This is a genomic window from Blautia aquisgranensis (assembly GCF_040096615.1).
Lineage (GTDB): Bacteria > Bacillota > Clostridia > Lachnospirales > Lachnospiraceae > Blautia_A > Blautia_A aquisgranensis.
The window spans coordinates 1-92,954 of sequence record NZ_JBBMEJ010000016.1 but is presented as its reverse complement, the minus strand read 5'-3'; the positions used below and the strand labels follow the sequence as shown (position 1 = coordinate 92,954).

The following is a 92,954-nucleotide window of genomic DNA, read 5'->3' as shown; positions in this document are numbered from 1 at the left end:
GGCTTGACCAAGAAACGCAGGTTAAGAATTGATTCAAGAAGTTTGATTAACCATCAACAAAGCATGTATGTAGTTTTGAAAGTACAATGAAAAAGAATTCGTGGCCAACAGCCACTTTTTCTTGTATATAGGGGATTGGTCAAATGGTATGATAGGGGTCTCCAAAACCTTTGGTGGGAGTTCGATTCTCTCATCCCCTGCTAAATGGAAGCCCGTAAACCCTTGGAAAATAGAGGGTTTGCGGGCTTTGATTGTAGATGTGAATGCAAAAATCAAGGCAGTAGATTATTCGCCAATAAAAACAGGTGAGAATGTAGTCGTTGTAACTCCGACTTATGCGTGGCGTATTCCCCGAATTGTGTCGGATTGGCTTTTCAAAACGAAATTGCTTTCTGCAAAACGTATTTGGTTTGTTATGAACTGCGGTAGTGAAATTGGCAATGCGTCAAAATATAATCGTAGTCTTGCTGAGCAAAAGCACTTATGTTATATGGGTACATCTCAAATTCTTATGCCGGAAAACTATATTGCCATGTTCGATGCACCCCAGGCAGAGGAAGCAAGAAAAATTGTAAAAAATGCTGAGCCTACTATTGTGGATACCATTGCCTGTATTAAGGTAGAACAACCTTTCCCTGTACCACGAAACAATCTCTACGACCGTTTTATGAGTGATCCGGTAAATGTGTTAAAAACTGTCCAAAAAATAACATTGCACTTGAAAATGGAAAGCCGATATGGGGGAATCAATGTACTCACTGTATGGCATGTATTTGTTATTGCCCCACAGAAGCAATAGAGTATGGCAAAAAGAGCATAGGAAAACCGCGTTATCATTTTGAGCAGTTAAAGATAAAATGATCACAATCAATAAAGCAATTAAAAACGCCGATACAGGATTTTTATAATCCTATACCGGCGTTTGTTGGTTCCAGTACCAGACAGCCTTTGCCAACATATTCCGGCTTAACCGCAGTTTCTTTGGTAACCGCACCCTTGAGTGCCTTTCCAAGGAAATCTCCGATACCTTTTACACCAGATGTGGCTTGTACATTACCACCCATCCACTGCATGGCACCAGCCTGGATAACAGCTGAATGGTCTTTATCAATATCAATAACAACCTGTCTTCTTCTGACATTCATTTTACTCATGAAATACTCATTCATTGCATTCATAGGTGAAACGCTGGCATCCTGTACATATTCAAGTACATGGAAGTTTCCGATACTTTTCGCATATTTTCTGTTTTCATTTTGTAAGTTTTCAATTCGCATAGCATAATCTCCCTTTTAATAATAATCTATGATGTTGCTCGGATATGCTTATTGTAAAAGAGTCAGCATAGATAGAAAACAATTTGTGCAGAGAAATATAAAGACAGAATTCTCAAAATTCGAGAAATATAAAGATGCAATTCCTCATGATGGATGTGTATTATGAAAAATAAATTTGTTATAGTGACAATATCAACAAAAAAGTAGAATATAAATGGGGTGATCAGATGGAAGCGGCACAGAGAATTCAATTAATCCGGATAATAGAAAAGATAGAGAAAAATCCGGCATTCAGTAATAAGATTGGTATAAAGAACACATCTGAATATTTATCAGAAAAAGAACAGAAAAAATGAAAGATACATATCAAAATGAGTTTCAGAAGGAGTAAAAAAATGTTATCGTTATTATTTGCAATTTGTATGATTTGGTTTGTTGGAAAATTTTTTATATTTGGGTTAAGAGCATCCTGGGGAATTATGAAACTACTTTGCACAGTTATTTTCTTTCCGGTGATATTGATTGGTATGGTTGTAGGTGGACTGATGTACATTGCATTTCCATTATTGATCATCGGTGGCATTATAGCATTGGTGACATTACGTTCATAATGGATCAGGAGGAGAAAACGAATGGGATATGATATTGAAAAAGAAAAGAGAGAAGCGACTGAAGCTGGTTGTAGAGCCTTGAACAGTCTTCAGGCAGCAAAAGAAAATTTAAACAGTGCAAAGAACTGGGGACTGGTAGATATGTTTGGCGGCGGCTTTTTCACTACAATGTTAAAACATTCTAAAATGGATCAGGCCAAACGGAATATGGACCAGGCAAAGTATGATCTTCGTAGTTTTAGCAGAGAATTAAATGATGTAAATATGGCATGTAATTTGAATATCGATACTGGAGATTTTCTTTCTTTTGCGGATTATTTTTTTGATGGATTTGTTGTGGACTGGGTGGTCCAGGATCGAATTAATAATGCAAAAAGACAGGTAGAAGAAGCAATTCGAAGAACAGAAAGTATCGTCAATCAATTACAGCGTATGTAAAGGAAAAGGCAATGAATCAGAAACGGTTCATTGCCTTTCGTCGCGTTATGGCTTATTTTAATTTTTCTTTTTCGGCGTTTAAGAGTTCAAGATTAAGCCCCTGTTCTCCGGCTGTTTTATCTACCCAAAGATTCAAAGAGTCTATGGCTAAAGAAATTTCGTCAAGTTTTTTACTGATATAAGCAAAATCTTTCATTTCATCATCGCTGATCTTACCGTCACGGGCAATCTGGATCAGACGACCGGTAAGAGGATTGATTTCATTTAGACTGGCAATTGTCTCCAAAATGATATTTGACAGATCTGTCACTTCAATTTCTGGAACATAACGATGACCGATTTCACATTTGTGAGAGCAATAATAATTGCAAAGATCCGGCCGTTTATAGGCATCTGCCATCTGGAGGATATCATAAGGTGTAGGTTCCTGTGTTTCATATTCAAACTTTTCAATTTTTGAATCAGAGACAGCATCCATTTTTTCACTGGCCTCTGCTCTTGTAAGTCCTGCCGCTTCTCGGCAAAGCTGGTAAATTGTTTTGTTTTCCCTGGTGGATTGTTTACCCATGAGAAGTTCCTCCCCGTATATCGTCAAACATGAGGATTATCAATATTTAAGTCCTCATGCAAGACGTGTATTTCTCGTATAGGGTTTATTATACTTGAATTATCAATTAACAACAAGCTCAATAATGAACATGAAGTCAAAAAGAGTGAAAGAGGAAAGAGAGGTTACAGAATGAGAGATACCAGAAGTGACAAAAAAATTGAAACTATTCGTAAAGAAGCAAGGAGAAAATAACTATGGGAAAGAAAATCAAAAAAATATTATTCGGAAACAGCAGTAAAAAAGGTATTGAGAATTGATTCTTTTCGTAATTTAAGTAAAGAAAAAGTGATGGAATTCGCATCTATGATTCCGTATATGGAAAAAGAAGTCGCAATTGAGATGATAAAACAATTTCCAGTATATGCAGAATTTGCCAAAGCTTTTACAAATAATTACACAGATGTTTGTAAAGAGATTTCAGCATTAACGTATGAGTTGATTAAGTATTTGCAGCTAAATATGTGTCTTGTTCTGACTTCTATAGCCGCAACCCTTTAATATCTTTAATACGTGATAAGATTGTATTGCAGCTGCAGCTGATAACGCCGGGTAGTGTATCAATGACAGTGTGCAGGAAGTGTTCCATTTCATCACTTGATGAAGCAACGGCATGTACATGCAGTTTGTCTCTTCCTGTGACACGGTAAATCTGCGTGACAGTATCATTTTTATGTAATATATCTGTCACCTGCGAGAGATAATCTGGTTTTGTTTCGATTTCAAAATAGCATGAAACAGCACCGCTGATTTTTTGAGGGTTTATTATAGTTGTATATTCTTCAATTATGCCTTTTTTCTCCAGAGCCTGGATCCGGGCTTTTACTGCTACTCTGGAAATACCGGTTTCTTTACCGATATCAGAGTAAGATATACGTGCATTTTCTATAAGCAACTGGATGATCTTCTGATCCAGTTCATCTAAACCGTTCAGGTACATAAGTGTCCCTCCTGTAAAATAATATCCCCCGGATAGTAATTTTTCTTAAATATCATATCATTTATGTTGCTAAAAGTAAATGCTGACTTGACTTAGCAGCCGTAACTACATATAATTATTTCGTAACGTAATTTAAAACTTGCATTTTGAATACATAGAATAAATTCCGGTGAAGGAAAGAATAAGTGAAATTATAAAGGCTGTGGAGGAATATGATAATGTCAAAAGATGAATATCTGATCACAGATACGCCTCTTAAAGCGTTGACGGTTTTTGCAATGCCAATGATTTTGGGCAGTTTTTTTCAGCAAATATATAATATGGCTGACTCTATCATCGTCGGCCAATTTGTTGGCTCCTCTGCACTTGCAGCTGTCGGGGCCTGCGCAGCGCTGACCAATGTTTTCATTTGTGTGGCACTGGGGGCAGGTGTCGGCGCCGGTGTGCTCGTGAGCCGCTATTTCGGTGCCAGGGAGTATGGAAAAATGAAGACCATCGTGTCAACTTCCTTGTTTAGCTTTTTAATTCTAAGCATAGTCCTTGGTGTTTTTGGCTTTTGCTTTTCCCACTCGATGATGAGGGTATTACAAACCCCTGGCGATATACTGAATGATGCAGTGTTATATCTGCGGGTCTATTTTGTGGGCTTTCCGTTTCTGTTTATGTATAATATTCTTTCCAACATGTTCACTTCCATTGGTGAATCAAAAATCCCACTGGGACTCCTGGTATTCTCGTCAATCTTAAATATTTTTATGGATCTTTGGATGGTGGCCGGACTTAGTCTCGGTGTGTTTGGTGCAGCCCTTGCGACTCTTATAGCACAGGGGATTTCTGCGGTGTGTTCACTTTTTCTTTTCCTTAGCCGGATGCGTCGATATAAAAGTCGCTTTGACTGGTTTGACAGGCAGGAGTTATATTCCATGCTTCAAATTGCTGTACCTTCGGTTCTTCAGCAGTCTACAGTGTCCATCGGTATGATGATCGTACAGGCTGTTGTAAATCCTTTCGGTACACAGGCACTTGCGGGGTATGCGGCGACGATGCGGGTAGAGAATGTTTTTTCATTGATTTTTGTATCCATTGGCAATGCGGTTTCCCCATATGTTTCCCAGAATCTTGGTGCAAAGAAAATTGAACGGATCAAAAAAGGATATCACGCTGCACTGGTGTTAGATGTATGTTTTGCAGTTCTTGCTTTTATAGTCATTGAAACATTGCATACTCAGATTTCCTCGCTATTCCTTGGCAAAGATGGAACTGCCCTGGCTTATCAGGTATCCGAGGGTTATATGAGATGGCTCGGTTACTTCTTCATCTTTATGGGAATTAAAATGGCAACCGATGGGGTTCTGCGTGGTCTTGGAATCATGCGCCCGTTCCTTATTGCAAATATGGTGAACCTGGCGATCCGCCTGTCGGTTGCGTTGATTTGTGCACCGCGTTTTGGTATTGTATTTGTCTGGCTTGCTGTACCAGCAGGTTGGTTTGCAAACTTTTTAATATCCTATGTGGCTCTTCGGAGATCATGGCCGACTGATAAAGAGGTGCAATCCCGATAGCCTAAAGTAATTTAAAAGGAGAAATTTATAGGATGAACGATAAATGTGTGGTATTGAATGCAAAGAGAATGAATTTTGATGGGAAGCTGGATTTTTCCGTTTTATCTTCTGATGTTACAGTATATGATGATACAGCAGAACAGCAGCTGTCAGAGCGTATTCAGGGTGCAGATATCATTGTAACAAAGGAGATGCCTGTGAGTGCAGAAATGATACAGAAATTCCCGGAATCTGTTAAACTGATCTGCGAGGCAGGTACAGGATATAATAATATTGATCTTGAAGCAGCACGGAAGAAGGGGATTACAGTCTGCAATATCCCGGCATACAGCACAGAACGTGTGGCACATACTGCGATCATGATGATATTGAATCTGAGTTCTGCAATGCAGGTACAGATGAAGATGCTGGCATGCGGAAATCATGACAATTTTACCAGAAATCTTCAGGTTCCGCATGTTGAGGTAAATGGAAAAACACTTGGTGTTATAGGTGCAGGACACATTGGCAGGAAAGTTATCCAGATCGCACAGGCTTTGGATATGAACATACTTGTATATACCAGGACACCGAGAGAGGATGAGAAGGGGATTCGCTATGTGTCGCTTGAGGAATTACTCAAGAATAGTGATTATGTTTCCATGCACTGCCCATTGACGGAAAATACAAAACATATGATAAACAAAGAGTCTTTATCACTTATGAAGCCCTCAGCGTTTATCATTAATACTTCAAGAGGTGCACTTATTGATGAGGCTGCTCTTATAGAAGCATTGGAAAATGGTACGATTGCAGGAGCCGGACTTGATGTTCAGGAAACTGAACCACCTGAAGAAACTAACCCTCTTTATACTATGGATCATGTCCTTTTGACGCCACATATGGGATGGAAAGGTCTTGAGACAAGACAGCGGTTGGTTTCTATTCTGGCGGATAATATAAAGCAGTTTATGGAAGGGAATCCGATCAATGTTGTATCAGGTCTATAGTATCTGGCAGCAAAGTGATGATATAACTTCCGGGTTTGCAGAGTGAAAAAATATAATTACAATCAATAAGTCAGTGCTTTGATATCTTCTTCCAATATAGCAGGAATAGCATAAACAATAGAATTACTGAAAAAAATAAGTCCGAATAGTCGTCAGAAACGCTGAGAAGAAATTATTCTCAGCGTTTTTTGAACATTACTATAATGTCAAGGAATCTTCTGCATCTACCCACATCTGTAAATTTCCATCAAGATACAGTCTCGCATATTCTAGTGGTTCATCAATGGCAAGTGCGTTTAATGCACAATCTGATCCGGGTGTGGTTCTCAAATTCTTTTCTGCTTTCCAGCAGTCAATGCGAAGCATATAGCCTGCACTGATATAAACATCAATGCTGTTTCGTCCGGGATTATATTCTGTAAATATTGTTCTCATCGTATTTTATCTTCCCTATTTAATAGACGATTGAGTTTTACGGAAGGTTTTATATTTTTGAAAAAAAGATTAAAAAAATCAGGAAAAATTTTTTTACAGCAAAAAACGGAGACTGCAAAAGCAATCCCCGTTCATTTTTATATAAAACTTACTTCGCCTCATCCTCAGCGCCTTCAGCATCCTCATCCTCCTCCGGAGCGGCTGCGTACTCGCCGATGTGAACAACAACTGCGTCCTCAGGTGTGATGAAGTGAACCTGTTTGCCCTCCGGAAGCGGGAGGTCTTTTACATGGATATCACGGACATCTGCAGGATAGCCGTTGAAGTCGATAACGATGGTGTCAAGAAGGTTGGCCGGATCTGCTTTGTAATGGATCTCTTCCAGCTCCTGCTCAACGATACCCTGAACCATATCTGCATGCTCAAGTTTGACTGCTACGGTTGTGGAGACTTTTTCGCCGGCAACCAGTGCCTGGAAGTCCAGAGCCATCAGCTGTTTCTCGATTGGATTGTAGTCGATGTTCTTTACCAGTGCATCAACTTTTTCACCGTCGATGTCCAGGTAGATTTGAGTTCCTTCTTTATTTGCTTTAATGAATTTCGCTGCCTCAGCACCGTCAAACTGGAGTGCTACAGGCTCTTTCATTTCTTTTCCGCTAAGAATTCCTGTGACGTAACCCTCACGTCTTAATTTTTTAGCCTTTACATTTGGGTTTCTTTTCTCTGCTTTCAATGTGATCATGTCAATTCCTCCTCCTGATGCAAGGATTCCGGTAATGTTGCTGTTCGCGCTGTTCGCAGTAACACGAATTCTGCATTTCTTTTCTGACTGTGATTATTATAGCACTTCTCGGGCGAGGTGGCTAACAAAAAGTTTGAAAATTTAAAAGTAATATTTTGTATTGTTTGACTTATATAGAAAAATTCAAGAGTAATATTAGACAAAAACAAATTCAAAAATCAATATTTTACAGAAAAAATTGAAAAACCGCGAAAAATTGCATAAATTCAGTGAGGATTAAAACCTGAAAGACAGGAATTTTTTTGTTTTACACAATTCCACATAAACCAAAAAATAATTTTACACACATTTGATAAATCCTTTTCCCAACTGCGGTATCTGACATTTTACGATTCCTCTATACTAAGAACCATGCGAGCGAGAGAAGTGAAAGGAGAAGAGTGATGTCAGAAATTGCACTTAGAAATGTATGTAAGCAATTTGATTCGGAGCATTACGGTGTAAAGGATTTTAACCTTGATATACATGATAAAGAATTTGTGATTTTCGTAGGTCCGTCAGGATGCGGAAAATCAACGACTTTGAGAATTATCGCAGGCCTGGAGGAGATCACAGACGGAGAGCTGTGGATCAATGGTCAGCTTTCCAATTATCTGGAACCAAAGGAAAGAGGAATGTCTATGGTGTTCCAGAATTATGCCCTGTATCCAAACATGACTGTTTACGGAAATATGGCGTATGCCCTGAAAATCCGCAAGGTACCGAAGGATGAGATCGACAGAAAGGTTCATGAGGTAGCGAAGATCCTGGAGATCGAGCAGCTGCTTGACCGTAAGCCGGCCGCTCTTTCCGGAGGTCAGAAACAGCGTGTTGCCATTGGAAGTGCCATTATCCGTAAGCCGAAGGCTTTTCTCATGGATGAGCCGCTTTCCAACCTGGATGCAAAGCTTCGCGCACAGATGCGTGTGGAGCTTGTGAAATTACATAAGCAGCTGGATACAACGATCATTTATGTTACACATGACCAGACAGAGGCAATGACCCTGGGAACAAAGATCGTTGTTATGAAAGACGGTCTGATCCAGCAGGTGGGTGCACCGCAGAATATTTATGATGACCCGATCAATCTTTTTGTGGCAGGTTTCCTTGGTTCCCCGTCCATGAACTTTTTCCAGTGTACTGTAAAGGAAGAGGAGAATAACCGTACAGCCCTTATTCTGGATGATGCGAAAACGGTGAAAAAGGTTTATCTGGATGGGACTCGCGGAAAACAGATTGCAAAGAAATATAACGGCAGACATGTGATCCTGGGAATCCGTCCGGAGGATATCTACGAACTCGATGAGGCGAAAAAGCTTGGCATCGAAAAAGACAGCGTAGATGTGGATGAGCCGGTGGTAAACAGAGAGATGCTTGGCGCAGAAGTGATCCTCTATTTTGATGAGCAGGGAAAAACTCTTGCAGTCCGCTTAAGTCCGGAGAATCAGACTCAGGTGGGCGAAAAAGTTTCATTATATTTTGATATGGATAAGGCGCATGTGTTTGATCCGGAAACAGAAGAGAATATTTTTTACAGAGGGGAGAACTGATCATGGGAAATAACAGCAAAAGCAAGATCACACCGTACCTGTATCTGGTGCCGTGTATGCTGATCTTCGGAATCTTTCTGTTTTATCCGTTTGTAAAAACCATCTATTTAAGTCTCTATAAGACCAATAAGATGGGACAGGCAAAAATTTATGTAGGCTTAGGCAATTATAAGGAACTGCTTCAGTCCGCTTCTTTTATCAACAGCTTAAAAGTAACTTTGATCTTTGTGCTGATCGTTGTAATCGGCGGCATGCTTCTGGGACTGATCGCGGCAGTGCTTTGTAACAAAGCATTTCCGGGAATCCGTGTATTCAGTACTTCTTATGCGTTACCAATGGCGATCGCATCCAGCTCCGCGGCAATGATCTTCCAGATCATGCTTCATCCGGCAGTTGGTATCGTGAACAAGCTTCTTGGACTGGATATTAACTGGCTGAATGATCCGAAAACAGCGCTGATCTGTGTGGCCATTCTTACCGCATGGCTGAACAGCGGAATCAATTTCCTGTATTTTTCCGCAGGACTTGGAAATATCAATGAGACGATCTATGAGAGAGCTTCTGTGGATGGAGCCAGCAGTGTACAGCAGTTTTTCAGCCTGACACTTCCGGGACTTTCTCCGATCATGTTTTACACTCTGGTCGTAAATATTATTCAGGCGTTCCAGTCCTTTGGACAGATCAAGATCCTGACAGAGGGTGGCCCGAATGAGTCTACCAACGTAATCGTGTATTCTATTTACAGGGACGCATTTTTTAACTACAGATTCGGAAGCGCAGCAGCCCAGTCTGTTATCCTGTTTGTGATCATCATGATCATTACACTGATCATGTTCCGTATTGAGAAGAAGGGAGTTAATTACTGATGAGTCAGATTGAAAATGTGGCAGTTCCCGCAGTGGGAAACATGTCTAAGGAGGAGCTTCTGGAGCTGAAAAAGGCAATGAATGCCAAAGCCCTCACAAAAAGAAGAACAAGAACAGCCCTTCGTGTTACGGCAAATATCGTATTTGCAGTTCTGATCCTGCTTCCGTTACTTTACGCGATCAGCATTGCACTGATGCCTTCCAACGAACTTTTTACAACAGAGTTAAATCTGTTTCCTAAAAATCCGACCTTTTCCAACTTTATCAATGCATTCCGCACCGTACCGCTTCTCCGTTTCATATTGAATTCCTTTATCATGGCGGGATGCATTACCATCGGACAGATCATCACCTGTTCTCTTGCTGCCTTCGCGTTTTCTTTCCTGGAATTCAAGGGAAAAGGTATTTTATTCATGGTTGTGATGGCGACCATGATGGTTCCGGGAGAGGCAACGATCATTTCCAACTACCTGACTGTATCAAGCTGGGGAATGCTGGATACCTACCAGGTGCTGATCGTGCCTTACCTGACATCCGCGATGGGAATTTTCCTGTTCCGTCAGTTTTATATGACATTCCCGATCTCTCTGTATGAGTCGGCGAAGCTTGACGGCTGCAGCAACCTGAAATTTATCGTAAAGATCCTGCTTCCGCTGACAAAATCCGCAATCGGAGCCATGGCTGTATACACATTCATCAACGCATGGAACATGTACATGTGGCCGCTGCTTGTTACAGGATCCAACAACATGAGAACTGTTCAGATCGGTATCAGTATGCTGGACAGTGTGGATTCTCAGTCCATCACACTGATGATCGCAGGTGTTGTCATGATCATCATCCCGTCGATTTCCATCTTTATCATTGGACAGAAACAGCTGATCCGGGGAATGTTCTCAGGAGCAGTCAAGGGCTGATAACAATAAGAAAAGATACTGTAAAGGGCGATAAGCCCTGCAGTTCATCTTATATATAGGAAGAAAAAATAATTTTTCAACAAGAGGAGAAAAAAATTATGAAGAAAAAAATGATCGCAGCTTTACTTACTGCAGCAATGACTGTGGGATCACTTTCCGGAGTGACTGTATTTGCAGCAGATGCCAGCACAGACGCAAAGGTGGAGATGGCAGATGCAGCAGATGTAAATGGAACTACCATTACTTTCTGGCATTCCATGGGTGGTGTCAATGGTGAGGCTATCGACACATTAGTAAAAAAATTCAACGATGAGAACCAGTACGGAATTACAGTAGACGCTCAGTATCAGGGTGAGTATGATGATTCCCTGAACAAACTGAAAAGTGCTCAGATCGGAAACATGGGTGCAGATCTTGTGCAGGTATATGAGATCGGTTCAAGATTCATGATCGATTCCGGATGGATCGTTCCAATGCAGCAGATGATCGATGCAGACAGCTACGATGTATCTGAAATCGAGCCAAACCTGGCTGCATACTATACAATTGATAATGAGCTGTATTCCATGCCATTTAACTCTTCTACACCGATCATGTACTACAACAAGGATATGTTCGACAAAGCAGGAATCACAGAGATTCCGGACAGCCTGGAAGGAATCAGTGAGGTTGGCCAGGATCTTCTTGACAAAGGCGGCGCCGGTGAGGTAATGTCTCTTGGAATCTACGGATGGTTCTTCGAGCAGTTCATCGGAAAACAGGGTCTTGAATATGCAAACAACGGTAACGGACGTAAAGAGGCTGCAACAGCTGTAGCATTCGATGAGAATGGCGCTGCAAAGAACATCCTCACAGCATGGAAAGACCTTAACGACAAAGGTTTCGCACCGATCGTAGGTAAAGGCGGCGATGCAGGACTTGCAGATTTTTCCGCAGGAAAAGCAGCGATCACACTTGGTTCTACAGCATCCCTGAAACAGATCCTTCAGGATGTAAACGGAAAATTTGAGGTTGGTACAGCATACTTCCCGAAGATCAAATCCAGCGATGAGGGTGGTGTTTCCATCGGTGGTGCATCTCTCTGGGCTCTGAACAATAACGATCCGAAAAAACTCCGTGCAACATGGGAATTCGTAAAATTCCTGATCTCTCCAGAATCCCAGGCTTACTGGAACGCACAGACCGGATACTTCCCTGTAACAGTAAAAGCACAGGACGAGCAGGTATTTAAGGATAACGTTGCAAAATATCCGCAGTTCCAGACAGCGATCGACCAGCTCCATGATTCTTCCGCAGACTATGTTGGCGCACTGTTAAGCGTATTCCCGGAGGCAAGAGCTACTGTTGAGTCTGAGATCGAGAGCATGCTTAATGGAAAAGAGGATGTGGATGCAGCAGTGAAGAACATGGCTGATTCCATCAATAAATCCATTGAAGAGTACAATCTTGTAAACGAATAAAACAGAAAAAACGCGTAAATTTGAAAAAGAAAAATAAAAAGAAACATCAGAAAGACCCTGGAAAATATCCAGGGTCTTTCTGATGAAGTGGAAAGAATCTGGGTAATACCAGAAAATAACAGGACAAAAATCAGAGGAATCGCTGGACGTGGGTGCTCATATTGGCTATAATGATAAGGCTAATATTTACTCCTCAAGGAAGGGAGAAAAATCTGTGAACAGAAGTAAAAGAGAAGACTATAAGAGATTTGTGGTATTTTGCCTTGCAAGTCTGATCGTGATCGCACAGTCCGCAATCTTTGCTTATGTATGGTATGATTTTTACAGAGGACTGATTTCGAAACCGTTCTGGCGAAAAGGTAACTGGGTTCTGATTTTGATTTATGCGTTGCTCTATCTGCTGTTTGCCAAGCTATATGGCGGACTGAAGGTAGGATATCTGAAACGAATTGATGTTTTTTATTCAATGACTCTGGCCACTATATGTACGAATGTAGTGACATATTTTCAGATTACACTGATCAACCGATGGTTTCTTGATGCAGGACCAATTGTAGAGATGACACTGGTTCAGATCATTGTAACGATTTTATGGATATGGGGCTCCAGATATATTTATTCTAAACTGTACGGAGCCAGACGATTACTGGTGATTTACGGTGACCGTGATCCGGGTGATGTAATTCACAAGATGAATACACGCAAGGATAAATATGATATCAGCGGCAAGGTTCATATTCGCGAAGGTGAAGAGAAGATTCATGCCATGATGGAGAACTATGAAGGTGTGATCATATGGGATCTTCCGTCCGAGATTCGTAACAGGTATCTGAAATACTGCTTTTCTCATTCAATCCGCTGTTATATGAGCCCGAAAATTTCGGATATCATTTTGCTGGGAACAGACAGGATTCATCTGTTTGATACCCCGCTTCTGATGTGCAGAAATCAGGGACTTTCCATGGAGCAGAGAGCTGCCAAGAGGGTCATGGATATTATTATTTCAGGAATTGGAATCGTTGTTTCCTCTCCGATCATGCTGATCATCGCCATTGCGGTGAAAGCATATGATGGTGGCCCGGTATTTTATCTCCAGGACCGTCTTACCTATAAGGGTAAAGAATTCCGGATCCGTAAATTCCGCAGTATGTGTGTGGATTCTGAGAAAAACGGTGCAAGACTTGCGTCCAAGAATGATTCCCGTATCACACCGGTGGGACATGTTTTACGTAATCTGCATCTGGATGAGCTGCCGCAGCTTTTTAATGTATTTATGGGAGATATGTCGCTGGTGGGTCCCCGTCCGGAGCGTGATGTGATAATGAAAGAATACGAGCAGGAAATTCCGGAATTTCATTACAGACTGAAAGTAAAGGCAGGACTTACCGGTTATGCACAGGTGTACGGTAAATACAATACAACACCGTATGATAAGCTGAAACTTGACCTGTTTTATATCGAGAATTATTCATTTCTTCTGGATATCAAGCTCCTGTTTATGACAGTGAAGATCTTTTTCCAGAAAGAAGTATCCGAGGGCGTGGATGATGACCAGAAGAATGCGCTGAAGGATTCACAGGATAATAAATAAGAAGTTTAACCCGCTAATCTGTGCATCAGACAGGATCTGATGCACATTTTTTGTAAGGTAAGAAGGAGGTTTTTTTATGGAAAAGCCGTTAGTGTCAGTGATCATGCCTGTATACAATGGCGAGAAATATATAGGAAAAGCAATCGAATCTGTTCTGGCGCAGAAGATTTCCACAGAGCTTCTTGTGATCGACGACTGTTCAACCGATGGAACAGAGCTGGCTGTGATGAAATTTATGGACAGTGGGAATATTCGATATATCCGCAATAATGAGAACCTGGGAGCTGCAGGTTCCAGGAACCGCGGTGTAAAGGAAGCAAGGGGAAAATATGTTGCTTTTCTGGATGCGGATGACTGGTGGGAAGAAGGAAAGCTTTCAGCGCAGACCGAGACTATGGAAATCACAGGATGCGTGATTTGTTCCACAGGAAGAGAACTGATGAGGCCGGACGGACATACGACAGGGAAATATATTCCGGTCGGGGAGCGTATTACCTATCGTGATCTTTTGAAACATAATAGTATTAACTGTTCCTCCGTTCTGCTGCGAAGAGAGACTGCACTTGCTTTTCCTATGGAGCATGATGAAAGCCATGAGGACTATATTACCTGGCTTCGAATCCTCAGAAAAGGCGGCTTTGCAGTGGGGATTAACAAGCCGTATCTGAAATGCAGGCTCAGCGAGGGCGGAAAGTCCAGAAATAAGCTGAAATCCGCTGCTATGACCTATCAGGTCTACCGGTATATGGGCTACGGACATGTAAAAAGCCTGTTTTTCTTTGTATCTTATGCTGTCCATGGGATTTGGAAATATCGTTGAAAAAAACTGGAAAAACAGAATAATCCTGGTAAATGTTAATTTTCTATTTCCAAGTTCATAAATATATGTTATTATTTATTCATAATTTTATTACAAGGTGAGAACAGATGAAACAGAAAACAGATAGCCAGGGAGTTCCGTATTCCTATCTGGTTGATAATATTAAGGTGTTACTGATTTTCCTGGTTGTATTTAATCATATAATTGCATTTCAGCTGGTTAAGGTTGATGTGATCGTACGTTATGTGTGGTATGCGATCACAATATTCCATATGCCTGCTTTTGTTTTTATGTCCGGATATCTGTCCAAGAAGCCGCAGGATGTGCTGAAAAATGTGAAGAATCTGCTGATTCCTTATATTCTTGGATATAGTCTGACATGGTATGCCTATGTCTGGCTTGGAAGGAGTATGGACTATGAGCTTCTTCGCCCGTCAGGAACAGTTATGTGGTATGTGCTTGCGCTTTTTATCTACAGACTGACTATAGAGGCCCTTGGAAAGGTGCGTTTTATTGTGCCGTTAAGTATTATTTTTGCGTTATGGGCAGGAACAAGGCCGGAATTTACAACATATCTTTCCAGTTCAAGGATTGTTGTATTTTTTCCGTTTTTTGTGGCAGGCTATCTGTGGAAGAGTGATTACACAAAAGTTGTACGTAAATTTAAAGGGAAATGGGTTCTGATTCCGATTTCGGGCCTGCTTCTCTATGCGATTCCTAATTTTATGATGGAGAATAATATTCCGATTGATATTTTCAGGGGAAATCATACGTATCAGTTATGCGGAATGGATAATATTACGGGAATGCTGATCCGCCTTCTGATGTATCTGGTGTCTTTTGTGCTGGTACTGACATTTCTTGCATTGATACCGGATATAAAATTGCCGATTACTTTTATCGGAAGAAATACTATGGGAATTTATTTCTTCCATTATCCGATTATGATTGTGCTGAACGGCCTGCTTCTTCTGAGCATTCCGAAGATGCTGAATGTCTGGGTACTGTTTGGCGTATCATGGATCTTTGTACTTGTACTTGGAAGTGCACCGGTATCTTTCATTTATAATGGAATGCTGAATTTGCTTATTTTTATTTTCTTCAAGAGAGAAAAACAGGTTCAGGATGAAGGTCTGGAAGACGAGTATGATGAAGATGAGCATTACGAAATCATACGAAAAAGAAAAAAAGCGATCGAAGAGCTTGCGGCGACTCTGGAGGAAGAGGAGAATGCCCGTAAGGTTGAAGATAATGTGGCAGTTGTATTGGAAAAAGAAGATCCTCTTGAGAAACTGAACAAGGAAGAGTTTTTTGTAGATGAGGATTTTGATATGGAGGCAGACAGCGAAGATGCAGAATCTCCACAGGCATTTGAGAAACTGCAGGAGCTGGATGAATTGCTGGAGCTTGAAACGCCACAAGAAGAAGAGGAAACGCAGACGGAAAAGGAATAACAGAAAGAGCAGGATAAATAATGAAGAAAGTCATTACTTATGGCACGTTCGATCTGTTTCATCAGGGCCACTATAATATTCTGAAAAGGGCAAGAGAGCTGGGCGATTATCTGATTGTAGGAGTCACCAGTGAGAGTTATGACATTGAAAGAGGGAAACTGAATGTCAAGGACAGTCTGCTGAAACGAATTGAGAATGTGCGGAAAACAGGTTTTGCTGATGAAATTATTGTAGAGGAATATCAGGGGCAGAAGATCAGTGATGTTATCAAATATAATATTGATCTTCTGGTTCTGGGATCCGACTGGAAGGGTAAATTCGACTATCTCAAAAACTACTGTGATGTTGTGTATCTGGAGCGTACCAAGAATATTTCCAGTACGAAGCTGAGAAGTGAGGGAACGATCTACAGCATCGGTGTCGTAACCGATGATACAGAAGATAACGGGATGGTTCAGGAATCGAAATTCGTAAGCGGACTTCATGTAGAAAGTGTTTATTCTGAAGATATTTTTGTTGCCAGAGAATTTTGTGACAGATATGAACTGGATTCTTATGGAACAGACTATGAGCAGTTTTTGAATAACCTGGATATTGTTTATATTAAATCAGGTATGAAGAACAGAGCTTTTTATATAAGACAGGCGATTCAGAATGGAAAGCATGTGATTAGCGATACACCAATGACGCTGGATACTGGGGAGCAGAAAGCGTTATTTGCACTGGCTAAGAAGCAGGGAGTGATTCTTGTGGAAAGACTTACTCTTGTTTATCTGCGGGCTTTTACGCAGCTTGTATGGCTGACGCATGGCGAGCTTGTTGGTGATGTGGTGGCTGTGAAGTGTGCGATCTCGCAGGATGATTTCGAGGGAGGAAAATCATTCAATGAAACTGTCAGCCAGGCGCTGTGTGCATGTATCAAGCTGCTCGGAATGAGTTATCATGAAGTAAATACCAATGCTGTAAGGGGCAGCAGCGGAGAATTTATTTATGATATGATTACAGTAAATTATCCGGGAGCACTTGCTACAATAGAAATCGGAACAACTGTGGACGTGGAAAACGAGCTTGTGGTCATTGGAAGCAAGGGACGTATCACTGTGCCTAATGACTGGTGGAATACGGGCTATTTTGAGGCAAAGGTGGAAGGTCAGGAATTTCTGAAGAGATACAGCTTTAATTTTGAGGGAAATGGATTGCGGTATCTTCTTCAGGAGCTGACGATCATGATACGTGATAAACGTACGGAATGTACGAGACTTTTTTATGAGGAATCAGAAACCCTGGCTGAACTTTTGAATATTATTGATCAAAGAGGTTGACAGATGACAGAAAAACAGGAGCTTCTTTTGCAGCTTTTCCGGGAGGTAGATGCGATCTGCAAAAAGCATAATCTTAGATACGTGATGGCGGGAGGAACACTGATCGGTGTTCTTCGAAATGAGGGTTTTATTCCGTGGGACGATGATGTAGATATTTATATGCCCAAAAGTGACTGGGACAGATTTGTGGATATCTGTAAGACGGAAATGCCATCTAACCGGGCAATTTACTGTTCTGATGTGGACCGTACGTATACAAATGGATTTCCACGCTATGGCAGTACAGACAGCTGTTCAATCCATAAACATCAGATCATCGGAGATGATAAGGCCGGTGAGATCATAGATGTGCTGACGCTGGATCCGATTCCAGATGATGACCGCGAGTATGAAAAGTATCGAACACATATGATGATCTATACAGATCTTCTTAATATCAGCATGGTTGTAGGGGCAAGATGGGAGATACCTGTTTTTCAGTATCTGTATTGGCTTTTTCGTTATAAATTTTTGGGAAAAGACAGAACACTTAAAAAACTGGAAAAAATCATGTTTTCTTATAAAGAGGAAGAATGCAACCGATATGCCATGCGCTGGGGAGGCTGTCCGTTTCTTTTTGACAAAGATATGATGTTTCCTGTGAAATACATGAACTTTGAAGGGGACAAAGTCATGGTTCCGCACAGGACCAGTGATTATCTGATCTGGCATTACGGAGATGAATGGTCGTATATACCGCCTCATGGGGATAGGGAGTCCCATGAGTCTGTTTATGTACCGGATGTGTCCTATCAGGAGATCAGAGATGAGTATATGCCGAGAATCGATAAAGGACGTATACGAAGGCAGATGTCATTTCGCAAATTTTACTGTCTTATGAATGCGAAGAAAGAGCACAAACTGGACATGAAACGTAACCGGATCAAAGCAGAGGTGACGGCTAAAGATCTGGAAGCGAGAATTTTACGGTCGGAAAAATCTCTGGAAACTCTTTTGAAAGAGAAACGATATGATATATTAAACAGAATTTTTGAAGATTATTATCGGGTACAGCTCAGCCCGGAATTTATTGGACGTGAGGATTATAAGGGGATCAGACCGTTTTATTATCCGACGCTGATCAGGACGGAAGATACTGTTTTTCAGGCGGCTATGCTTACACTGATTTATACAGAGCGGGTTGCAAAAGCATATCGTATGTATGAAGTGCGAAAAAAGCTGGATCATCTTACTTCAGAAATGAAACAGACAATGGAAGATATCCGTTTGTTTCGAAAAGCTGCAGGCCATTATGAATTTCATGAAATGAAAGAAGCAGAAGAGATTGTAGATGATCTTCTTAATAAATATCCGGATGCACCTGGATTTCTGAAGTTTAAATGTCGTTTTGTGGCAGCTTATGCAAAGAAAACGGGTAAATTTTCGGAAGCAGAAAATTTCTTTTTACATTGTATGAAAATTTTTCCGGAGGATGGATATTTTATCAAGTATAAAGGAGACATTCTCTGGGAAAGGGGTCTTACAGACGAAGCCGTGGGCTGTTATGTACAGGCCAGAGAGAAGACTGCCAATGGAATTGTACAGCTTGAACTTGATAAATTTTTCGGAGAAAAGAAAGAACAGACAATAAAGAAGTGCAGGGAACTTCTGGAAAGGCACAGAAATGCAGAGGCTTTTTCCATGATGGGACTGTGGAGCAGACTGATGCCGGAAGATGAGGAAATAGATGCGGCTTTTTATATGGCTAAAGTAGCCTGTGCACAGAAGCGTACAGAACTGGAAGCACTGATGGATGAGCTTTACAAAAAAACAGGCATTTCCAATAAGATAGTGAAGAGAGAAGCTTCCGGTGAGAAATTTTACAGAGAGGCGCTTACTTTTGGATGGAGAAGATTCGGGTATCCCAAAGCACTGGCTGAGTGCAGAACCAGACTGTTATGTACAGAAGAAGAGAGCGAACTGGAATATCTGGCAGAGGAGCTCAGAAGTCTCCTGGTTCATAAACAGTGGAAGGGAGAAGCGTATAAACTCCTTGGTGATGTACGTAGAAAACAGGGGCAGACAGTACAAGCTTTTGAGAATTATTTCAAAGCACTGGAATATGTACAGCAGCCTTATATAAAAAGAGAACTTTCCAGAATTTTTCTTGAAGATATGTACGAGGGAAGCAGGAGAATCAGGTTTTTTGCAAAAAAGGCAGATGTGTCAGAGTTTATGAATGTCTGGCTGGATAAATATAAAGGACAAAAAGAACTTCAGGCACTTCTGAAGCAGCTTATATAACCGCAAAAATCAATAGAAATGAGGCAAAGTGTGTTGAACAGAGAACAGCAGAAAATATTGGAACTTCTTAAAGAAATAGATATTATATGCAAAAAAAACAAGATCCCATATTTTCTATCGCCGTATCTTACTTTTTGTGCGGTAATGAAGCGACCTTTTCCTCAGAATCCGAGTGCTGGCGTTGTATATATGAAAACCGGAGATATGGAAAGATTCAAAAATATCTTCGAAGAAGAGCCGGAACTTAGAAGAACTCTGGAATCTATGGAAAATAACAGTCGCTTTCCTGGATTTTTTCTCCGGTATACAGATAAGGATACATTACTTTACAGAATGGATGAGTATGGAAAATACAGGTATCCGGGGATTTCGGTCACTATTTTGCCATTGCAATGTGAATATGGTCCCAAATTAAAATATCATTGGAACCGTATGAGAGAAGAAGGCTGGAAAAGAATATATGGAAAAAAAGGAACATGGAGAAACAGAAGAGAACTTGCCTGCATATGGATGGTACGTTTTCTGTCACTTTGCGGAAGAGGATGGCTTGGAAAAAGTATATTCCGGGATCTGCTCCACCAGCCACAGGAAAATGTCAGAACTTATGTGATCCGTTACTTTGAAATGAACCTTTATTTTTCTGCTTCTGTTTTTGAAAGAACGCAGGAGATCGAGCTGGAAGGAGAACGATTCAGCATTCCGGAGGATGTGGAGAAATATCTTGTTACTGCATATGGAAAGAAGTACAGAAACAAGTCACCGGAGAAATATGTTCCTGATTCCATGTCAGTATGCAGTGCATTGATTCCGTGTGAAGAATTTATGCAGCAGTCAAAGGAGCTGAAGAAGTTTGCAGCAGACAGAAAGAGAGTAGTAAGACGCAGGAAATTCGGTTTGAATTACCGGAAATATTTTGAGCAGTGCTGGGATTATGTGAAATTTTGCGGGGCAAAATGTGAGTGTTCGGCAGCATACAGAAAAAAACAGAGTTATATTCAGAATCTGCTGAAAAATGAAGATTACGTTCAGCTGGAAAAGACATTTGCAGAATATACACGAATGATGAACCGATGCCTGAAATACGAGGAGGCATTTGATACAGATCCGGAAATATTTGAATTATATTTGCAATATCTGGAAAAAACAGGAAGAATTTCATATATGGAAAAGGTAAAAAAATATGTCTAAAATAAAACTTACAGATTATGTGACTGAATTCCTTCAGCGAAAAGGAATTCATGATTTTTTCGGCTATCAGGGAACCATGATCGCGCACCTGGTAGATTCTATTGAACACAATCCCAATACCAGAAGCCATTCCAGCTACAATGAGCAGGGAGCGGCTTTTGCAGCCTGCGGTTATGCACAGGCTAAGGATGCCTGCGCCTGCGCGTACGCTACCAGCGGCCCGGGAGCTGTAAACCTGCTTTCCGGTGTGGCAGATGCGTATTTTGATTCGCTGCCGATAATCTTTATCACAGGACAGCTGAATACCTATGAATATTCCGGAATCAACGGACTTCGCCAGCAGGGCTTTCAGGAGATCGATATTGTTTCCATGGCAAAGCCGGTGACGAAATATGCAGTGCAGATCCGTGAACCACAGGATATCATTCGCGAGCTGAATCTGGCATGGCAGATCGCCAATACGGGACGTAAGGGACCGGTTCTCATTGATCTTCCCATGAATGTTCAGAGAGGTGAGGTCTGTGATCCGGTTTATGATATGGAGTTTCCGGAGGAGGAGACAGAAACAGCAGTATACGGTCAGAAAAACAGTGGAAACGGAGCTGCTTTTTACAGGAAGGCTGTGGATAAAGCAGATTCTGCAGATGCTGATGTGGCAGCAGAAGATATTTTATGTAAACTGAGGAAAGCCAGACGGCCGGTATTTATGATCGGACATGGGGCAGCAGGCTCTGCGGAAAAAAATCTCGTCCGTATTGCCCGTGAACATCATATTCCAGTGATCACAAGTGTTCTGGCGAGATCAGTCCTCTCCTGGGATGATCCGCTGAACTGTGGCTGTATCGGTGGTGCATACGGACATCGTTATGCGAACATGATCGCCAATGCGAAAAGTGATCTTCTGGTATGCTTCGGAATCTCTCTGTGTACACGTCAGATCGGAACTAAGGTACATGAGTTTGCGAAGAATGCAGAGATCGTCCGGGTGGATATTGATCCTTATAACCTTCAGAGAGAGATCCATGAAGGCGGAAAAGACGAGAAATGCTTTTGCGTAAGCGCAGAGGAAGTAGCGGAGAAACTACTTGCAGATGAGAAGGAGATTGGTTCCTATGGAGAATGGCTGTCTGTATGCCAGAGAATCCGCAAAGAGCTTACCCAGGTGGACGATGCAACACCGGAGCGTTATCCGAACCGCATGATCGCGTATTTAAGCGGGCAGCTTGGAGATACCGGAGCTGTGGCGGTGGATGTGGGACAGCATATGGTATGGAGCTATCAGTCCTTTCATAATAAACAGAACCAGAAACTGCTTTTTTCCGGCGGACACGGTGCCATGGGATATGCTCTTCCGGCAGCCATCGGCGCGTATTATGCGACCGGAAAACCGGTAGCCTGTATCTGTGGCGACGGAGCATTTCAGATGAATATTCAGGAGCTGCAGTGGGTGAAGCGAGAGAATATTCCGGTAAAAATGATCGTAATGAACAACGAGGCGCTTGGTATGATCCGCCATCTCCAGAGGGATTATTTCGACTGTGTGTTTGCAGATACTTCAGATGGCAGCGGATTTTCTTCCTGTGCTTTTGCCGATGTGGCAAAAGCCTATGGAATTCCGTCAAAGAGGATACAGAGAGAAGAGGTTGAGGATGCTTCCGGAGAATTCCTGGAGCAGAATGGACCGGGACTTCTGGAGATCATGCTGGAAAACGGAACCTATGCGTATCCGAAGACCTGTCTGGGAGAGCCGATCCACAATCAGCAGCCTTATATACCGAAACAGATATTTGATGAACTGATGGAGATATAAGATGGGAAAAGTAACTGTGATCACAGGCGGAACCTCCGGAATCGGAAGAGGGATCGCCGAGCGGATTCTGAAGGATTCAGGTGCAGAGGATAGGATATTCGTAACATACGGGCATGATCAGAAGAAGGCAGAGGAATTTCTGAATGACCTTCCTGGGGAAAAAAGATCTCAGGTGATCCTGATGAAGGCAGATATGTCTTCCTATGAAGAAATGCTGAAATTTGTTGCAAAGCTGAAAGCACAGACAGATCATATCGACTGGCTGGTAAGCAACGCAGGTGTGAGCACCTACGAAAAATATGAGAATTACACCTTTGAGGAGTGGACAAGTATCGTCAATACCAACCTTTCTGTGCCGGTGTTTATGATCCAGGAGCTGCGTCCGATGCTTGTGAAAGGTGGAAGTGTACTTTTTACAGGTTCTTATGCAGGACAGCAGGCGTATTCTTCTTCTCTGGTATACGGAGTCACAAAGGCAGCAATTCATTTCCTGACGAAATCGCTGGTAAAGGAATTCGAGCCAAAAGGTATTACCGTGAATGCCATTGCCCCAGGCTTCATCGAGACACCATGGCATCAGGCCCGTACCCAGGAGAGCTACGACCGCATCAACAAAAAGATCGCCCTGCACCGCTTCGGAACAGTGGAAGAGGTAGCAGATATGGCGTTTGCAGTGCTTTCCAACGGATACATGAACGGCAGTGTTGTGGATATCCACGGGGGTTATGATTATTATTAGGAAAATGTTAAAAAGGCTTGACTTGTATGCCTGCTCTGTGCTAAAATTGACGAGCGACATGGAAGTTAGGTCTTTTTTTTATGCCCGAAAATGACGACGGATAAACGTTCCGGGTGTGATTAAGACCATGCAAATGAAAACACTGGAGGTGGAAGTTGTGCGCGTTAAGATTACATTAGCATGCACCGAGTGCAAGCAGCGTAACTACAATATGACGAAGGAGAAAAAGAACCATCCTGAGAGAATGGAGACCAAGAAATATTGTAAGTTCTGTCATACACACACTCTGCACAAGGAAACAAAGTAATCACAGAGATTTGTGAGGTTATGCTATGGAAAAACAGAAATCTGCGGATAAGCCGCAGAAAAAGAGTTGGTTTCAGGGACTTCAGTCAGAATTTGAGAAGATTGTCTGGACAGACCGTCCCACACTGGCGAAACAGACTGTTGTGGTCGTAATCATTACGATCATCCTGGCAGTGGTTATCAGTGTAATGGATTCCGGAATTCTGGAATGCATTAATTTCTTAATGAAGTAAGGACAAGGTGATTGTATGTCAGAAGCAGCAAAATGGTACGTTGTCCATACCTATTCAGGGTATGAGAACAAGGTAAAAGCCAACATCGAAAAGACGATCGAGAACAGACACCTGGAAGACCAGATCCTGGAGGTACGTGTTCCGCTGCAGGATGTAGTGGAGATGAAGAACGGAACCTCAAGACAGGTTCAGAAGAAGATGTTTCCAGGCTATGTGCTTCTCAATATGGTGATGAATGACGATACCTGGTACGTTGTCCGTAATACCAGAGGTGTTACAGGCTTCGTAGGACCGGGATCTAAGCCTGTGCCTCTTACAGAAGAGGAAATGCTGCCGCTTGGTATCCAGAAACCGGATATCGAGGTGGATTTCGCAGAGGGCGACATGATCGTTGTTACTGGCGGTGCATGGAAAGATACCGCAGGTGTGATCACAGATATCAACATGCAGAAACAGACAGTAACGATCAATGTTGAGCTTTTCGGTCGTGAAACACCGGTAGAAATAAGTTTCACAGAAATCAAAAAAGCTGAGTAATTAAAAAACAAGGTAACGCAAGTGGGAGGGACACACCCCCGCCAATACCACATAGGAGGTGCCGAAAATGGCAAAGAAAGTAACAGGATATATCAAATTACAGATTCCGGCTGGTAAAGCAACTCCAGCACCACCTGTAGGTCCGGCTCTTGGACAGCACGGTGTAAACATCGTACAGTTTACTAAGGAGTTCAACGCAAGAACAGCTGATCAGGGAGACCTTATCATCCCGGTTGTAATCACTGTTTACGCTGACAGAAGTTTCAGCTTCATAACCAAGACTCCGCCGGCAGCAGTTCTTCTTAAGAAAGCTGCAAACATCAAATCTGGTTCCGGTACACCGAACAAGACTAAAGTAGCTAAGGTTACTAAAGCTCAGGTTCAGGAGATCGCAGAGCTGAAGATGAAAGACCTCAACGCAGCATCCATCGAGGCTGCTATGAGCATGATCGCCGGTACTGCAAGAAGTATGGGAATCGAAGTCGTAGACTGATAAATACCGAAGCTTAAGTTCGGGGTTCCCGTAGAAGAAAATGAAATTTTCAAGTGGGAGGGCTTTTCCCCGCAAATACCACAGGAGGTTATAGAAATGAAACGAGGAAAGAAATATGTGGAAGCTGCGAAAGCAGTTGACCGCGCAACATTATATGATGCACCAGAGGCTATCAGCCTTGTTAAAAAAGCAGCTGTAGCTAAATTCGACGAGACCATCGAAGTTCACATCCGTACAGGCTGCGATGGACGTCATGCAGATCAGCAGATCCGTGGAGCAGTTGTTCTGCCACACGGAACAGGTAAAAAAGTTCGTGTACTTGTATTTGCTAAAGATGCTAAGGCAGAAGAGGCAAAGGCAGCAGGAGCAGACTTCGTAGGAGCTGAGGATCTTATTCCGAAGATCCAGAACGAGGGATGGCTTGACTTCGACGTTGTAGTTGCAACACCGGATATGATGGGCGTTGTAGGTCGTCTTGGTCGTGTACTTGGACCGAAAGGTTTAATGCCAAACCCGAAGGCTGGTACTGTAACAATGGACGTTACAAAAGCTGTTAACGATATCAAAGCAGGTAAGATCGAGTATCGTCTTGACAAATCCAACATCATCCATGTTCCGATCGGAAAGGCTTCCTTTACCGAGGAGCAGTTAAGCGACAACTTCCAGACGCTTATGGGAGCTATCACAAAGGCTAGACCTAGCACACTGAAAGGTCAGTATCTGAAGAGCGTTACAATCGCTCCGACAATGGGACCTGGTGTTAAGCTTAACCCGGTTAAATTAGCTCAGTAATAAATTTTAAATGCCCTGTGCAGAGGTGAGAATCTTTGCATGGGGTATTTTTTATGTTATGGAAATTATTTCGTAATGTTTCAATGACATAAAAAAGCCCTCCGGGCAGGATCGCACTGCGTCGGAGATGAATTATGTCGCTGAAGCGACCCGCCGCAGGCGGAGAATCCTGCAAGCGGGATTCTTTCTTATTTTGAAAAAATTTTCAGGGAGATGGGAGAGTGTCTTGATTTTTTAGCTTAATGCTTTTACAATAAGGCTCAAACCAGTAATAGATGGATAGATTTGGAGATTTGCCAAAGATTTATCATCTAAAGTTTACAAATGAAAACTGAAATTATGTTAGGATATAAAAAAATGGGGGAAACGTTTCTGTAGGGGAGACTTACAGACGAATTTGTCTGAACAGGGAGTATAAATTGAGATCAAAAAAGCGTAAAGCGAAGAAAATAAAGAAACAGGTAAACAAAATAAAAATGATACTCTGCCTGGTGGTGGAGGCTATCGTGATCCTGACACTTGTAGTGATCATCGGTTGGAACAAAGGTGTAGGAGACTGGATGGAGTCTCTGCAGAAACCGGTCGTACGCAAGCTTGAGATGAGTGGCATCAACAGTCCATATGCAGTACTGATGCAGGTAAAAGGCGGTAAGATCATCGGAAATATGAAGGGTGATGAGAAGATCTATCCAGCTTCCATGACAAAGATCATGACTGTGATCGTGGCCATTGAGAACCTGGATGACCTGGATCAGGAGATCACTCTGACACAGGAGATGTTTGCGGGGCTTTATGAGCAGGATGCAACCCAGGCAGGATTTCAGCCAGGGGAAACAGTGCGTGCCATTGATCTTCTCTATGGTGCCATGCTTCCATCAGGGGCAGAGTGCTGTATCGCACTGGCAGATACAGTTGGCGGTTCCAGGGATGGCTTTGTGGAGCTGATGAACAAGAAAGCGCAGAGGCTTGGCATGAATAAGACGCATTTCTGTGATACGACAGGGCTTCATGATCCGGATCATTACAGTACTGTGCGTGATATCGCGGTACTTCTTAGATATGCACTTAAGAATGATACTTTCCGGGAAATTATTGAGAGTCCGCGGCATTCTACAGGAGTGACCAATATCCATCCAAGCGGGATTACATATTACAGTACTATGTTTAAGAATTTATCAGATACTTCTGTAACGGGCGGTCACATCCTGGGCGGCAAGACAGGATATACCAGTGAAGCCGGATTGTGTCTGGCAAGCTTTGCAAAGATCTATGACAGAGAATACATTCTGGTAACTGCCGGCGCAGCAGGCAATACGGGAAGTGCACTGCATGTGCAGGATGCAGTGACGATTTATAATCGGCTTGGGAAAGCGATTGAAGCACAGATGGAGAAGTGATTTTTTATTCTGAAAATTTATCGGCACAGAGGTGTATGCTGTTGCATTGACAGCATAACACTTCTGTGCCGTTTTTGGATTCTTCAAAATGAAATCGTATAGCGGGAACCTGCAATATATTCCCGGCTGATATACAGTGGCTGTCCGTCAGGACTCTCCATAAAAGAATCCAGGATCAGCACAGGATCCCCCAGAGAAAGACTCAGAGTCTGCGCCATATCCGATGAAGCCGTAGTAACAGAAACAGTGCTGCGGCTGGAATCTGCGATACTGTAATGATAAGCAGATTTCAGATATTCAAAAAAAGAACCGTTTTCTACAGCGTTCGGATCAAAATCCGGAAAGAGCTGCACCGGAAGCCAGGTATGCACATCAATGATGGGGATACCATCGGCCAGAAGAAGCCTTTCCAGAAAAAATACTTCCTCACCAGAAGGAAGCTGCAAAAAATCAGAGGTTATGCTGTCGGCAGATTTTTTGCAAAAGGATAAAACATGAGAGGCGGGGCTACGGTCATTCTGGCGGCAGGATTCAGAAAAACTCATATTCTTCTGAGATTCAAATTTCCGGAAGATCATGGGGGATTTTACAAAGGTTCCCTTGCCCTGATGCTTGATAAGATACCCTTGTGTGCAAAGCTCCTCCACTGTACGTCGGACTGTGATCCGGCTGACATGGTAAAGCTCGGCAAGCTCCGGCTCAGGGGGGATTTTTTCTCCGGGCTTATAAGTACCGTTTTTGATCTGCTGGGTGATGATATCCATAAGCTGCTTGTAAAGCGGCTGGATCGAATTTTTATTTAACATAAAAAGATCCTTTCTGAGATTGTTCATAAACGATATTTTACTATAGTGCGGATGTATTTGTCCAGTAAGAGACAAACTTTTGCAGTGCGGAGGAATGTGTATAGGATGAATAATTAATCATAAATCATGAATATACTCTTTACTATAACGTTATAATATGTTATATTTTTCAAAAAGGTAAAATGCAAAAATTTAAGAGAAAGAAAATCATCTGAAAATCCGAAAAAACCTGTATTTTCAATGGATTTAGAGGATTGTCAGACGAATTTCCACGAAAACCGGAGGATGAAAATGGACGCAGTAAAAATCGTAAATAAGATTAACAAAGAGCATGGAACAATCAAAAATGTGTATTTTCTTGCATGCGGAGGATCTCTTGTGGATCTGTATCCGGGATATTATTTTGTCCGTGCGGAATCCGCAGTGATGGATGCACAGTGGATCCCGGCCAGAGAGTTTGCTCTGACACCGCCTAAGAAGCTTGGAAAAGACAGCCTTCTGCTCATCTGCTCTCACAGCGGAAAGACCAAAGAATGCCTGGAAGCGGCGAAAGTGGGAATGAATGCAGGTGCAGCAGTTGTGACCATGACACATGCACCGGGATCTGCCTGCGATACAGATGAGTGGATATCTGTTGTATATGACTGGGCACCGGGAGTGAAAGAAGCAGAGAAGCCGCAGGGAATCGTACTTCGTATTCTTAATGAGCTGATGAAGGTACAGGAGCCGGGATATGTTCTTTATGACAAAATTGCAGAAGGATTTGATAAGATCGATGAGATTATTGCAAAAGCAGTGAAGGATCAGCAGAATGCGGCATGGCTTTTTGCAGAAAAATATTCAGAGGAACCGAACCTTTATATCATGGCATCAGGAGCCTCCTATTCACAGGCCTATGGATTTGCTATCTGTTCACTTCAGGAAATGCAGTGGATGGACTGCGGATACCTGAACAGTGCAGAATATTTCCATGGACCATTTGAGGTGACTGACGAGGAGCACCTTTACATTCTGATGATGAGCCGCGGAAGAAACCGTATGATGGATGAGCGTGTGCTGACTTTCCTTGAAAAATACGGAAAGAAATACGAAGTGATCGATGCGGATAAGCTTGGTATGGAAGCAATTGATGACAGCTGCGTGGAATATTTTACACCAATGCTTTTCTATACCATGACAACTGTTTACCGCACTGCACTGCAGGATAAACGCCGTCATCCGCTGGATATGAGAAGATATATGGGTGTTGTGGAATACTAAAAACGCTGCTGTGCCTGTGCACAGAGAAAGGGGAAAAATGAGCAGATACAGTACAAAACTCCTTGGGTTCGGAGACAATGTTGTGGATATCTACGATCACTTAAAAACCATGTATCCAGGCGGCAACTGTGTAAATGTCAGTGTCTACGGTAAAATGGCAGGCTGTGAAAAGACAGCATATATGGGATATTTCGGGGATGATGACAGGGCAGAGCTGATCATAGATGTGCTGGGAAAAACCGGCGTGGAAACTGTGAAATGCAAACAGCTTCACGGTGAAAACGGCTATTCCAGGATCACATTAAAAGACGGAGATCGTGAATTCCTGGATTTTAATGAGGGCGGCATTCGCGGAAAAACACCTTATATCTTAGATCGTTTTGATCTGGAATACATGAAAGGATTCGATGTGGTACACAGTGGAAATTATTCTTTTACAGAGAGTGAGCTCCACAAGATCAAAGAAGCCGGAATCCCGGTGTCCTTCGATTTTTCTGATGATTCCACAGAAGAATATTATGAAAAAACGGCACCGCATGTTACATATGCTTTTTGCTCTTTTGATGGAACCGATGAGGAAGCAAAAGAACATCTGAAAAAGCTCACCTCCATGGGACCGGAGCTTGCCATGGCTTCTAGAGGTGCGAAAGGCTGTATTCTCTATGATGGGGAGAAATTTTTTGCTCAGGAAGCAGCTCCGCTTGAGAAAGTGAAGGATACTCTCGGTGCAGGAGATTCCCTGATCGCGTCTTTCCTTACAGGCTTTATTGGAAGAACTAAAGCTGGTATGGATAAGGAAACCGCGATCTGTGAAAGTCTTGAAGAGGCAGCTGCTTTTGCAGCAGGTATCTGTGGCATGGAAGGTGCTTTTGGTTACGGAAAAAAATATGAATAGCAGGAGGGGAAAATAATGGGACGCAATGGAAAAAGCAGAGCTCTTATTTGCTTTGTACTGTGCATGATCATGGCTCTGCCGGTATATTTCAGCAGTGCAGTGGCAGTAAAAGCGGCAGAACAGCAGACCATCATCATAGGAACGAATGCAGAGTATTCGCCGTTTGAATACCTGGACGATGATGGAAATATTACAGGTTTTGATTACGATCTTCTGGAGGCAATAGCCAAGGAAGAAAACGTGAAGCTGGTATGGAAGGACATGCCTTTCGATTCCCTGATGGGTTCTATGGAGGCCGGAGATGTGCAGGTGATCGCTGCCGGAATCGGACCTACGGAGGACCGTAAAAAAAGTGTTGATTTTTCCGATGTTTACTACACCGGTACACAGTGCATCATAAGCCGTAAGGATAATCCGATCAAGGATTTTGAGGAGATGTCCGAAAAAACCGTTGCAGTTCTGGAGGGTGCACAGAGTGATATGATCGCATCCGGCGAGACTACCGATTACGGTGAAGTTAAGGATGCCAAAGTAAAAAGATTTAAAAACGCTTCCAGTGCAGTCATGGAGCTGAAAAACGGTGGAGCAGATGCAGTTCTGATCGACAATATCATGGCTGAGATCTACTGCAAACAGAACTCAGACCTGCAGTATGAGTCCGTGCCAAGTACAGCAGAGGATACGGTTTTCTGTATTGAAAAAGGAAACACAGAGCTTGTCCAGATCATCAATGACGGGCTTGCAAAAGTAAAAAAATCCGGGGAATATGATGATCTTTATCAGAAGTATTTTGTGGACACACTTGAAAACAGCGAGGATGTGACAGATGTAGCAGCAACCGATGGTTTTCTGGGACTTTTAAGCTTTATTTTCCTTCAGGATAATCGTTGGAAGTTTTATATTAACGGTCTTGGTATTACGCTGATCGTTTCTCTTTTGTCAGTGATTGTAGGCATCCTGATCGGTCTTGTAGTGGCTTTGGTACGTCTTGGAGCTGCGAAAAAAGGCAGAAGAACCATTCTTTCCACGATCGCGGATATTTATGTTGATGTGATCCGTGGAACACCGTCAGTCCTTCAGCTGATGATCATCTATTTTGCAGTGTTCCACAGCAGGCTGGGCTATGTGGCAGCAGTGGTCAGCTTCGGTATCAACAGCGGTGCATATGTTTCCGAGGTTATCCGCGGAGGTATTTTATCTGTAGACAAGGGGCAGAGCGAGGCAGGTCGTTCTCTGGGCCTTGGGTACAAAGATACCATGCGTTTCATTATCATTCCGCAGGCTGTAAAAACCATCCTTCCGGCAATGGGTAATGAGTTTATCCAGCTGATCAAAGAAACATCTATTTTAGGTTATGTAGGTATCATGGATCTGACAAAGGCGGCAAGCTATGTTTCTTCCCGTACTTATCAGATGTTCATACCGCTGATCGTTGCAGGTATCATGTACTATCTGATCGTGAAGTGCCTGAGCCTTCTGCTGAAGAGATTTGAAAGGAGACTGAGAGAAAGTGATTGATGTTAAAAATCTGAAAAAGTCCTTCGGGGACGTACACGTATTAAAGGGAATCACAACTCACGTAAACAAGGGGGAGTGTATCTGCATCATCGGTCCGTCCGGCTCCGGAAAATCTACATTTCTGCGCTGCCTGAACCTTCTGGAAAAACCGGAGGAAGGAGAGATCACCGTAAACGGACAGCAGCTTCTGGATCCGAAGCTGGATGTAGATAAATTCAGGGAAAATGTGGGAATGGTTTTTCAGCATTTTAATCTGTTTCCCAATATGACAGTATTAAAAAATATCACCCTTGCGCCGGTGCGCCTTGGCAAATGGAATGTAGCGGAAGCTGATCAGAAGGCGAGGGCTCTTTTGAAAAGAGTCGGCCTTGAAGAAAAAGCCGATGTCTATCCCGGAAAGCTTTCAGGCGGACAGAAGCAGAGGGTTGCTATCGCCAGAGCATTGGCAATGAATCCCCAGGTGCTTCTGTTCGACGAACCAACGTCAGCTCTTGATCCTGAGATGGTCGGAGAGGTTCTTGAGGTTATGAAAGAGCTTGCAAAAGAAGGTATGACCATGCTGGTGGTTACTCACGAGATGGGATTTGCAAGGGAGGTCAGTGACAGAGTGCTCTTTATGGATGATGGGGTGATTCTTGAGGATAGAAATCCGAAAGAACTCTTTAGCAATCCTCGGGAGGAAAGGACGAAGGAGTTTCTTTCTAAAGTGTTGTAGTTTCTTAAAAAAAAGTTCTGCTTTGAGAAAGCGGGGAAATTCGTGGGGAGGGGAGGCACTCGAAGTTGCGAAGCCCGTTTCCCCTCCCCACACCCCTCCCCTCCGGCCACGCCGCTGTGATGCGATGTTGGATGCTCAACACATTGGAGATGTTGAGGGATTCTTCGCTTTTGGTTGTGTTGCGTTGTGCCGATGTGGTTGTTGGACGAAGGGGTATTGGCTCCGTACGGAAGTGCTGCTTCGCAGCTGTCCTGTTTGTGGTGGGATTCTGCTTTGCTTCCTTAACAGTCAATATTGTCTCTGTGATTACTTTATATCTCGCCAAGTTCAGAGAACAGACCCACGAGCGGGCCGCTTTCTCGTCCGTGTGGTTTGATCGGCTCTGCGTTCCACTTTGAGTAGCGTGGAATACAGGTAGCCTACGATACCTGGCACTGCCGGAACGTTTTTTCAGGCGTGCCCAAGAAGGGGGTGGGTGAGGGGGATCTTCGGGCTTCGCAACTCTGAGATGGTCCCCCTCACGGTTTTGCCCTACGCATTCCCAAACAGTAACATCCATCCAAAAGCTTTGGGATCTTCATAACGGCAATTTTTTAAATTACCTTATGCTCCAGCCACCGGCGGCTGTGGAATCGCCAGGTGAAGATGATTCCGCGGATCGTCCAGTCTGCGAACATTCCGATCCAGACACCCATGGGGCCGAAGCCCATGACTCGGATCAGAAAGACGCAGAGGCAGAATCTGCAAGCCCACATAGTGCAGCAGGAGGTGATCATGGAGAATTTTACGTCTCCGGCTGCGCGTAAGCCGTAGCCTGGGACGAATGCCATGGTCCAGACGAGAGGTTTTACGATGGTGATCCAGGTTACCATATGGATACACATGGCTGCACTTGTTTTTTCCATGCTGCCCAGGATGGTAACGGGTCGGGCCAGGGCGTAGACTGTAAGACAGCTTACTATGATGACCACTTCTGCGATCACGCAGAGTTTTTTTATGTAATAGACTGCTTCGTCTTTGCGGCCGGCACCGAGGCACTGGCCTACGATGGTCATCAGGCCGACGCCTACACCGATGGCTGCGATTCCATTTAGGTTCTCCAGGATGTTGGTCATGGCCTGGGCTGCGATGGCCGCTGTTCCCAAAGTGGATACGGTTGACTGGATCGCAAGCTTTCCAAGCTGAAACATGCTATTCTCAATTCCGGAGGGAATACCAAGGCCAAGAATACGGCGAATCATAGCCCAGTCCGGACGAATCTTCAGATAATCCCGCACTACGATTGGCTGGCGGTCTTTTCGAAGCTGGTACAGAACTACCACTGCACAGAAGATTCGGGAAACGAGAGTTGAAATCGCTGCGCCTGCAACTCCCATATGGAATACCCAGATCAGGATCGCATTTCCCCCGATGTTCATTACGTTGGAAATCATGGAGATGAGCATCGGCCCTTTTGTGTTATCCTGGGCACGGAAGATCGATGCTGCCGAATCATACGCTGCTATAAATGGAAATGACAATGCCGTATAAAAGAAATAGGTCTCCGAAGCACGCATAACGTCTGCTTCAACTGCTCCGAATATCAGTCGCAGGAGCGGTTTCTGGAAGATCAGGCAGATTGCAGATACAGCCACGGAGATCGCTGTGATGATAAACAGAACCTGTCTGGCTGACATGTTTGCTCTCTCATAATTCTTCTGTCCGATATACTGTGCACATACAATGGCGCCTCCTGCTGCAAGTGCCGAAAAGGCCTGTATCAGAAGCACATTAATGGAATCCACCAGGGATACCGCAGAAAGAGCCGCAGATCCCACATTGCTTACCATCATGGTATCTGCGGTTCCCATTATTGAATTCAATATCTGTTCCAGCACTACCGGAACCAGAAGGTTGCGTATCATCCGGTTCGTAAACATATGCTGCTGTTCCATCTTTTCATCTCCTGCATTATTTTATTAGTTCGTCCGGATATAAATTGTCCGAATTTTATCAATCCTGTATTCTTTGACATTATACCCTTTTCTTGCACTTTTTCCAATATATTTTATGTATTTTTCTCGATTTTTCGGAGTTTTTTTGTGCAAACTATGCAAAAATAATTTTACTGTTTATCATTCATTCCGTCGGATATACCTTCCTGCATCTTTTCTTTTACAGGTTCCGGAACATCGATCAACTTAAAACGATAAAAAATTCCATAAATATAAGTCACACCCCGGATGTCGCCCAGCGCCTTGGGACGATCGACCATAGTACCTTTCTCTTTAATATTGCGATAAGCCATGCGTACAGAACTCCACGCCAGACTTTTGCTGTTCTTTCGCCGGTCGATCCAAAGCTCTTTCGTGTAGATTCCGTTTCTTCCTTTTTTCAGAGTATAAGTAAAATCCAATCCGGAATACGTCTTAAACGAAACTCCCTGAAATGCAATAATACGCTCCCAGAGATCCTCCTCCGAAACTATTTCTTCCATCTGCAATTTCCTCCCTGTCTTTTGTAGGCAAAAATAGTTGTCCAACTTAAAAATAATATTCTCCTGAGATACTGCTAATCGCCACATTTTGTTTCATGATAGCACGAAAACATCCCTCTCACAAGTCCACATTGCGTCCCATATTCCATAAAAAGCTGGCATGTCACTGTCACACTATAGCCCGCAGCCTGTTTTTTTGATGCACAGGAATCATATAATAACTGATTTCGCACCATAACTCACTTTTTTTATTATTGGACACTCTGTATTCAACACATCCTACAGTAGAAAATCTATTTCCCAGATGTTATACTATAATAATCCGTCAGATGAAACATACTCATACTTTGAACGCAGAATCTTATCTGGCACTACAGAAAAAGGAACTTATTTTTATGCAGAGAATCATCACCTACACCATCAAGCCTGAAGATTCAGGAATCCCTATTCTTACTTTTCTTCGAAAAAACGGTTTTTCCAAGCACATACTGACCACCATGAAGCGTGCTGACCATGCCATTCTTCTTAACGGAGAACCGGCTTTTGCAAGGACACTTCTCAACGAACATGATGTTCTACGCATTCTCGTTCCGGAAGAGACCGGTCCGGAGGAACCTATTATTCCTGTAAAAATCCCTCTGAACATTCTCTATGAGGATGAAGACATCCTGGTTTTGAATAAGCCAGCCGACATGCCGGTTCATCCTTCTGCCGGAAACTACGAGAACACACTGGCTAACGGTGTGGCCTGGTATTATAAGCAGCAGGGAAAAACTTTTGTTTACCGCTGCATCAATCGCCTGGACCGTGACACCACCGGTGTTCTTGTTCTGGCTAAAAATCCTTTAAGCGGCGCGCTTCTCTCCGCCCAGATGAAACAGCGCCAGATCCGGCGCACTTATCTCGCGCTCACTGACGGAATCCCTCCGGAAAAGGGGACAATTTCCGCGCCTATCGCAAGAATGGACGACTCTGTAATTACCAGAGAAGTAAACTTCGAAAAAGGAGAAACTGCAGTGACGCATTATGAACGGCTTGCAGTCAGCAACGGCTATTCCCTGGTAGAACTTCATCTGGATACCGGCCGTACACATCAGATCCGTGTGCATATGAAATACATTGGTTGCCCTCTTCCCGGTGATTTTCTCTATCATCCGTTTTTTGACAAAATCAAGCGCCAGGCACTCCATTCTTTTCAGTTGGAATTCACACATCCAATAACCGGAAAACCTTTGTGTTTTCTTGCCCCTGTACCAGAAGATTTCCAAAAGGCATTTTAACCTCTTAATATAAAAAGAAGCCCCGAACAGCTTCCACGCTATCCGGGACTTCCCAACACTCTATTCTTTCTTCTTATCCGCCGAACTTTTCCCAGTGCTCTCACTATCTGCACTATCCGGGCTATCGGCGCTCTCTGTCTTCTGATCCCCCTGCATGATCTTATTCAGCTCCTGGATCATCTCCTCATCCTTCAGCCGGAACTTCACCTCCACACGCCTGGACGCATCCTTATCCACATTACCATCCGCATCCAGAACAGGATCCGCCATAGAATGACCATTTACGGTAAGACAATCCTGCAGCTCCTGAACCTGCGTATCCTTTAAAAAATCCCCCTCAATATTCAAAAGATACTGTGCCACTGCAAGCGACCTCCTCTGAGACAGCTCCAGATTATAGCTGTAGTCTCCATCCGTATCTGTATAACCATCAATAATGATTTCACCCAGATACTTCTTATAGGAATCATTCAAAAGAACCTTACAATATGTCGGCAGTACCATGGACAACGTCCGTTTACCGGAATCCGTCAATTCAGCCTGGTCATAGTCAAACATAACATTTGCATTCAGTGTCAGCGCACCCGTCTGTGAATCAATATCCACATTCAGATTCTTCTTCGCAAATTCCTTTTGCAGCGCTTCTACAACCTCAGCCTTCACACCAATAATCTTATCGATCTGCTGCTGCTGAGACTCCAAAAGCTCCGTTTTCTCATCCAGTGACGACTGCTGTTCTTCCAGCTTCTCTTTCTGGGAAGACAGCTTCTTCTGCTGCTCTTCCAGTTTTTTCTGTTGCTCCTCAAGAGTCTTCTGCTGTTCTTCCAGCGTTTTCTGCTGATTCGTAAGCCGTTCTGCCAGAGACGACAACTCTTTATCCTGGGATTCGATTTTCTCATCCTGGCTCTTCAAAGTCCCCGCCTGTTCATCAAGCGCATTCTGTTTTTCAAGAAGCTCCTCCGTATATTTCTCCTGAAGAGCAATTTTTTCATCCCGCTCCTTCAGGCTGTCATTATAACTCTTCTGCGCCTGAAAAAGAGTCACACACATGATCAGAACAAAAAGAAGCAAAACACCTGCCATCATATCTGAATAGGAACGCCAGATGTTAAATCCTCCATCTTCTGGCCTTCGTTTTTTGTGCATCAATACTTCTCCCCTTTATTGTCTCAACTCAAAAGTCTCCCAACTCTTATTTATTAAAGAAGCCAAAACGCCCTTTCTGAACCACCTTGGTCATCTCACGGATACTTCTCTCGATCTCATCCAGCAGAGCCTCCTGTCTCGCACCCTGACCATCCAGAAGATCCTCCAGACTGTCAAGCTTCTCTTTAAGCTCCTGAGCTCCCGCACCGCTGCCATATCCCCATGGCTGGCCTGCGACCAGATGAATATCCCGATTATTTTTCGCAGTTTTAATCTCAGAAAGCAGTCTGCGTACCTCATCCAGTGTAGCGCTGACCATTTTCTGGCTCTCCGTAAATTCGTTCATCTTAATTTCAAAATTCTCGATCATTTTTTTATCTTCACGGAGAAGCTCTGCACTGATCTTATTCGAATCCGCTGCCGTTTTCATACCTTCAGCCGCACTGTCCACATACTGCCGCATAGACTCATTGCAGGACTTCCACAAAGCAGAAGACTCTTTTTCATTCTCATGCATATGCTCGGCAAGCTTCTCATAATCCCGCTTCTGAAGCTGCTGGATCATCTGATTATCACGCAGGATGCGGTCCGCAGTCTTCATATACTTACTCTGCATCTCATTGATTTCTTTGATTGCATCCTTCATCGCACGTTCCTGCTTCGTGAAAGTTTCACTCAGCTGGCTGCTCATCGTCTTGTAAAGCTCCGATGTGTATTCCGTGTTGTCCTTCTGTGCTTTCTTAAGTTCAGCCAGCGCATCATTAAAATCCTCGAACTGCATCTGGAACGATCCATGCATCTCACTTAAAAATGTGTCCAGAATCTCACGGATCGCATCCTGCTGCCCTTTCGTTACAGACGCAGTAAGCACATCCAATGAATCATTCATCTTCTGAAATGTAGGTGTGATCACCTTCTCAAAGCTGTCCGCCATCTGCACGGAAAACTGTTCTGCCATCTGTTTCATAGCCTCTGTCTGTGTTTTCTGACTGGAAACAAGAAGATTCCAGGATTCATTCTCCGCTGTCGGCAGAACCAGTGCATGAAAACGATCCAGAAAATCCTGCATAGCCTGTGACATGGATGAATAACCGCTCTTCATTCCAAAAGTGTACACCACCGACAGTGCAACACCATAAATCGAGGTAAGAAACGCAACCTTGATTCCATCTACAAGTGCCGATACCGAGCTGGTCATCACCTCATAATCTGTAGGCTGAAAATTCTTCAGCCCCCACACAAGACCGATAAATGTACCAAGGATACCAAGGCTTGTAAAAATATCCGGAGCCATCTCCAGCAGTCTCTTATGAATATGAACATCCACATCTTCAATATTCACAAAATCCTCCACCTCAGCGATTCCCTCTTCTGTCCGGCTGATACTGTCCACAAAATCATCCATTTTTTTGTCCAGATAACGATCACCGAAAATTCCTCTCAGCTGACCGATCTCTTCTTTTCTGGCTCTTCCCGGAAGCTGAAATACCTCTGTGATCTCCGCTGCTCCGTGCTTCAGAGCCGCTGTAAGATTCTCCATCCGATACAAGCCGGCAAAAAGTCCTACAGCATATATGATCACCATAATTCCAAGAAATGTAAAATTATAAAACAATACATTTCCGGAACCCTTACCCACATAAGCAGTAAGAGTAGCTGCTGCCACGGCCACAACCAGAAACAGCACTGTATTCATAAACTTTTTTCCCATGATCTGCCTCCCCTTTTTCTATTTTCGAAAAAAGTTTTCTTTTGTTCCATACTATCATAACATCATTCCCAAAACAACAGAAAAGGACAATTCTCGTCAAAAGAATTGTCCTTTCAGGCACTGATATTTCTCATACTTTTATACGACAGGCTGCATCATCACTGATCAGGATCCTGCGTCCCTGCACACCGACAATCACACCTCCAAGTATCCGGCTGATCACCTGTATGGTCTTTCCCTCACTGACATTGTATTGTCTGATCTGTTCCATCGTTTCCGGCATTCCCGTCATCCATTTAACCGTATAGCTCTCGCCTGCATTTGTCTCATTTAACGACTGCATATGCTCACCTCTTTTTTATGTTTCATACCATTGTAATAGTTTTTCGCTAATTAGTAATATTTAACTTTATTTTTCTGAATTATTTATTTGCTTTATCTATTTTATCTCTCTTTATTCTGATTAGTCAATCATAACCTGTGTATTTTTCACAAATTTCGTGTATAAAAAAGAAACGCAGAACAACCATTTCAGTTCTTCTGCGCTTCTTCTGTTTTTTTATGCGTAAACCCTGTCCTCTTCCAGAAGTGTCGTCTTACCATCCTTCACTTCCACAAGATTGATACAGCAGTTCGGCGGTACTGAACCATGCCAGAAATTCTTCGGATCATGATAGATATTCTGCAATAGTGCACGAACCGCACATCCGTGAGATGCTACCAGGATCGTTTTGTCCGCAAGGGACGGATCTGTTGTTTTTTCTTCCCAGAAATCTTTTGTCCGGGCGATCACATCAAAGATATTCTCACCATTTTCCGGGCGTTTAAAATTCACAGGATCTTTGAAAAATATCTCAATCTGCGGATCAATATAATTCCCTTCAGGATCTCTTACCTTGTCCCCCTCCAGCACTCCGAAATTGATCTCCTGAATACGCTTATCCGGTATGATCGGAATGTCTCTGTTTCCAAGTATACATTCTGCAGTCTGTTTTGCTCTCGACAGCGGGCTGGTAAAACAGATGTCAAATTTTACGTCTTTCAGAGCCTTTCCGGTTTCTTCCGCAAGACGGATGCCCTCCTTTGCAAGAGGAACATCCGCAGCACCCTGAAGCTTTTTCAGCTTATTCCATTCCGTCACACCATGTCTTACGATATAGATCAGCATCAGCTTCTCAGCTCGATTCCAAGTCCGTTCAGGCCATTCATGATCTTCTTCATAACAGCTGAGATCTCATTCTCACCAAGAGTCTTGTCATGAGCACGAAATACAAGAGAATAAGCCATGGACTTGAAGCCTTTCTCGATCTGTGCTCCCTCATAGATATCGAACAGCTGATAGCTCTCCAGGATATTTCCGCCTCTCTGGTCGAAGATTTCTTCGATCTGTCCTGCAAGAACCGCATGAGGAACTACAAGGCTCAGGTCACGTGTTACAGCCGGATATTTTGCGATTCCGGTGTATTTATGGTTGAAGCCTGCGAATTCCAGCACATCCAGGATATCGATCACTGCAATGTATGCTTTTTCTCCGATAGAATAGTTATCTGCAACAGAAGGATGAACCTCTCCGAGATATCCCACAACCTTGCCCTTATAGATCATGTTGGCCTGTCTTCCCGGATGCAGAAACGGCTTGCCGCTCTTCGGATCATAGGTAACTTTTTTCTTCATGCCGATTTTCTCGAAGAACTCCTCGCATACACCCTTCATATCGAAGAAATCGCCTTTTCCGTACATTCCAAGTGTAAACATGGTACGCTCGTCCGGAAGCTCTGTCAGTGGAAGAGACTTTGGAAGATAAATATTTCCAAGTTCGTAAAGACGAACATCTTTGTTACGTCTGTTATAGTTTGTGGAAAGAGATGCCAGCATACCGTTCAGTGTGCTTGTACGCATGATACTGTAATCCTCGCCAAGCGGATTGCTGATGGTGATGCCTTTGCGAAGCTCGCTGTCCTCAGGAATGCAAAGCTTGTCAAAAACCTTCGGGCTTTCGAAAGAATAGGACATTCCCTCAGAAAATCCACAATACTCAGCGATATCCCTTGCAACTTCCTGGATGCGAAGCTTGAACGGAAGCTTACCTGTAGTAGCCTCTCCTGTAGGAAGTGTCATCGGGATCTTATCATAGCCGTAGAATCTCGCAACCTCCTCTGCAACATCTGCATTGCAGTGAATATCCTGACGGAAAGTAGGCGCAACGATCTCATCTGTTTTCTCATCATAGGCCAGCTCTACACGTCCAAGATAACCGATCATATCTTCTTTTGTGATGTCTGTTCCAAGAAGCTTGTTGATCTTCTCCGGCTCAAATTTTACTCTGGATGGCTCTCTTGTCTCATTGCAGATATCAACCATTCCTCCGACTACCTCACCAGCACCAAGCTCTTCCATCAGCTGGCATGCACGGTCGATTGCAGCCTGGGCATTATTCGGGTCAAGACCCTTCTCGAATTTACCGGAAGCATCGGTACGAAGTCCGATTCTCTTGGAAGAAAGACGGATGCTTGTTCCATCGAAGCATGCAGCCTCAAAAAGAACTGTTTTTACATCATCTGTGATCATGGAATTCTCACCACCCATGATACCGGCAATGCCAACTGCTTTTTCACCATCGCAGATCATCAGAACGTTCTCATCCATGGTACGCTCCTGACCATCCAGTGTGACAAATTTCTCATCTTTTCCTGCACGGCGTACAACGATCTCTTTGTTTGCGATGGTATCCAGATCATATGCATGCATCGGCTGACCGAACTCTTCCATTACATAGTTTGTAATGTCTACCAGATTGTTGATCGGGCGGATTCCGTTGGAAGCCAGACATCTCTGCATCCATTTCGGAGACGGACCGATCTTCACATTTTTTACAACTCTTGCACAGTAACGTGGGCAGAGCTGAGGATCTTCTACAGTAACCTTTACGTAGTCAGAAGCCTTCTCATCATTTCCCTTGACCTCTACAACAGGCGGACAGAATTTCTTCTGGAAAGTTGCTGCTGCCTCTCTTGCGATTCCAAGGACTCCATAGCAGTCTACACGGTTGGAAGTGATCTCATACTCAAATACTACATCGTCAAGACCAAGTGCCTTGATCGCACTCTCGCCTACAACTGCATCCTCCGGGAAAATATAGATACCGTACTCCGGTGCCTCCGGGTACATTTCTCTTGTGCTTCCAAGCTCTTCAATGGAACACATCATTCCACAGGACTCAACACCGCGAAGTTTGCCTTTTTTGATCTTGATTCCGCCAGGAGTCATTTTTCCGTCATGACCACCTGCAACACGTCCACCATCAAGAACTACCGGAACCTTATCTCCCTCTTTTACATTAGGTGCACCTGTTACGATCTGTACGCTCTCTGTTCCGATATTCACCTGGCAGATGATCAGCTTGTCTGCATCCGGATGCTTCTCGATCTTGTCGATCTGACCGATCACGATCTTGTCAAGATCTGCATCCAGCTCTGTAAAGCCCTCTACCTTTGTGCCTGTTAAAGTCATGGCATCTGTATATTCCTGTGCCGTTACATCCAAATCCGGCACATATTTTTTAATCCAAGATAATGAAGTATTCATTTTGGTTGTCCCTTCTTTTTTCTATATTTAACTGAAAATCCAAAATCTGCCTTCTGGCTCTTTTAGAACTGTTTCAGGAATCTGCTGTCATTCTCATACAGAAGACGCATATCATCGATCTCGTATTTCAGAAGTGCAATACGCTCCAGACCTACACCAAAAGCAAATCCAGTATACTCATCCGGATCGATTCCACACATACGGAGAACGTTCGGATGAACCATACCACAGCCGAGAATTTCGATCCAGCCGGATCCTTTACAGAAGCGGCAACCCTTTCCGCCACATTTGAAGCAGGATACATCTACCTCAGCGCTCGGCTCTGTAAACGGGAAATGATGTGGACGGAATTTTGTCTTTGTCTCCGGTCCGAAGAGTTCTTTTGCGAACTCCTGAAGAGTACCCTTAAGATCTGCAAATGTAACATTCTTATCAATAACAAGACCTTCGATCTGATGGAAGGAAGGAGAATGTGTTGCATCCACCTCGTCAGAACGGAATACACGTCCCGGTGCGATCATACGGATCGGCAGCTTGCCTTTTTCCATTTCACGGGCCTGAACCGGTGAAGTCTGGGAACGAAGCAGAATGGAATCGTTGATAAAGAAGGTATCCTGCTCATCTCTTGCCGGATGATTCTCAGGAATATTCAGTTTTGTGAAGTTATAGTCTGCATACTCAACCTCAGGTCCTTCAACAACTTCATAGCCCATTCCAATGAAGATACGTTCAACTTCTTCCAGAGCGATAGTGTTCGGATGACGATGACCGATCTTTGCCTTCTTTGCAGGAAGTGTTACATCGATAACCTCAGCCTTCATCTTCTCCTCACGGACTTTTTCCTCAAACTCTTTCCTGGAAGTTTCCAGAAGCTCCTCAATTTTTGCTCTTGTCTCATTAACAAGCTGACCAACCTTCGGACGCTCCTCTGGAGCAACATCTTTCATACCTTTTAAGATTGCTGTAAGCTCACCTTTTTTTCCAAGATATGCAACACGCACATCATTCAGCTTATCCAGGCCCTCGGATTCCTCGATCCGTTTTCTGGCGTTCTCAGCCAGTTCCTGAAGTCTTTCTTTCATATCCATGGTCTATTTCTCCTTTAATATAAATGATCAATGATACGCCGCTATCCATCTTCCGCCGAAGCAAAAATGGGCAATAAAAAAACCGTCCCTTATAAAAGGGACGGAATATCCGCGGTACCACCCAGTTTCCCATGAAAGATCACGGGCACTTCTGTCTGCTTAACGCGCAGCATACGTCATCTCCTACTGTTATTTCAGAGAGGAAGCTCCGGTGGGAAACTCAAGAATTATCTGAACCCGGGGAAGCTTACAGCCGGTGACTTCCCTTCTCTGTGAGAAAATAATCCTCTCTAACACCTTCACAGCTTTTTCTGTCTTTTAATACTATGCCACAAGGTCCGCTTTCTGTCAAGCGCAAAGTCTGTAAAGTCATGATTCTTTGGAGCTGTTTTTTTCATTTTCTTTTCTGGTGAGCAGAGTTTTTACTGATTTCTGCGCCCGCCGGAATTCATTTTCGAAGTATGCGTTGATCTCCGCCCCGTACAGGATCAGATTCATACACACATACAGCCACAGCATAACCATGATCAAAGCCGTCAGACTTCCATACATATTTCCAAAATTCGGAAAAAATTCAAAATACAGAGAGAATCCGTAGGAAAAAATAAGCCAGCCTACTGCAATGATAAACGCTCCCGGAAGCTGGCTCTTAAACGTTGCCTTTCTGTTGGGAAGCACCTTATAAAGCACAAGAAAAACCACAAAAAGCACTGCAAATACCAGCAGAGTTCTCGCCCCCATGAGCTTTCCAAGGAGTCTTCCCAGAATCGGTATTGTCCTCTGTGCCGCAATCTGAATACGGTTTCCTAGGACAAGCATCAACAGGGTGACAATAATCGCCAGCACAAATAACAGCATATAAAAAACCGAATAAATACGGTTCGTCAGCCAGTTTCGTGTCTCCTTCACATGGTAGATCGTGTTGAGACCGTTGATTATGGCCTGCATACCTTTTCCTGACGCCCAGAGTGCCATCAGAGCGGATAATGGCACAATTGCCGTGCTTCTCTTATATACCTCAACTACAATACTCAGCACAAAGGTCTGAAGATTCCCGGGCACAAAACCTATGATCGCGTCACGGACAACATTGTAGCTTAGCGGTGTGTAACGGATCAATGTTGTAAGAAACAATACAAACGGAATAAATGACATGATCAGAAAGTACGCAGCCTGAGCGGCATATGCACTTACATGATCTCCATTTGCTCTCTTCACAAATCCCAGCATGAGCTGAATCAGGTTTCGTTTTTTCTTCTCTTCGTCCATGCTGACCCCCTCGAGTTTCTTTTTTACCAGGAAAAGCGCTCAAATCCGATCTTATCCTGGATCTCTGGAAAAGGCTTCACGGCCGGCTGCAATTTCTTATGCTCACCGATCATCTTCTCCATCCATAACATATGATACCAGCGGTTAAATTTGTAGCCGCATCTGTGGAATTCTCCCACTCTCTTGTATCCGAAATGCCTATGAAAATCCACACTGGCATTGGTAAGATATTCATCCTCTTTTTGAGGAACAGCAATGCAGGCATTCAGATTCAGAATTCCCATCTCCGCCAGCAGGCTCTCCAGCGCGCGGTAAAGCCTTCCACCGGCGCCGTTTCCTCTTCTGTCATGTTTCACATAGATGGACATCTCTGCACACCAGCCATAGGCAGCTCTCGGATGAAACGCCGAACCATAGGCATAACCCAGGATCTCACCATTTTCTTCCGCCACAATATAGGGATATTTTTTCTGGATGTCACGAATGCGCCTAGTAAATTCCTCCACGGACGGTGTCTCATATTCAAATGTGACCGCCGTTTTCTCAACGTAATAGGAATAGATCTCTACAAGTGCTGCCGCATCCTTCTCTTCTGCCACACGTATCTGCATTACTGTTCATACCTCTGTTTCTTCTTGCCACATTCTTGATCACACATCGCAGCTGTTTATTTTGTAAAAAAACGATAGATCGTCTCAGAGCTGTACTCCTCACCCGGTCGCAGAATCGGTGAATGGAATTCATCCACATTTACTGCATTCGGCTCAACCTGTGTCTCCAGGCAGAAGCCGTAACGGTCATGATAAACATGTCCATTCTTGCCTTTCTCTTCTCCGATAAAGTTACCGGCATAAAACTGTACACACGGACAGTCTGAGGAAACTTCCATTCCGATGCCCGACTCTTTGCAGTAGGCACTGGCAATGGAGCGCACATTTCCCTTTGCATAATTGTCTGTCACATAATTGTGGTCGTATCCGCCTGTAAACTTCAGCTGCTCAAAATCTGCCTCAATATCTCTGCCGATCGTCTTCGGGCTGTTGAAATCCATCGGGGTTCCCTCAACCAGCGCATATTCTCCTGTCGGAATCGCCTGGCTGTCTCTCACAGGTGTAAAATATTTCGCATGAATACATACCTCCTGGTCCAGCACATTGCCGCTTCCCTCACCCTCCAGATTAAAGTAGGAATGATTCGTCATATTGGCAACTGTCGCTGCATCAGAACGACCTCTGTAAAGGATCTTCAGCTCGTTCTCTTCCGTAAATTCATATTTCACGATAACTGAAAATTCTCCCGGGAATCCGTTCTCTCCATCCGGGCTGATGTGGAAGAAGTCCACACTGTTCTGTCCCTCGGAGATTTCTTTCACTTCCCAGAGCTTCTTCTCAAAACCATTCGGGCCACTGTGAAGATTGTTATGGTTCTCATTCTCTGTGAGGACTACTTCTTTATCGTCAATAAAAAATCTGGAATTCTCGATACGATTACCGCTTCTTCCAATGATCGCCCCGAAAAAGCATCCGTTCACTTCGTAACTCTGGATATCGTCATACCCCAGAACTACATCCCTCAGTTCTCCGTTCTTATCCGGAACACATACTTTAACCAGGATCGCCCCATACTGAAGAACCTCCACGTACGCGCCGGACTTGTTCTCAAGATGATAGATTTTTACTTCCTCCCCAGTAGGAAGTGTTCCAAATTTTCTCACTGAAACACCCATAATACCAATACCTCCCATATATGAAAAAAGAGCCATCAAGCGGCTCTATGTCTTTAACCGATTAATCCCGGGATGCCGTTCCCTTATTTTTGACGCCTAGCGGATGCTAGGTGGGTATCCTCAACAGTGTCTTCTGCCTACCACGACGAGAGGTCTGACATCCAACCTGCGATCTTGGATTCCCAAAATGTCAATGTAGGTTCAAAAAGAAAAGGGGGATCGAACATTCCAGGATTCGGTTTTCGTTGTGTTTATTATAAACCAGTATTTGTGCTTTTTCAACAGAAAATACACATTCTTAATGAATTTTATTATTTAATGTTAAGAATATCTCTTACCGCATCCGGCATATCCGGTGCATCCACAACTCTGTCATGAAGTACAGGTGCTGTACGGATCTCCTCAACTGCACGCGGAATCGGGACTCCTGAGAATCTGGAAAGTGCATCCACAAGCCCGAAATCATCCAGTTCTTTATGGTCCTCCCCAAGAGCCTCCATAACACTTCTTGTAAATTTGTACGGGCTTGCAGTAGAAGCAATGACAGTCGGTATGTGATCCTCTGTCTCACCTACATATTTCTTATATACGCCTGCTGCAACTGCAGTATGCGTATCGATGACATAATTGCTGTTCTTATATGTCTCACTGATCGCCTGTGCAGTCTCTTCCTCACTGCAGAAATTACCATAAAAATCGCCAAGCTGTGCTTTCATATCCTCTGTGATCGTGTACTCGCCACCCTCACTTAAGGATTTCATAAGCTCAGCGCATTTCTCTGCATTCTCTCCTGTAAGACGATAGATCAGACGCTCCAGGTTACTGGAGATCAGGATATCCATGGATGGAGATGTTGTGAGGATAAAGTCACGCCTTCTGTCGTAGGTTCCTGTACGGAAGAAATCATAGAGAACACGGTTCTCATTGGAAGCACAGATCAGCTTATGGATCGGAAGTCCCATCTGTTTCGCATAATATGCAGCAAGAATATTTCCGAAGTTTCCTGTAGGAACAACTACATTGATCTCCTGACCATCCTTGATCTTACCATCACGAACCAGCGTTGCGTAAGCATATACATAGTATACGATCTGCGGAACAAGACGACCGATGTTGATGGAGTTCGCAGAAGAGAACTGGAAACCTGCCTTATCAAGCTCAGAAGCCATCTCACGATCATTGAACATCTTCTTGACTGCTGTCTGGGCGTCATCAAAGTTTCCTGTGATGCCCACAACATAAGTGTTAGCACCCTTCTGTGTTACCATCTGTTTCTCCTGGATCGGGCTGACACCATGCTTCGGGTAAAATACGATGATCTTCGTTCCCGGTACATCTGCAAAGCCTGCCATGGCAGCCTTACCTGTGTCTCCGGAGGTTGCAGTAAGGATAACGATCTCGTTCTTAACATCGTTCTTCTTCGCTGCTGTTGTCATCAGATGCGGAAGAATGGAAAGTGCCATATCCTTGAACGCGATCGTAGCACCGTGGAACAGCTCCAGGAAATAAGCTCCGTCTGCCTCATGAAGCGGTGCGATTTTCTCTGTGTCAAACTTGCTATCATATGCCTTACGGATACAGTCCTTAAGCTCTTCCTCTGTAAAATCTGTAAGGAAACGGCTCATTACCTCATAAGCTGTCTCCTGGTAAGTCATCTGTGCCAGCTTCTCCATTGATACATCCAGCTTGGGAATGCTGTCAGGCACGAACAGTCCGCCGTCCTCAGAAAGGCCTTTCAGTATGGCCATAGACGCTGTAACTGCCTGCTCTTTTCCTCTGGTGCTCTTGTACAATACCTGCATTGGTGTTCCGCCTTTCTATTGTAAAATATTTGTTTTCTTTTCAACGTTATCACATTATAGCATGGAATTATGGAAAATGCCACCACTTTAAAAAAAACCTCAAATTGTTTTTCTCAAAAAACAAAGCGCCGGCATCCTCGCAGACACCGGCATTTTTTCTGTACGGCATTCGCACAGTTTATTTGTATGTATAAAACTCGTGGACTCCATATTTGAAAAGCTTCTTAAGATCTTTTTCAAACCATTTCACATTATGCGCTTCCGCTGCGGATTTCTGAATAAAAAACAGGGCACCCTCTGAGTAATCTGTTCCTTTCAGTGCCTGCTTCACAGCCTCTCTCGTTTCGTCAGAAACCGTAACCTCATTAATCCTTCCGTCGTAAGTCGGGGAAAACTGCGGAACTCCGTCACTGTTATCCCAAACGACCTCCGTTACTGTATTAGGAAAATCTTCGCTCTTTACACGATTCATGATCACATTAGCTACAAGAACACGTCCCTTGATGTCCTCGCTGCCGGCTTCTGCTTCCACGATACGCAGCAATGTGGCATAATCTTCGTCAGACATCAGCGTGGGATTTTCGGCAAGTGTGATGGATCTCGCATCCAGCTCATTGACTTTATTCTCCATAGAGGAACTTACGTTGAGATCTGCAGTGGTATTTTTTACTTTTTTTACTCTCTGTCCCACGATCACCTGCTCACATGAGCTGCCGATCCTGGTAACTGTACTGCCAGATGACGGCGCCTCTGAAACCCCGGAAACAACACCTGCAATCCCGGTAGGAACTGCCACTTCCTCATCGGAATCCATTTTTCCGGAAGAAGCAGCATAAACCTTGCCATTGCCACTTACTGGTAATATTTTTGTCCCCACAGAAATAACCATCGCCAGAACTGCACACATAGTCAGCACTGCAAAGCCGCGCACGGAATTCCCCTTGTTTTTTTCATTTTTACGTTCGTCCTGCTCCGCAGCTGATTCACGTAAATCTTCTTTAACTTCCATACTCTCATTCCTTGCGTTAAATTTTCTGTAATGTCCCGTGATTCATCTGGTTCAGAAACGATAGCCCCTTCGTTATCTGTTTCCAAAAAAATACGAATCATTACGTTTTTTTTTCTTTCATTACATTATTTGTAACATTTCTGTAATGTATGGGAAAATTATATTTAATAAACTCCTATATGTCAAGCTTTTTTAGCCATTTTCATCCTTAATAGGGGTATTTATGAGTTATCCACATTCATTCCACATTCATTCCACACAAAATCATGCAGTTGTCCTCATAATTATCCACACAATACGCTATCCGACTGTCCATAAAAAAGAGCAGGCAGCCTCTGTTTTTCGTAAGATTCCTGATCTTATTTACAAAAAACGTACCTCTGCCTGCTCTCTGATTTCCTTTTCAGAACAGTTTTTTCTGTTGTTTTTACAGCTCTGATTATAATGTTATGTGCTTATCCCGTCAAGATTTTTCGGTCGGGCATAAACGACAGTTTTCTTAATTTATCGGTTATTGATCGCAGTTACCAGCGCATCAATGGATGCACGGATGATATCCGGGTCAACACCTGCGCCCCATGCAAGAGTTCCGTCCGGTTTGCGGATTCCCACATAGGCGATCGCCTTGGAAGTAGAGCTCTGCTCCAGCGCATGCTCCTGATAAGTCTCCAGTGTATATTTCAGTTCATAAGCCTTCTTCAGCGCATTACTTACTGCGTCCAGACGACCGTTTCCGGCAGCCTCTGTAACAACAGTTTTTCCACGGAAAATAGAAGTAACCTGTGTCACAATACCGCCATCTTTCTGCTGGAAATGAACCTCATTGATGCTGTACGGCTCAACCACATTCTCAAAAGTAGATTTAAACAGGCTGAAGATCTCATCCGGATGAAGCTCCTTATGCTTGTGATCGGAAACAGCCTTTGCAGCATATCCCATAGCCTCGCGCATTTTTGGCGGAAGGTTCAGACCGAATTTCGTCTCAAGGATATAACCTACGCCACCTTTTCCGGACTGGCTGTTGATACGGATAACATCTGCATCATAGTTTCTTCCAACGTCTGTCGGGTCGATTGGCAGATATGGCACTGTCCAGTGCTCAAGATCACCATTCTCTCTCCAGTGCATACCTTTTGCGATTGCATCCTGGTGGGAGCCTGAGAAAGCAGCAAATACAAGAGCACCGCTGTACGGACTTCTCTCATAAACCTGCATGCCTGTACATTTCTCATAAACCTCGCAAATATGCGGCATATCAGAAAAATCGATCTTCGGGTCAACACCCTGGGAATACATATTCATACCAAGCGTTACGATATCTACGTTACCGGTACGTTCTCCGTTTCCGAACAGAGTTCCCTCGATTCTGTCCGCGCCTGCCAGAAGTCCCATCTCGGAATCTGCGACACCACATCCACGGTCATTATGCGGATGCAGGGAAACGATAACATTTTCACGGTATTTCAGATTGTCACACATATATTCAACCTGGCTTGCATATACATGCGGCATGGAATGCTCAACAGTTACCGGCAGATTGATGATTGCCTTGTTATCTGCAGTCGGTTTCCATACATCAAGAACTGCGTTGCAGACTTCAAGCGCATATTCCGGCTCTGTTCCTGTGAAGCTCTCCGGGCTGTACTCAAACTGGAAATTACCCTCTGTCTCATCTGCAAGCTTTTTCAGAAGTGCGGCACCATCCACTGCAATCTTTAAGATCTCTTCTTTGGACTTCTTGAATACCTGTTCTCTCTGGGAGACAGATGTAGAATTGTATACATGCACGATTGCTTTCGGAGCACCCTTGACAGCCTCAAAAGTTTTTCGGATGATATGTTCTCTTGCCTGAGTCAGAACCTGGATCGTTACGTCCTCCGGGATCAGATTCTGCTCAATCAGGGTACGAAGGAACTCATACTCTGTCTCAGAAGCAGCCGGGAAGCCTACCTCGATCTCTTTGAAACCGATCTTTACCAGAAGCTTGAAGAACTCTACCTTCTGCTCAAGACTCATCGGGATCACAAGTGCCTGGTTTCCATCACGAAGGTCTACAGAGCACCAGATCGGGGCCTTATCTACATATTCCTTCTCCGCCCATTTCATACATTTCACCGGCGGCATGTAATACTGACGTTTGTACTTAGATGGTGTCATCATTTTTGTTTTCCTCCATTTTCTGTTTCCATTAATCTTTTGATTTTAATTTTTCGCATAAAAAAATCTTCCGACTCTGCAATTCTGCAAGAGACGAAAGACAACTGCTGTCCTACGCGGTACCACTCTTATTTCATGAATAAAAATTCATACACTCAACAGATACGGAATGCCAACAACATCCTTATATCCTCTCCGGGTAACGGCGGACACCGTCTGCGTCTACTCTCCATATAAAAAAGATTTCGGGCAGATGCTCCGAGGCGAGTTCCACAAATCTCTTCCGCTGCTTCTCACCGACCAGCAGCTCTCTGTGCTCCGTTCGCTGTGTACTATTCCTCATCCAAGCATTTCTCTTTCTAAAACTGTTATTAGGGTACCACGTTATTCCGGATTTGTCAATGTCAAATTACTCAATACATTCTTAGCTTTTCCGCAGCAATTACTCCCAGTTTCTTCCTGATACCATATATTTCCTGTATTTTGCAGGCGTCGTCCCTGTAAACTTCTTAAATATCTGGATAAAATAGCTCTGGTTTGCAAAACAGAGATATTCTCCGATCTGAGACGCAGTATATTCAGAATAGGAAAGCATGCTGCGGGCCGCTTCAATTCGTTCTTTCTGAATATAGTCTACAATCGACGTTCCTGTTTCCTGCCGGAACAGCCTGGAAAGATAGCAGGCACTGATCCCTGCTGCCCGGCCTACATCCTCCAGTGTAATCGGATTATGCAGATGCAGATGAATGTATTTCACTGCCCTGTCGATCGCCCTGCTGTAATGAGGTCTCCCATACTTCCGGACCTCCCTGGCAAACCGAAGCGCCGCCTGCATGGTGAGCTCTTTTACCGCAACCTGATCCGCGCATTCCTCTACCGTCTGAATATAGCCATCACTGAGCGAATATGCCGTTTCTTCCGGTACTCCGCCTTCAATAGCTGCACGGGTATCCAGCGTAATTCCTGCGATAAACATGTTTTTGCTGTTGCGTAGCTGGTCTTTCGAAAGAATACCTGGTATCCCATCCGGTTCCTGCTGTATAACGGAACGGATCCGTTCCACCTGACCATTGCGGATTGCCTCATATTGCATCCGTTCTTTCGCATATGAACCATGTCCCTGCAGGTTCTCACGGCGCTGAAACAGGGTGTCTTCTCCACGGTTTACAGCCAGGAGAGCTTCCGTTTCTTTCTTTTCGAGTTTTTTTTCTTTCATAATAAATCTATATCTCCTTAATACTGCAATATTTTATTATTTTTAACAAGATTTTATTATATTTTATCAATAAAAAATGCTATAGTCCATATTAAGAAAAATATTTTTTTGGAGGTTTTTATATGGAACATGATTTAAAAAAAATCATAGGCCAGATGACCCTGGAAGAAAAAGCTGGAATGTGCTCCGGCCTTGATTTCTGGCATCTGAAACATGTAGACCGTCTTGGAATCCCGGAAGTAATGGTCAGCGACGGGCCGCACGGACTTCGTAAGCAGGATGATAAGGGCGACCACCTTGGAATGAACGACAGTATCAAGGCTGTCTGCTTTCCTCCTGCTGCCTTAAGTGCCTGCTCCTTTGACCGTAAGCTGATGGAAGAAATGGGCAAGACCATCGGAAAAGAAGCTCAGGCTAACGATGTATCCGTAGTACTTGGACCGGCAGTAAATATCAAACGTTCTCCTCTCTGCGGAAGAAACTTTGAATATTACTCCGAAGATCCATATCTTGCAGGGGAGATCGCCGCTGCCTTTGTAAACGGCGTACAGTCCCAGCATGTAGGAACTTCAATCAAACATTTTGCAGCAAACAACCAGGAATACCACCGTATGAGCAACTCCTCTGATGTTGATGAGCGAACCTTACGCGAGATCTATTTCCCGGCATTTGAAACTGCTGTAAAAAAAGCTCAGCCGTACACTTTCATGTGCTCCTACAACCAGATCAACGGCACCTTTGCATCCGAGAACAAATGGCTTCTCACAGATGTACTCCGCGGTGACTGGGGCTTCAAAGGCTACGTCATGTCCGACTGGGGCGCTGTCAATGACCGTGTAAAAGGCCTTGAGGCAGGTCTTGAACTGGAAATGCCATCCTCCGGCGGTGCCAATGATGCTCTGATCGTACAGGCTGTAAAAGACGGCACCCTTAAAGAAGAAGTTCTCGACCAGGCTGTAGAACGCATTCTCCGCATTATCTTTGAATATGCAGATCATCATGCTCCGCAGGAATTCACAATGGAAGAAGATCATGAAGAAGCCCGCCGCATTGCTGAGGAATCCATGGTTCTTCTGAAAAACAACGATCAGATCCTTCCGCTGAAGACGTCCGAAAAAGTTGCTTTCATTGGCGGCTTCGCCAAAAAGCCTCGTTTCCAGGGTGGCGGAAGCTCTCATATCAACTGCTTTAAGATCACCAATGCACTGGATTCTGTTCCTTCTGATGCACAGGTTATTTATGCAGAAGGCTTCCCTGCAGACAAAGATCTCTATGATGACGCCCTTGCTGCAGAAGCTATCAAAGCAACAAAAGAGGCCGATAAGGTTGTTATCTTTGCCGGACTTCCTGACAGTTTCGAATCTGAAGGCTACGACCGTTCCCACATGAGACTTCCGGAATGCCAGAACCGCCTCATCACAGAGATTCTGAAAGTACAGCCAAACGCTGTTGTTGTCCTTCACAACGGTTCCCCTGTGGAAATGCCATGGCTTTCTGATGTAAAAGGACTTCTGGAGGCATATCTTGGCGGACAGGCCGGCGGGGCTGCTGTTGCAAATATCCTTTACGGAAAAGTAAACCCAAGCGGTAAGCTCGCTGAAACAATTCCACTTAAGCTTTCCGACAACCCATCCTACCTGAATTTCGGTGGCGACGAAAACGTCGAGTACCGCGAAGGTGTGTTCGTTGGTTACCGTTATTACGATACAAAAGAAATGAATGTAGCTTATCCTTTCGGATACGGACTTTCATACACTACCTTTACCTACAGCAATCTTCAGATCTCCAACGAGAATCCTACTGAAAAGGATACACTTACAGTTTCTGTTGATGTGACAAACACAGGCACTGTTGCAGGTAAAGAAGTTGTACAGCTTTATGTAAAAGACTGCACAGGCTCCGCAATCCGTCCGGAAAAAGAACTCAAAGGTTTCGAAAAAGTTTCTCTGAACCCAGGCGAAACTAAGACCGTTACTCTGGAACTTGATAAGCGCAGTTTTGCATGGTATAACACAACTCTTCACGACTGGTTCGCTGCCAACGGCGAATACAAAATCCTCATCGGCGCATCTTCCAGAGACATCTGTCTGGAAGGAACTGTCCATATGAACAGCATCCAGGAAATCCCGATGCACGTTCACATGAATACTACCCTTGGTGAACTGTTCCGCAATCCTAAGACAAGTGCAACAGCCAAAGAGCTGACATCCGCATATCTTTCAGCCATGAACGGCGGCGAGGAAAACGCTTCCGAGGCAGCCTCTGAAGCAGTCACCGAAGAAATGACCCAGGCCATGACCGATTCCATGCCATTACGTGCTCTTATGAGCTTTGGCGGCTTTTCCAGAGAAAAACTTGTTGAGATTATCGAAAAGCTGAATTCATTAGTATAATTTTTTATAATCAGTTTTTCACATTCTCTTCATTTTCCTTTCACACAATGCACACATTTTTTGATTATATTATTAACTGTAAACAGCAAATGCACTTGCTGAATAAATCTTTTTCTTTTTCATACTTTTTTCGCCGGGAGTTCGCACTGCTCCCGGCCTCCTTCTTTTTGGGGCTGAATCTCTTTTCACTTACGAATAATCCTTACAAAAAAATCCATATACAAGGCTGATTTACTTAACAATTTAGGATATACTAAATAGAAAAGGCTTGTAGATTATCATTTGTACAAAATGTATATTGCACATTTATTTACCAATAATCTATAAGCCTAAATTTATTTTTTATTCGATTGTTTTATTCTTCCCCTACCTTGGCAAGTGTGGAAGAACCTCCTCTCTTTAATTATGAATTCTACTTTCGACTAATCAAAAGTAATCATTTTCTATGATTTTCGAGATTTGATTTTCGAGATTTGATTCCCCAAACTCCGCAAACCCTTGATTTTAAAGTATAAATCGGGGCAACAGGATTTGAACCTGCGACCTCACGGCCCCCAGCCGTGCGCGCTACCAAGCTACGCCATACCCCGCAACAAAAGAAATTATATCAGAAACCTCTCTGGAATGCAACCTGTTTTTTCCCAAGCTTCTTCCCAAATGTTAATTTCAAAAAAATCCCATCTGATCATAAAATCAGATGGGATCCATATCACAAAATTTCCTGCTGGCGCAGTAAATGTCGTTCCTCATCGGAACCTCAGACTCCGCTTACGCTACGCCTGAGTATCGCAAAATTTCCTGCTGGCGCAGTAAATTTTGCTTAGTTATTAATAAGTTTATCCTCGCCGTTCCAGCTGTAGAGTTTACGGATCTCCTCGCCGACTTTCTCAGACTGATGCTCAGAAGCTAATTTTCTCATAGCCTTGAAGTGTACCTGAGCGCCTGCATCAGACATGTCGAGTAAGAACTCTTTAGCGAATGTACCATCCTGGATGTCAGAAAGTACTTTCTTCATTGCTTTCTTTGTATCCTCTGTGACGATCTTCGGTCCTGTTACATAGTCACCATACTCAGCTGTGTTGGAGATAGAATATCTCATTCCAGCGAAGCCTGACTGATAGATCAGGTCAACGATCAGTTTCATCTCATGGATACACTCGAAGTATGCGTTTCTTGGGTCATAACCAGCCTCAACAAGTGTTTCGAAACCAGCCTGCATAAGTGCACAAACACCACCGCAAAGTACAGCCTGCTCACCGAAGAGGTCTGTCTCTGTCTCTGTACGGAATGTTGTCTCAAGAACACCAGCTCTTGCTCCACCAATTCCAAGTGCATATGCAAGTGCGATATCCTGTGCTTTACCTGTAGCATCCTGCTCTACAGCTACCAGACACGGAACACCCTTGCCAGCCTGATACTCACTTCTTACTGTGTGTCCAGGTCCCTTAGGAGCGATCATTGTAACATCAACATATTTCGGAGGTTTAATGCATCCAAAGTGAATGTTGAAGCCGTGAGCGAACATAAGCATGTTGCCTTCTTCAAGGTTTGGCTCGATGGACTCTTTGTAAAGCTTAGCCTGTTTCTCATCGTTGATAAGAATCATGATGATATCTGCCTGTTTAGCAGCCTCTGCTGCTGTATATACTTTAAAGCCCTGCTCCTCAGCTCTTTTCCAGGATTTGCTGCCTTCGTACAGACCGATAATGACATCACATCCGGAATCCTTTAAGTTCAGAGCATGTGCATGTCCCTGGCTTCCGTATCCAATAATTGCAATTTTTTTACCATCCAGTAAGCTTAAATTACAATCTTCCTGATAAAAAATCTTGTTAGCCATTTTACTTTCCTCCTCTGATGTTTATCACATCTTCTTCATAAAAATTATTTATCGTTAAGAGAGTGGCTGCTCTCCTAGCAAACATGTAACTCACAGGAAACGCACATCTTCGCTTCCGCGGGATAATCCTGTGATTCCTGTTCTTGCAAGCTCGAGAATCTCATAGTCAGCCATCAGCTCAACAAAAGCCTTAAGCTTGTTCTGGCCTCCCGTCATCTCCATGATAAGAGAATCCTTACTTACATCAACTACTTTAGCACGAAAGATATCTGCAATCGAAAGTGCTCCCTGTCTCTGCTCCGGCTTCACTGCAACCTTGACAAGCATCAGCTCCCTGGCCACACTGTCATCCGGCTTCAGCATCTTGACATCTCGCACATCTTCCTGCTTCGCCAGCTGCTTGGTGATCTGCTGCATCATCTGATCATCTCCCTCGCAGACAACCGTCATACGGGAATATCTGTCATCTGCAGTCACACCTGCTGTAATGCTGTCGATATTATATCCACGGCGGCTGAAAAGGCCAGCCACACGGCTAAGGACTCCGGAAGTATTATCCACAAGAATGGATAGTATTCTCTTTTCCATTAATACACCTGCTTTCAACACTTTATGTATAGAAAACCAACTTCGTCAGTTAACGCTTTAATCTAATAAACATTGCTTTCTTATCATTATAACAACTTCGGAAATTTTGTCAATCAAAATTTCTCGTAAAATGCCTTCAAAAATTAATAAGAAGCATTTTGGAGTGTCAGATCAGATATTTGTTTCGAAGCTCTTCGAGTGCTTTGGGTGTCAGATAAAGCTTCTTCCGCAGGAACTTTTCCACACCGCCATTTTCTTTTTCGATCACATCGAATACGGTATTGATATAAGATTCTTTTACCTGGTAAAAGGCTGTCAGATTTTCAAATTTCTGGATGTTTTCCGGACGATATGCGCGATAAAGTCTGTGCATATATTTAAGTTCTTCCTCAAAGCAGGGATTTGATCTTATAAAATCTTTCCGGATAGTCTCCTTCGAGACACCCAGCGCAAAAAGAAGCAGTGCAGTTCCTACGCCTGCCCGGTCTTCTCCTGTTGTACTGTGAAAAACAACTGCTCCGTTTTTTACATGAAGAAGGACATCCAGAAAACGTGCATACTGTTTCAGGGAATATTCATCAGTAAGGAAGCTGCGATATCTGTCCTGCATGTACTTGTCCGTATCTCCATAGCAGGACATCACCTGTTCGAAAAAACTTCTTCCTCCGCTCTCCTCATCCAGAATCGGAATATGATAATATTCTACCCCTGCCATGATATCATCCGGTTTTTTCTTTACTTCTGCTGCTGACCGGAAATCGATCACTGTTTTTACATTATATTCTTCTGAAAGAATACGGCTGTCTGCCATGGAGGCATGATAGATCTCACCGCTTCGTAAAAGCTTTCTTGGCAGAATATGCGAACCGTCCTCAGTCATCAGTGCCCCAAGATCTCTGGTATTGGGAAGGTTCTGCAGTGGCAGCCTGCTGCCCTTTGGAAAACCTACTGCCATATCCGGATTCAGTACCTTAAGAAGTCTGAGACAATCCTGAACCTCCTGTTCTGTCATATCGAATTTATAACGTTTCTGACGTCTTGTTATAATTACCAGATAGTTGATGATCAGCTGCTTCTCTCCCGTTCTATCCGCGCCTTCCCTACGCATATATGCCCAGAGAATGTCCTTGCATGGAAGACTGTTCAGCATCATATGTCTGTTAAATACAAAAAAGCCATCCTCGATCCGTATCTTTCCGTATCTCATTTCTTTCCTTTCTCCTTCTTAAACCCTGTGCCGTTTTTGACAATACTGTTTATCATACCAGAAATTTACAGTTCCGTACACCTAGTTTGACAATTTTCGTGGATTCGATATAATAAGTGGATATATTTTACCCCAAGGAGGCTTTCTTTATGGAAAATCTTATTTTCTGTCTGAATGCTACCATACCGATTTTTTTCACTCTGCTTCTTGGATATTTTTTCCGCAGAATCGGACTTTTTGATGATGCTTTCGTCAGCCGTATGAATAAATTCGTATTTGTGGCAGCTCTGCCTGTTCTTCTGTTTCAGGATATTGCTCAGGTAGATATTTACAAGGTCTGGGATCTGAAAATGGTAATCTTCTGCTTCGTGATCACTTCTTTAAGCATTACAATTTCCGTTCTTCTGTCGCTGTTTCTTCATCCGTCAGATATCCGCGGTGAGTTTATCCAGGCTTCTTACCGAAGTAGCGCCGCGATCCTGGGAATCGCGGTTATCCAGAATCTTTATGGAAACGCAGGTATGGCACCTCTGATGATTATTGCCAGTGTGCCCCTCTATAATGTGATGGCTGTTGTTGTGCTTTCTGTATTTAAGCCCGGACAGGGCCGGCTGGACCGTACCGCCCTTAAGAAAACCCTGAAGGGTATTGTAACCAATCCGATCATCCTAGGCATTGCAGCAGGCATGGTCTGGTCTCTTTTACGGTTTCCGTTTCCAAAGATTCTGGATTCCACAGTCGGCAACCTTGCAAAAACAGCAACCCCTCTGGGACTGATGGCTATGGGAGGCTCTCTCCGTTTTGGAAAAGCTTTTTCCAGACTGAAAGCATCTGTCGTGTGTACCTTTATGAAGCTTGTAGGATATGAAGCACTCTTTCTTCCTCTTGCCATTTCCCGTGGTTTTACCAGGGATAAGCTTGTTTCCATTATCATCATGCTTGGCTCTGCCAGCACTGTAAGTTGTTTTGTCATGGCAAAAAACATGGATCACGAAGGCTCTTTTACCTCCGGTGTTGTACTTCTCACAACGCTTTTGAGCTCTTTTACCCTGACTTTCTGGCTCTTTATCTGCCGGAATCTCGGGCTTGTCTGAGTTTTGAAATTTCGGCTGTCCTGATTCAGACAAAAAATTCATTAAAAATACGGCAGGAACCTGTCCCGTGTATCGACTCCAAAAAGCTAGACTTCTTGGGGCCGTCTCACTGTTTACAGTTCCCGCCGTATTTTTATGTACATATCTAATCAGATCAGCTTCAGATACCTTAATCCGTCCCGTATTCCATAATGGAACATATCGGAAGTTACATAGTCTGCAAGCTCTTTGATCTTCGGAGAAGCATTTCCCATGGCAACCTTCGTTGCTGCATATTCAAACATTGCCAGATCATTATTGCTGTCTCCGAATACTATGGTATCCTCCCACGGAATGTCAAATAGCCGGATCACCGTTGCAATTCCCACGGCCTTGTTGAAGCCCTTTGGCACAAGCTCAATGGTATTTCCCACAAAAGAGCTGCTGCCCTCATGACGGATAATGTCATAGTACTCTCTCAGAATGGAAAGGGCTTTTTCCGCATCACAACCGGGCATCATTTTTGCGCTGATCTTGTTGATCTGCATATGGTCTTCGTTTCCCCGGATCGGACGCCATCTCTCTCCCAGTGTTTCCGTGATCAGGCTGGCATACCAGTTCACATCATCTGTATATTCATCCTTGTCGTAATACATATAGTATGCGCCTTCCATTACAGGAACCAGACCATATTTTCTCAGCACCTCCACGGAAAGCTTCGCGATCTCCGGAGTCATCTCTTTGTTAAAAAGACGCTTCCCGTCTTTCTCAATGGTAGAGCCACAGGCACTGATCATTCCGGTAAAGGGAATCTGCTCCAGATAACCGGGAACAAAAGCTCTGCTTCTTCCTGTACACAGCCAGGCTTCATGCCCGTTATTCACCAGTGCTCGTATTGCCTCAAGTGCACTGTCCGGCACGCCTTTTTTCATATCGCAGACTGTTCCGTCCGCATCAAAAAATACTGCTTTTCTGCTCATATCAAAAATCCTCCGCCTTATCTGTAGAATACACGTGCCGCGCGTACCAGGCTCTCTGTATCCTTCACTCCGGCCGTCTCGTAAGCCGAATGCATGGCCAGCTGCGGAAGTCCGATATCAACGGTATTCATAGCTGCCTGTGTGTTAGAAATATTTCCAAGTGTGGATCCGCCTGCAATATCTGAGCGGTTTACAAATGTCTGATACGGTACCTCCGCTTCTCTGCAAAGCTCTTTAAAGATTGCAGCAGAAATTCCATCCGTACAATACTTCTGATTCGCGTTATATTTGATCACGATTCCGCCGTTCATCACCGGTTTATTCACCGGATCCGCCTTATCTGTATAATTGGGATGAAGGGCATGGGCATTGTCAGCTGAGATCATAAAGCTCTCGGCAAGTGCCATCAGAAAGCCCTCATGATCGCCACCAAGTGCCAGATGAATCCGGTACAGTACATCCTTCAGAAATGCAGAAGCCGCTCCCTGTCTGGTAGTACTTCCAACTTCCTCATTATCCAGTACGCAATGGACTGCAATGTTTTTTTTCTTATCTGCTGTGAGAAACCCTTCCAGGGAGGCAAAAGCACATTGCAGATCATCCAGTCTCGGACTTGATACGAATTCATTTCTTGCGCCCCAGACAGTTCCAGGCATACGGTTATAAAGGAACAGATCCTGTCCCAGGACATCTTCAGGATGCACACCGGCCAGTTCTGCCATCATCCGTATAAAGCTGCCCTTTTCGCCGTTTCCGCTATACAGCGGAAGCATGTCTTTCTGTACATTATAATGATATCCGCCGTTGATATCACGGTTCATATGAATGGCAAGGCTTGGGATCATCACAAGATCTCTGTCCGCATCTACCAGCTTCTCGAGAATCTTGCCGTTTTTTCGCACGATCATACGTCCTGCCACAGATAGCGGACGGTCAAACCATGTGGAAAGGATCATTCCTCCGTAGCGTTCCACGTTCAGCTTCACATAAGCTCCGCCTACAGACATCTCCGGATTCTCCTTGATCTTAAAAGATGGGGAATCGCTGTGACTTGCAATGATATGATATCTTCTGGAATCATTTACCGGAATGGAAAATCCAATGATTGCAGAATGATTTCGCATGACAAAATATTTTCCGCCTTTTTCCAGTTCCCAGTGTTCTTCCTCTTTAAGCTCAGTAAAACCCTCCTCCAGAAAACGTTTTCGTGTTTCTTCTGCTGCCTGAAATGCAGTCGGGCTCTTGCTGATAAATTCCAAAAGTTTTTCTGTTGTTTCTTCGTACATGTGTTTTCTCCTCTGTCCAGCCTTTCAGAAAACGGAAGGCCGTTTTGCTACTGCCATTATACGGCAAATTACTTTTCAGAGCAATACTTTAACCGATCTGCTGAAAGATCCAGGATACCAGCGGAAGAGTTATAATGGCACATACTGTTGATACCAGAATTCCTCCCATTGCATAATCTCCGTCCGAACCGGAAGCATTTGCCATCATGACCACGGAGGACATTACCGGCATAGCTGAGGTCAGAGCCATTGTCATTCGGATATCTGCTGCAACAGGGAGTAGTCCCAGCAACAGATAAAAGAGCACCGGAAATACCAGCATTTTTACAAGAACGATCCCATAGTAATCCGGTTTCCGGATAAACTTCAGCACATCTATGCAGGCAAAGATTCCTCCCAGATAGATCATAGCCAGAGGGGTTGCAGTTGCTCCCATTTTCTGAAGTGCAGAATTAAGGATCTCTGGGATCTGTATTCCCGCAAGTACACAGATCATTGCCAGAACGATCGCCACAGTTACAGGGTTGATAAGCTTTTTCGGATTAAATGCCGCAGCCTCTTTTTCCGGAGAAGTCAGCTTCACGCCCAGGGTCCAGAGCATTAGCTGATCAATAATCGTGAAAACAGATATGTAAAGCATTCCTTTTTCCGGATAAATACTGATCACAATGGGAATTCCCATAAATCCCACATTTCCAAACATGGTCATAGCCCGATACAGCTGCAGATGATCTCCCTTCAGATGAAAAACATTTGCAGATATTTTTCCAAGAATCAGAAGTCCGATATACATGGCTGCCGCAATTCCCAGAATGGGCAAGGATGCAAGAAATGTTTGGCGGTCTACGCCATTAACGGTATTGACAAAGATCATTACCGGCAAAGCCAGATTGATCACGAAGCGGGAAATTACTTCCAATGTTTCCCTGGTCAGTACTTTGGTGCGGATCAGAATGATTCCGGTGATGATATAGATCACGAACATTCCAATCTGCTGTAACAAGACAGTTAATGTACTCATTTTTTTAAGTTCTCCTTTTTCTCGAAAATATGTGAGAATAATTTTGGGTCATTATAACATTACAGAGTAATTTTCTATGACATAAAAAATAATGCACCCGGGAACTGACTCCTGTCAATCCCTGCGATGCATTATTTTACAGAAAATGTTTTATGCTTGTGCGTTTTTCCGTACCCCAAAGTACTGCACTGCTTTGTCGCCCAGCTTATTTAAGATCATGGTATAAGCTGCTCCAAATACATTTGCGCCGATACGGAGCATCACAGCTGCCGGCATTCCGAACAGGCCTGATGCGATGGACAGGGCGCCAAAGGTATTAAACGCTGTCTGCCACGCATAACCTGCTGAATATCCTACTCCGATTCCGCCGATCATTCCGATATACGGATACATGCTTTTCGGAAGTACCAGATAGAGCACCACAAAGATCAGGCAGCCGACAATATTAAACAGCCCTCTTTTTCCAGCTCTGCCTTTACAGTCTTCTGTAAACGGAAGACATACGGACATGCAGGCGATTCCGGCCCACATTGCTCTTGGAAGTCCCAGCAGGGACATGATCAGCATGGCGCTGGAAACGATCAGCGTCAATCTCAAATACCATCTGCCTCTGGAGGAATGCAGATCAAATTCACGGAACAGATCCAGAAATGTTCTGCGGTACGGACGGTTTTTCTGATTTTTATAGAAAATCACCATGCAAAGAATCATTCCTACGAGAAGGCCTTCCACTCGAAGCACATATGCTCTGCCCGTGACATCGTATCCCATCAAAAGTAGATAACCCAGCACAAAGGTAGAATGATTATACATGATCACATTATGGCAGCCCAAAATCATCAGCAGCAGAATACATGCCGCATTGATAAAAAACGCAGGTACCGGTGACACCATGTTGGAAAGTCTCGGACCTATAATCAGAATTCCGAAGATTCCAGCTAGGGACAGAAGGCCATGTGTTGTTCGAATCCCGAAATCCGCCTGGCGCAGTACCAGCACAGCCAGAAGCACGGTAACACCTACCACACTGTTGTCATTTCCGGTTATTTTACTGTACAGTGTTACAACCGCCACGCAGAACACCATAACAAGATATACCTTAAAATTATAGATCAATATGTGTTTTCTTTTTTCTTTTGGGTCTGTAGTATTTTTGATCAGCTGTTTTGATCCGGTTGAGCTTAACTGCAGTTCCTGATAAAATGTCATTTCTCATCGCTCCTTTTTCCAAATATACAAACAGCCATTATACTTTGTTTGAATCGAAACGTCAAATGTTTTTTTATCTTAATTCTGCGATTCTGGTTACAGCTACGTAAATTTCCTGGATCTTATACCAGGTCGGATAATCCACCACTCCTGACGTTGGCAGTCCGAACACATTCTGAAATTTTTTCACGGAGGCTGCCGTCGCCTGACCATAAATTCCATCTACAGCTACAGACGGAATGGCAGGATATGCTTTTGCAATCGCATTAAGCTGTTCCTGTATCTGCTGCACTTTTTCCCCGGAAACGCCTATCGTCAGATCATAACCTGGCCAGGATGCTGGTATTCCTGAAACTGCCTCTGCCACGTTGATATACATATCATTTCCGTAAAAACTGCGGATGATCTCAATGGCCGAATATCCCTGATCCCCAAGTGCCTTGCTGCCCCACTGGGTCATCCAGCCCCGGTCTCTGCACTGTACCTGGCGTCCATCGCAGTACTGCGTCAGGATCGGCTGACGTACATCCGGTCTGGAAAGATAATTCTCAAAAAGTTCATCTACGATCCGGTCAATACTGTCAAAAATATTCCGGCCGTTAATCCATTTGTGATCATAGGCTGTGGAGGAGGTTATTGTGTAGTCAAAGCCTTTATTTCTATACCATTCAGTGTATACTCTGTTCAACGTAAACGACATGATCGCCAGTATGTTCGCCCGGATCGTATCATCCGGCCAGGTTGCGTAGATCTCACTGCTTGCCACGTTTTTGATGTAATCTTTATAGCGCACATAATAATTCTGCGCTGTAGTATCTCCTACCGGCCCATCATGTACTACGATATATTCCGGGATCACAACCCTGCTCAGAACGATCTCACCGGATTCATTGACCGGTTTGATCTCTGCCTCCGGATTTTTCGGCGGATATTCTCCAAACAAAGTATGCGGTCCAATTACGATCCGTTGAAAATCATCCGCCTGGCCACTCTGTCTTCTCAGCATTGCAGGCTGCTGTGCCGTTGTCTGAGGCAGAATCTCGGTTCCTGCTACTTCCTTTGGTTCAAAACCATCCGCACTGATCTGAACGGTATATTCTGAATATGGCTGCTGCTCCACCGGTTTCATGCTGTACTCCAGTGGAGGAGCAGCCAGTTCAAGCATCGGAGTCTTTCCAGAAGAATCTGTACGTACTTCCTCCAGTATATTATCCGGTACTCCCGTATAGGAAATCCGAACTCTGGCATTTTCTATTGGATGATTATTCACTCCGTCCTGTACTGTAATCTGAAGCCGTCCCTGATCCGGCATATCTTGCTGTATGGATGCATAAGAAGAATCTTTCATAAATAAAAACTCCTTTTTGTACCTTAAGGCATATGAACTCTCTGCTAGTATATGCATTCATTAAAAAAATGCTGCGGATCTTTCACATGAAAAGATCTCACAGCACTTATATGATATCCTGTTATATTTCGTTCATTCTGAACTTTTTCAAATAGTCTCTGTCAGAATATCTTCAGAATATCATTGTACATCACAACTACCATTAACGCCATCAAAAGCATCAGACCTGCAAAATGTACCATACCCTCTATTCGGCGGTTTATCGGTTTTCTGCGGATTGCTTCTATAATCAAAAATACCAGTCTTCCTCCATCCAGTGCCGGAAGCGGAAGTAGATTCATAACCCCAAGGTTTGCAGAAAGAAGCACTGCCATGTTCAGCATGTTCATCCAGAGCATAAGCGTTCCTTCACTCTTGGACTGCTCATAAGTATTACCGATCGCATCTGCAACCCCAACCGGACCACTCAGATCATTCATTCCAAGATGACCTGTCACGAGCTCCTTTAAACTGAGAATGGTCGTACGGATCATATATTTCACTTCCACTGCACCATATTTCAGTACATTAAGTCCGGAGGCTTTCTCACTGTAGGTATTATAACCGAATCCAGATACAGGTGTTCTGTATTCCTTCGGCGTAATCTCTGCTTCATATTCCAGACCGTCGCGCTCATACGTGATCATGACCGGTTCATTGGACAGCGGATGCTTTTCGATGTATTTTTCGTAGGCTTTTCCATCAAGGACTTCCACTCCATTGATTTTTGTGATCACATCTCCTGCCTCAAGTCCGGCTTCCTCCAGTGGCATTCCTTTGATCAGGGATTCTACTGTCATAGAGTTTTCATCGGAGCGGTTAAAGCCAAGAAGATACCTCACATTTACATCCGGTTTAAAGGAGATCTCCTGTTCCTTTCCGTCACGTTTTACCTTCAGATGAATAGTATCCCCTTCCTGAAGTTCATTCAGATACGAATACACATAGAGATCTTTTCCCAGATCAATATGGTATCCCTGATACTCGGTGATCACATCACCAACTTCAAGACCTGCTTTTTCAGCTGCAGAATCCTTCGTTACTTCCAGTACTGTAGCCGGATCATAACCTATACATCCTACAATGATCACAGACAGCACAAATGCCAGCAGAAAATTAAATACAGGACCCGCTGCCACAACAGCAATTCGCCCCCATACGGACGCGGAATTGAAAGTTCCCGGACCTTCATCCTCCGCATCCTCCCCAGCCATGGCACAGGAACCTCCCAGAGGCAGAAGTTTCCAGGAATAACGAGTACCACCTTTTACAGTACTGAGTATTCTGGGACCCATGCCAAGAGAAAACTCCAGCACCTCTATGTGATTCTTTTTTGCCAGGAGAAAATGCCCTAGCTCATGAATCAGTATTACAACGCTGAAAATAATAACAGTTATCACAAATCTCAATTTACCACCTGCTTTCGATCCACTGATAAGTATCCTGCTCTACTGATAGGATCTCATCCAGATCCGGGTGAGCAATTTTTTTATGTCTTTCCATAGACTGTGCAATAATCTCATAAATATCCAGAAAGCCGATTTTTTCTTCCAGGAATTTCTTCACAGCAAGTTCATTTGCCGCATTAAATACGGTCGGCATACTGCCGCCTTCACGGGATGCCTGAATTGCCATAGGAAGTCCCCTGAAAGTTTTCATATCCGGTACCTCAAAGGTTATCTCCCGGAGCTTTGTAAAATCAAGTCTCTCTCCATCCAGATATCGTCTGTGTGGATAGTATAATGCGTACTGAATTGGCAGACGCATATCCGGAGTTCCCAGCTGTGCCATGATCGCGCCGTCCTTGAACTCCACCATAGAATGAATAATGCTCTGTGGCTGTACAACAACCTGGATATGATCCAGATCCATATCAAAAAGCCATTTCGCTTCCATGACTTCAAGACCTTTGTTTACCAGCGTTGCTGAGTCCACAGTGATCTTCCGTCCCATTACCCAGTTCGGATGCTTCAGGGTATCTGCGACCGTAACATTTTTAAGTTCTTCTGTAGTACGGCCACGGAAAGGGCCGCCGGATGCCGTGATCAGAAGCTTATGGATCTCTTTTGGTTCTTCTCCGTGAATTGCCTGAAAAATAGCACTGTGCTCACTGTCTACAGGAAGAATGGAAACGCCGTATCCCTTTGCCAGCGGCATGATCAGATGACCTGCTGTGACAAGTGTCTCTTTGTTTGCAAGTGCGATATCTTTTCCGGCACGGATTCCCTCCATTGTCGGGCGGATTCCGATCATTCCCACAATGGCCGTAACAAGAATGTCAGACTCCGGCATAGCCGCAAGCTCCAGAAGTCCTTCCATTCCGCTGACTACTTTTGTAGAAGTATCCTGAACACGTACTTTCAGATCTGCCGCTGCCTCTGCATCCCAGACTGCTGCCATGAGCGGGTGAAATTCACGGATCTGCGCTTCCAGTTTTTCCACGCTCTTTCCTGCACTGACTGCAACCACACGAAGATCGTCGTTCTTCCGTGCCACATCCAGGGTCTGGGTTCCTATGGAACCGGTAGAGCCTAATATTGCAATATTCTTCATTTCAATGTCTCCTAAATTCCAAGAATCATTTTTGCAAGATAATAAATAACAGGTGCTGTAATGATCACACTGTCAAAACGATCCAGAATTCCACCATGTCCCGGGATCAGCTTTCCATAGTCCTTGATGTTCTGATTTCGTTTGATCGCAGATGCAGCCAGATCACCTACCATGGAAATCAAAGCTCCCACCGCACAGATCACAGCATACTCTGCCATTTTTCCATGTGTCGCTGTTGCATAGATCACTCCCAGAAGCGCTGCTCCTGCAACACCGCCTACTGCACCTTCAATGGATTTCTTCGGACTTAAGACCGGTGCCATCTTATGCTTACCAATAAGCATTCCCACACAGTAAGCACAGGTATCACAGCCCCAGGAGCAGAGGAATATCAACCATACCAGGAATTTTCCATCCGGAAGATTTCTGGTAAGATAAATGAACGACAGCATCACCGCCACATATATGACTCCGAAAAACGCCGCCATGACCTGCTCCGCACGGTATTTCGGATAGCCGAATACATAAACGAACAGAATCAGAATCAGGCTGATGATAACTGCCATAGTTCCAAAGCTTTCAAAATTAAACTCCATGGCAATATAATAGATCACAGCTCCAAGATATCCTACAAGCTCCAAAATCGTAAACTTTTCATCACTTACTTTCATTACCTTATAAAGTTCGCGCATTCCAATCAGTGAAACAGCAAGAAGTGTAAAAAACAGGATCCAGCTTCCGGAAATGATCGTGGCAAGGGCAATGATAACAAGGATGATACCGCTTATCAGTCTTGTCTTAAACATGTTTTATTCCTCCTTAACGCCGCCATAGCGTCTGTCTCTCTGATTGTACTTCTCAATGGCCTTGATCAGCTCTTCTTTGTTGAAATCCGGCCATGCAACCGGGGTAAAATAAAACTCGGAATATGCCAGCTGCCACAGAAGAAAATTGGAAAGACGCTGTTCACCGCTTGTACGGATCATCAGATCCGGATCCGGTGTTCCCGCAGTATCCAGATAGCTCGCAATGATATCCTCTGTGATACTCTCCGGCTCTACTTTTCCATCCTTTACATCCTGTGCCATTTTCTGCATCCCACGGCGGATCTCATCACGGCTTCCATAATTCAATGCCAGCTGGAAATAGATTCCGTCAAAATCTTTGGAGTATTCTTCCAGCTCACGGACACTCTGCTGGATATCCGGTGCAAATGCAGTGATATCACCGATAACTTTCATTCGCATATTGTTTTTCTTGGATATCTTGATGCACTTCTTAAGGTAGCTGCGAAACAGCTTCATCAGCGCTTCTACCTCATCCTTTGAACGTTTCCAGTTCTCTGTAGAAAATGCATATACGGTAAGATACTTCACGCCAAGATCTTTGATATCATAGCAGATGTTCTCAAGATTGGCACACCCCTTCACATGTCCATAGGTTCTTGGCATTCCACGTTCCTTCGCCCATCGTCCGTTTCCATCCAGAATGATTGCTATATGATTTGGTACGTTCATAACTTCTCCTCCATACAGAAAGAGAGCTTCTTCGAAGAAGCCCTCTTTCTCCTCTTATTTCTGAATTTATACTGTCAGAATCTCTTTAGACTTGTTCTCGATCGCCTTGTCAACTTCTTTGATGTATTTATCTGTGAGCTTCTGAACCTGATCCTCAAGCTCTTTGATCTCATCCTCGGATACATCCTGTTTCGCAAGCTTCTTAAATGCGTCATTAGCATCACGACGGATATTTCTCACTGCGACCTTTGCGCCCTCACCTTTTTTCTTGACATCTTTTACAAGCTCTTTACGACGTTCCTCTGTAAGCTCCGGGAACATAAGGCGGATTGCTTTTCCATCGTTACTCGGGTTCAGTCCAAGATCTGAGCAGAGGATTGCTTTCTCGATTGCCTTGATCATGCTGGATTCCCATGGCTGGATCTGAATCATACGTGCCTCTGGTACAGAAATGTTAGCTACCTGCTGAATCGGTGTCGGTGCTCCATAATAGTCTACTGTAAGCTTATCAAGAATATGCGGATTTGCACGGCCGGCTCTGATTGTTGCAAGCTCACTCTCCAAAGCATTCAGTGTTTTTCCCATTTTTGTTTCATATGCCTGAATTCTCTCATCCATTTCTCATATCTCCCTGTATGGTTATTTTATTTTTTGTTTATACCGTTACCTTTGTTCCGGAGAACTTGCCATGTACTGTGTTTACGATGCTGTCTTTCTCATCAAGTCCAAACACCAGCATTGGCATTTTCTGCTCCATGCACATGATTGATGCGGTAAGATCCATTGCAGCAAGCTTCTTGGCAACAACCTCATCAATAGAAATCTCGTCATATTTTACTGCATTTGGGTTCACCTTCGGATCGCTGTCATAGATTCCGTCAACAGCTTTCGCAAGAAGGATCGCATCTGCACCGATCTCAACTGCCCGAAGTACCGTAGCTGTATCTGTGGAGAAATACGGATGACCTGTTCCGCCTGCAAAGAATACCACCTTGCCTTCTGCAAAGCTCTCTTCTACAGCATCCTTGGAATAAAGTGTTGTAAATGCACCACAGACAAATGGTGTAAATACTTCTGTCTTAAGTCCTACATATCTGCAGATGTCAGATACATAGATACAATTCATGATCGTCGCAAGCATGCCGATCTGGTCTGCCTTACTTCTGTCCATAGCTCCGCTGGTACGTCCTCTCCAGAAGTTACCACCTCCGATTACAATACCAACCTGAAGTCCCTCATCAACGATCGTCTTGATCTGTTTAGCCACCTCTGTGACTGTTGCCTCGTCAAAGCCTCTCTTCTGCTCTCCTGCAAGAGCCTCTCCGCTTAATTTCAGTAACACTCTTTTCATATGTTTATTCTCCTTTACCATACGCCGGATACAACTTCATTGCCGTCAGCGTCAAAAGTTGTAGAAACCGTAAACGTATCATAATAATAGTAACCGGTCTTACCGGATTCCGGTTCATCCTCATAGTCACTGCCATTAGGACTGCCACATGCATTCTCAAGATCTGATATGGACTGTCCGATGTATCCTGCTGCTACAGAAGACAGATCATCACCACTATTGGCATCATCACTGGAAGGCGCTGTTGTAGGATCTGCCGAAGGTGCCGTTGTAGGATCTGCTGTTGATGAATCATCAGAACCTGAATCAGTGCTATTGTTACTGTCTGTGCTGGCACTTCCATCATCCGTTGATGATGAATCATTCATATCTGCACTATTATTCTCCGAACTGCTGTCTATACTGTCACTGTTGTCTGTACTGTCGTTATTATCCGTACTGTCACTGCTGTCGCTCTCTTCACTGTCATCCTCAATTCCAAGACGTGCTTTCACATCCTTCAGCGTAGAAACTTCCTTCGTGCTTCCGCTTGTCAGATATGTAGCATAAGGAAGCGCATCTTCCCCTTCACCATCCATACACAGACTCAGCTGTGAGATTGTCAGAAGCGGAAGCTGGCGGAAAAAGCACTCATTCTGCTCTTCATCAGAAAATGTGACACGTACATCAAAGCTTGTTGCTGTATCACCATTGTCATCCTTCTGGCTCTTCTCCATATAGTAAACAGCCTTGTCATTATCAGCCAGTGTAAACTTACCATTTACAAGATCACTTCCCCAGGTCTCATCACTGTCATCCCCGTCATCTCTGGTTGGACGAACATAGATTGCTGAGATTGCTGATCCCATCTTATTCGTAAATACGATACCGGTTGTAGTATCGCTCTTGGTTCCCATTACATTCTTAATATTCGCCGTGTCATCTGTAGAAGTCTGCATTTCCACCACTTCAGACTTGGCCGCTTCTGTAACAGTTGGTGTCACAGTTATCTCAACCTTCTGCTCCGGTGCAACAGATGTCTTCTTTCCGCAACCGGCAGCAAGCATACTTACAGCGAGAATGCCGGCAAGAATCAAATAACGTTTCTTCATTATAATATCTCCTCCATAGTCAAGCGGATAATATCATCCGCGTTCGCTATTTTTCTTATACTCAAATAACTGCCTCGCAGTTTATGCGCTAAATGGTTAATTTAACGTCAGGTTTTCCTTTCTTATTATTGCAGAGTATCACTTTCTTGTCAACCTGACCATCTGGAATTTCACACAATTTTTAGATTTTTCAGACTATGTAAAAAATTAGAACATCTACAGTCAGAAACCATTCTCACGACGTTGTTTTCGCATGGAACGACGCATTTTGGCAGCTTCATTTCTGGCTTTTTCCGCTTCTGTAGTAATGAGCAGCTCCGGTACCTGCGTCGGTCTCTCATTCTCATCTACAGCCACCATCACAAAAAATGCCCGGTTCACAGTCTGGCGCATGCCATCCGGCAGTTCTGTATACGTGTCGATCTCCACCTCCATGGAGGATTTCCCCACGTAAGTCACATATCCTCGCAATACCAGGATCTCTCCCTCATAGATCGCCTGTTTAAACTGAAGGTTATCAACAGCGGCCGTTACCACTCTGTGCGTCTCTGCATGCCGCATTGCTACAACTCCCGCAACCTCATCAAGCCATTGCATCAACGCACCTCCGAAAAGTCTTCCGCTTCCGTTTAAATGCTGCTGCATGATCAGATGAACCTGCTCTGTTGTTGATTCCGCCACTGTTTTTTTCCGTCTTTCCTGCCCGTTATCCACGGTAAATTCCTCCCTCGTCTTGTGATATTTCACATTCCTGCAATAAAAGGATCAATAAAGATTTTTTACTTTAAAGTCTCTTTCTGCCTCTCTTCTCTGATCCTTCTTGGCAATATCCTGACGCTTGTCATAGAGCTTTTTACCACGCGCCATACCAATTTCAATCTTCACCAGACTGTCCTTAAAATAAACCTTCAGCGGTACAAGTGTCAGTCCTTTTTCTTTCAGCTTGGCCTCGATCTTATCGATCTCATAGCGGTGCAGCAGAAGTTTCCGCACGCGGAGAGGATCTTTGTTAAAAATATTTCCTTTCTCATACGGAGTGATGTGCATTCCGTAAACATACACTTCTCCATTTTCCACACGGACAAAAGCTTCCTTGATGCTGCATTTGCCGGAACGGAGAGATTTTACTTCAGTTCCCGCAAGTGCGATCCCGGCTTCATAAGTGTCCTCTATAAAATAATCATGAAACGCTTTTTTATTATTTGCGATCAGTTTCATTCCTGCTTTTTTTGCCATTTTTGTTACCTCAGTCTTCCTCAACCAGAACAAAATCCACGGTTTTCAGCATCTTGTCCGCATCGGCCACACGGACTCGGACTTTCTGCCCAAGGCGGAAAATCCTTCCTGTCATGTCTCCCCGCAGCTCATACGCTTCCTGGTCAAATACATAATAATCGTCCCGCAGTGTATTGATGTGTATCAGTCCTTCCACTGTATTTGGAAGCTCTACATAAAGTCCCCAGCCTGTAACGCCGGATATGATTCCTTCATATTCCTCGCCCAGATGATAGGACATATACTCTGCCTTTTTCAGCTTGTCGGATTCTCTTTCCGCCTCATCAGCACGTCTCTCACACACACTGGACTGGCGTGCCACTTCATCCAGAATCTCCTTATAATGCTCGGTTCTTCCCTCACGGACCAGTCTGCCTCTCAGCTTATCATGGATGATCCTGTGGATCTGAAGATCTGGATATCTTCGGATCGGCGAAGTAAAATGACAGTAATATTTCGCTGCAAGGCCGAAATGCCCGCTGCATTCCGTTGTATATTTTGCCTGCTTCATGGTACGCAGCGTCAACCGGCTGATCTGTGCCTCATTTGGCATTCCTTCAATATTTTCCAGAATTTCCTGGATCTCGCCCGGCGTGATCTCCTGGCCGGATTTCTGTATATTAACCCCTTCATTATGAAGAAGTGTCAGAAGGCTCTCGATCTTCTCCGGATCCGGATTCTCATGGGTTCTGTATACAAAAGGATAATCTCCTGTACAATATTCCTGGGCTACTGTCTCATTGGCAAGAAGCATAAAGTCCTCAATGATCCTGGTTGCCACATTTGCTTCATAAGGCTGCACATCGATAGCTTTTCCTGCCGCATTCAGTATGATCTTGCTTTCCGGGAAATCAAAATCAATGGAACCTCTTGTATGACGGCGGCTGCGAAGAACCTGTGACAGCTCTTTCATCAGGAAAAACATCGGGATCAGTGCTTCGTATCGTTTTTTTGCCTCATCATCCGTATCCTCGAGGATATTTTTTACATCTGTATAGCACATACGTTCATTGACACAGATCACCGTCTCCGCAATCTTGTGGGAGACTACCTTGCCTTTTTCGTTGATATCCATCAGGCAGCTTAAAGTCAGCCTGTCCTGTCCCTGATTCAGAGAACAGATCCCGTTGGAAAGCCGCTCCGGAAGCATTGGAATGACACGGTCAGCAAGATAAACAGAGGTTCCTCTCTTTAGCGCTTCCCTGTCAAGTGCGCTTCCACCCTGTACATAATTGCTGACATCTGCAATATGCACGCCCAGATGATAGATTCCGTTCTCCTTCGTCAGGGAGATCGCATCATCCAGATCTTTCGCGTCCTCACCGTCGATCGTTACCGTAACAAGATCTCTGAGATCTATTCTTCCGTCCATATCTGCTTCCTGCACATGATCCGGCACACGATCAGCCTGGCGGAGCACCTTATCCGGAAAAACACTCGGGATATTAAAGCTCTTTACGATTGCAAGGATATCCGTTCCCGGTGAACGTAAGTTTCCAAGCACCTCTGTGATCTTTCCTTCCGGTTTCTTATTTCGTGAGCCATAATCCACGATTTCTGCAACTACCTTATCTCCGTCCTTTGCTCCCATGGAATCTTTCCGGGAAATAAAAATATCCTTGGAAAATTTCGGATTATCACTGATCACAAAGCCATAATCCCTGCTGCTCTGATAGGTTCCCACGATCGAAGGCATTCCTCTCTCCAGGACCTTCAGCACAACACCTTCCTGGCGTTTTCCCTCTTTGCGGCTGTTACGCACAAGAATCTGTACCTTATCCTGATGCATGGCTGTTCCTGTATCATTCTCCGGGATAAAAATATCTTCCTCCTGGTCTTCTACCTCCACAAAACCAAAGCCTTTGTAATGTCCGATAAAAGTCCCCTCCATGATCGTGCCGTCTTTCTCTGAGAAATGACGTTCCTCACGGTAATCCTCCCTGTGATCTCTTCCACGGTGGTTTTTGTCTTTCTTTTCCGTCCTTGTACGGTCTTTTTTTCTGGAATCTTTATGTCTGCCGGAAACCTTGCTGTATCGTCCCTTATTATCTACCTCAGCTTTCCCCTGTGCACAAAGCTCATCCAGAACGTCAAAAAGCTCTTTTTTCTCATTCTTATCCAGCTGAAGGAGTGATCCGATCTCCCGCAGACGCATAGGTTTGTACAGCGGATCTCCCAGCAGTTCCATCACAAATTTTTTTCTTTTTTCAAAATTTTTCGATCTTTTCACAATTTCTCCGTTTCATTCTATGTTCTGTTACACTTTCGGAGGTATTCTCCGTAACCCTTATGTCAACGCAAAAACACTCCTGCTGATTAACAAAAGAAGACCCTCACGAGTTTCTTCTGCATGCTAACGCAGCAAGAGTGTTCCCACCTTCCATCCCGGTAATCACTTACCGATCAGATAATGTTCAGTACAACTGACAGTACAAAGAAAATCACTGCCATGATAATGGTACCTCTTACGAGGCCACCTTCCATGGAACGTCCTTTATTTCTGCCCCAATAGGTATCAGCTACTCCGGCGATAGAGCCCAGACCCTGCTGCTTGCCCTCCTGCATCAGTACGACAACAGTCAGAGCGATACAATCTATTGCATAAATTACAGTCAGAATAATCTTCAAAATATTCACGCGGTTACACCTCCTAATCAACTAGAGGTTATTTTACCATAGCTGATACCGGATTTCAACCATTTTTCGTTTATTTTATGTGGGGCTTTTTCTGCTTTTCACTGGTAAAAGGATCGCGATAACGTCCAAGAGAACCTAACTGTTCATGAATCCGAAGCAGCTGGTTATACTTGGCATTCCTGTCTGAACGGCATGGCGCACCGGTTTTGATCTGACCGGTTCCACATGCAACTGCCAGATCTGCAATGAAAGAATCCTCTGTTTCACCGGATCTGTGGGAGATTACTGCACGATATCCCGCATGATGCGCCATTTCCACTGCATCCAGTGTTTCTGTCAGGGTTCCGATCTGATTTACCTTAATCAGGATCGCATTGGCTGCGCCAAGCTGTATGCCGCAATGCAGACGCTTGATATTCGTAACAAACAGATCATCTCCAACCAGCTGAATCTTTTTTCCAAGATGCTCTGTAAGGTGCTGCCAGCCTTCCCAGTCATCCTCCCAGAGACCATCTTCAATGGACACGATCGGAAATTTTTCCGCCAGCTTTTCATAATAAGTTGTCATCTCTCTGGCATCCCGGTAGATCTTTTCCCCTTTCATGCGACTCTCTCCCGGGAAAAAATACGCTCCTTTTTCCTCATCATATAATTCACTGGAAGCTGCATCAATGGCAATGGAAATCTCTTCGCCTGGCTTATATCCTGCCTTTTCTATGGCATGAACAATCAATGTGAGTACTTCCTCTGAATCAGCAAGATCCGGAGCAAAACCGCCCTCATCTCCAACCGCAGTAGAAAGACCTTTTTCACGAAGAAGCAGTTTCAGGTGCTGATAAACCTCCGCGCACATGCGAATTCCTGTTTCCAGACAGCCTGCGCCTACCGGCATGATCATGAATTCCTGAAGATCCACCGTATTGTCTGCATGCTTTCCTCCATTTAAGATATTCATCATCGGCACCGGAAGCTGCATGGTATGGCAGCCACCCAGATACTGATACAGCGGAATCCGAAGTGCACCGGCTGCCGCCCGGGCCACGGCCAGAGATACTGCCAACGTTGCATTGGCACCTGCACTGCTTTTGTTTTCCGTACCATCCGTCTCGATCAGAAGATGATCGATCCACGCCTGATTCAGTGCATTTTCTCCGACAATAGCATCTGCCAGGCGTGTATTAACATTCTCCACTGCTTTTTTTACTCCCAGACCAATATATTCCGTCCTGTCTCCATCCCGCAGCTCCCGGGCTTCGAATTTCCCTGTAGAAGCACCAGATGGTACCATGGCTCTTCCCGTATATCCATTAATCCCTATGATTCCTTCTCCAACCGTTACCTCCGCTTCCACCGTGGGATTTCCCCGGGAATCCAGAACTTGTCTTGCGTGAACCTTTCGAACAGGCAGATAACGTAGCATAAGCTTTCCCTCCTTGAAGATAATAATTCATATAAACTACCGTCTTTTAAGTGCAGCTCTTTTCTTATGTTCATAAAGTTATCTTGTCCGAAAGAGATTCGTTATATACGTCACAAGAACAACAAAACAGGTATTCTTGGCTGTTTTCAGAATATTTTATATATTATATTCTTATTATTTTTATCTTTTAATTTATTTTTATTGTTTTTCAAATTCAGTATTGACAATATCGTTTTTATCTGTTATAGTTTAATCATCAAATAAAACAAACGGAAAACAAAAAATAAATCAAAAAGGAGCGTGAACCCACCGAAAACATAATCAGTTTTTTATAATCTAAGAAAGAGAGGTACAGACCACCAGAAGATTTAAAGATTTTCCATCATAATTAAAACAGGGAGGTACGGACCACCGAGAACGTAAATTTTAATTCCGTATAAGTTTTAAATCTAAGAAATGAGAGGTATATTCCATTGGATACTGAAAATTAGAAGAGTCATCGGCAGAAGAAATCAATCGCTGATGGCTCTTATTTTTTATGTCATATCTCTTCTCTTCCTTCATATGCTTACTAATAACCCTGCTTTTTTGAGGTTCTTATGAAGTTAAAGCATCTCTACCGTCTCATCTTTTTCTTTATCATGGCATTCGCCATCGGCTGTCTTATAGGAAAAGCCTGTTCCAGAGCCAGTAAACCAGCATCTGTCTCACTGTCTGCCCAAAGTGAAAACTGGGGCTTAAGTTTTCAGGAAGAAGGTAAACGTCCCACCGGCAACGCTTCCATCGAAGAGCTTTCCCGGTATAATGCCTGGTACGCACAGAACACCGATAAAAAAATCCTCTACCTTACTTTTGATGCCGGATATGATAATGGCAACACCCCTGCGATTCTGGATGCCTTACATAAGCATCAGGTTCATGCCACTTTTTTTGTTGTGGGAACGCTGATCCGGGAAAAGCCGGAGCTGATCCGGGAAATTATCGCACAGGGGCATACCATCGGAAATCACACGATGACCCATCCGGACATGACCGGTATTTCCACAAAAGAAGATTTCCAGAAACAGCTTCAGGATGTGGAAATTTTATATAAGGAAGCAACCGGAAAAGACATGTTGAAATTCTACCGCCCTCCACAGGGTATCTACAGTATTGAAAATCTCCAGATGGCAAAGGATCTTGGTTATCAAACATTTTTCTGGAGTCTGGCCTATGTAGACTGGTATCAGGATAAGCAGCCGACAAAAGAAGAAGCTTTTGAGAAACTTCTGGGACGGATCCATCCAGGTGCTATTGTACTGCTGCACAGTACTTCCTCCACGAACGCTTCTATCCTGGATGAACTGCTGACAAAATGGGAGGAAATGGGTTATACCTTCGGAACGCTGGAAGATCTCTGTAAATCTGCATAATACAGAGTATTTTTATAAAACAGAAAATCAGCACCGGGGATATATATCCCGGTGCTGATCAGCCCTGTGCTATTAATATATATAGAAGGTATGGGTAAAAACTTATTTAACAGCCTTGAATGCCTCATCAAGATCCTGAATGATATCATCGATATTCTCAGTTCCGATGGAAAGACGGATTGTGTTTGGCTTGATTCCCTGATCAAGAAGCTCTTCCTCTGTGCACTGGCTGTGTGTTGTTGTAGCCGGATGGATAACAAGAGATTTTACATCGGCAACATTAGCAAGGAGTGAGAACAGCTCAAGGTTATCAATGAAATCTTTTGCTTTCTGTGCATCTCCCTTGATCTCGAATGTAAAGATGGAACCACCACCATTCGGGAAGTACTTCTTGTAGAGCTCCTGCTGGCTCGGATCTGTGGATACAGACGGATGATGAACCTTCTCTACCTGCGGATGATTGTTCAGGTACTGTACAACCTTCAGCGCGTTCTCAACGTGACGCTCTACACGAAGAGACAGTGTCTCAAGTCCCTGAAGGAAGATGAATGAGCTTACCGGAGAGATTGTCGCACCTGTGTCACGAAGAAGGATTGCACGGATCTTTGTAACAAATGCTGCCGGTCCGCATGCTTTTGTGAAGCTTACTCCATGGTAGCTTGGGTTCGGCTCTGTAAGAGATGCGAATTTACCGGAAGCCTCCCAGTCAAATTTACCGCTTTCTACGATAACACCACCGATTGTTGTTCCGTGTCCACCGATGAATTTTGTTGCGGAATGAACAACGATATCAGCGCCGTACTCGATCGGTCTTACAAGGTAAGGTGTTGCAAATGTGTTATCTACAACAAGCGGAATCTTGTGTGCATGGGCGATCTTTGCAAGTGCCTCGATATCTACTACATCAGAGTTCGGATTTCCAAGAGTCTCGATGTAAACTGCCTTGGTGTTCTCCTGGATCGCATTCTCTACTTCCTCAAGATTGAATACATCAACAAATGTTGTTGTGATTCCGTATGCCGGAAGTGTATGTTCAAGAAGGTTTGTTGTTCCACCGTAGATGTTCTTGGCTGCTACAATGTGATCTCCCTGCTGTGCAAGGTTCTCAATGGTGTATGTGATAGCTGCTGCACCGGATGCTACTGCAAGTGCTGCGGAGCCACCCTCAAGTGCTGCGATTCTCTTCTCAAAAACATCCTCTGTCGGGTTTGTAAGACGTCCGTAGATGTTACCTGCATCTGCAAGTCCGAAACGAGCTGCTGCATGATCGCAGTTGCGGAATACATAGGAAGATGTCTGATAGATCGGCACTGCTCTTGCATCAGTAACCGGATCCGGCTGCTCCTGTCCTACGTGAAGTTGTAATGTCTCAAATTTGAATTTTCTCTGATCTCTTGTAATTTTGCTCATGTGTTTGTCCTCTTTTCTTTTATTCTTATATTCGGTAAAATAGTAATTTCTTATCTTATGATCATCTGCTTATCAGCGACAACAACACATTCGCTTTTCTTCGATAAACACCCTTGTTGACTTCTGTAAAACCTTCATGATTTCCTCCTGATCATCACGTTGCTCACCTTGTTTTGTGTGCTCCGTTTTTTGATGATGCAATCATATCACCCTTTTCCTAGTATGTCAATGGGGTTTATCTATTTAGGTTCTCACCTTTATTTATGACTAGTTATAGATTTTATTTATAACGCCACCACCTACAACCTCATTTCCGTCATACATTACTACTGCCTGGCCTTTTGTGATGGCTCTCTGAGGCTCATCGAACCTCACATGAAGGATACCATCCGGTGTCTGCCATGCAATTGCAGGTTGCTCTTTATGACGGTAGCGGATCTTTGCGGTAACTCTCTTAGGCTCACTTAAATCTGCCACAGAGATCAGATTTACACTGTCAGCTTCCAGTTCACTGCTGAAAAGATCACTGTTATCACCTAATACTACAGTATTGGTTTTCGGAGAGATCTCACAAACATAAAGACGGCTGGCTGCCGGGATTCCAAGACCGCGACGCTGGCCGATAGTGTAATGGATGATTCCCTTATGGCGTCCGATATATTTTCCTTCTTTATCTACAAAATCACCCTCCGGTGTTTTCTTTCCTGTATATTTTTCTATGAATTTCGCATAGTCTCCGTCCGGTACGAAACAGATATCCTGGCTGTCATGCTTTCTGGCATTGATAAAGCCATGCTCCTCTGCGATCACACGTACCTGATCCTTTCTGAGTCCTCCAAGCGGAAGCTTCACATGAGCCAGCTGCTCCTGCGTCAGCATATAAAGCACGTAAGACTGATCCTTCGTATCATCTACCGCTTTTTTCAGAATGTAACGGTCTCTGTCCGCATCATATTCTACCCTTGCATAATGACCTGTCACAATATAGTCGTAGCCGATCTCCTGCATACGGTGAAACAGCTTGTCAAATTTCAGATAGCGGTTACAGTCAATACACGGATTCGGTGTGCAGCCGTTTTCATAAGCTTCCACGAAACGATCCATTACCTCTGTGTGGAAATCCGCTGTAAAATTAAATACATAATATGGCATATCCATCTGATAGGCTACGCTTCTGGCATCCTCCACATCATCCAGGGAACAGCAGCTCTTTTCCCGATGAACGCCGATATCCTCATTATTATAAAGTTTCATGGTTGCTCCGATACACTCGTCACCGGATTCCTTTGTAAGAAGAGCTGCCACGGAACTGTCCACTCCACCGCTCATTGCTATGATTGCTTTTTTCATATATATTTCTAACCTTTCTTTCACAGATATTTTTACTCTAATCCGCACTTATTATAATATGCCAGATATTCTTTGTCCACGCTTTTTCATTTAGCATGCTTTCTTCATACAAAAGACAGGATTCTCTTTTCTCCGGAAGCTGTTTGGTATATAATAGAACATATTTTTTCAGAAAAGGATGTGACCATATGAAACTTTCGCTGTTTTCCACATTGCGAAATTACCGGAAGGAATACCTTCTGAAGGATATTTTTTCCGGAATCATCATTGCTGCAGTTTCCATTCCCATTTCCATGGGATACGCACAGATCTCCGGTATCCCGGCTGTGTACGGTCTGTACGGCTCCGTTCTGCCGATTTTGCTTTTTGCACTGTTTTCCACCTCAAGACAGTTTATCTTCGGTGTGGATGCTGCCCCTGCTGCCATTGTAGGTGGTGCCTTGTCCACACTCGGCATCGCAGCAGAATCTGACGCAGCTATGAATTATGTGCCTGCAATTTCCCTGTTTGCAGGGCTTTGGCTGTTTTTGTTCTTTCTACTCCACGCCGACCGTATCGTAGATTTCATCTCCACTCCGGTTATGGGCGGTTTCATTAGTGGTATTGCCGTAACCATCATTCTGATGCAGATTCCCAAGCTTATGGGCAGTCCTGCAGGATCCGGAGAGCTTCTGGAGCTGGCAGAACATATCTTTGCTGCCGCAAAAAATATCAGCTGGCTTTCTCTTGGTATGGGACTTGGTGCCCTCATTCTGATCCGCCTGTTTAAGAAACTGGCTCCGAAATTTCCCATGGCCATTGTAATCATGGCACTTGGTGTTCTTGCAACCGTTGTCTTTCATGTGGATGAAAAAGGCGTGGTTCTTCTTCAGTCTGTAGAACGTGGGCTTCCGGCTCTGATGATCCCTGATCTCATAAATGTTGATCTTACCCAGGCTGCAGGACGTGGGCTTATGGTTGCTGTTGTCATCATGGCTGAAACTCTTCTTGCAGAGAATACTTTCGCATTCCGTAATGATTATAAACTGAATGACCGTCAGGAGATCCTGGCCTGCGCTGCCGGAAATGTGGCAGCTGCAGCAGTCGGCTGCTGCCCGGTGAATGGGAGTATTTCCCGTACCTCCCTGAACGAACAGTACGGAGGAAAATCCCAGGCAGTTTCCATCACTGCCGGTATCACCATGGCTCTGATTCTTCTGTTCTGTACAGGCTTTATCGGTTATCTTCCTGTTCCTGTGCTGACTGCCATTGTAATCTCTGCTCTGATGGATGTTGTGGAAACACACCTTGCTGTCCGCCTTTTCAAAGTGAGCAGAACCGAATTCTATATTTTCATGGCTGCCGGCTTCAGCGTCCTCTGCCTGGGTACCATTTACGGTGTTATCATCGGTATCCTGCTCTCTTTTGTTGCAGTGATCATCAAGGCTACCAATCCGCCACGCTCCTTCCGCGGTATGATTCCGGGAAGAGATGCATACTTTGATCTTTCAAGAAACCGTTATGCTTATCCCATTAAGGGCGTCATCATCTACCGGTTCAGTGAGAACCTTTTCTTCGCCAATGTAAAGATCTTCCAGGAGGATATCGAGAACAGTATCCGGAAAGATACCAAGGTTGTGATCATAGATGCCAGTGCCATAAACAGCATCGATATCACTGCTGCCGACCGTCTGGAGGCTATCGCAGCCAGTCTCAAAAAACGTGGAATCCGTTTTTATCTCACTGAACATTCCACTCAGATCAATGAACAGCTGCGCCAGTTCGGAATCGGACATATGATCAAAGACGGCATGGTAAGACGTACCATTCTGGCAGCTCTCCACGATGCAGGAATCGAGGCCCCTTATGAGCTGGATGTTCCGAAAGAGGACGAGGCAAAACTTCTCCGCCGCAGCATTGCTTTTCTTCCGGCCGAGGAAGAAAACACACTGGAGGAGTTTGCCTGGGCTTTTGGCGACGATGCAGTTAAAGAGATCGAGGAATCCGTTCACCACATCATAGAACAGCTGCATCAGATTCCGGATGTGAAACGTCTCTCCGAGGAAGGCTTCGAGGAGCTTCTGGACAACTGGCACAGTCTTGGTGTCCTGGATGAGGACGAGCTACTTCGACGAATCGAATTACATATGGACGAGCTGCCGGAAGAGCTCACCTCTGACCGCAAACTGATCCTGCATCTTCTGGAAAAGCGCCGTGGCAAGCTGAAAGAAAAGATCCTGGCTGAGCATCCGGAGGTGCTGGAACGCCTGGAACAGCGCCGTAAAAAGTTAGAAGAACGTCTGGAAAAACAGAATCCTGAGGCTGTCCGAAAATGGAAACACTGGAAAGAAGAACACCTTAATGAATGATTCTGTCGTGCTGAGTCTTCTGTAAAGACACATTTACTCTGCATATTTTTCGCAGATATTGATAAATTCCTGCATCACCGCGGAAGGCCTGCGGTCTTTTTTCCAGGCAAGAAGGATCTTTGTCTTCAGCTTTTCCTCCTCTATGACACGGATCGGAAGCTCTGTACAAAGATTTTCCATAGACCTTGGAAAAACAGCAGTCGCAAGACCTTCCTGTACCCAGAGCATCGCATCTCTGGGATCATCACATACACAGAAAATATCCGGCTGGAGATTTTTTTCCTGAAAAGCTTTCATGAGGAATTCTTCATATCGCCGGTAGATAATAAGAGGGCGATCCGTCAGATCTTTCAGACGGATGTCTTCTTTTTTTGTTGTATTTTCCATAAATTCTGGTGGGAGTGCTGCGATCATTGGCTCCTCCCCCAGTTCCAGATAATTCAGTCCCTCCAGCTTGATAGGTGTCCGTACCACAGAGACATCAATGATCCCATCCATAAGATAATTCATCAGCGTAAACGTGATGGCATCCCGCACCTCAAAATTCACATCCGCATTTGCCTTTGAAAACCGCGAGATAAAAGGCATGATGGTCGTAACTGTAGTGGGTGTGATTCCAATACGGAGTACCTGTTTTTTCCCGGCCTTGGATACTTCAAGCTCTGTGGAACGGACATAATTCAGAATGTTCTCCGTACGGTCATAGAGAAGTTTCCCTGCTTCTGTCAGTGTCACTCCTGCTCTCGTCCTCTCAAAAAGCTTTACATTCAGCTCTGCCTCCAGCTGCTTGATCTGGTAGCTTAACGGAGGCTGGGACATATTTAATCTTCTTGCAGCTTCATTGATGCTTCCTGTTGCTGCGATCTCATGAAAATATTCCAGCTGTCTGATCTCCATATTATTCTCCTTTTCTGATTTCTTTGCATGATTTTATTTTTACTTTTGATGATTTTCCTTCTTTTGCAGATACTATCTTTATCATCCCATAAAGCTATATTTTATTCAATATAAAATTTGTATCACGCTACATCAAAAACAATATTATGCGTATCATCTTACACAGGAGTATAATAACAGAGGTTTATTGTAAAAAACAGGAAATGGAGGAAAGGAAAAAATGCGAACACTCGCAAAATATCTTCGAAACTACAAAAAAGAAAGCATCCTGGCTCCTTTTTTCAAGTTTCTGGAGGTTGTATTTGACCTGCTTGTGCCGATCGTCATCGCACAGATCATAGATGTGGGTATTTTCCATAATGATCACCGCTATATTGTGCAGAGATTTTTTATCCTGATACTGATGGCTGCCGCAGGTCTTACAGTCAGTATTACCGCACAGTTTTTTGCGGCAAAGGCCAGTGTCGGTTTTGCCACAGAGGCACGGCAGGCTGTATATGATCACATCCAGAAGCTTTCCTACACGGAGCTGGACACCCTTGGAACGGATACACTTATTACCCGTCTTACCGATGACGTAAACCAGGTACAGAATGGTGTAAACATGGGTCTTCGTCTTCTTCTTAGAAGCCCCTTTGTCGTTCTTGGCTCCATGGTCATGGCTTTTACCATCAATGTGCGCTGTGCGCTGATCTTCGTGGTCGCCATCCCGGTGCTGTTTCTGGTTGTCTTTGTGATCATGTTTTTAAGTATCCCTCTTTTCAAAAAAGTGCAGGGACGTCTGGATACTGTCACCCGTCTCACCAGAGAGAATCTGACCGGTGTCCGTGTGATCCGTGCATTCTGCCGTGAAGAGGATGCCGTTGCAGAATTTGACGAGAGCAATCTCGCTCTGACCAAACTTAATGAATTCGTTGGAAAAATTTCTGCACTTCTGAATCCGGCAACCTACGTACTGATCAATATCGCAACCGTGATCCTGATTCAGGTAGCAGGTGTGCAGGTAAATCTCGGAAATATGCAGCAGGGTGAAGTTGTCGCGCTTTATAATTATATGGCTCAGATGATCGTAGAGCTCATCAAGCTTGCATCTCTGATCATCACTCTGAACAAATCTATGGCCTGTGCAGACCGTGTTGCCGGAATCCTGAATGTAGACACGACCATGGCTTATCCGGAAAAGACTTCCGCACCTGCAACTCACAGCGACTGTGCCATTGCTTTTGACCATGTAAGCTTTTCCTATGCGGGAACCGGCGCTCCCAGCCTTTCTGATATCACTTTTTCCGCAAAAAAGGGCTCTACTGTAGGTATCATCGGTGGTACCGGAAGCGGAAAATCCACTCTTGTGGATCTGATCGCCCGTTTTTATGACGCAAGTGAAGGAACTGTCACTCTTGACGGTGTAAATGTACAGAAGTACTCCCAGAAAGAGCTTCGGGAAAAAATCGGCGTGGTTCCTCAGAAAGCAGCTCTTTTCCAGGGAACCATCCGTGATAATTTAAGCTGGGGACGTGAGGATGCCACAGATGAAGAAATGTGGGCGGCTCTTACTACTGCCCAGGCGCGTGAGATCGTTGAGAAAAAAGACGGACAACTTGATTTCCCGCTGGAACAGAATGGCCGAAATCTTTCCGGCGGACAGCGTCAGCGTCTTACCATTGCCCGTGCCCTTGTGAAAAAGCCTGAGATCCTTATCTTGGATGACAGTGCCAGTGCCCTCGACTTCGCTACAGATGCTGCCCTTAGAAAATCACTTCATCAGCTTGATGGTAATGTAACGACATTCCTGGTTTCCCAGCGAGCAGCCAGCATCCGCCAGGCAGATCTGATTCTGGTACTGGATGACGGACAGCTTGCAGGCAAGGGAACTCATCAGGAGCTTGTGGCATCCTGTGAACCTTACCGTGAAATCTTTTTCTCACAGTTTCCTGAGGAACGCATCAAATATGAAAAAAGTACCGGAAAGGAGGTTTTCGCATGAGTAAGACAGCCCAAAAACAGAATAACAAAAACAGCATGGAAACCTTTTTCAAGGTGCTTCGTTTTATCGGAAAATACCGTTTTCTTCTTGTATTAAGTATCATTCTTGCAGCTGTCACTGTGATTCTTCAGCTGTATGTACCAGTACTTTTTGGCTATGCCATTGATGAGGTGGTTGCTACCCATGAGGTCAATCTCTCCAGAATGTGGTTTTATCTTTCCAGAATTCTGGTGATGATCGTACTTTCCGGCATTGTTACCTGGGTCATGAGTATCATCAACAATCGTATGACCTACCACACCGTACAGGATATCCGTGCAAAATCGATCCGTCATATCCAGAAGCTTCCTCTGTCCTACCTGGACGGACATAGTACCGGTGATATCATCAGCCGTGTGATCGCAGATACCGATATTCTTTCAGATGGTATGCTTCTTGGTTTTACACAGCTTTTCTCCGGTATCATCACCATCATTGGAACTCTGATCTTTATGTTTTCCAAAAATGTATGGATCACACTGATGGTCATCGTTCTCACTCCTGTAAGCTTTTTTGTGGCAAAATTCATCTCCTCTCATTCCTTCCAGATGTTCCGTGCACAAAGTGACGCCCGTGGACGCCAGACAGCGCTGATCGAAGAAATGATCGGAAATCAGAAGGTTGTCCAGGCATTTGGCTATGAGAACCGTTCTTCCGAACGTTTTGCTGCCATCAATGAAGAGCTTCGCGATGCCAGTCAGAAAGCTGTTTTTTACAGCAGCCTTACCAACCCGTCTACCCGCTGCATCAACAACATTATTTACGCAGGCGTAGCCCTTGTAGGTGCATTCCTTATTCCCGGTGGGCATCTCACCGTTGGCGGTCTTTCCGTGCTTCTGGCTTACGCTAACCAGTACATGAAACCTTTTAATGATATCAGTTCCGTGATCACAGAGCTTCAGAATGCCCTGGCCTGCGCTGCCAGAATCTTTGATCTTCTGGAAGAACAGCCGGAAAGCCCGGATCCATCCGGAACTCTTGATCATGTAAAAGGAGCAGTAGATATTAAGGATGTCGCTTTCCGATATGAAGAAGAAAAACCTCTGATCGAGCATTTCAACCTTCACACAGAGCCAGGAAAGCGTATCGCCATTGTAGGCCCTACCGGTTGCGGAAAAACAACATTTATCAATCTTCTGATGCGCTTCTATGATGTCAACAGCGGAACCATCTCTGTAGACGGAAAACCGATCACCGAGGTTTCCAGGCATGCGCTTCGAAGCAGTTATGGTATGGTGCTTCAGGATACCTGGATCAAGCATGGTACGGTCCGAGATAACATCTGCATCGGAAAACCGGATGCTTCCGATGACGAAGTGATTCAGGCTGCTAAAATGTCTCACAGCTGGGAATTTATCCGTCGTCTTCCAAAAGGACTGGATACGCTTCTTTATGAAGACAGCTTAAGCCAGGGTCAGAAACAGCTGCTCTGTATCACCCGTGTTATGCTGTGTCTGCCTCCGATGCTGATCCTGGATGAAGCAACCTCCAGCATTGATACACGAACAGAAATGCTGATACAGGAAGCTTTTGACCGTATGATGCAGGGAAGAACAAGCTTTATCGTAGCTCACCGTCTTTCCACCATTCGTAATGCTGATGAGATTCTTGTAATGAAAGACGGAAGCATTATCGAACAGGGAAATCATGACGAACTCATGGCAAAAGGCGGTTTCTATCAGAATCTTTATAACAGCCAGTTTGTAAAGGTTTCTGAGTAAGCCTCTGCAATGAAAAATTTACAATTATAACGCAAACAGCACCCTGGAACATCTCTTGATATGATGTGTCCTGGGTGCTGTTTTTCCTGTTGGATTTATTTGTATTTTGTCCTAAGAAGCCACTTCTGATCAATTACTTTCAGTTCTTCTCCAAAACGAATATGAAGTCGCACAGAACCGGGAAGCTGTTCCACATGCTCGATATTTCCGGTTCCAAATTTCGGATGGATGATATCCTCACCGATCTCATATCTTACAATACTGTTCTGTGTATTTCTGTGCTGCTGTTCTCTCCGGTAAGTATCCCGCACAGTTACTGTCCGGTCGTGGATCGGATTTCGAAGCTTTTTCTCATAATCATGTTTCATCAAAGCTTCCCCAGCCTTATAATAAGGTGTCGGTACCGCCCCTGTCAGAGAACAACAGTATTTCCAGGCACTTCCATGTGTGCCGTGCTGCCACTGGTACTCTGCCGGAATATAAAAATTATGCTGCATATAATGGGCATATTCGTGCTTATAAAGATCCAGCCTGTCCTCTTTTTTCAGAGGATTTTTTACCGCATATCCTATAAACAAAAGCGAAAAATGAAAATGCTCCTTCTCATGATAATTACCTCTTGTATATGATCCCAGCAGATCCGTCTCCATTCCAAATGTTATGGGAATCTTCGCTCCCTGCAGATGGAATTTTCTGTCAAACTCTGCATAAAGGCTACGGATCTGTGCGGTTAATATAGGGATTTCTTTTTGAAGGGCCATTGATAGTGCCTGGTCGATCATCTTCTGTAACTCCTTAATCCTGCCGATTTATTTACAATACAATAATTTCATTATTTGTAATTATCCAAAATTTCCGGTAAAATCGGTTCATTCATCCAGTTTCTTTCTTACATCCGGGAACATCTCCACGCACCGCTTCAAAATTCCCTGCATATAGGCAATAGCTATTCCGTAATTCGTGATTGGGATTTCCTGATCTGCCGCGCATTTCTGCCGGTAACGCATCTCCCGCTCGTTAAGCATACAACCGCCGCAATGAACGATCAGGCTGTACTTTGTCACATCCTCCGGGAACTCCCTTCCGGAAGAATATTCAAATCCCAACTCTTTCCCCGTATAGTTCCGGATCCAGCGTGGAAGCTTCACCGTACCGATATCGTCACATTGTCTGTGATGGGTACAGCCTTCTGAGATCAGAATCTTATCCCCATCTTTCAGCTTATCAAGTGCTGCAGCTCCGGCTGCCGCCGTTTTCAGATTTCCTTTCAGTCTTGCAAACAAAATTGAAAACGATGTAAGCCAGATATCCTCCGGTGTCTCCTCACTGACCCTTGCAAAAGCCTGGCTGTCCGTGATAACAAGTTTTGGTTTCTTTCCAAGGGTATTCAGAGTGTTCTTCAGTTCATTTTCTTTGATCACGATCGCAGCTGCTCCTGCCTCCAGGACATCCCGGATCGTCTGCTGCTGTGGAAGGATCAGACGTCCTTTGGGAGCAGCTTTATCAATGGGAACGACCAGTATTACGAAATCTGATGGTTTTAGAAGGTCACCTGCCAGGCGCAGTTTCAGATCATCAGTTACTGCAAGCGTCGCGATCTTTTCTTTCAATTCATAAATATTCTGACCTGTAGCTGCGCTGGCATAGATCGATACTTCTGAATTTTCTTCTCCATGAATATGTTCTGTCTGATTTTTCAAAAGATCTGCCTTGTTATAGACTACCAGATATGGAATCTCTTTTTCTTTAAAAATGCGGATCAGTTCCTCGTCCACACTGGTCTTTCCCACTGTAGCATCCACTACAAGAACTGCCACATCCACACGATTCAGGACCTGCTTCGCCTTGCGGACACGAAGTTCACCTAAATGTCCTTCATCATCGATTCCTGGTGTATCAATGATCACAACCGGTCCCATTGGAAGAAGCTCCATTGCTTTGCTCACCGGATCAGTAGTGGTTCCCTTTACATCGGAAACGACTGCTAATTCCTGACCTGTCACTTTATTGACAATACTGGATTTTCCTGCATTTCTTTTGCCAAAAAAACCGATATGCACACGGTCTGCTGAAGGTGTTTCATTCATTCCCATATTCCATTCCTCTTTTCTTTTAGCGTCAGACAGGTCCTCATCCATTCCTGTTCCGATTTTTCCTTATTGGGAGACGTTTCATAAAATCAGATAAACTTATATGATTTCAGAATAATCAATCTTTCTGTCCTTGAAATAATATTCTTTATCGTGTTCATTTACTTCACGCAATACTCTGCATGGATTTCCAACTGCTACTACATTGGATGGCAGATCTTTCGTTACAACACTGCCTGCTCCCACTACCACATTATCGCCTATAGTTATTCCCGGCAGAATGATCACTCCGGCTCCCAGCCAGCAGTTCTTTCCAATATGTACCGGCATATTATACTGATATCCTTTCTCACGGAGCTCGGGAAGAATCGGATGTCCTGCACTCGCAATTGTTACATTCGGTCCGATCATCGTATAATCGCCTACATAAATATGGGTATCATCCACCAGTGTCAGATTGAAGTTCGCATAGACATTTTTTCCAAAGTGAACATGTCCACCGCCCATATTTGTATGAAGTGGCGGCTCAATATAACAGTTTTCTCCGATCTCTGCAAACATCTCCTTCAACATCTCTTCCCGCTTGTCAAGCTCCGTCGGACGCGTCATATTGAAATCATAAAGGCGGTCCAGTCTTTTCAGCTGATCCTTCATGATTTCTTCATCATCTGCCAGATATAACTCTCCTGTGTGTAATTTATCTTTCATAGGGCGCATAAGTAAAACCTCCTCTGTCATTACTTATTACAAGTTGTTTATATTTATAAACTCTCTTATAAGAGAAATTCCTCCCTGAGGAACACAGAATTTCTCATTATGCTGTCTGCATTCTTCGTAAACGTCTTCCAGGTCAAACCACTGTACTGTCTCCACTTCCTCTTCCTGAAGTGTAAGCTGATGGATATCTACCGGCTGAGCGTAGATATAAACAAATGCAATTTCTTCATCGCGAAACATTTTTCCATGAAATTCTTTTGCAAAGGATATTGGAAAAGTTCCTGCAAAATGAAGTTCTTCCGGTTTCGCCTGAATTCCCAGTTCTTCCTTAAGCTCTCGCAGTGCTGATTCCAATGGTTCATCTCCCGCCTGGATATGCCCGGCAGATGAGGTATCAAATTTTCCCGGAAAAGAATCTTTATTCATAGATCTTTTCTGAAGAAGAATCTGTACCTTTTTACCTTCTTTGCGGACGATCCAGATATGTGCCGTGCGGTGAGGGATTCCTTCTGCATGAGCAATACTTCGTTCTACTGTCTGACCGGTTGGATTGCCGTATTTATCTATGATATCAAATATTTCCATTGTTTCGCTGCTTTCTCCTGTAATGTTTCTGTTTGCTTAATAAAATTTATTCTATCATGATTTACACATTGTTTCCATATATATTATCAGAAAAATGTGTTCTGCATTTCTTCTTATTGATTTTTTTGCTATAATAAACACGAAATACAAGGAAGAAATTCTATAATTACTTAACAGGAGGTTTATCATGTATTTTATTTCTTATAACGATATTATTGAATTGAATGGGATTTTACAGGATCAGGGGCTTCATTTTCGCATCCATCTCAGAGATGCCTGCGGAAAACAGTCCTGTTGGATCGAACCACTTGGAAATTGTGCCTGTGAAGGACATTTTGATGATATGTACAAGATTGTGAATGATTTTTTTGCTGGGAAAAGAATTTCGATTGAATATGATGAAAGTAAGTTGAATTTCTGGATCATAAAATAAAAAAAACTCCCCCTGTTGGACTCGAACCAACGACACTGCGGTTAACAGCCGCATGCTCTACCGACTGAGCTAAGGAGGAATAC

83 protein-coding genes, 3 tRNA genes, 1 other RNA gene, 1 pseudogene and 2 other annotated features are annotated in these 92,954 nt (G+C 44.0%); of the genes and pseudogenes, 37 read left to right on the top strand and 51 right to left on the bottom strand.

Annotated elements, in window-relative coordinates:
- Window positions 1-129 precede the first annotated feature (129 nt).
- Together WMO28_RS13045 and WMO28_RS13040 are read left to right on the top strand one after the other, a co-directional pair.
- Window positions 130-200 (top strand) — tRNA-Trp (locus tag WMO28_RS13045).
- 59 nt (window positions 201-259) lie between these two features.
- Window positions 260-861: pseudogene (locus WMO28_RS13040) on the top strand (EFR1 family ferrodoxin).
- A gap of 41 nt (window positions 862-902) precedes the next feature.
- Here WMO28_RS13040 and WMO28_RS13035 read toward each other — a convergent pair.
- Window positions 903-1,277, bottom strand: coding sequence for an AIM24 family protein (locus WMO28_RS13035; protein WP_349057226.1), 375 nt, complete (start codon window positions 1,275-1,277; stop codon window positions 903-905).
- 227 nt (window positions 1,278-1,504) lie between these two features.
- Between WMO28_RS13035 and WMO28_RS13030 the strand changes: the two genes are divergently transcribed.
- The 3 genes from WMO28_RS13030 (at window position 1,505) to WMO28_RS13020 (ending at window position 2,326) form a co-directional block, all read left to right on the top strand.
- Window positions 1,505-1,633, top strand: coding sequence for a hypothetical protein (locus tag WMO28_RS13030; protein WP_349057224.1), 129 nt, complete (start codon window positions 1,505-1,507; stop codon window positions 1,631-1,633).
- A 123-nt stretch (window positions 1,634-1,756) separates the two neighbouring features.
- Window positions 1,757-1,888, top strand: coding sequence for a hypothetical protein (locus WMO28_RS13025; protein ID WP_349057223.1), 132 nt, complete (start codon window positions 1,757-1,759; stop codon window positions 1,886-1,888).
- Between the two features lie 21 nt (window positions 1,889-1,909).
- Window positions 1,910-2,326, top strand: a complete 417-nt coding sequence (locus WMO28_RS13020; protein WP_178642719.1) for a hypothetical protein — start codon at window positions 1,910-1,912, stop codon at window positions 2,324-2,326.
- 52 nt (window positions 2,327-2,378) lie between these two features.
- Here WMO28_RS13020 and WMO28_RS13015 read toward each other — a convergent pair whose 3' ends face one another.
- Together WMO28_RS13015 and WMO28_RS13010 are read right to left on the bottom strand one after the other, a co-directional pair.
- Complete coding sequence (locus WMO28_RS13015; RefSeq protein ID WP_178642721.1) at window positions 2,379-2,894, bottom strand: helix-turn-helix domain-containing protein; 516 nt, start codon at window positions 2,892-2,894, stop codon at window positions 2,379-2,381.
- A 520-nt stretch (window positions 2,895-3,414) separates the two neighbouring features.
- Window positions 3,415-3,873, bottom strand: coding sequence for an Lrp/AsnC family transcriptional regulator (locus WMO28_RS13010; protein ID WP_349057221.1), 459 nt, complete (start codon window positions 3,871-3,873; stop codon window positions 3,415-3,417).
- Window positions 3,874-4,091: 218 nt separating this feature from the next.
- On the opposite strand from WMO28_RS13010, the gene WMO28_RS13005 reads away from it, so the two are divergent.
- Both WMO28_RS13005 and WMO28_RS13000 read left to right on the top strand, forming a co-directional pair.
- Entirely contained in the window at window positions 4,092-5,435 is a 1,344-nt protein-coding gene (locus WMO28_RS13005; RefSeq protein ID WP_349057220.1) for an MATE family efflux transporter, read from the top strand.
- Between the two features lie 32 nt (window positions 5,436-5,467).
- Entirely contained in the window at window positions 5,468-6,424 is a 957-nt protein-coding gene (locus tag WMO28_RS13000; protein ID WP_178642729.1) for an NAD(P)-dependent oxidoreductase, read from the top strand.
- A 198-nt stretch (window positions 6,425-6,622) separates the two neighbouring features.
- On the opposite strand, the gene WMO28_RS12995 is transcribed toward WMO28_RS13000, so the two are convergent.
- Complete coding sequence (locus WMO28_RS12995; protein WP_349057219.1) at window positions 6,623-6,859, bottom strand: DUF6061 family protein; 237 nt, start codon at window positions 6,857-6,859, stop codon at window positions 6,623-6,625.
- A gap of 148 nt (window positions 6,860-7,007) precedes the next feature.
- The gene (locus WMO28_RS12990) at window positions 7,008-7,601 is read right to left on the bottom strand and encodes a 50S ribosomal protein L25 (protein ID WP_178642733.1); all 594 of its coding nucleotides are present in this window, start codon (window positions 7,599-7,601) and stop codon (window positions 7,008-7,010) included.
- Window positions 7,602-8,044: 443 nt separating this feature from the next.
- Here WMO28_RS12990 and WMO28_RS12985 point away from each other — a divergent pair, with 443 nt between their 5' ends.
- The 18 genes from WMO28_RS12985 to WMO28_RS12900 all read left to right on the top strand — a co-directional run bounded on the left by WMO28_RS12985 (window position 8,045) and on the right by WMO28_RS12900 (window position 27,398).
- Window positions 8,045-9,190 carry a sn-glycerol-3-phosphate ABC transporter ATP-binding protein UgpC gene (locus tag WMO28_RS12985; protein ID WP_178642735.1) on the top strand — a complete coding sequence of 382 codons (1,146 nt, stop codon included), beginning with the start codon at window positions 8,045-8,047 and terminating at the stop codon, window positions 9,188-9,190.
- A gap of 2 nt (window positions 9,191-9,192) precedes the next feature.
- Window positions 9,193-10,056, top strand: coding sequence for a carbohydrate ABC transporter permease (locus tag WMO28_RS12980; protein ID WP_349057218.1), 864 nt, complete (start codon window positions 9,193-9,195; stop codon window positions 10,054-10,056).
- A gap of 41 nt (window positions 10,057-10,097) precedes the next feature.
- The gene (locus WMO28_RS12975; RefSeq protein ID WP_435376496.1) at window positions 10,098-10,973 is read left to right on the top strand and encodes a carbohydrate ABC transporter permease; all 876 of its coding nucleotides are present in this window, start codon (window positions 10,098-10,100) and stop codon (window positions 10,971-10,973) included.
- Between the two features lie 98 nt (window positions 10,974-11,071).
- A complete protein-coding gene (locus WMO28_RS12970) occupies window positions 11,072-12,433 on the top strand; it encodes an extracellular solute-binding protein (RefSeq protein WP_178642740.1) in 1,362 nt (453 codons plus the stop codon).
- Between the two features lie 214 nt (window positions 12,434-12,647).
- Entirely contained in the window at window positions 12,648-14,024 is a 1,377-nt protein-coding gene (locus WMO28_RS12965) for an exopolysaccharide biosynthesis polyprenyl glycosylphosphotransferase (RefSeq protein ID WP_349057217.1), read from the top strand.
- Window positions 14,025-14,100: 76 nt separating this feature from the next.
- Complete coding sequence (locus WMO28_RS12960) at window positions 14,101-14,844, top strand: glycosyltransferase (protein WP_178642750.1); 744 nt, start codon at window positions 14,101-14,103, stop codon at window positions 14,842-14,844.
- Window positions 14,845-14,951: 107 nt separating this feature from the next.
- Complete coding sequence (locus WMO28_RS12955; protein ID WP_349057216.1) at window positions 14,952-16,298, top strand: acyltransferase family protein; 1,347 nt, start codon at window positions 14,952-14,954, stop codon at window positions 16,296-16,298.
- A gap of 20 nt (window positions 16,299-16,318) precedes the next feature.
- Window positions 16,319-17,620 carry an adenylyltransferase/cytidyltransferase family protein gene (locus WMO28_RS12950; protein ID WP_178642679.1) on the top strand — a complete coding sequence of 434 codons (1,302 nt, stop codon included), beginning with the start codon at window positions 16,319-16,321 and terminating at the stop codon, window positions 17,618-17,620.
- A 3-nt stretch (window positions 17,621-17,623) separates the two neighbouring features.
- Window positions 17,624-19,903, top strand: coding sequence for a LicD family protein (locus WMO28_RS12945; protein WP_349057215.1), 2,280 nt, complete (start codon window positions 17,624-17,626; stop codon window positions 19,901-19,903).
- A 204-nt stretch (window positions 19,904-20,107) separates the two neighbouring features.
- Window positions 20,108-21,091, top strand: a complete 984-nt coding sequence (locus WMO28_RS12940; RefSeq protein WP_494337492.1) for a hypothetical protein — start codon at window positions 20,108-20,110, stop codon at window positions 21,089-21,091.
- On the top strand, window positions 21,084-22,901 hold the full coding sequence (locus WMO28_RS12935; RefSeq protein ID WP_349057213.1) for a thiamine pyrophosphate-binding protein: 1,818 nt from the start codon (window positions 21,084-21,086) through the stop codon (window positions 22,899-22,901). The genes WMO28_RS12940 and WMO28_RS12935 overlap by 8 nt, the downstream gene beginning before the upstream one ends.
- Before the next feature lies 1 nt (window position 22,902).
- The gene (locus WMO28_RS12930; protein WP_178642687.1) at window positions 22,903-23,640 is read left to right on the top strand and encodes an SDR family oxidoreductase; all 738 of its coding nucleotides are present in this window, start codon (window positions 22,903-22,905) and stop codon (window positions 23,638-23,640) included.
- A 157-nt stretch (window positions 23,641-23,797) separates the two neighbouring features.
- Complete coding sequence (gene rpmG / locus WMO28_RS12925; protein WP_044961412.1) at window positions 23,798-23,947, top strand: 50S ribosomal protein L33; 150 nt, start codon at window positions 23,798-23,800, stop codon at window positions 23,945-23,947.
- Window positions 23,948-23,972: 25 nt separating this feature from the next.
- The gene (gene secE / locus WMO28_RS12920) at window positions 23,973-24,179 is read left to right on the top strand and encodes a preprotein translocase subunit SecE (protein WP_118515828.1); all 207 of its coding nucleotides are present in this window, start codon (window positions 23,973-23,975) and stop codon (window positions 24,177-24,179) included.
- Window positions 24,180-24,194: 15 nt separating this feature from the next.
- Entirely contained in the window at window positions 24,195-24,716 is a 522-nt protein-coding gene (gene nusG, locus WMO28_RS12915; RefSeq protein WP_178642689.1) for a transcription termination/antitermination protein NusG, read from the top strand.
- 67 nt (window positions 24,717-24,783) lie between these two features.
- Window positions 24,784-25,209, top strand: a complete 426-nt coding sequence (gene rplK / locus WMO28_RS12910; protein WP_015525333.1) for a 50S ribosomal protein L11 — start codon at window positions 24,784-24,786, stop codon at window positions 25,207-25,209.
- A gap of 96 nt (window positions 25,210-25,305) precedes the next feature.
- On the top strand, window positions 25,306-26,001 hold the full coding sequence (gene rplA, locus WMO28_RS12905; RefSeq protein WP_021976011.1) for a 50S ribosomal protein L1: 696 nt from the start codon (window positions 25,306-25,308) through the stop codon (window positions 25,999-26,001).
- A gap of 419 nt (window positions 26,002-26,420) precedes the next feature.
- The gene (locus tag WMO28_RS12900; RefSeq protein WP_349057212.1) at window positions 26,421-27,398 is read left to right on the top strand and encodes a D-alanyl-D-alanine carboxypeptidase family protein; all 978 of its coding nucleotides are present in this window, start codon (window positions 26,421-26,423) and stop codon (window positions 27,396-27,398) included.
- 83 nt (window positions 27,399-27,481) lie between these two features.
- Here WMO28_RS12900 and WMO28_RS12895 read toward each other — a convergent pair whose 3' ends face one another.
- The gene (locus tag WMO28_RS12895) at window positions 27,482-28,204 is read right to left on the bottom strand and encodes a GntR family transcriptional regulator (protein ID WP_349057211.1); all 723 of its coding nucleotides are present in this window, start codon (window positions 28,202-28,204) and stop codon (window positions 27,482-27,484) included.
- Window positions 28,205-28,495: 291 nt separating this feature from the next.
- On the opposite strand from WMO28_RS12895, the gene WMO28_RS12890 reads away from it, so the two are divergent.
- Genes WMO28_RS12890 through WMO28_RS12875 form a run of 4 tightly spaced genes read left to right on the top strand, consistent with a single transcriptional unit; the run spans window position 28,496 to window position 32,592 of the window.
- The gene (locus tag WMO28_RS12890) at window positions 28,496-29,464 is read left to right on the top strand and encodes a phosphoheptose isomerase family protein (RefSeq protein ID WP_349057210.1); all 969 of its coding nucleotides are present in this window, start codon (window positions 28,496-28,498) and stop codon (window positions 29,462-29,464) included.
- A 37-nt stretch (window positions 29,465-29,501) separates the two neighbouring features.
- Window positions 29,502-30,359, top strand: a complete 858-nt coding sequence (locus WMO28_RS12885) for a PfkB family carbohydrate kinase (protein ID WP_178642695.1) — start codon at window positions 29,502-29,504, stop codon at window positions 30,357-30,359.
- A gap of 15 nt (window positions 30,360-30,374) precedes the next feature.
- A complete protein-coding gene (locus tag WMO28_RS12880) occupies window positions 30,375-31,877 on the top strand; it encodes an ABC transporter permease subunit (protein ID WP_349057209.1) in 1,503 nt (500 codons plus the stop codon).
- On the top strand, window positions 31,870-32,592 hold the full coding sequence (locus WMO28_RS12875; protein ID WP_349057207.1) for an amino acid ABC transporter ATP-binding protein: 723 nt from the start codon (window positions 31,870-31,872) through the stop codon (window positions 32,590-32,592). Before WMO28_RS12880 ends, WMO28_RS12875 begins: the two co-directional genes overlap by 8 nt.
- A 593-nt stretch (window positions 32,593-33,185) precedes the next feature.
- Here the strand turns inward: WMO28_RS12875 and WMO28_RS12870 are convergent.
- Window positions 33,186-34,526 (bottom strand): MATE family efflux transporter, encoded by a 1,341-nt coding sequence (locus WMO28_RS12870; protein WP_349057206.1) that lies wholly within the window; start codon window positions 34,524-34,526, stop codon window positions 33,186-33,188.
- 170 nt (window positions 34,527-34,696) lie between these two features.
- Window positions 34,697-35,068: a hypothetical protein gene (locus tag WMO28_RS12865; protein ID WP_178641262.1), complete on the bottom strand. Its 372-nt coding sequence runs from the start codon at window positions 35,066-35,068 to the stop codon at window positions 34,697-34,699.
- Window positions 35,069-35,463: 395 nt separating this feature from the next.
- Here WMO28_RS12865 and WMO28_RS12860 point away from each other — a divergent pair, with 395 nt between their 5' ends.
- Window positions 35,464-36,348: an RluA family pseudouridine synthase gene (locus tag WMO28_RS12860; protein WP_349057204.1), complete on the top strand. Its 885-nt coding sequence runs from the start codon at window positions 35,464-35,466 to the stop codon at window positions 36,346-36,348.
- Between the two features lie 60 nt (window positions 36,349-36,408).
- Here WMO28_RS12860 and WMO28_RS12855 read toward each other — a convergent pair whose 3' ends face one another.
- The 14 genes from WMO28_RS12855 to WMO28_RS12790 all read right to left on the bottom strand — a co-directional run bounded on the left by WMO28_RS12855 (window position 36,409) and on the right by WMO28_RS12790 (window position 53,057).
- A complete protein-coding gene (locus tag WMO28_RS12855) occupies window positions 36,409-37,494 on the bottom strand; it encodes an OmpA family protein (protein WP_349057202.1) in 1,086 nt (361 codons plus the stop codon).
- Window positions 37,495-37,540: 46 nt separating this feature from the next.
- A complete protein-coding gene (locus tag WMO28_RS12850) occupies window positions 37,541-39,205 on the bottom strand; it encodes a MotA/TolQ/ExbB proton channel family protein (RefSeq protein WP_178641271.1) in 1,665 nt (554 codons plus the stop codon).
- Between the two features lie 130 nt (window positions 39,206-39,335).
- Window positions 39,336-39,548, bottom strand: coding sequence for a FeoA domain-containing protein (locus WMO28_RS12845; RefSeq protein ID WP_178641273.1), 213 nt, complete (start codon window positions 39,546-39,548; stop codon window positions 39,336-39,338).
- Window positions 39,549-39,764: 216 nt separating this feature from the next.
- Window positions 39,765-40,373, bottom strand: a complete 609-nt coding sequence (locus WMO28_RS12840) for a histidine phosphatase family protein (protein ID WP_349057199.1) — start codon at window positions 40,371-40,373, stop codon at window positions 39,765-39,767.
- The gene (pheT, locus tag WMO28_RS12835) at window positions 40,373-42,790 is read right to left on the bottom strand and encodes a phenylalanine--tRNA ligase subunit beta (RefSeq protein ID WP_178644682.1); all 2,418 of its coding nucleotides are present in this window, start codon (window positions 42,788-42,790) and stop codon (window positions 40,373-40,375) included. The genes WMO28_RS12840 and pheT overlap by 1 nt, the downstream gene beginning before the upstream one ends.
- 62 nt (window positions 42,791-42,852) lie before the next feature.
- Window positions 42,853-43,872 (bottom strand): phenylalanine--tRNA ligase subunit alpha, encoded by a 1,020-nt coding sequence (gene pheS, locus WMO28_RS12830; protein ID WP_173739141.1) that lies wholly within the window; start codon window positions 43,870-43,872, stop codon window positions 42,853-42,855.
- A gap of 99 nt (window positions 43,873-43,971) precedes the next feature.
- Window positions 43,972-44,190: a binding site (T-box leader), on the bottom strand.
- A gap of 57 nt (window positions 44,191-44,247) precedes the next feature.
- Complete coding sequence (locus tag WMO28_RS12825) at window positions 44,248-45,147, bottom strand: YhjD/YihY/BrkB family envelope integrity protein (protein WP_178644681.1); 900 nt, start codon at window positions 45,145-45,147, stop codon at window positions 44,248-44,250.
- Between the two features lie 23 nt (window positions 45,148-45,170).
- On the bottom strand, window positions 45,171-45,758 hold the full coding sequence (locus WMO28_RS12820) for a GNAT family N-acetyltransferase (protein ID WP_178644679.1): 588 nt from the start codon (window positions 45,756-45,758) through the stop codon (window positions 45,171-45,173).
- A gap of 56 nt (window positions 45,759-45,814) precedes the next feature.
- The gene (locus WMO28_RS12815) at window positions 45,815-46,873 is read right to left on the bottom strand and encodes an aldose epimerase family protein (RefSeq protein ID WP_349057197.1); all 1,059 of its coding nucleotides are present in this window, start codon (window positions 46,871-46,873) and stop codon (window positions 45,815-45,817) included.
- Between the two features lie 60 nt (window positions 46,874-46,933).
- Window positions 46,934-47,111: non-coding RNA, 6S RNA (gene ssrS / locus WMO28_RS12810), on the bottom strand.
- A 73-nt stretch (window positions 47,112-47,184) separates the two neighbouring features.
- Window positions 47,185-48,675, bottom strand: a complete 1,491-nt coding sequence (gene thrC / locus WMO28_RS12805; protein WP_349057196.1) for a threonine synthase — start codon at window positions 48,673-48,675, stop codon at window positions 47,185-47,187.
- A gap of 178 nt (window positions 48,676-48,853) precedes the next feature.
- A complete protein-coding gene (locus WMO28_RS12800) occupies window positions 48,854-49,684 on the bottom strand; it encodes a cell wall hydrolase (protein ID WP_178644673.1) in 831 nt (276 codons plus the stop codon).
- Window positions 49,685-50,188: 504 nt separating this feature from the next.
- Entirely contained in the window at window positions 50,189-51,844 is a 1,656-nt protein-coding gene (locus WMO28_RS12795) for a 2-isopropylmalate synthase (RefSeq protein ID WP_349057195.1), read from the bottom strand.
- Between the two features lie 83 nt (window positions 51,845-51,927).
- Window positions 51,928-52,196 (bottom strand) — a binding site (T-box leader).
- Between the two features lie 87 nt (window positions 52,197-52,283).
- Window positions 52,284-53,057: a helix-turn-helix domain-containing protein gene (locus WMO28_RS12790; protein ID WP_349057194.1), complete on the bottom strand. Its 774-nt coding sequence runs from the start codon at window positions 53,055-53,057 to the stop codon at window positions 52,284-52,286.
- Between the two features lie 122 nt (window positions 53,058-53,179).
- On the opposite strand from WMO28_RS12790, the gene WMO28_RS12785 reads away from it, so the two are divergent.
- Window positions 53,180-55,450 carry a glycoside hydrolase family 3 C-terminal domain-containing protein gene (locus WMO28_RS12785; protein ID WP_349057193.1) on the top strand — a complete coding sequence of 757 codons (2,271 nt, stop codon included), beginning with the start codon at window positions 53,180-53,182 and terminating at the stop codon, window positions 55,448-55,450.
- A gap of 516 nt (window positions 55,451-55,966) precedes the next feature.
- On the opposite strand, the gene WMO28_RS12780 is transcribed toward WMO28_RS12785, so the two are convergent.
- From WMO28_RS12780 to WMO28_RS12765, 4 genes are all read right to left on the bottom strand, one after another.
- A tRNA-Pro gene (locus WMO28_RS12780) sits at window positions 55,967-56,040 on the bottom strand.
- A gap of 230 nt (window positions 56,041-56,270) precedes the next feature.
- Window positions 56,271-57,290, bottom strand: a complete 1,020-nt coding sequence (gene ilvC / locus WMO28_RS12775) for a ketol-acid reductoisomerase (protein WP_349057192.1) — start codon at window positions 57,288-57,290, stop codon at window positions 56,271-56,273.
- A 90-nt stretch (window positions 57,291-57,380) separates the two neighbouring features.
- Entirely contained in the window at window positions 57,381-57,878 is a 498-nt protein-coding gene (ilvN, locus tag WMO28_RS12770; protein ID WP_349057190.1) for an acetolactate synthase small subunit, read from the bottom strand.
- A gap of 166 nt (window positions 57,879-58,044) precedes the next feature.
- Window positions 58,045-59,085 carry a tyrosine-protein phosphatase gene (locus WMO28_RS12765; protein ID WP_349057189.1) on the bottom strand — a complete coding sequence of 347 codons (1,041 nt, stop codon included), beginning with the start codon at window positions 59,083-59,085 and terminating at the stop codon, window positions 58,045-58,047.
- A 149-nt stretch (window positions 59,086-59,234) separates the two neighbouring features.
- Between WMO28_RS12765 and WMO28_RS12760 the strand changes: the two genes are divergently transcribed.
- On the top strand, window positions 59,235-60,179 hold the full coding sequence (locus WMO28_RS12760; protein ID WP_349057188.1) for an AEC family transporter: 945 nt from the start codon (window positions 59,235-59,237) through the stop codon (window positions 60,177-60,179).
- A gap of 149 nt (window positions 60,180-60,328) precedes the next feature.
- Here the strand turns inward: WMO28_RS12760 and WMO28_RS12755 are convergent, their stop codons facing one another.
- The 17 genes from WMO28_RS12755 to eno all read right to left on the bottom strand — a co-directional run bounded on the left by WMO28_RS12755 (window position 60,329) and on the right by eno (window position 77,885).
- Entirely contained in the window at window positions 60,329-61,138 is an 810-nt protein-coding gene (locus WMO28_RS12755) for a Cof-type HAD-IIB family hydrolase (protein ID WP_349057187.1), read from the bottom strand.
- Window positions 61,139-61,155: 17 nt separating this feature from the next.
- A complete protein-coding gene (locus WMO28_RS12750; protein WP_349057186.1) occupies window positions 61,156-62,424 on the bottom strand; it encodes a M18 family aminopeptidase in 1,269 nt (422 codons plus the stop codon).
- A gap of 88 nt (window positions 62,425-62,512) precedes the next feature.
- Entirely contained in the window at window positions 62,513-63,445 is a 933-nt protein-coding gene (locus tag WMO28_RS12745) for an AEC family transporter (RefSeq protein WP_349057185.1), read from the bottom strand.
- Between the two features lie 150 nt (window positions 63,446-63,595).
- Complete coding sequence (locus WMO28_RS12740) at window positions 63,596-64,654, bottom strand: FUSC family protein (RefSeq protein ID WP_349057184.1); 1,059 nt, start codon at window positions 64,652-64,654, stop codon at window positions 63,596-63,598.
- Between the two features lie 73 nt (window positions 64,655-64,727).
- Complete coding sequence (locus WMO28_RS12735; RefSeq protein ID WP_349057183.1) at window positions 64,728-66,002, bottom strand: peptidoglycan-binding protein; 1,275 nt, start codon at window positions 66,000-66,002, stop codon at window positions 64,728-64,730.
- Between the two features lie 161 nt (window positions 66,003-66,163).
- The gene (gene rseP / locus WMO28_RS12730; RefSeq protein WP_349057230.1) at window positions 66,164-67,441 is read right to left on the bottom strand and encodes an RIP metalloprotease RseP; all 1,278 of its coding nucleotides are present in this window, start codon (window positions 67,439-67,441) and stop codon (window positions 66,164-66,166) included.
- A 10-nt stretch (window positions 67,442-67,451) separates the two neighbouring features.
- Window positions 67,452-68,594 (bottom strand): 1-deoxy-D-xylulose-5-phosphate reductoisomerase, encoded by a 1,143-nt coding sequence (dxr, locus tag WMO28_RS12725; protein ID WP_349057182.1) that lies wholly within the window; start codon window positions 68,592-68,594, stop codon window positions 67,452-67,454.
- A gap of 11 nt (window positions 68,595-68,605) precedes the next feature.
- On the bottom strand, window positions 68,606-69,400 hold the full coding sequence (locus WMO28_RS12720) for a phosphatidate cytidylyltransferase (RefSeq protein ID WP_178640908.1): 795 nt from the start codon (window positions 69,398-69,400) through the stop codon (window positions 68,606-68,608).
- Window positions 69,401-69,403: 3 nt separating this feature from the next.
- Entirely contained in the window at window positions 69,404-70,111 is a 708-nt protein-coding gene (uppS, locus tag WMO28_RS12715; protein WP_178640912.1) for an undecaprenyl pyrophosphate synthase, read from the bottom strand.
- Window positions 70,112-70,177: 66 nt separating this feature from the next.
- Window positions 70,178-70,729: a ribosome recycling factor gene (frr, locus tag WMO28_RS12710; protein WP_178640915.1), complete on the bottom strand. Its 552-nt coding sequence runs from the start codon at window positions 70,727-70,729 to the stop codon at window positions 70,178-70,180.
- Between the two features lie 37 nt (window positions 70,730-70,766).
- Complete coding sequence (gene pyrH / locus WMO28_RS12705; protein WP_178640918.1) at window positions 70,767-71,462, bottom strand: UMP kinase; 696 nt, start codon at window positions 71,460-71,462, stop codon at window positions 70,767-70,769.
- A 14-nt stretch (window positions 71,463-71,476) separates the two neighbouring features.
- Complete coding sequence (locus WMO28_RS12700; RefSeq protein WP_178640921.1) at window positions 71,477-72,553, bottom strand: hypothetical protein; 1,077 nt, start codon at window positions 72,551-72,553, stop codon at window positions 71,477-71,479.
- A 222-nt stretch (window positions 72,554-72,775) separates the two neighbouring features.
- Complete coding sequence (locus tag WMO28_RS12695) at window positions 72,776-73,267, bottom strand: acyl-CoA thioesterase (RefSeq protein WP_349057181.1); 492 nt, start codon at window positions 73,265-73,267, stop codon at window positions 72,776-72,778.
- Window positions 73,268-73,318: 51 nt separating this feature from the next.
- Window positions 73,319-73,789, bottom strand: coding sequence for an SsrA-binding protein SmpB (gene smpB, locus WMO28_RS12690; RefSeq protein ID WP_178640936.1), 471 nt, complete (start codon window positions 73,787-73,789; stop codon window positions 73,319-73,321).
- 10 nt (window positions 73,790-73,799) lie between these two features.
- Complete coding sequence (rnr, locus tag WMO28_RS12685; protein ID WP_349057180.1) at window positions 73,800-76,058, bottom strand: ribonuclease R; 2,259 nt, start codon at window positions 76,056-76,058, stop codon at window positions 73,800-73,802.
- A gap of 173 nt (window positions 76,059-76,231) precedes the next feature.
- Window positions 76,232-76,465 carry a preprotein translocase subunit SecG gene (secG, locus tag WMO28_RS12680; protein ID WP_178640959.1) on the bottom strand — a complete coding sequence of 78 codons (234 nt, stop codon included), beginning with the start codon at window positions 76,463-76,465 and terminating at the stop codon, window positions 76,232-76,234.
- 70 nt (window positions 76,466-76,535) lie between these two features.
- Window positions 76,536-77,885, bottom strand: coding sequence for a phosphopyruvate hydratase (gene eno, locus WMO28_RS12675; RefSeq protein ID WP_178640961.1), 1,350 nt, complete (start codon window positions 77,883-77,885; stop codon window positions 76,536-76,538).
- A gap of 599 nt (window positions 77,886-78,484) precedes the next feature.
- Here eno and WMO28_RS12670 point away from each other — a divergent pair.
- The gene (locus tag WMO28_RS12670; protein ID WP_435376470.1) at window positions 78,485-79,297 is read left to right on the top strand and encodes a polysaccharide deacetylase family protein; all 813 of its coding nucleotides are present in this window, start codon (window positions 78,485-78,487) and stop codon (window positions 79,295-79,297) included.
- Between the two features lie 102 nt (window positions 79,298-79,399).
- On the opposite strand, the gene WMO28_RS12665 is transcribed toward WMO28_RS12670, so the two are convergent.
- Both WMO28_RS12665 and mnmA read right to left on the bottom strand, forming a co-directional pair.
- Window positions 79,400-80,707: an O-acetylhomoserine aminocarboxypropyltransferase/cysteine synthase family protein gene (locus WMO28_RS12665; RefSeq protein WP_349057179.1), complete on the bottom strand. Its 1,308-nt coding sequence runs from the start codon at window positions 80,705-80,707 to the stop codon at window positions 79,400-79,402.
- A 267-nt stretch (window positions 80,708-80,974) separates the two neighbouring features.
- Window positions 80,975-82,057, bottom strand: coding sequence for a tRNA 2-thiouridine(34) synthase MnmA (gene mnmA / locus WMO28_RS12660; protein ID WP_349057177.1), 1,083 nt, complete (start codon window positions 82,055-82,057; stop codon window positions 80,975-80,977).
- 188 nt (window positions 82,058-82,245) lie between these two features.
- Here mnmA and WMO28_RS12655 point away from each other — a divergent pair, with 188 nt between their 5' ends.
- Window positions 82,246-84,405: a SulP family inorganic anion transporter gene (locus WMO28_RS12655; protein WP_349057175.1), complete on the top strand. Its 2,160-nt coding sequence runs from the start codon at window positions 82,246-82,248 to the stop codon at window positions 84,403-84,405.
- 33 nt (window positions 84,406-84,438) lie between these two features.
- Here WMO28_RS12655 and WMO28_RS12650 read toward each other — a convergent pair whose 3' ends face one another.
- Window positions 84,439-85,302 carry a LysR family transcriptional regulator gene (locus WMO28_RS12650; protein ID WP_349057174.1) on the bottom strand — a complete coding sequence of 288 codons (864 nt, stop codon included), beginning with the start codon at window positions 85,300-85,302 and terminating at the stop codon, window positions 84,439-84,441.
- A gap of 220 nt (window positions 85,303-85,522) precedes the next feature.
- Here WMO28_RS12650 and WMO28_RS12645 point away from each other — a divergent pair, with 220 nt between their 5' ends.
- Window positions 85,523-87,286 carry an ABC transporter ATP-binding protein gene (locus WMO28_RS12645; protein WP_349057172.1) on the top strand — a complete coding sequence of 588 codons (1,764 nt, stop codon included), beginning with the start codon at window positions 85,523-85,525 and terminating at the stop codon, window positions 87,284-87,286.
- The gene (locus WMO28_RS12640) at window positions 87,283-89,046 is read left to right on the top strand and encodes an ABC transporter ATP-binding protein (protein ID WP_349057171.1); all 1,764 of its coding nucleotides are present in this window, start codon (window positions 87,283-87,285) and stop codon (window positions 89,044-89,046) included. Before WMO28_RS12645 ends, WMO28_RS12640 begins: the two co-directional genes overlap by 4 nt.
- Before the next feature lie 95 nt (window positions 89,047-89,141).
- Here the strand turns inward: WMO28_RS12640 and WMO28_RS12635 are convergent, their stop codons facing one another.
- The 4 genes from WMO28_RS12635 to WMO28_RS12620 all read right to left on the bottom strand — a co-directional run bounded on the left by WMO28_RS12635 (window position 89,142) and on the right by WMO28_RS12620 (window position 92,438).
- Window positions 89,142-89,828: a hypothetical protein gene (locus WMO28_RS12635; protein WP_349057170.1), complete on the bottom strand. Its 687-nt coding sequence runs from the start codon at window positions 89,826-89,828 to the stop codon at window positions 89,142-89,144.
- A gap of 87 nt (window positions 89,829-89,915) precedes the next feature.
- Window positions 89,916-91,139 carry a [FeFe] hydrogenase H-cluster maturation GTPase HydF gene (hydF, locus tag WMO28_RS12630; protein ID WP_349057169.1) on the bottom strand — a complete coding sequence of 408 codons (1,224 nt, stop codon included), beginning with the start codon at window positions 91,137-91,139 and terminating at the stop codon, window positions 89,916-89,918.
- 96 nt (window positions 91,140-91,235) lie between these two features.
- Window positions 91,236-91,853 carry a sugar O-acetyltransferase gene (locus WMO28_RS12625; RefSeq protein ID WP_349057168.1) on the bottom strand — a complete coding sequence of 206 codons (618 nt, stop codon included), beginning with the start codon at window positions 91,851-91,853 and terminating at the stop codon, window positions 91,236-91,238.
- A gap of 27 nt (window positions 91,854-91,880) precedes the next feature.
- A complete protein-coding gene (locus tag WMO28_RS12620) occupies window positions 91,881-92,438 on the bottom strand; it encodes an NUDIX hydrolase (protein WP_349057167.1) in 558 nt (185 codons plus the stop codon).
- A gap of 187 nt (window positions 92,439-92,625) precedes the next feature.
- On the opposite strand from WMO28_RS12620, the gene WMO28_RS12615 reads away from it, so the two are divergent.
- Window positions 92,626-92,871 carry an RDAC family protein gene (locus tag WMO28_RS12615; RefSeq protein WP_349057166.1) on the top strand — a complete coding sequence of 82 codons (246 nt, stop codon included), beginning with the start codon at window positions 92,626-92,628 and terminating at the stop codon, window positions 92,869-92,871.
- Between the two features lie 6 nt (window positions 92,872-92,877).
- On the opposite strand, the gene WMO28_RS12610 is transcribed toward WMO28_RS12615, so the two are convergent.
- A tRNA-Asn gene (locus WMO28_RS12610) sits at window positions 92,878-92,950 on the bottom strand.
- Window positions 92,951-92,954: the final 4 nt, after the last annotated feature.

Coding starts and splice junctions, on each gene's coding strand:
- WMO28_RS13035 (WP_349057226.1), bottom strand. CDS start 1,277: ATGCGAATTGAAAACTTACAAAATGAAAACAGAAAATATGCGAAAAGT.
- WMO28_RS13030 (WP_349057224.1), top strand. CDS start 1,505: ATGGAAGCGGCACAGAGAATTCAATTAATCCGGATAATAGAAAAGATA.
- WMO28_RS13025 (WP_349057223.1), top strand. CDS start 1,757: ATGAAACTACTTTGCACAGTTATTTTCTTTCCGGTGATATTGATTGGT.
- WMO28_RS13020 (WP_178642719.1), top strand. CDS start 1,910: ATGGGATATGATATTGAAAAAGAAAAGAGAGAAGCGACTGAAGCTGGT.
- WMO28_RS13015 (WP_178642721.1), bottom strand. CDS start 2,894: ATGGGTAAACAATCCACCAGGGAAAACAAAACAATTTACCAGCTTTGC.
- WMO28_RS13010 (WP_349057221.1), bottom strand. CDS start 3,873: ATGTACCTGAACGGTTTAGATGAACTGGATCAGAAGATCATCCAGTTG.
- WMO28_RS13005 (WP_349057220.1), top strand. CDS start 4,092: ATGTCAAAAGATGAATATCTGATCACAGATACGCCTCTTAAAGCGTTG.
- WMO28_RS13000 (WP_178642729.1), top strand. CDS start 5,468: ATGAACGATAAATGTGTGGTATTGAATGCAAAGAGAATGAATTTTGAT.
- WMO28_RS12995 (WP_349057219.1), bottom strand. CDS start 6,859: ATGAGAACAATATTTACAGAATATAATCCCGGACGAAACAGCATTGAT.
- WMO28_RS12990 (WP_178642733.1), bottom strand. CDS start 7,601: ATGATCACATTGAAAGCAGAGAAAAGAAACCCAAATGTAAAGGCTAAA.
- WMO28_RS12985 (WP_178642735.1), top strand. CDS start 8,045: ATGTCAGAAATTGCACTTAGAAATGTATGTAAGCAATTTGATTCGGAG.
- WMO28_RS12980 (WP_349057218.1), top strand. CDS start 9,193: ATGGGAAATAACAGCAAAAGCAAGATCACACCGTACCTGTATCTGGTG.
- WMO28_RS12975 (WP_435376496.1), top strand. CDS start 10,098: ATGTCTAAGGAGGAGCTTCTGGAGCTGAAAAAGGCAATGAATGCCAAA.
- WMO28_RS12970 (WP_178642740.1), top strand. CDS start 11,072: ATGAAGAAAAAAATGATCGCAGCTTTACTTACTGCAGCAATGACTGTG.
- WMO28_RS12960 (WP_178642750.1), top strand. CDS start 14,101: ATGGAAAAGCCGTTAGTGTCAGTGATCATGCCTGTATACAATGGCGAG.
- WMO28_RS12955 (WP_349057216.1), top strand. CDS start 14,952: ATGAAACAGAAAACAGATAGCCAGGGAGTTCCGTATTCCTATCTGGTT.
- WMO28_RS12950 (WP_178642679.1), top strand. CDS start 16,319: ATGAAGAAAGTCATTACTTATGGCACGTTCGATCTGTTTCATCAGGGC.
- WMO28_RS12945 (WP_349057215.1), top strand. CDS start 17,624: ATGACAGAAAAACAGGAGCTTCTTTTGCAGCTTTTCCGGGAGGTAGAT.
- WMO28_RS12940 (WP_494337492.1), top strand. CDS start 20,108: ATGGAAAGATTCAAAAATATCTTCGAAGAAGAGCCGGAACTTAGAAGA.
- WMO28_RS12935 (WP_349057213.1), top strand. CDS start 21,084: ATGTCTAAAATAAAACTTACAGATTATGTGACTGAATTCCTTCAGCGA.
- WMO28_RS12930 (WP_178642687.1), top strand. CDS start 22,903: ATGGGAAAAGTAACTGTGATCACAGGCGGAACCTCCGGAATCGGAAGA.
- secE (WP_118515828.1), top strand. CDS start 23,973: ATGGAAAAACAGAAATCTGCGGATAAGCCGCAGAAAAAGAGTTGGTTT.
- nusG (WP_178642689.1), top strand. CDS start 24,195: ATGTCAGAAGCAGCAAAATGGTACGTTGTCCATACCTATTCAGGGTAT.
- rplK (WP_015525333.1), top strand. CDS start 24,784: ATGGCAAAGAAAGTAACAGGATATATCAAATTACAGATTCCGGCTGGT.
- rplA (WP_021976011.1), top strand. CDS start 25,306: ATGAAACGAGGAAAGAAATATGTGGAAGCTGCGAAAGCAGTTGACCGC.
- WMO28_RS12895 (WP_349057211.1), bottom strand. CDS start 28,204: ATGTTAAATAAAAATTCGATCCAGCCGCTTTACAAGCAGCTTATGGAT.
- WMO28_RS12890 (WP_349057210.1), top strand. CDS start 28,496: ATGGACGCAGTAAAAATCGTAAATAAGATTAACAAAGAGCATGGAACA.
- WMO28_RS12885 (WP_178642695.1), top strand. CDS start 29,502: ATGAGCAGATACAGTACAAAACTCCTTGGGTTCGGAGACAATGTTGTG.
- WMO28_RS12880 (WP_349057209.1), top strand. CDS start 30,375: ATGGGACGCAATGGAAAAAGCAGAGCTCTTATTTGCTTTGTACTGTGC.
- WMO28_RS12870 (WP_349057206.1), bottom strand. CDS start 34,526: ATGGAACAGCAGCATATGTTTACGAACCGGATGATACGCAACCTTCTG.
- WMO28_RS12865 (WP_178641262.1), bottom strand. CDS start 35,068: ATGGAAGAAATAGTTTCGGAGGAGGATCTCTGGGAGCGTATTATTGCA.
- WMO28_RS12860 (WP_349057204.1), top strand. CDS start 35,464: ATGCAGAGAATCATCACCTACACCATCAAGCCTGAAGATTCAGGAATC.
- WMO28_RS12855 (WP_349057202.1), bottom strand. CDS start 37,494: ATGCACAAAAAACGAAGGCCAGAAGATGGAGGATTTAACATCTGGCGT.
- WMO28_RS12850 (WP_178641271.1), bottom strand. CDS start 39,205: ATGGGAAAAAAGTTTATGAATACAGTGCTGTTTCTGGTTGTGGCCGTG.
- WMO28_RS12845 (WP_178641273.1), bottom strand. CDS start 39,548: ATGCAGTCGTTAAATGAGACAAATGCAGGCGAGAGCTATACGGTTAAA.
- WMO28_RS12840 (WP_349057199.1), bottom strand. CDS start 40,373: ATGCTGATCTATATCGTAAGACATGGTGTGACGGAATGGAATAAGCTG.
- pheT (WP_178644682.1), bottom strand. CDS start 42,790: ATGAATACTTCATTATCTTGGATTAAAAAATATGTGCCGGATTTGGAT.
- pheS (WP_173739141.1), bottom strand. CDS start 43,872: ATGAAAGAAAGACTTCAGGAACTGGCTGAGAACGCCAGAAAACGGATC.
- WMO28_RS12825 (WP_178644681.1), bottom strand. CDS start 45,147: ATGGACGAAGAGAAGAAAAAACGAAACCTGATTCAGCTCATGCTGGGA.
- WMO28_RS12820 (WP_178644679.1), bottom strand. CDS start 45,758: ATGCAGATACGTGTGGCAGAAGAGAAGGATGCGGCAGCACTTGTAGAG.
- WMO28_RS12815 (WP_349057197.1), bottom strand. CDS start 46,873: ATGGGTGTTTCAGTGAGAAAATTTGGAACACTTCCTACTGGGGAGGAA.
- thrC (WP_349057196.1), bottom strand. CDS start 48,675: ATGCAGGTATTGTACAAGAGCACCAGAGGAAAAGAGCAGGCAGTTACA.
- WMO28_RS12800 (WP_178644673.1), bottom strand. CDS start 49,684: ATGGAAGTTAAAGAAGATTTACGTGAATCAGCTGCGGAGCAGGACGAA.
- WMO28_RS12795 (WP_349057195.1), bottom strand. CDS start 51,844: ATGATGACACCATCTAAGTACAAACGTCAGTATTACATGCCGCCGGTG.
- WMO28_RS12790 (WP_349057194.1), bottom strand. CDS start 53,057: ATGAAAGAAAAAAAACTCGAAAAGAAAGAAACGGAAGCTCTCCTGGCT.
- WMO28_RS12785 (WP_349057193.1), top strand. CDS start 53,180: ATGGAACATGATTTAAAAAAAATCATAGGCCAGATGACCCTGGAAGAA.
- ilvC (WP_349057192.1), bottom strand. CDS start 57,290: ATGGCTAACAAGATTTTTTATCAGGAAGATTGTAATTTAAGCTTACTG.
- ilvN (WP_349057190.1), bottom strand. CDS start 57,878: ATGGAAAAGAGAATACTATCCATTCTTGTGGATAATACTTCCGGAGTC.
- WMO28_RS12765 (WP_349057189.1), bottom strand. CDS start 59,085: ATGAGATACGGAAAGATACGGATCGAGGATGGCTTTTTTGTATTTAAC.
- WMO28_RS12760 (WP_349057188.1), top strand. CDS start 59,235: ATGGAAAATCTTATTTTCTGTCTGAATGCTACCATACCGATTTTTTTC.
- WMO28_RS12755 (WP_349057187.1), bottom strand. CDS start 61,138: ATGAGCAGAAAAGCAGTATTTTTTGATGCGGACGGAACAGTCTGCGAT.
- WMO28_RS12750 (WP_349057186.1), bottom strand. CDS start 62,424: ATGTACGAAGAAACAACAGAAAAACTTTTGGAATTTATCAGCAAGAGC.
- WMO28_RS12745 (WP_349057185.1), bottom strand. CDS start 63,445: ATGAGTACATTAACTGTCTTGTTACAGCAGATTGGAATGTTCGTGATC.
- WMO28_RS12740 (WP_349057184.1), bottom strand. CDS start 64,654: ATGACATTTTATCAGGAACTGCAGTTAAGCTCAACCGGATCAAAACAG.
- WMO28_RS12735 (WP_349057183.1), bottom strand. CDS start 66,002: ATGAAAGATTCTTCTTATGCATCCATACAGCAAGATATGCCGGATCAG.
- dxr (WP_349057182.1), bottom strand. CDS start 68,594: ATGAAGAATATTGCAATATTAGGCTCTACCGGTTCCATAGGAACCCAG.
- WMO28_RS12720 (WP_178640908.1), bottom strand. CDS start 69,400: ATGTTTAAGACAAGACTGATAAGCGGTATCATCCTTGTTATCATTGCC.
- uppS (WP_178640912.1), bottom strand. CDS start 70,111: ATGAACGTACCAAATCATATAGCAATCATTCTGGATGGAAACGGACGA.
- frr (WP_178640915.1), bottom strand. CDS start 70,729: ATGGATGAGAGAATTCAGGCATATGAAACAAAAATGGGAAAAACACTG.
- pyrH (WP_178640918.1), bottom strand. CDS start 71,462: ATGAAAAGAGTGTTACTGAAATTAAGCGGAGAGGCTCTTGCAGGAGAG.
- WMO28_RS12700 (WP_178640921.1), bottom strand. CDS start 72,553: ATGAAGAAACGTTATTTGATTCTTGCCGGCATTCTCGCTGTAAGTATG.
- smpB (WP_178640936.1), bottom strand. CDS start 73,789: ATGGCAAAAAAAGCAGGAATGAAACTGATCGCAAATAATAAAAAAGCG.
- eno (WP_178640961.1), bottom strand. CDS start 77,885: ATGCTACGTTATCTGCCTGTTCGAAAGGTTCACGCAAGACAAGTTCTG.
- WMO28_RS12670 (WP_435376470.1), top strand. CDS start 78,485: ATGAAGTTAAAGCATCTCTACCGTCTCATCTTTTTCTTTATCATGGCA.
- WMO28_RS12665 (WP_349057179.1), bottom strand. CDS start 80,707: ATGAGCAAAATTACAAGAGATCAGAGAAAATTCAAATTTGAGACATTA.
- mnmA (WP_349057177.1), bottom strand. CDS start 82,057: ATGAAAAAAGCAATCATAGCAATGAGCGGTGGAGTGGACAGTTCCGTG.
- WMO28_RS12655 (WP_349057175.1), top strand. CDS start 82,246: ATGAAACTTTCGCTGTTTTCCACATTGCGAAATTACCGGAAGGAATAC.
- WMO28_RS12650 (WP_349057174.1), bottom strand. CDS start 85,302: ATGGAGATCAGACAGCTGGAATATTTTCATGAGATCGCAGCAACAGGA.
- WMO28_RS12645 (WP_349057172.1), top strand. CDS start 85,523: ATGCGAACACTCGCAAAATATCTTCGAAACTACAAAAAAGAAAGCATC.
- WMO28_RS12640 (WP_349057171.1), top strand. CDS start 87,283: ATGAGTAAGACAGCCCAAAAACAGAATAACAAAAACAGCATGGAAACC.
- WMO28_RS12635 (WP_349057170.1), bottom strand. CDS start 89,828: ATGATCGACCAGGCACTATCAATGGCCCTTCAAAAAGAAATCCCTATA.
- hydF (WP_349057169.1), bottom strand. CDS start 91,139: ATGGGAATGAATGAAACACCTTCAGCAGACCGTGTGCATATCGGTTTT.
- WMO28_RS12625 (WP_349057168.1), bottom strand. CDS start 91,853: ATGCGCCCTATGAAAGATAAATTACACACAGGAGAGTTATATCTGGCA.
- WMO28_RS12620 (WP_349057167.1), bottom strand. CDS start 92,438: ATGGAAATATTTGATATCATAGATAAATACGGCAATCCAACCGGTCAG.
- WMO28_RS12615 (WP_349057166.1), top strand. CDS start 92,626: ATGTATTTTATTTCTTATAACGATATTATTGAATTGAATGGGATTTTA.